This window comes from Paenibacillus sp. FSL W8-0186, assembly GCF_037969765.1.
In the GTDB taxonomy this organism is placed as follows: Bacteria; Bacillota; Bacilli; order Paenibacillales; family Paenibacillaceae; genus Fontibacillus; species Fontibacillus woosongensis.
This window is the reverse complement of the sequence record NZ_CP150207.1, coordinates 4245001-4360343: the sequence shown is the minus strand read 5'-3', so window position 1 is coordinate 4360343 and position 115343 is coordinate 4245001. Positions and strand designations below refer to the sequence as shown.

Genomic DNA, 115343 nt, shown 5'->3' with positions numbered 1-115343 from the left:
AAGCGTACCGCAAATGCTGGACGCGGCGCTGGATCAAGGCTATGTTCCTCCGCTATCTCTGGCGGAGGTTGTATTTGCTGCGGCTGAGCAAGGCGACGAGGTTGCTGCCAGTCATTTGGCTGAGCAGGGCAGCGAGCTGGGAAATGCCGCCGCAGCGCTGATTCGCCGGCTGGGCATGGAGAAGGATGAATTTGATGTCGTGCTCGGCGGCAGCATCCTGGCCAAGGGCCGGAGCACGATTATGACCGAAGCGCTGGCCAGGACCGTCCGCCTGACGGCTCCCCGGGCGAAGGTGGCCCGCATTACGATGGAGCCGGTGGCAGGCGCGGTATTAAGTGCAATGGATAAAGCGGGACATGTGGCGAGTGAGGAAATCATGAGCCGTTTGCGTAATACAAGCTTCAGCGATCTGAAGGGAGTGGCGGAGAATGAAGGATAAACGCGGTCTTAAAATAGCTGTCATCGGCGGGGGCTCCTCATATACCCCTGAGCTGGTAGAGGGTCTGATAAATGGCTATGGTGAAATGCCTATAGCTGAAATTTGGCTGGTCGATATCGAGGCCGGAAAACGCAAGCTGGATATCGTCGGCAATCTCGCCAAACGGATGGTCCACAAGGCTGGGCTGCCTATACAGGTGCACCTGACCCTGAACCGACGGGAAGCGATTAAGGACGCGGACTTCGTATCGACACAAATGCGCGTAGGCATGCTGGAAGCGAGAAAGCTCGATGAGCATATCCCGATCCAGCATGGCGTGATCGGCCAGGAGACAACCGGTCCCGGAGGGATGTTCAAGGCGCTGCGCACGATCCCTGTTATTTTGGACATCTGCCGCGATATCGAGGAGCTGGCTCCGCATGCATGGATGCTGAACTTTACAAACCCGGCAGGCATGATCACCGAGGCGGTTCAGAAATATTCTCGCGTTCGGACGATCGGTCTGTGCAACTCGCCGATTAATTTCAAGAAGTCTCTGGCCACGGCCTATCACGTGCCGGAGGAGAAGGTGCTGCCGGAATTCGTCGGCATCAACCATCTGCACTGGGTAACCTCCGCCCTTGTGAACGGCAGGGAGGTTCTGCCCGAGCTCCTCGCGGGGGAGGGCGGCGAGTATACCGCATCGAATGTTCCCACTTTCGGCTGGGATCCGGAGTTCCTGCAATCGCTGGCCGCCGTGCCCACCTATTATCTCAAATATTTTTACATGCAAAATGAGATGTTTGCGGAAATGAAGGAATCGCTGCGGCAGAACGGAACACGCGCCGATATCGTCAGCCGGGTAGAGAAGGAATTGTTCGAGCTGTACGAGGACGAGACCCTGGAAGAGAAGCCGAAACAGCTGGAACAGCGCGGCGGAGCTTATTATTCCGAGGCGGCCGTAAGACTGATGCAGTCGCTCTATCTGGGGCGCAACGACATTCAGACGCTGAATGTGGCCAATGGGGGAATCTATGATTTCTTGCCTGAGGATGCCTCCATCGAGGTAAACTGCGTAGTGACCTCCGGCGGGCCGGTTCCGCTCGTTCCGGGACATGTCCCGCCTCATATCAAGGGCCTATTGCATGCGGTGAAGACCTACGAGAGCTTAACGATAGAAGCAGCGGTTACCGGCAATCGGGCGCTGGTGCTACAGGCATTGGTTCATCACCCGCTCGTGCCATCCGTCTCTACGGCCAAAATACTCCTGGATGAAATGCTGGAAGCACATCGCCATTATTTGCCGAACTTTTTTGCCTAAACCTTAAGATAATCAGGGGGGTGTCCCAATAGTCATCAACGATGGCGAAAGGGGCCTCTCTTTTTTTGACCACAGAATTTATAAAGACAGTGATTTTTATCAGATTTAGTTGATTAGGCAAGTAGTTAATACCCTCCGGCTTTTTTAAGATAGAAGTGTGGATTACTTCAGTGACGTTGGAAAACGGAGTAGGAGGGAACAACAATATGTCACAGCTTTCCGTTGAGAAAAGTATGCAGCCAAGCCTGCCGCAGACCCAAAAAAAGAAGAGTGGGCTGATGCGCTTTTTGAAACAATGGGATTTGCAGTTAATGGTTATCCCTGCTTTGGCGCTCGTTTTTGTCTTTTCGTACATTCCCATGTACGGAATTTTAATCTCTTTTCAGGATTATAAAATCGGCAGCAGCTTCACGAGCAGTCCCTGGGTAGGATTCAAGCATTTTAATTATTTTTTCAACTCGCCGGAATTCGGTGTGGTCATGCGCAACACAATCGTCATCAGCTTCCTTAAGTTCCTAATTGGATTTCCAGCGCCAATCATCCTGGCCTTAATGCTGAATGAAGTCCGGAATATGGCATTTAAAAGAACCGTCCAAACCGTGACTTACTTGCCATACTTTATGTCCTGGGTTATTGTTGGCGGTCTGGTGAGCTCCTTGCTGTCCGTAGACAGCGGTGCCATCAATATGCTGCTGGAGCGCTTTAACCTGATCTCTCAGCCGATTAATTTCTTGTCCTTGCCTGAGTACTTTTGGGGAATTCTCATAACTACGAATGTGTGGAAAGAGATTGGCTTCGGCTCGATAGTGTACTTGGCGGCGATTGCCGGAGTAGACCCGCATACCTATGAGGCGGCCTCCATCGATGGGGCAAGCCGCTTTAAACAAATTTATTTGATAACGCTTCCTTCGATCATGCCAGTCGTTACGATCTTCATGATTTTGGCTATCGGCAATCTGCTCAGTGCAGGCTTTGAAGATATTTTGATCCTCGCTGCAGATAAATCGCTTAGGGACGTCTCCGATGTTATCGACACGTATGTCGTGCGGGTGGGTATTGAAAACTACCGTTACTCCTTCGCTACGGCGGTCGGTTTGTTCAAAGCAGTAGTAAGCGTTGGACTTTTGACATTGGCGAACCTAATAGCTAGAAGATCCGGCAATAGTCTATGGTAATCCTGACACAATTGGAGGAATGCGGAGATGGCACGTGAAAGCTTCGGCGATCGGCTCATGGTAATTATCATTTATGTTTTCTTGAGTTTACTGGCAATTACAACCTTGTATCCATTCCTGAATGCGCTGGCAATTTCCTTTAACGAAGGAATGGATACTTCAAGAGGCGGAATTACGCTTTGGCCTAGAGTATTCACATTGGAGAATTATGGTGTGGTGTTTAAGGACGAAAGGCTGATTAACGGCTTTGTTATCTCGGTTCTTCGTACAGTGGTCGGTACAATCGGATCGATTTTATGTACAGCCATCTTTGCATATGGCATGTCAAAAAGGGAATTAATCGGCCGTAAATATTACATGATTATGTGTATTATTACTTTATACTTCTCGGGCGGCCTGATTCCTTCATTCCTGCTCATCCGTAATCTTGGACTGATGAATTCCTTCTGGGTATTTATCATCCCTTCCCTGGTCGGCGTCTGGAATATGATTATATTCCGTACTTTTTTCCAGGGGCTTCCGGCAGGGCTTGAGGAATCGGCGCGAATAGACGGCTGTGGAAACTGGGGGACGTTCTTTCGCATCGTAATTCCGCTGTCGGGTCCGGTCATAGCGACTTTGTCCTTATTTACGGCGGTTACGCACTGGAATGAATGGTTCCTGGCGGGGATTTATATTTCGGATGTAGAAAAATATCCGATCCAGACCATCCTCCGGCAGATTCTTCTTTCGAATATTGTAACGGATCAGGGAGGGCTTGATTCCTCGGCTTTGGCGCATATGGCCAAAGTGAGAACGATTACAAGCAAATCCTTGTCCATGGCAACGATGATGGTAGCCACGCTTCCGATCATTACTGTATATCCATTCGTACAGAAGCATTTCGTTAAAGGGGTTCTTGTAGGTTCGCTGAAAGAGTAGATCGGGCAGAGCTGCTCGTATGCATAGCGTTTAGAGCATCATGCTTTAAACATAAATTAAGAATTTGAAAGGGGAAAGCAGCAGGATGAAAAAAAGAAATTGGCTGATCAGTATCTTGTCTGTGGTGATGGTCTTCTCGCTCATGGTGGGTTGCTCCTCCGGCAATGGGGGCAACAAGGGAGCCGCACCGAGCAACACTGGGGGAGAGCAGCAGCAAGAGGGAAATACACCTCCTGAGGAATCCAACCTGTATGAGCTTGGCAAAGAGCCTCTTGAAATCTCAATCTTCGGCAACTATGAGTGGTACACGATGCCGAAATGGGGAGCAGATCCCATGACACAGTGGGTTCAAGACAATAAAAAAATCACAATTAAGGAAATTCCAAACGGTGGCAATAACGCTCAAAAGCTCAATACGATGATTGCTTCCGGTGACTTGCCGGACATCGTTTGGGGAGAACGTGGTGCAGACGTAGAGCGTCTTCGGGAAGCTGGGCTTCTTGTGCCGCTTGATGATTACCTGGAAAAATACCCAAATTTGAAAAAATGGCTTGACCCTGTAGCCTTAAATATGCTGCGTTCACCTGACGGGAAGCTGTATCAATTCCCGAACTGGTATACGAACCGTCCGAATGGTAATGCGGGCTGGGTAGTGAACAAGAGAATCTACGAGGAACTCGGATCTCCTAAGCTTGAGACGACTGACGATTTATACAACTATTTGAAAATGGTTAAAGAGAAATATCCGAACGTCATCCCGCTGGAAACAGATCTAGCCGCAGAGGGACATGGTCTAAGCCAAATTTATTCTGCATTTAAAGAAAACAACTTAAGTGCCGAAAGATATTATGCCGTTCCTGTCGGCGATAAGATGGAATCAATTTATAAAGACGAGGCGTTCCGTGAATCTGTGGTCTATACGGCCAAATTGTTCCGCGAGGGTCTGATCACACAGGATGCTATGACACAAACCCGTGACCAGGTTCAAGAGAAGCTCGTATCCGGCCGCGTAGCTGTGTATGCTTCCGGGAACCCAACGGTATTCGCCATGGAAGCTGACGTAGCGTTAAGAAAGAAAGATCCGAATGATGGTTACTTTATGATTTGGCCGATCCACAAGGAAGGCCTGGATAAGAACAAAATTTATCCGGGCACTTATAATAAATTGGGCTGGAATGCTGCGGTAATTACGACCAGCGCGAAGAATCCTGAGGCTGTATTTGCATTCCTTGACTGGTGGACTGGACCTGAGGGCATGGTCTTGCAATACTACGGAGTTGAGGGAGAGTACTGGCAAGGATGGCAGGAGGATGGAACTACGCCGATATTTACGGAAAAATACGTCACGCAAAGAGATCAGCTGGCCGAGTATCAAAAAAGCACGGATCCGTTCCAGTGGGTGGGCAATACCGTATACCTGGATGATATGAAAGGGAAATATGAAGAGACCTTGAAGGAAGAGGACCGCAACTGGGCCACTTACTGGCAATATAAAATCACATGGAAAACGCAAGGTGACTATACGGAGTTTGTAAACATGCACCCGATGCCGGATACCGAGGAAGGAATTGCCTTCCAGCGGGTTAAGGATATATGGCTGAAGGCAAGACCGCAGTCCATGTATGCTAAGACGGATGCAGAAGCGTTAACAATACTGGATAAGGCCCATGAAGATTCGATGAAAGCTGGATTCCAAAAGGTGCTCGACTATTATACAATGAAGTGGGAAGAGAACAAGGCCATGATTAATAGAAATTAATAATTGTGTTTGAGGGGGCCTGCGGGACCCCTCATTGTGTTGCCTATTTGCTGAGAGGATCATCATAAAACCCAAGACGATGACTCGGAGGAGGGGCATCATGTACAAAGTACTGTTAGCTGATGACGAAATGCTGGATCTTGAAGGCATGAAGCGGTTCATTCCTTGGTCTGAGCTGGGGCTTGAAGTGGTTGATGCCGTGAGTAATGGATTCGCTGCCTGCGATGTTATCAAGCATCGGCCAGTGGATATATTGGTGACGGATATCAATATGCCCAACATGTCAGGGCTGGAGCTGGCACGAAAGGCCATCGAGAAGAAGCCGGACATTCGCATTGTATTTGTAAGCGGTTACCAGGATTTCCACTACGTAAAGCAGGCGTTATCGATGAAGGCCTGCAGCTATGTGCTTAAGCCGGTGGATGACGATGAACTGATCGCATCCCTCCAGACGATCAAGCAGGAGCTCGAGCTCGAAGGTAAACGAAAGGAAGCCGAGAAGCATTACCAACGCATGATTCCGATGGCCAAAAATGAGCTGCTCATTCGTTTGCTGGAAGGCGAGCTGCAGGGGGATGAGTCTGAGGCTTTGACCAAGCTAGCTGCAGCCAATGGTTTATTTGCGCTTCAAGGACCGCTGCGGGCGGCCGTTATTGAAACGGATGAGTTGAATTGGAAACAGCTGAGCATGCCAGATGAGGCTGCACACTCTGATCATTTGCTGCAGAAAATCAATAAGCTGCTGCAGGAGTGCGGCATGGAGCATGCCTGCAAGCTGTCCAAACGGCGGTTAGCCGTCATTATGCAGGGAGATCGAGTGAATGAAAGTTTTACGGCATTATATGATGCCGTTAACTCGAAACTGGCTGTTTCCGTGACAATAGGTCTTGGAGAGCCGGTTCAGGAAATATCTCTGCTCCCGCAATCCTATAGGCAGGCGCTTGAAGCACTGGATGGTAAAATGTTTATTGGCCGGGGGCATCTCATTAAATATGATGAAGTTCGCCGTACTACGGAAATGAGGGATGCAAAAACGCTGGACATTCGTCTGGATGCTTTGTTCAAGGCCATGTCCAATTACGAGCTCGTTAAAATACATGATGAAATCGATAATTTGTTCCAATCGGTATCGACGCTGCGCTCCAAATTTACGATTTACAATCTGGCAATGTATATCGTCTTCAAGCTGGAGCATTATTTGAGCACGCTGGATGAGGATCTGTCCAAAATGCTGGGTTTCGAGCTTTCTAGTCTGGATATTGTATTGAAATTCGAAATGATGGACGATATTCGCTCCTGGCTTGTTCGTAAAGCCTTCGAAATTTCCGAAACCTTGCGGCAAAGGGAGAGCTCCCAGTGCAGCAGGCTGATCCGCGATATATTGAGCACGATGCAGGAGCAGATGCATGAGAATATGACGTTGAAGGATATCGCTCACAAATTTTCCTTCTCGCCGAATTATTTGGGCCATCTATTTAAGGAAGAAGTAGGAAAGACCTTTAGCGAAATGCTGGTTCAGCTCAGAATGGAAAAAGCCTGCGAGCTGCTGCGAAATCCGACGCTCAAAATTTATGAAGTGGCCGATCAGGTTGGATATCGTTATATCCCTTATTTCAGCAGGCAATTTAAAGAAACCTACGGGATGACGCCGATGGAGTTTCGCAAACGAGAGTAATGCGGGAGGGAAGACATGCTGGTCCCTATGAAGGAGAAAAAAAGACAGAGGCCATATATTCCGTTCGGCTATAAGCTGATGCTTACATATATGTTCTTTATCGTCATTCCTGTCATTGCCATCGGCTATTTCTCGAATGCCATGTATCAGGAGTCGATCCGCAAGCATGCCCGGACGAATACGCAGGCCACGCTGCTGCAAATTCGGGATAATATCGAATACAAACTGGAGGATGTGGAACGAGTTTCTTCTATTATATATGATGATTATTCCCTAGTTTTTCAGCTGCGCCATTTTGACAACGGATGGGATACCTATGACAGAACGATGAGAATTCTCAGGCCCAAGTTCCAGAATGCGATGCAGGCGGCACGGATCAATATTGCCATGTTCATTTTTTTGCAGAATCAGCATTTTAACGAAACCTATTATGGCTCCTTCGAACAAGAGAATCTGGATATGCTGGAACGCAAATACAACATATATCATTTGGACCGGTTAGTTGATCAAGAGTGGTACAGGACCTATCCCGAAGAGGAATACGGGAAAACGATGGTCTGGAAAAAAGTGCAGCGCGACGAGGAATTCGGGCGGATATCTCTGTTGCGGCGCATGGTTGATGTATTTCCGCTGGAAGTCAAGGAAGTCGGATTTATGCGTATTAGCGCTCGAATTCAGGAGCTGTTCGAAGCGATGGACTATTTAAAAATCGGGGAGGGCAGCGTGCTGCTCCTGAAGGATGAGCAGGGGAAGATTCTATATCAGTCGGGCGAATTCCCCGCTGGCCGGAAAGTGGAAGAACTGTCGGAGAAGGATTATTTAGCCATTACCGACACCTTGAATAATGGGAATTGGAAGCTGCATGCCTATGTGCCAATGACGATTATGGAACGGGATTCTGTGCGGGTCAGCATGTTTATATTAGGGACATGTGCTGTTTTACTGATTGTATTCTCGGTCGCGGGCATGTTCATTTCTCGGTATTTCTCGGTACGCGTCATGAAGATTGTGTCTGTATTAAACGCCTTCCGCGAAGGCGATCTGCATAAACGGATGCGCTACAAGGGCAAGGATGAATTCTCGCAAATCGCCTCCGCGTTGAATGAGATGGGACAGAACATTGATCATCTTATCGAACAGGTGTATTTGACGCAAATCGAGAAGAAGGAGGCGGAGCTGGAATCCTTGCAGGCGCAGATCAATCCGCATTTTCTGTATAATACATTGTCCTCCATCAGCCGATTGGCCAAATTTGGAGAAATCGACAAGCTGCAGAAGATGGTGCTTGATCTCGCCAAGTTCTATCGTCTTTCTTTAAATGAAGGAAGGACGGTGATCCCGATTCGCCATGAGCTGGAGCAGGCTGAAGCATATCTTAATATTCAGAGGACGAAATACGGGGACAAGGTGGCGATTTCCTACGACCTCGATCCGGTGATCGTGCGTTATGTGACCATTAAATTGATTTTACAGCCCTTCATTGAAAATGCGTTGGAGCATGCCTGGTTTGGCGATGCCCTCCATATTCGGATTGAGGCGAAGAAGATCGGCGACAATATCGTCTTCAAGGTGATCGATAATGGCCTGGGCATGCCACCTGCGCTCATTCGCCGCATCTTCGACCCGGTGGAAGGCCAGAACGTCGGCTTCGGCATCCGCAACGTAAATAGCCGCATCCAGCTCCATTTTGGCGCTGAATACGGCGTAACGATCGGCAGCAGGCCGGGAATGGGGACGACGGTGCAGATCGTCATCCCGGCCACCCCTTACTTCCCGGAGGAAGGGGTATGATGCAGGAACCTGGCCCCGGCAATTCCTGGCGAGGTCATCTCATGGGGGTCGAGGATTTCATCGAGCTCCTCCGGGGTCAACACTTTATATTCGAGGCATAGCTCACGTACGGAACGGCCCGTCGCAATGGCTTCGGCGGCGATTTTGCTGACCGTTTCGTAACCCAGATGCGGGTTAAGCGCGGTAATGATGCCGACACTCCGATCCACGTAATCTTTGGCTTGCTCCACATTCGCCGTGATTCCTTCCACGCAGTATTTCTGGAACGATTGGAAGGCGTTGTTCATGATGCTGATGGACTGCATCAGGTTGAACACGAGCACGGGCTCCATCACGTTCAGCTCGAATTGGCCGGCTTCCGCCGCCATGCTGATGGTGGTATCGTTGCCGATGACTTGGAAGGCCACCTGATTAATCAGCTCGGCCATGACCGGATTGACTTTGCCCGGCATGATCGAGGAGCCAGGCTGGCGGGCCGGCAGGGAAATTTCCCTGAACCCCGCTCTAGGTCCAGAGGCCATCAGCCGCAAATCGTTGGCGATTTTGGACATGTTGATCATGCAAAGCTTAAGCGCTGCCGACGTCTCCGTATACGCGTCGCAGTTCTGGGTGGCATCGACGAGCTGGGCTGCCGAGAACATCGGAAAACCGCTTAACTCGGCCAGCAGCTTGACGACCCGTTGGATATACTTCGGATCCGCATTTAGGCCAGTACCGACTGCCGTAGCCCCCATATTGATTTCGAACAAAGCTTGTCTCGTCTGGTCCATTCTGCGAATGTCCCTTTCCAGCACGCGCCGGTAGGCCTCGAACTCTTGTCCAAGACGGATTGGTACGGCATCCTGCAAATGCGTCCGTCCCATTTTGATGACGCTGTCGAACTCCTGCGCCTTCTTCTTGAACGTATCGGCTAGCGACCGCGTTGTCTTAATTAGCCGGTCGAGCAGGTTCAGAATGGCGATATGGTTCGCGGTGGGGAAGACGTCATTTGTCGATTGGGACATATTGACGTGGCTGTTCGGGCTAACTGCGGCATAATCGCCCTTCTCTTTGCCGAGAATTTCCAGCGCGCGGTTTGCAATCACTTCGTTGGCGTTCATGTTGATCGAAGTGCCTGCGCCGCCCTGGATCGGATCGGTAATGAATTGATCGTGATAATGTCCGCCCATAATTTCGTCTGCTGCCTGGATAATCGCATGGCCGATCACAGGGTCGAGCTGGCCGATGTCCATGTTCGCCTGAGCGGCCGCTTTCTTCACCAGGGCGAGCGCATGGATGAGCTCGGAATATATTCTGTAGCCGGTAATGGGAAAATTCTCTACCGCACGCATCGTTTGGACGCCGTAATAAGCCTCTTTGGGAACTTCCAAAGAACCGAGAAAATCCTTTTCGATTCGGAATGAATGGTTTGGCATGATTCTTCCACCTCTCCTTATGTCTACAACTATATTGTAACCTTTTTCAACAGCAGGATATCCAGTCAAGAGCCTGTTTTGTATCCAATGACCCGGATCAGAATTTATCCGTTAAATAAAATACGGAATTTTGAAACGGAAACATAATCTGCAGCAGCTCGTTCACCGGAGGGTGAACTTCCGGTTCCAATTGCTCTCCCGGGCAATAATCGACCGTTATGTCGCTATTGTAGCCATGAAGCAGCATAGTCACCAGCCCCGGCTGCTGGAACTCCAGGGTGGCAGCCTTGCCGGAATCGTAATTCGCTACAATCGCTAAATGCTCCTCTTCATAAATGAGCAGGGCGGACTGCTCTGCGCAGCGCAGGGCTAATCTGAAGCTGCCAACCGACTCTTCACGCAGTCTGCGCTCCAATACCGGCTTCATGATCTGCAGGGTTTCGGTCAGCCGGATCATTTTCCACATCATCAGATCCGAAGCTGTCTGCTCCGCATCCCATTCCTTCAGAAGCGGCAGCAAAGCGTGATCAGGCGGCAGCCTGAACTTCCATGTCTTTATATCCGGGTGCTGTGCAGCTAAATGGGATAGTATCGGCAGGATGGCAGACTCATGTCCCGGCAAATAGCAGAGCTCCTCAAGGGCGATGGCTTCGTTATCCCACGGATTTCGCCGCCCCAGGCGGCCGTAGGCAGCAATGGCCCCATCCAGCAGAGCTGCGGACCAGGTGCCTTCCAGCCATTCCGCCGACTGCCGCACGTCCTGCCAGTAGACGGAATCCCGCACCCGTGATAAGGTGCGTTTCTGATTGGTTTGCTCATAAATGGCGGCGACCTGCTTCAGATCGCCGGACAGCTCGAGAGGCTTGACCCAATAAGGGGAATGCGCAGCCGTATCCGAATCCGGCGATGCTAGACTGATTCGGGAATAGAATTGCTCCGCAGGCAGCCGATATTCCGTTTCCGGGACAATGGTCCAGCCCAATTTCTCATAAAAAGGATGGATGCTCGCGAAGAGCAACGATAAATCGTAACCTTCCTGCGCCATCCATTCCGTTAGCTTTTGCAAAATTTGCAGACCTAGTCCTTGCCCGCGGTATTCTGGTTTTGTCGCAACGCTGCCGATACCGGCCACCTTGAGTGTTACATCCTCTACGCGGCAAATATAAGGGAAAATTTGAACCGTTGAAGCGATGACGCCATCCACAACAGCTACCCAGGTAGTATCAGAGCGGTAAGCGGTATAGTGGTCAAGACGGGATTGAAAATAAGATTTGCTGATTGGAAAACAGGTTTCCAGCAAATTATAGACCTCTTCCAGCTCGGCGCGGCTCTGAACCGGACGAATCTCCATATTCGACATCTTAGGTCACATCCAATGCTCCAATTAGTTAACTAGTTAAGTCTAATGTACCATGTTCCACAATATACCTACAATACAGATAAGGCGGAACAATGAATTATCCACGTCCGCCTGAACTGCAACTTTATTCCCTTTTTCCACGTAATAAGTTTAAAGCATGCGGTAACGGGTTAAGTAACACCAAAGCGATGAAAGGAGCGAGAACAGTATGGACATTATCGTTCATGGCGCATTGCCCTATTACTCCCAGCATCCAAGATCACCGATTATGCCTTTTTCCAGGAAAAATGACGATCCCCGCAAGTCCGTCCGGTTCAAGGATGTGCTTCACGAAAAAATGAAGGCAAACCGCGACAAGCAGCAGCGTTAAGCGGTAGTTTTAGATGATTCTACCCGACGTCGGCTGTCTCCACGTTACGAATCGTCCAAGCGGCTATAAGCACGCCGACAACAGCCAGGGCCAACGGGACGTAAACGATCGAGGCGATCGAGAACTCCGGATTGTGCGAGCTGATTAGCGCAACGATAACAATGGCGGATACAATCGTCGCAGGTACAGAATGCTTGCGCATGCCGAAATACAGGGGAATTATGCTGGTGCCCGCCGTAGCAACCGAGAAGGTGAGCATCGATAACAGCTGCTTAAGCAAGAAGGCCGTATCTGCGTTACCGGGAATGAAATGAAGGTAAGAATTGAGCAGCATCAGCAAGCCTGCGGATAACAAATTGGTCACAAAGACGGTGATGAAAGTTAAGATCGTGATGAACAGCAGCTTCGCACCGAGCAATTTTTTACGGCTAATCGGATAAGAGAAGAGGATGAAGATGGTCTTGTTCTTGTATTCTTCAACGATTAGCTTAGCTACCAGTACTCCGCTTAGAATGACGCAGGTTACTCTCGCAAAAGCTCCGACGATAACCAAAGCCTCATCTAAATCTCTTAGGGGAACTTCACTTGGCGTTTCTACATAATTAATCAATACGAGTAGGGCTATGCTGCACAGGCTGGCGACAAACGCACTGCTGAAATACCACCCCAGCGAATGCTTTTTCAGCTCCATCTTCATAAGCTTGATCATTTATGATGCCCCCTTCATATGGTTGTTGCTGCGTTGGATCAGATCCAGGAAATATTCCTCCAGGGACATCGATTTCTTGTTGATCGCCTCGATTTCGATGTTCTGTTGCACTAATGCCCGAACAATCTCCCCTTGACCTATCGACGGATCGTAAACGCGAATGATCCGGTCATGCAGCACTTTGAAATTGGAAATCCGCAGCTGGTGATCCAAAATGGCGGCCGCCCGGCTGGGTTCAGCTGTAATTAACTCGATAAACTCCGTATTTTGTCCCCGAATGCTTTCCATGGACACTTCATCAATTAGCCGTCCGTCGCTGATTACACCGATCGTATCTGCAATCTGCTCGATTTCGGCCAGCAGATGAGTGGAGATTAACAGGGTAATTCCGTACTCCCTGCTCAAGGTTCGGAACAATTGCCGCATTTCCTGAATTCCTAACGGATCAAGCCCGTTTATCGGCTCATCCAGAATGAGCAGTTCGGGTTTGGTCATGATCGCCCTGGCAATGCCGAGCCGCTGCTTCATGCCCAGAGAAAATTCCTTCACCGGTTTCTGGCCGGTATCTCTTAAATGGACCATATCCAGAGCTTCCTGAATGGCCTGCTTGTTATGGTAGCCCATATATTCGCCATGCAGCTCCAAGTTTTGCACAGCTGTCATCTTCTCATAAAATATCGGGTACTCGATGATGCTGCCAAGCCGTCCCAACACTTCGTAGGAAGCAGCCGTCAATCGTTCGTTGAACAGCAGAATCTCCCCTGTCGTGGGTTTTACGAGATTGGTCAGCATCTTCATAATGGTGGTTTTACCTGCGCCGTTTGGCCCGAGGAAACCGTAAATCTCTCCCCGTCGAACCTTCATATTCACATTGCTGATGGTTTCTTTCCCTTTGTAGGCTTTGCTCAGCCCGCGGGTCTGAATAATATATTCCATTGGCATGGCTCCTTCCGTGATCTTACGAACTCATTCTAGCTGCAGAAATTATCTTATTTGTGATATAAATCTTAAGAAAATCTTACATTTGTCTCGGCCGCGCGATACAGCATGATTGTGAATACCGTCTTCTGGAAGGGTACGCTGCTCAGCGTAATCGATCCGTCCATCGCCTCCACCAGTCTTTTGGTAATCGTCAGACCCAGTCCGCTGCCTTGGAAGGCGCGATTCCTTGATTCCTCGAGCGTAAACATGCGCTCAAATACGCGCTCCAGATTCTGCTCCTGAATGCCTTTGCCCCGGTCCCATACTTCTATCGTCACGTGGGTTTCGTCCGCAGCAAGGGCCAGACCAAGCACTCCCCCGTCATGTCCGTATCGGATCGCGTTGGAGAGCAGATTGTTTAAGACTCTTTCTAATGCTTCCTCATTTCCATAGGCGTATATAGGGTGGTCGGGAATGTCGATAACGGCTTCCATCCCGCTGGATTGAACCCACTCGTACAAGGACAATATATTTTTACGGCAAATTTCATTCATATGTACTTTCATGGTCTCAATCTGCCGGTCCCCGGATTCCAATTTCGCCAGGTCAAAAAAAGAATGGATCAACGCAATGATTTCAGTCGTTTTGTGCTGTACGTGGCGAAACAGGCGGCTTCGTTCGGCTTCATCCATGGCAGGATCGGCTTGAATCATTTCGACGTATCCCAGAATGACGGTGAGCGGCGTCTTTAAATCATGCGAAATATTCGCCAGCATTTTTCGCATGGACTGCTCGGTTCTGGCGTACCGAACTGCCATTTTCTGGCTGCTGGACAATACCCCCTCGATGTCTTGGACCAGCTCTTGCAAATACTTATCATCGGTAAAGAGCAGCAGCCGTTCAGAGGTTTCATTAGCGACAATGCGTCTTAACTTGCTGGATATCTCCGCTAGGCTGGCATCACGCTTCTTCCGCGCGGCAAATTGAATCAGGTTCCAGCCGATCGATCCGGCAAGAAGGGCGGTCAAAAGCCACAGTAAAGCGGTCATTCCTGAAAATCCCCCAATTTGTAGCCGATGCCCCATATGGTCTTGATATATTGCGGGGAGGAAGGATGGTCCTCGATTTTGTCGCGCAGCCGGCTTATATGAACGTTAATCATGTTCTCATCGCCGTAGTACTCGTCTCCCCAAACAGAGCGGTAGATCTGCTCTTTAGTGAATATCTTTCTCGGATAGGTAAACAGCAGCTTCAGGATGCTCCACTCTTTAGCGGTCAGATGAATTTCACGCCCATGTTTGGTCAGCCGGATATTGTCGATATCCATGGTCATGTCCTTCACGGTGATGATCTTCGGGCTGTGGGAAGCGGAGCCTCCCGCATCCGAATACTCCGTCGCCCGCCGAATTGCGGCTTTGACGCGGGCGGTCAATTCAATCAAGGAGAAAGGCTTGGCGATGTAATCGTCCGCTCCAAAGCCAAGTCCCAGCGCTTTATCTACTTCACTATCCTTCGCTGACACAATGAGCACGGGGACCCGGCTATGCTCCCTGATTTTCTTGAGGAAATCCATGCCATTTAAGTAAGGCAGCATGAGATCCAGCAGCACAAGCGCATAGCTCTGCTCGCCGAATAAGCGCAGGGCCTCCTCCCCGTCGCGGGCGAGCGTAATAGAGAACCCTTCTTTGGATAAGCAATTAATAACCATTTCGCTGATCGAACCATCGTCTTCTACAAGCAGTATGTTTTGATTCATAAAGGTTACCTTCCTATTCTTTTAGTTCCCAGGAATTGGACTATGGATTGGACTTCATTTTACCACATTCGCAGTCTGGCATAGATCTTGACAGTTTAAAAAAATAAGAGTTAAATGGTTGAATAGTTTTGAATAAATTGTAAATAAAGAAGGCGCATAAATGAACGCTCATTTGAAACAAATTCACCCGTTGTCCTGGACGATCATCATCGGCACGATTTTTGGCCGTACTGCAATTTCGATGAGCATCCCGTTCTTGTCGATTTATCTGATCCGCTCCATGGGAGCTACGCCGGCAGAGACAGGGATCGTCGTAGCTGTTAGCTCGCTGATTGGCGTATTTGCCAGCTTTAACGGCGGTTATATCTCCGATGTTATCGGGCGCAAAAAAGTGCTCTTCATTGCGATTTTCGGTTGGGTGCTCGTGTTTGTAGGATTTGCATTTGCGAATAAAATATGGATTTTCTTCATTATGAATGCTTTAAACGGTTTGTGCAGGGCGACGTTCGAGCCTACTTCCCGCGCGCTTCTTGCCGATATTACCCCCAAGGAAAGCAAGCTGCTCGTATTCAATCTGCGGTATGCGGCCATTAACATTGGGGTTGTCATCGGACCGCTGCTCGGACTGCAGGTAGGCGCTTCCGATTCCAACAGTGTGTTTTTAATAGCTGCTGTAGTATACGCCTGTTATGGCATCTGTCTGGTCGTACAATTTTGGCGTTATCACGAGCTTGGACAGGCGAGCACAGGAAATGAGCAGCGGCTTAGCATCGGCGGGGCTTTGAAAGCGACGAGCGGAAACCGGACATTTATGCTGGTGCTGATCGGGATGATTTTCTGCGTGCTCGGTTATGGACATTTCGACTCGACACTGGCGCAGTATATGGAGATGAGCCCGCGAATCGAGGAGGGAGTCAAATGGTTCAGTTACCTGATATCGCTCAATGCGGTAGTCGTGCTGGCGGTTCAATATCCTCTCGTTCGGCTGGCTGCCCGCTTTGCACCGGCACTGCCGATCATTGCTGGTAATTTATTCACAGGAGCAAGCCTTATTTTTTTCGGGATGTCGGATACACTTCCCTTTTTAATGATATGCGTCGTTATATTTACGGTAGGCGAAGTGCTGGTATTCACGGCAACGGATGTGCTTGTCGATCGCATAGCGGAGCCTGAGCTGCGGGGAGCGTACTTTGGCATGTTTGGTTTTAATAATCTGGGAATGGTCTTGGCGCCTTTACTGGGCGGCTTTCTGCTCCAGGGCCTGGGGGTTGCCTCGTCGCAGCTTATCTTTGCTCTCCTTGGATTGGCGACCTTTGCCGGCGTCCCATTTTTGTATTTGGCCCATCGGAGCATGCTGAAGCTGGAGCAGGCTCGTACCGAGCGGGAAGGACAAGCCGTTTCCTCTTGAGGATGATATATCTTGTATGTTGGGCAATCGTCCACACTCCCCCGGCAAATGACGCGTATATTGTGTCATGAGCCGGGGAGGTGATATAGCTTGGTGAAGATCAGTGATCAGGCGAGGAAGCATTTGAATAAGCGGGTCAAAATCAAAACAAAGACCGGGGCGGTGCTGTACGGTAAAATCGTCAAGGTAAGCGGGAATAAGCTGTACCTTCAAGTGTCGTCCGTCCATGAGCGGGGCAGCAAGGCCCATGCAGCGTTTGCTCCGTTTATCATTCCGCTCGTGCTGTTTGATTTGCTTGCCATCTTGCTGCTGGAAAGACGGAGAAGACGGCGGCGCAGGCTGGTAACGCTGTAAGAGGAACATAGTCCTTATTTATGGGAGCCCGGGAGGCTCTTTTTTTTTCGAAATTGACGAGGATTTTTACGCTCAGAATCTATTAGGCTGACCGTTTTAGTTTATAATGAGGTATATCACAGTTAAAAAGGATTGTAGCGTAATGATAAACATTCCCGGTTACTCGATCACACGGACGGTTTACGAGGATTCTTATCTTTTAGTTGCATTTGGCGCTATAGAACAGACGTCTAAGCACGTGTTATTAAAAATCGTTAAAAACGGCAGAAGCACAACGATTGAAAACGCCAAGCTTATTCATGAGTTTAACTTTTTGAGCGAGCTGGATATGAAGGGTCTTCTCAAGCCTACTTCCTATATGAATTTTAAAAATGTGATGGTGCTGGAGTATGAACCGATTTACGCTTTAACCTTACGGGATTATTGGTCCATGGTGGCTGTGACACCTGATCTGTATATTCATATCATGAAGAACGTCGTGACACGCTTGCAGGAGCTTCATGACCGGCAAGTGCTTCATTTAAATATCAGGCCCGACACCTTGCTCATTCAGCGTCATACGGATGAAGTGTTCCTGACTGGATTTGGATATGCCGTACAAATGAATGAACGGAAGGAGCAAGGCCAGAGCAGCTTGGAAGGAAATCCGGTATATATGTCGCCAGAGCAGACGGGACGAATGGATTATCCGGTTGACGTTCGATCGGATATCTATTCTTTGGGGATGGCCTTCTATGAATTATTTGCCAGCAGGCTTCCTTTCACGGCACGAGGAGCGCTAGATTGGGCGCACGCCCATCTGGCCCGGCAGCCAGTGCCATTATATGAAACAAATCAGATGGTTCCTCCGCTCATCTCGGATATCGTCATGAAAATGCTGGCTAAGAACCCAGACAGTCGTTATCCAAGCATGAAAGCCGTTTTGGAGCAGCTAGGCGAGCATGCTTTATTAGAGAACGGGAACAGCAGTGTTGTCCGGGAGAAATGGTGGATAGACGTAAGCGGGGGGAACGATCCGCCAAATACCGGACTACCCAGGCATAAGAAGGAAATAACCTTTTCTTCAGGAGATCATCACGTACAAGCTCAGCGGACTACACTGGTTGTCACCGATAATATTGTCAGTTATCCTCAAGTTTTGGATTTGGCCGCTATCGTTCAAGCGTCTGAAATATTCGCAGACCATATGAACGGGGAACAAATCGCAGAGCAATTCATGCAGCTTATCATAAAAAACGCAGGAGCACAGCGCGGCTTGCTTATCACTCCCAGCGATAATCAATGGTACGTGAACATAGAAGCCAAGCTTGAAAGTCATGCCATCGTCTCTTCGCTTCAGCACATTCCTATTGATACATACCCGTATATTAGAAGAGAGCTAGTCGCCGGAGCGCTTCAGGATAAAACGATAATGCAGGCAGCGGAGACGCGGGAAGCATGCCTGAAGACATCTCTGGCTGCAGGAAGCAAGATCGGCGGGACTGCTCTTTGCATGCCTATCGTGAGCCACAATGAGGTTCATGCTTTGCTGTACATGGAGAATTTGCTTACAACAGAGTATTTTGCAGCAGAGCGATTTCATGTCATCAACAATCTAGCCTCACAGGCTTTGTTTGTGCTAAAATCCAGGTCGTCAGCCTTTGCTGTTGGAGCTCAACATGATCACGACCGAGTCATAGAGCTGGACGGGCAGGCAGAGATCCGGCGTGCATTAACTACAAGAGAGCAGGAGGTGCTAAAGCTCGTATCCGAAGGGCTGTCCAATAAAGAAATAGCTGCCACATTAACGGTTACGAGCGAAACGGTTAAAACGCATCTCAAGAACATATTTGAGAAGCTGAAGGTGGACCGGCGCATGAAGGCTGCTGCGATCGCCAAAACGATTGGATTGCTGGATGAGGAAGAGCGCAGATAGGCTAAGCTATGGTGAAACGATAGAAGGTATACGGCAAAAGAGCTGTATGCCTTTTTTTGATTGAACTCCTCTCGTGGAAAGTCATTATAAATATCCCTCGATCGGGGGATGTTTAATTCATTTTTGACCATCTACAATTTGAAGTGATGGGCTGATCTAGAAAGGAGAGTGTACTATTAAATACCCGGATAGAACAAGTTTTATTGGTTTGTTATCAATGATCTGTTTTACTGCGATGCTCTTATTTGCCGGACCTGCAAGCAGAGCTTCTGCCGAGCAGATTCAAGCCGAGACGATTAATATCATTAATTACAATCCGAGCGGATTCGCAACGATGTCGCATCGCTATAGTGATGGAAAGGATTTATTCTATATTGATTTAAACTTTAGTCAGCTGCCTTCCAACGCGAAGTGGGCAACGTTTATGCCGATCCGAGGTTTGAGCAATGGGATAGAAATCTATTACAGTCGTGACGGAATAACGACCGAGAAACGATTCATCAGCGATTATTGGTACGGACTTCCTACTGATGCTAGATGGATCACGGTCAGCAATTTCGACGGCGGTTTAGGCCAAGGAAATTCTATTCACAACCAAAAATACAGATACAGCCTGGACGGTGTCACTGTATTGGAAGGGGATTCGGTTCCTGCAGAAGCGATATGGGCGACCTTAAGTTATTATGAGACCACTTGGGACGGCGAGGCCAAAACGCTTGATTTCAGCAGATCTTCAGGCACTTATACGTTAAACGTCGATACGATACAGAAAGTGAGTATCTCATCGAGTAATCAGAACGCTCCAAAGTACGCGCAGGCCGGAGATACGGTCACGCTATCCATTTCCTCTGCATTTTATCTGAAGCCCCCCGTCGTGCGAATTGCCGGGCAGGAGGTTCAGGTGGTGCAAAATGGCAACCGTAAAAACTGGAAAGCTGCCTTGATGCTGGATTCTTCCTTTCCTGAAGGCCCTGTCCCGTTTATGCTCGAATATGAGGATGAAACAGGACAGCGGCGCGGCCAGCTCGACGCTACTACGGACGGGAGCAAGGTTCACGTTGATAAAACTCCGCCAATCATTATTGAACTTAGACATTCACCCACAGTTTGGACACAGCAGAATGTGTACGTCGTTGGTTCCGTCAGAGATGATGACTCTGGCGTTGCTGCACAGAAATGGTTGAAGGGCGAACATGACGCCTCATCCATGCGAATTTATGGAACCACAGTGCCTGGAAATTACTTTATAGCGACCGATAACGGCAAGTATACCTGGTACGCGAGAGATCACGTCGGCAATGAAAGCATTGCAGTCACTGAAGTTACGAATATTGACCGCATGGCACCGACGCTGGAGGTCTTTACGAAGCAGCAGGGATGGACGAATCAGCCGATTCCGGTTACGGCGAATGCAGAAGATGTTCAGAGCGGTTTGAATTCGGGGCAGTTCAAATGGGCTGCTGGGCAGCAGACAGCCGATTATTTCCGTTCGGGCGGCGCCTTAATCGTGAATAATACATTCCTTGCCGATAGCAATGGCAAATATACCGTCTATGCTGTGGACCAGATTGGCAATGAGACGATTCAGACCATTACCATCGATCAAATCGACCTCATTCCGCCCAGCCTAACATTAACGCCTTCCACAGGGGCGCCAACGAGCCAGGACGTGATGGTTAGCGCCAGCGCAGCTGATCAGGAGAGCGGAATAGCTGAGCTGAAGTGGGCCCAGGGGGATCACAATACCGCCTATTTCACTCAGGGTGGCAGTGTGTTTAACGACAATTTCCCTGTTTCCGAGAATGGTATTTACACGGTGTATGCCGAGGACGGAGCTGGGAATGGAACTGTACAGACGATCACCATAACAAATATTTTCAAGACTGGCCCGAGCCTTACCCTCTCTTTATCTTCAACGAGCTGGAGCAATCAGCCTGTTGCCGTAAATATTAACTATATCGGCAACGGGAGCGGGATTGCCGAGCTGGAGTGGGCCAAGCAGGGGCCGAATGGGCAGCGTGTTGCCCTGAATACGGACGATACCCGATTCCTAGTACATGAGAATGGAGTTTATACGGTATATGCCAAGGACAAAGCCGGGTTCGAGGTAAGTGCCGATATTGAGGTGAGCCGTATCGACGTCGAGGCTCCGCAGCTGGATGTGAGCTTGGATCCAGTGGATTGGACGAATCAGCCTGTCACAATCACCGCAGCAGCTGACGATAATACGGATGATCACGTGGCCTTGAAATGGAATGAGGGACGGCAGCCTGTCTCGTTTTTTCAAAATGGCGGAGGAGTTTCATTCCAAAATTCTTTTCAGGTCAGCCAAAATGGAGAGTATACGGTCTACGCAGAGGATCATGCAGGGAATGGGGCCGCAGAGACAATTGTGGTAAGCAATTATGACGGAACAGAGCCGACGATTCATCTCAGCATAGGGAGCAGTTTGCCGACCAATCAGAGCGTGACGGTAACCGCCGACGTATATGACCGTTTAAGCGGGATCAGCGAAGTGAAATGGGCGGCTGGAGATCAGCCTGTCAGTTATTTTGAGCTGGCCGGTACGGCATTTGGCGGATCAGGCTCCTTTGAAGCTGAGTTGAATGATATTTACACGGTTTACGCCAAGGATCGTGCCGGCAATGCTGCCGTACAAACGATCGAAATCACGAATATCCATAGGGATATACCAGTCATTAAGCTTACGGTATATCCGACGGCATCTACGAACCAGAACGTCACTGTGACTACATCTGTTTACTCGCGAGTAAACCTGATCGCAGAGAAAATGGCGTTCGGATTTCATGAGCCGCCGTACTTCGATGATCACGGGGATCCGCTATTGCCGGAAGTCATCGCCGTGGATAACGGCTGGATCAGCTTCTATGCCAAGGATGAGGCCGGCAATGAAACGGTGAAGCAAATTGAAATTACGAATATTGACCGCAATCGGCCAGTCATTACGTTAACGGGCGATCCGATTATAAGCGTTGTACAAGGCAGTTCCTTTGAAGATCCGGGAGCCTCAGCTGCGGATGATGTGGACGGAGATATTACCCGTAAGATCAGGGTGTCCGGTCAGGTTGATACAGGTGCTGTCGGCGAGTATATTTTGCGCTATAACGTCTCTGATGCAGCGGGGAATGCAGCAGAAGAGGTTGTACGGACCGTGAAAATAACTCCTCGGCCTATTATTGATGACGGCGGGCAGGGAGGCGGCGGGAATGGCGGCGGTAGTGGAGGATCGCCATCTAATGGCGGCAGCCCTTCCAACAGCAGCGCAAATCCGTCCAGCGGGGATAACACGGCTCCAGCCAAGGAGACTGGAGAAGGCTCCAAGCCGGATGGATTGGAATGCTCGGCGGGCGTTCCATGCCGTGATAATGATATCCAAGTATTCCTGAGCGACATTGAAGGACACTGGGCGAGTGAAGCGATCCGGGAGCTTGCAAGAAGGGGGTACATTAAAGGTTACCCTGATGGAACTTTTCAGCCGAATCGCCAGCTAACCAGAGCCGAGTTCGTTACGTTACTGGTCAAGGTCCTAGAGTTGAAGGAGCATGAATTTGCGGCGCAGATTACCCCTGTGTTCGACGATGTGCAAGGACATTGGGCGCAGAAGACTATAGCCGGAGCACAGCACTATGGGCTGATTCACGGCTATCGCGATCGCATATTCGCCCCAGATGAACCGATTACCCGCGAACAAATGGCCTTGATCCTGGCTAAGGCTTATGATTTGAGAGTACAATCGGCTGTCGATTTCGCTGCGATTGAATCAGGTGCTCTGCTGTACGAGGACGCTGACCATATTTCCGCATGGGCGCGGGAAGCCGTTCGTTTGGTAACGGAACAGCAGGTGATGATTGGCCTGCCCGGCAACAAATTTCAGCCGCAAGCGCTCGCGACAAGAGCGGAAGCAGCCGTCGTCTTGCTGAAGCTAATCAGGGAATAGGAATCGGGTTGTCCAAATAGTCAAACCAACAAAAAAATTGGATGTGAAAACAATCTGTTTTCCATCCAATTTTTTTATGCGTATGTCGGCCTCTCACTTTACGACGAGCATGAGTCGCCAATTTTATCGTTCTAAATGGAATTATAGTAGTTAATTTCTGCCATAAAGTAAGGAAAGTAAATTTAATTGTATTCCATGTCGTTAGAGGAAGTAATAAAGCCATCATGGGCTGGAGTATTAATTTTAGGTGCATAAAATCCATTTAATCCCTTAAAGCATGCGTTTGGCCATTATTAGATGCATGAATTCCATTTAGTGTAGACGACATAGCATAGTACGTGGCCTCTCATCTTGGTGTCGATATTGCAGATATAAGATGAGCTACAGAATCGGACATCAGGCAAGGAAGAAAGCGGATTCCGCAGAAACGGAAAGCCTTTCTGAAAAAAAGGGCGCCCCCTCAGTCATCTAGGATGCTTTTGGGAGAGCCCTTTTCTGCTGCACGGTTTATAGTTTATCCGCCGATAAGCTCCTCTCAATGCTGCCGACAATCCCGCCTAGCTCGGCAACGAGCGATTCCAGGTTCAAGGCGATATCATGAACTGCATCGGAGGATGCGGATTGCTCCTCCGCGGCGGATAAAATTTTCTCAATGTTTGAGAAAAAAGCCGACGTTATTTCGGACACCTGAACCATCATGTCATTGGTCTGTTTGGAGTGCTGGAGCAGTAAATCGGTCGTGACGGAGATGTCATTAATTTGCTGATCGACTGTTTTTGAAGATTCGGAAATTTCCGCAAAGACGCGCTGCATCTCGGTAATCTGCTCCATGCCTTTCTGTACCTCGCTTAAGCTGACATTCATTTCACCGATTACCTGATCAATGCGGCTTTGGAAAGATTGAACGTTCCTGTGTATTTCGGCAGCCGAATCATTGGATTGTCCAGCCAGCTTGCGAACTTCCGCGGCGACCACGGCAAATCCGCTTCCATGTTCTCCGGCTCGGGCTGCTTCGATCGAGGCGTTGAGGGCCAGTAAATTAGTTTGATTCGCGATGGATGATATGAGATCCACGAGCTTGTTGATTTCCTGAGAGCTTTCCGCCAGCTGCTGGATCACTTCGTTCACATTATTGACGGCACAAGTAATGACGTGAATCTGGCTCGCCAGCAGATGAATCCTCTCTTGTCCATAAACGACCTGCTTTGAGGTTGCCAGGGAACTCTCTGTAACTACACTAGCATTTTCGTTTATGTGACCGACCTGATCCACCATGCTTTGAATGCTGTCGACCCCTAAGCCCAGCTTATTCGTCTGCTCGTAAGCCCCCGCAGAGATCGTTTCAATGGATGTTACGATTTCCTGGCTGGCCTTGGCCGACTGGCCGGCACCGGACAAGAGCTGGCTGACAGCCTTCAGCACCGACTTGCTGGAATCGTTCATGTTTTGCAGAACTTCATCCAGGGCTTGCTGCTGGGAAGCTACTTTTTTCTCGTATTCACTAGTGTGTATTTGCTTGGAATAGACGAACCAGATCGTTGCTCCGCTCGTAAGAATTAAATAAAGCGCATGAATAAGCAGCAGCGAGAACCGGTAATCGGACGTGCCGCAGAGCAGCTGCGGGAACCAGAAATAGCCGGCTAAATGCTGAACCGCAAATATGGCGGTGCTGTAGATCAATATTAAAATGTTTTCATAGTAAGCGATAATCGCAATCGTCATAAATATGGAGAAGTGGTACTCCACGAATCCGTCGCCGCCCGCAATAATAGAAATGCTGCTGAATGTCAGCGTTGTGCTGACCAGCCATGGCAAAGCCGGGGAACTGGTGCTCCTCCTGTAAATGAGGAGGCTTAATATCATTAGGACAATCGGGATAAAAAAGAGCAAACTTTTGAACAGAGATAACCCTTGCGACAACTGGCTGATCCCGCTCATCGCTTTATGATCCTCGAACAGAGATGTATATTTGTGTACAGCATGTGTTCCAAATGACAGCAACAGCGATATTCCAGACAAAAAGAGCATGATTGAATTTTTTTGCATATGCTTCAACTTCATTTTTCGTTTCAGACCTGCCTTTATAAAAAAATATTTGTTACAAATATGTGAAGCTATTCATAAACGCATCTTCCCGGCCGAAATTGTAATCAAATCCTTCGCAGGAAGGGGCGTATTTCGGGAGCTCCTTATTTTGGCATAATGTATATCATAAGTTGCTGAACTCACAGAAATCTCACAACACATGCACTGCTCTTGCTACAGCGATTGTCACTTGCGTTTAAATCAGTCTGAGGGTAGGTGGGATGTCAATGCTTAGAACAGTTATCGTAGAGGATGAATGGCTTTCTCTGAATATGATTAAAAGATACATAGAAGAGCATCCAAAATATGAGCTCATCGGGGCTTATTCCGATCCGTTCGAGGCGTTGAAGGATATTTCACGCTTGCAGGTTGACGTGCTTTTTACCGATATTGGCATGCCGGGTTTAAATGGATTGCAGCTGGCGGAGCGGGCAAAGCAGGATTCCATGCAAATTGTGTTTACAACGGCCCACCGGGAATATGCGGCCGATGCCTTCCGCGTAGATGCGGTGGATTATTTGCTGAAGCCGGTTACGCGCAGGTCCATCGACGAAATTGCCGCCAAATTGGAGCGAATAAAGCGGTTGCTCGCCATAGAAGCTTCGAATTTCAAGGCGCCTGTCATGAACGTACAATGCTTTGGTTCGTTTCAAACGACCAATAAGGACGGACAAATCGTGAAATGGCCAACGAAAAAAACGGAAGAAATGTTTGCTTATTTCATTGCGAATGAGGGGCAAATCGTAAACAAGTGGATCATCGCGGACACGCTATGGCCGGAAATGGATGGTTCGAGAGCGGTTCATAATGTATACAATACGATCTACCGGCTAAAGAAGACGTTTGAGGAGTTCTCCTTGCCCTTATCGATCAAGACCATGAATGAGGGCTATGTTCTTGAGGCAGAAGGGGCGATCGTTGTGGATCTATATGATTTCCAGGAACTATCGGGGCAGAAGGATTTGACGGCAGGTCAGCTTCAGCTCTTGCAAAACCTATACTCAGGTTATTTATTTCAAGATAAAGACTACCCTTGGTGTATCAATCTAAGGGAAAACCTAGAAGTGGCGCATCTAATAAAGCAGCAGCAGGTGTCCTTTAGTGCTGGAACAGCCGGCATGACCTGAGCGATCTGGGAGCTAAGCCTAACACAAAGAACCCTATAGGGTTCTTTTTTGTTGTTGTGTGAAGAGCTTTCACATGTTGACAATGCGTAGAGATGATCATATAATCTTTAACGATAATGATAATCATTATCAATAACCCAGAATCGGAGGAATTACTGTGCCTAATACATATCGAATGAACCATAAAATGAGGTCTATTATGGCCATAGTTTTTATTCTAGCTGTTGCATTGATTTCGGGTTGCGGCTCTGCCGTATCCGTGACTGATCAGAATAATGCTTCTGCAGACTCGGAAGTTCTCTCCCCTATTACGCGAACGGTCAAGGATGCCAGCGGCGATGTGGAAATTCCAGCTACACCGATCAGAATAGCCGTATTGCTGGATTACTATGCGGACCACTTGCTGGAGCTCGGAATCAAACCTCATGCCTCAACGACGTCGCTTGTCGATCATCAGTTTCTACCATATATAGCAGATCGAATGGAAGGAGTAATCCCTTTAGGCGCATCGGAATCTCCGAACCTGGAGGCGCTTTTGGAGGCTGAGCCCGATTTAATTCTCGCTTACGCCCCCTCGCATCAAGATATCGAAGACAGTTTGCGGAAAATAGCGCCCACCCTTATGCTTGACGGAGAATTAATGAACGATTGGCGTCAGCTGCTCCTTGAACTGGGAAGAATCGTCGGGCAAGAGGAGCTAGCGCAGCAGAAGTTGAACGATTATTTGACTAAAGCTGAGAGTGCACAAGAGGAGCTCAACCGCAGAGCTGGCGATGAGGTGTTCGTCGTTATGCGCGTGATGCCTAAGGAATTGAGAGTATACGGAGTGGATGATATCCGTATCGGCCGCATCATTCATCACGAGCTTGGCTTAAACGGCTTGAAGCTGGCCGAGGGCAAAGCGATGCAGACGATTTCACTGGAAGAGCTGCCGAGTCTAAATCCTGATCATATTTTCCTGATGGAGAATGTAGAGGATACAGCCAAGAGCAGGTTAGATGAATTAAAGAGCTCGGCACTGTGGAAAAACATTAAAGCGGTTCAAAAAGATCAGGTATACATCGTTGAACAGCAATTATGGAATCGCGGCATTGCGCCGATTGGTTCTACTCAAATCATTGACCAGGTTCTGGAAATTGTGAAATAGCGCGCATTTTTAAGCTGAGTTCCTGCTTGTCAAACTAGTCCGCATAATCGGCCAAGTTCCCTCATAGACATGTTATCAGTTTAGGAAATCAATCTGCAGAGGGGATGATCTTCATGCGACTGATCACTTGGGCGCTAGTCATTGTGATATGCTTGAGTGTTGTGTTGGGCGGGTGCGGCAAGAAGGATGCTGACGGTGTCGTCAAGGATTTGGACAAAATCGTTACCAAGCTGGAGAGCTACCAGGGCTCGGGAACGATGACGCTTCATACGGGGGATAAGCCCCAGGAGTACAGGGTTGAGGTGTGGTACCAGAATCCGTCTTTTTATCGGATTGCTCTGACGAATGCCCAGAAGGACATTACGCAGATCGTCCTTAAGAACGATCAGGGCGTTTACGTGTTGACGCCGAGCCTGAACAAGAGCTTCCGGTTCCAAAGCGATTGGCCGGAGAACCAAGGTCAGGTCTACTTGTATCAGACGCTTGTGCGCAGCATCCTGAGCGACAACACGCGCCAATTCGTAAGCGATAAGGACAGCTATGTGTTCGATGTGGCCGCAAACTATAATACTCATGCGCTTGTACGTCAAAAAATATGGCTGGACAAAGACGACTATGCGCCGAAGCAGGTGCAGGTTTCGGACGCCGAAGCGAAAGTCGTAGTCGAGGTCAAATTTGACAAATTTGATTTCGGTGCGAAGTTTGATGATAAATCATTCGACATGCAGCATAATCTGGACACGGCGGGCCAACGCGCCAAAGGGACGCTGCTCGAAGTTGATGAGAATGGGATGCTTGTGGAGAGGACGGACGCTTCCGAGACCGGAGCGAATGCAGCTGAGAGCGATGGTTCTGCCGCACCGGCGCTGAACGAGCCATTTGGGGTGATTGTTCCGACATATTTGCCTGAAGGTGTAGTGTATAAAGATGACAAAGTCGTAGATGATAGTGATAGAAGCAGCGTATTGCTCCGATATGACGGTACATATCAATTTACGGTAACTGAATCCCGTTCACCGGATCGCACGGTTTCGCTAGTTGCCGGAACAGTCGTTGATCTCGGCTTTACTGCCGGCCTGCTGACAGGGGATGAGCTGCAGACATTAACCTGGACTGTGGATGGATTGGAATTCCGTATTACAAGCGACAATCTTCCAGTGAGCGAAATGGTTAAAATCGCCGCGTCTATGGAGGAACATACGGGTAAATAAGAAGAGGCTGGCGGACTTGCGGTACTTCAGATAGACTGTAGAAGCTATCGAACCCGTCAGTCTGTCTCTTCTTTTTATTTGGATTAAACAGGATTATGGGTTAAAATGACTTCATATGCACAATATGGCTTATTCTGTATAATTGACAGCCGCCTTCTAGAACATTACGATTAATGTATTGTTTGATGATGGATTTTCACTCATTAGAGAAGGTGACCTACAAAGTGCAAGTGAAGTATCGACCTACCCGTGCAGAAATCGATTTGGACGCGCTTTATGCCAACTATACTGCTCTACGGAGAAGAATACCGGCGGACATGAAGCTGTTGGCATGCGTTAAAGCAAATGCATATGGACATGGAGCTGTGCCCATCGCCAAAGAACTTGAGCAATACGGTGCCGACTATCTTAGCGTAGCCTTCCTGGACGAGGCGCTGGAGCTGCGCCAAGCTGGTCTGACCATTCCTATTCTGGTTCTGGGCTATACCCCTCCGCACGGAATACGTACGGCATGGGAGAATGGGATTACGCTTACTTTGTTCAGCGGAGAGGTGCTTGACGAGATAAAGGCTATTGATCCTGTTGAGTATCCCGGCAAACTAAAAGTTCATATCAAAATCGATTCTGGTATGGGGCGTCTCGGACTCTTGCCCGGGGATGAGGCGCTGGATTTCATCCGCCATGCAATGAGCTTGCCGCAATTGGAAGTGGAGGGCATATTTACCCACTTTGCAACAGCGGATGAACAAGATAAGAGCTATACATTGGAACAGTACCGACGTTTTCAGAATGTGGTTCATGCGCTGAAGCATTATGATTTGGATATCCCGATTATACATACAGGCAACAGCGCGGTTGCAATTGATTTACCGGAGATTTCGTGCCAGATGGTGCGGATCGGCATCGCATTGTATGGTCTCTACCCGTCCGATGAGGTTCACAAGGCCCAGGTTCCGCTTCATCCGGTTCTGTCTCTTAAGACGGAAACCGTTCAGGTGAAGACTTTGCCGCCCCACTCCTCCGTAAGCTACGGAGCGAAATATGTGACGGACCGGGAAGAGATTATTGCAACGCTGCCCATAGGCTATGCCGACGGATATTCACGGATGCTTAGCGGTAAAGCGCAAATGCTTATTCGCGGACGGCGCGTCCCCGTCGTGGGAACGATCTGCATGGACCAATGTATGGTTTCGCTACAATCTTTAGCTGAAGAAGCTGAAGAAATCCAAGTCGGTGAGGAGGTTGTTCTCATCGGCCGGCAGTCCGGTGCAACGATTACAGCGGACGAACTGGCCTCCATGCTCGGTACCATAAACTACGAGTTGATTTGTATGCTGGCTCATCGTGTGCCCCGTCTATACATAGGCACAAATAGACCGCAAATTTTAGTTAACCCGTTGTTTGCCTGATACAGGCAGACAAAAAACTACAAAACTCTCTTCCTAATGGAAGGAATTTATGCTAGGTCCATCGAATGATATACATTATGATCGAAAAGATGGAAATGATCAGGTATGTACGCTCATGCCAATTTTGGTTATAATGAAATGCAGCATACTTGATATACACTTAGCATATATTCTTTTGTATAAATATCCTTGAATATTGCTATACTGAGTCACAAGGATCTGGGTCGACAAGGTTTTGGGGGTGGATGTTTAACGATGGCCAATATGCAGAACACCAAAAGGATTATGATCAGCTTACCGGATCATCTGTTACAGGAAGTGGATGGAATCGTAGCTATGGAGAACTCCAATCGTAGTGAGCTTATTAGGCAAGCCATGAAACTGTATTTGAACGAACGGAAGAAACGCTTCATCCGGGAGTCAATGCAGCGCGGCTACATGGAAATGGCCAAAATTAACTTAACCATGGCCTCTGAAGCTTTCCACGCGGAGGAAGATGCAGACAGCACTCTGGACCGCCTAGTTAGCGGGGTGTGACCATTGATTGTAAAGCGCGGCGACGTATTTTTTGCAGACCTTTCCCCTGTGGTCGGTTCTGAACAGGGCGGGGTAAGACCTGTGCTTATCATCCAGAACGATATCGGCAATCGATTCAGCCCTACGGTAATCGTTGCTGCCATTACCGCTCAAATTCAAAAAGCGAAGCTCCCGACTCATGTTGAGATTGAAGCGGCTACGCATGGATTCGACCGGGATTCCGTCATCTTGCTTGAACAGATACGAACGATTGACAAGCAAAGATTAACGGACAAAATTACCCACCTGGATGATGAGACGATGAAAAAGGTTAACGATTCGCTGCTTATTAGTCTGGGATTAATCGATTTTTGATGAAAAAGGGGGAGAAATCTCCCTTAGGCGCCCTGCCTCAAGGGCGTCTTTTTTCATGTCGCTGGTATGCTTCCATTTATAGTTAGAATGAATTTTTTCGTTTTCGCATATCTTCATTGGCTGAATCTGGTATAATAATCATATCTATTTCTCTGAGGAGGACCGTTTTTAATGGATTATAATTCTTCCGGGCAGTACAACTACAATTATCCGCCCGCCCCACCCCAGCCGCCTGCACCGCCTGCCGAGCAGAATACGAATGGAAAATCAGTTACGGCGCTGGTTTTGGGAATTTTGGCTATTGCTATACCGTACATTGGATTCTTTTTAGGGATCGTAGCGATCATTATTGCGTCTCTTTCCTTTAAGGAAATCAAGGTGACTCAGGAGAAAGGGCATGGCTTCTCCGTAGCTGGATTGGTATGCGGCATTATCGGAACCGTAATTTATGGCCTTTTCATCCTGTTCTTTGTCATCGTAATTATCGCTGCCGTATCTACACCGGATAACTACTGGAACTACTCGAACTTCTAAAATTCGACGATCGGACACCGTACCTCGTGTACGGTGTTTTTTGTTGTTCATTCACAGCAAAGAGTGGTTCCGACTGGCACTCGGCCATAAATTTTGTGATAATAGGAGCAGTGCAATCTGAGGATGAAAGAGGGATGACTTTGTCACAAACTGAAATCAATCCGGAAACGAATACAAGCGAAGCGCAAATCGAGGCTAAGGTTCAGGAAAGAATTGTGGTTCAGGTAGCTAAAGAGCTAGGGCTGCCTTTAAAAGGGGTACGGACGACCGTCCAACTGCTGGATGAAGGCAATACGATTCCCTTCGTAGCCCGTTACCGCAAAGAGATGACCGGGGAACTGGATGAAAACCAGCTGCGCGATATCGACGACCGGGTGCAGTATTTGCGGAATTTGGAGGTCCGCAAGCGGGAAGTGATCCGCATTATTGGCGAGCAGGACAAATTGACCCCGGAGCTGGAGTCTGCCATCGTTCAAGCCGTAAAGCTGCAAGAGGTGGAGGATTTATACCGTCCTTACCGGCAAAAGCGCAAGACAAGAGCCAGCGTCGCCAAAGAAAAAGGCCTGGAGCCTCTGGCAAAATGGCTGCTATCACAGCCTAAAGACGGCATGCCGCTGGAGGAGTCTGCCAAGTATGTAAATGCGGAGCTTGCTGTAGAGACGGCGGAGGACGCATTGCAGGGCGCTATGGACATCGTGGCCGAGGAGATCGCGGACGAGGCGGCAATCAGAGCCTGGGTGCGGAAGTACAGCATGGATCATGGCGTGATCGTGTCGGAAGCGAAAAACTCCGAGGAAGAATCCGTATACGAGATGTATTACGACTATCGTGAGCCGGCCAAGAAAATGCCGCCCCATCGCATATTGGCGATTAACCGGGGAGAACGCGAGAATATTCTGAAAATATCGCTGGAACTGGACGCCGAGGCCATCCATCGCCATATTGCTGGGCGGACGATTAAAGGGCGTTCCGTCACTGAGGGCATCCTTCAAAGCGTAATTGAAGATGCTTATAAAAGGCTGATCGCCCCCTCGATCGAACGGGAGGTGCGCGCGGAGCTGACGGAGAAGGCTGAGCGGCAGGCGATTTCTATTTTCTCGGCGAATTTGCGCAGTTTGCTGCTTCAGCCGCCGGTAAAAGGGAAAATCGTGCTCGGCGTTGACCCGGCTTACCGTACAGGCTGCAAGCTGGCCGTCGTGGACGAAACAGGGAAGCTGCTTGAGGTCGCTGTAACCTACCCGACGCCGCCGAACAACAAAAAAAGGGAAGCAGCGGTTAAATTTAATGAACTTATAGATAAATACGGCGCGGAGCTGATTGTCATCGGCAATGGAACGGCTTCCCGGGAGACCGAGCAATTTGTGGCCGAGATCATTGCGGAACGCAATGATCCTAACCTGGCCTATCTGATCGTGAATGAGGCGGGTGCCAGTGTCTATTCAGCCTCAAAGCTGGCGCAGCAGGAGTTCCCTGATCTGGACGTCGCTGAACGCAGCGCGGTTTCGATCGCCAGAAGGCTGCAGGATCCGCTGGCCGAGCTCGTAAAGATCGAACCTAAAGCAATCGGCGTAGGCCAATATCAGCACGACGTATCCCAGAAGCATCTGGACGAGAGTCTTACGGCGGTAGTAGAGTCTGCGGTTAACCATGTCGGTGTAGACGTGAATACGGCATCTCCTTCTCTTTTGTCCTACGTTTCTGGCGTTAATGCAACCACTGCCAGGAACATCGTGAAATATCGGGAAGAGAATGGAAAATTTACGAGCCGCAAACAGCTGCAAAAGGTTCCGCGCCTTGGCGCAAAAACGTATGAGCAGTGTATCGGCTTCTTGCGGATCAATGATGGGGAGCATCCGCTTGACCGCACGCCGATTCATCCAGAGTCTTATGGCGTGGTAACCGAATTGTTCAAGGAGCTGCGCGTAGAACTGAGTCAGCTTGGAACGAAGGAATTGGCCCAAATGCTCTCTACGCTGGAGCCGGAGAACCTGGCCGTACAGCTCGGCGTAGGAGTTCCGACATTGCGGGATATTCTCGACAGTTTGCAGCGACCGGGCCGTGACCCGCGGGAGGAGCTTCCGCCGCCGATCTTCCGCACGGATGTTCTGAAGATCGAGGATTTATCCCCAGGCATGGAGCTTCAGGGTACCGTCCGCAACGTCATTGATTTCGGCGCATTTGTCGATATCGGCATCAAAAACGATGGTTTGGTGCATATATCCCAGCTTAGCAATGGCTATGTGAAGCATCCGATGGACGTGGTATCGGTTGGCGACAATGTGACAGTATGGGTGCTTAACATTGACATTAAGAAGGGACGAGTTGGTTTGACGATGCGCAAGCCCTCTGAAGTAAAATCATAACGCAGGAACCCAATAAATTGCCAGTCTGAGTGTTCTCAGGCTGGCGATTTTATTTTATGGTGCTGACAGCGGCTCGACGTGCATGTTTTCTTTCACATTGCACACAATGGTAACTATGGCAAGCTTAGAGGAGGGGTGACGATGGGTAAGCGTTACTATGTGTCCATACCGGGACGCTCGGTTCTGGAAGAGCAGGGCGCCACAGCTTATGAATGGACGATTGAAGCGTCTTCTGAAGAGGCAATCAATTTGAGATATATGCTGGAGCGGATTGGAGAGAAGGAGGATAGCTCCTTTGTGGCCTACATGTATCCTTGGCCGGATACGCCAGAAGATGTCGTAAACAGCGGGTACCAGAGTCAGATTGACAAGGTATACCGGGAAATCTACCGGTTGGGCACGGAAGAGACCAGGCGTGAGCTGGCCCGGATCGGTTATGGGAACGGGGTTGAAGACAAACACCAACTACAGAATAACGAGGTGCGAAGGAATATGTATTATATTAAGGAAGCCAAATTTCGCCGGTTGGCTGAACATGATGGCCGGGAATGCGCCGAAATTCAAGTATGGCCCGGTGCGGCCGGTGATCCGGAGCTGTTTGTGTACGTAGCCCGCTCCCAGAATGGGAACGAGGATTATGAGATCATCCGGATGATTCGCAGTGATGCCGATTTTGAGATCGACTGGTATGATAACAGTCTTCACGAGGCTTATGCCGAGATCGCTGAAGAGAACTTTGGCGATACTGGCTGGCCTGAGCCTGCAAAGCAGCGTGCTGATTTCAAGGAGCAGCTGCTCGCTTACGGCGACATCGCCGACAAGCTCAGGGAAAAATTGAGTGGTGAAAACGGCCAGCATTAAACGGCAGCAAAAATAGTACTTTGAAAATAGAAAGGGATGCGTTATAATAAATAACGCATCCTTTTTATACATACTTATTTATGTCCCAGTAGCTCAGCTGGATAGAGCAACGGCCTTCTAAGCCGTCGGTCAGGGGTTCGAATCCCTTCTGGGACGTAGCCAAAACTCTCCTTTGGAGAGTTTTTTTACGTAATCTAGAGGATGAGAACCCCTTGGGGCTCGTCGTAGTGAGCCCGCCGCGTGCAACGGCAGGTCGAACGGAGTCGCGCCTGGAACGCGAGTATCCCTTCTGGGACGTTATCCTTGCATTCCTCGGGGCCCGCGTCTATGGGCATCTTTTAGTACTAATTGATTTTAAAGCCCTAAGCGTCTCCGGTTGACCTTAGAAGGGTATTTGGACAGACGATAGGCAACCGGAGCGAAATTAGCCACCTTCGTCCAACAAGATGGCTAATTATTTTCGCACATAGTGGTCTTGAATTGATATCTGTTACCTCTTATAAAAGAGCTAATAATTATTCGACTATTTCCACACTAGCCGCGGCTTGTTTCTCAACCTGGGAAATGCTTTCTTGGGCAATTAGTGAGAATGAATCTTCAAAAATATCCTCAACAATTTGCCTCCAATTCACAGTTATAGATTCCCACTCCTGATTCCAATTATCCGAAATGAACTTGTACGCCTTATAAGGTTTTTCACCTGACGGTGCTGCATAACCAAGTATATCTTCAATACAGTTTGATATCATTATTCGACGGGTCTCATCACCGACAGCTAGAAGAATTGGCTCATTGAAAACTTCTGCACGCTCATTACCCTCATCTTTATCATGCATAACAACGGGATTAATGCCCATTGCTTTCAGGTACTTGACTAATGAAATGATTGTCGCTTTACCTCTAGCTTTAATAATTTGCCAGTTGCATTCAATATCTTTTTTTACAGTATCAGGCATTCTGTGAATGGTTTCTCTTAGAACAATATCTTCTGTGTCTCCCTCTACAATTAGTACGTTTTTGGAGAAAAACACCCTAGAAATATAATCATCGATTTTTAATAACATTTTTACATAAGATTTATCATCTTCTTGAAGTCTAATGAATTGTTCGCTAGTGTTAAAAGATGTGCATGTAATCTGTTCTATTTGCTGATCCTGCGCATATCTAGTTAATTTACTTGAAAGACAATTCAAAATTTGCATAGGTTTTTTACTTAGATCAATCATATAAGGGGAATGCGTAGTACATACGATTTGGTTGCTATTGGAACTGGCTAATTCATATATTGTGTTTCTCATTTGTTGAGCTGCATTAGGATGTAAGTAAATTTCAGGTTCCTCAAATCCAATTAACAATGGTCTGATGTTACCTTGTTCTTTTTCATTTTCTCTTATACTTCTATATCTTAGTAATGCAAACACCGCTGAGCGAATAATACCAGTACCTTGGAGTCCTACAGGAGTATTCACATTACTAAACATCGATACTTTAAACTGAGGTTTGATAACCTTGTCTGCCTCAGTTAATGAAGTAGTTGCCTTTAGACCAGTATTAGGAAATACATCACCAACAGTTTTATTTAATTCCAACATCATTTTTCCAAATTCACTCTTCTGATCATCTGGATCTAGTTCGTCAGCTAATAAGTTCAAGTAATGTTGAGCTTGTTTATAGTTTTCGGAAGCTTCTCTAACATCATTAAACAGTTGGGACAAGGTTGATATCAACGTACCAGATGCGCCGGAAAGTTCATCGGCTTTATCTTGAGCAGGAATAAGTAGAAACTTAGGGAGTTTAGATAGTACATTGGCTGGAATTCCCCCAGGATTTTCAAACCAATCTTCGTTTTGCTCATCAAAATCATATAAATCATCTAGCTCGAAGATAATGCCTTTTTCTTTTGAGGACAATTTTTTTGTCGGTAGTATAGAGGTGATTCTATCATTTATTGGAGTGAGATCTAAACCAGCGTTAATGTAATCTTCAATAGTTGCACAATCAGTGTAATTACCCTTTATGGTTTTAATCTGTTGACGCATTTCTACAACATAGTCAATGTTTGGTTTAAAAGTTTTTCTATAAACGATTCTATTCCCAGTTTCTCCATTTTCTTTTGAGTATCTTAAAATACGTCCTCTGAATCCTACCCAGCTTCTAGCCTCTTCTGGGATATCCCTAAATTCTCCTGTCAGTACGATTTTATCTGCGATCCGTTTATTTTGACCGGTTACTGGATCTCTTAGTGAGAAAAACTCATCCTCTGGTAATTTTCTCACATCGTTTAACAACACATTCAGAGCCATTAACACTGAACTTTTACCTATGTTATTTTCACCAATTAAAAATGTTGCATCTGAAAAATTCACTTCCGTATCTAGATGCCGTCTAAATCCTTCAATTTTCAAACTGTATAGTCTCATAGTCCTTCCTCCAATCTAGTAATATTTACCTACTACAATATGGTCTTCGACATCATACCCACAAATCCTTTAAATATATCAAAATATACCAACTTTATCTTTTTTCAGAAATTTGAGAAGCACGCACAGGAGTGGTCAATATACCAACTCCTAGATTTGTTTTATAAAGTTTGTTGTAAAAAATAAAAAAGCCCACGTCTCATAAGAGACGAGGACTGATCGTACTCGCGGTACCACTCTTGTTGTTAAACATAAATGTCTAACCACTCATAACATAACGGTGTCTGCCGGGCCTTCCTACTTTAACTGTTCAGAAGACCATCTCATGGATCCGTTTCATTATTGACTCCGGCCGGCTCTCACCCTCCCGGCTCGCTTGGACATAGAGGACAATAATTACTCTTCCAATCATCGATTAACATATTGAATTTCAACTATTATATCCAGTTTCCCCAATCGTTTTCAACCTTTTTATAACTATTGCTACGAATAAGGATGGGACAGCTCCGCATAGCCCCGCTGCTAGCGTCTGGCCAAATCCACACGTATATCAGAGCCTGTTGTTATTTATGAGCGCGAAGGCAGCATCAACTCTGCCTGAAACCCTGCCCCAACATCGCTTGTCAGGATCAATTGTCCCTGGTGCGCCCTGGCAATTCTCGCCACCATGGGCAGACCCAGCCCATGTCCATTTTGCCGGGGATGCTTTCTTTTAGAGGAATAGGGCAATTCCAGCAGATCCGCAAGCTCATGCTGCGGGACTCCCTTACCGTTGTCGGCTACAATAAAGCTGCAGCTCTGCTGGCGTTTATTACTTGAGGTGTTCAGCCGTATTCGGCAGCCATCCGGGTTGTGGCGGATGCAGTTATGGATCAGGTTGCTCATAGCGCGCGTAAGCAGACGTTCGTCACCATAGATTCGAGCGTCTTCCTTATCATCCAGACTGATCTCCAGCTCGAACCTTTCATCCAACCCATTATTCAGGAATTCAGATGCGATTTGTCTGGCCAGGACGGAGAGATGGATCGTTTTTTTGTTTAACGGCTGCATCTCATATTCCAGCATCGAAACGAGATTCAAATCACGCACTAGCGAGCGCAGCAGCTCTGCCTGCTGTCGGATAATGCCAGCTTGCTGCCTTTGCTTCGGCGGAATATCCCCATTCTCCTCCAGTTCGCTGGAATAGCCCAGCACCATAGACAGAGGTGTGCGGATGTCGTGTGAAATGCCGGCAATCCAATTGGACCGGGCTTCATCCCTGTTCTTCAAGCTATCATTTCTTTGCTGCAATAACGCAGAAGCTCCGTTAACGCTTTGGGCAAGCTCGGTCAAAATCCCTTTAGGCTCAACATATGCCTCGTTTCCTTTAGCAAGAGCCTGTATGCCTTTGGTTAACGGATGAATGGAACGAATAAGCCTGGAACCGATCAGTACAGACAACAGCAGGACAAGCACAATGTTGATGATGAATAATGCAGTCAATTTTAGCGGCAGGGAGGACACCCAATCTGTCGGGAGAATATGCTGGTATTTGGCCAGGCTTTCTTTTGGGTAACCGATTACCACAATCCCCGCTTCATGCTCCCATATAAACACAGGGTAATCCAGCAAGTAGCTGCGGGAAAGCTTGGCCATATCGGTCAAGGAATAGACGGAAGGAAGCTCGTCTGGAGCCTGATGCTTCCATTCGACGTGCCCGGTATCGTTAATCAGCATGGCCCACGCCAAGTTTTTCTCCAGCAAATCGGCGGAGGCTGAGGCCAAAGAATAGGTATTGTTAGTACGCTGCAAGCCCGCTGCTACGTTTTGAACCACTGTCATGGGAGATTGACCTTTGTTGATTCCAGTGAAGCCCCACACGCCCAACAGTACAAAATTTATGATTAGTAAAAATATCGAAATCAGCATAGTTGCACCTATAAAGCGTTTTAAGATACGCATAGCGCCACCCATAGCTATTCTCCCTGTACCAGCAATTTGTATCCCAATCCTCGTATGGTTTGGAGATACTCCGGATGGGATGGCCGGGTTTCGATCTTCTCCCGGATTCGGCGAATATGCACCATCAGCGTATTTTCACAGCCGTAATAATTCACTCCCCACGCTGCCTGACACAGCGCATCGCTAGTTACGATCCTGTTGCGATTATCGTAAAGCTTGCTGAGCAGAGTATGCTCTTTGGCTGTTAACGCACATTCGCTGTCCCGGTATTGTACTACCCCGCTATCGAGATCAACGGTGCGATCTCCTAAGCGGAAGACAGGACGCCGCTCCTGCTGGGGAGGTGAATATACCCGCCGCAAGATAGCAGTCAGGCGGAGAAGCAGTTCGCGCGGCAGAAACGGTTTTACGATGTAATCGTCTGCGCCGAGCCCCAGTCCCAACAATCGGTCCTCATCCTCGCCTTTGGCCGACAAGAAGAGAACGGGAATATTAGTGAACTGGCGCAAGGAGGAGAGCAGGGCGAACCCGTCTCCATCGGGAAGCATAACATCCAAAATAGCGGCATCGGGTTGTTCAGACCGGCATACCTCCAAGGCATCCGCACAATGGGATGCTTGATAAATACGTGTAAAGCCTTCTTTTCGCAGAAATCCGTCCACCATGTTTCTGATTTCGTGTTCGTCATCTACGAGCAGCAGCTTCTTATTCTTGATATCATCCATTTACAATCACCCGACTTCATTATATCGTACTTTTTTTCCCTATCTCCTTCTCTCTCCGCGTATTCTCGCAATTTAATGTTGGCGTAAGGTAATTGTCAGCTTGCCGCAAGACAGGGCTGTTAACCTTATCAGGGAATAGCGCGAAGCAGAATGGAGGTTGCAAAATGAGTCAAGTTGTCGCCAGTACCAGCCTTTCCAAACGGTATGGCAAGGTCTATTGTGTGAAGGATGTGAATTTATCGGTTTGCGAAGGGGAAATTTATGGTTTCCTCGGCCCGAATGGAGCGGGGAAATCCACCACCCTTAAAATGATTCTGGGATTGGTCCAGCCTACAGATGGCCAGGTGACGGTCTTTGGCAAGGAGCTTGCCGCCCATCGCCGCCTAATATTAAGTCAAATCGGTTCATTGATCGAATCTCCCTCTTATTATGGACATCTTAGCGGGCTTGAAAATATGCGCGTTGTGCAAAAGCTCCGCAATGTCCCGGATCGGAACGTATCGGAGGCATTGAATATTGTCCGCTTAACCCAGCAGAAGGATAAAAAAGTAGCACAGTATTCCTTGGGTATGAAGCAGCGGCTGGGCATTGCCATGGCGCTGCTGGCATTTCCGAAGCTGCTGATATTGGATGAGCCGACCAACGGATTAGACCCTGCCGGCATCGGCGAAATCCGGGAATTGATTAAATCTCTTCCTCAGCGGTATGGCATGACGGTGCTTCTATCCAGTCACCTTCTTGCAGAAATTGAGCAGATTGCGACTACGGTAGGCATTATCCATGATGGAAGACTGAAGTTTCAAGGCAGGATGGATCTACTGAAGAATAATGGCCGTCCAACTATTTCCATTAGAACACGAAATAATAATTTGGCGGAGAAAGTCCTGATGTCAGAAGGGTTCTCCCCCTTCCATCGCGGAGATTCACTGGTATTTGAGAATTTGACTGATGAATTGGTGGTTCAGGCCAATAGAAGCCTGATCGCCGCCAATATCGATGTGCTGCGTATTGAAGAGCACAAGAAAAGCCTCGAAAGCATATTCTTGGACATGACTGGAAAGGAGCGCAGTTTATGATGAACGCAGTCAGGCTGGAGTGGTATAAATTGCGGCGTAAGCGCCTGCTCTGGATGATCACCTTATTGTTGCTCGTTGAACTAGCCTGGGCGTTCATGGCTACCAGCGTGTCAATTTCCCGCAATCCGGAACATGCCGGATGGGAGCCGCTTATAGGGACGGTATCCTCTATGAACGGCCTGTTCTTGCCTATACTTACCGCCATATGCGTATCCCGAATATGCGATATGGAGCATAAGGGAAATACATGGAAGCTGCTGCGAACCGTTATGGTTAGGCCAGGCCAGCTTTATGCCGCCAAGTTTATGACAGCATCAATCATGGTATTGTGGGGATGTATATTTCAGGGCTTCTCTATTCTCGCCTTCGGCATGTTTAACGATTTTGACCCTGCTGTGCCTGTGGTTCTGCTGACTCGTTTTCTCTTGGGGACGATGATAACCACACTGGCGATTATCACCTTGCAGCTATGGATATCTGTGGCTGTGAAAAATCAGGCTTTTGCGCTGTCCCTCGGTATGATCGGCGGTTTTATCGGCTTGACGGCGGATCTGTTGCCGTCCGGATTGCGAAGACTACTCGTATGGTCCTATTACAGTGGCTTGAGCCCGATTGCTCAAAGCTATGAAAGCGAACAAATGTCGTTTGCGGTACGCGATATAGGCACAATGCTGCCCGTGATGGCGCTTCTGGCAGTGGTTGGGGCAGTCCTGTATTTGGCAGGGAACATCTATGTATCCAAACGGGAATTATAGGAGGAATTGTCGATGCTAAAACGTTGTGTTGCTGCGGAATGGGCAAAGCTGCGCCATTCGTATATATGGTTGCTGGCGGTTACCCTTCCGGTCATAAGCATACTGATTGGCTGTGCCAACTATTATATGAACCGTGGGGTATTGAAAAATGAATGGTACAGTCTTTGGTCGCAGGTGGGGCTGTTTTACGGGGAGTTTTTCTTTCCCATTCTGATTGCGATTTGCTGTGCCTATGTTTGGCGGCTGGAGCATTTTCACAAAAACTGGAATCTGATCATGACTGCCCCCGTATCGGTGGCGGCTATCTTTCTGTCGAAATGGGTCGTAGTCGGAATATTGCTGCTATTGGTACAGGGCATGTTTGGGGTATTGTACGTCCTAGGCGGTATATGGCTCGGGTTGGGCTCCATGCCTCCGGGAGAGCTGCCGGGGTGGCTGCTGCGGGGCTGGATTGCTGCTCTTGCCATCAGTACGCTGCAATTAGCTTTGTCCATGCGCATTCGCAGCTTTGCTGTTCCCGTTGGCCTCGGCCTGTGCGCCACTTTTCTTGGACTGGGGATGTACGTCATTGACTTGGGGCAGTTTTTCCCCCATTCGCTATTAAGTATCGGCATGGGCGTACTCAGTCAGACCAGCCTCTCTACTTGGAGTCAAGAGCTTGGATTCCTTCTCGTCAGCTTGTTGTATATAACCATCATTAGCACAGCAGCCATACGCCGTATGCGGAAATCAGATGTAATCACTTAGAATGCAGGAGGAATTATTCGTGAAATTATTGACGTTCGTTGGAGCGGGAGCTCTGATCCTAATCGTTGTCTCATCTGTTGTAATCTTTTTAGCCAATCCCAATCGCCTTGATCCGGAAAATCCGCAGGGCAAAATTCGCTACTACACCAGAATTGCTAATGCTGACCCGAAAATAGACGGAAATCAGCGGTATGCGTACGAAATAGATGCATATGACGAAAAAGGCAAAGAGAAAGCCCTGCTCTTTACCAGCAGCAGGCAATTGCGTAAGGGTGCTTATCTGGAGCTGTATGTGTCGCGAATTCGGGGCGTCACTTACTGGCATGAAGTACAGGCTGAGGCTTTGCCGGAACGAATCCAAAGCATTTATACACCGTAGGGCTGCTTATCACATGAGCTCCTGGAAAGAAACCGCTTGCAAACGGAAAGAAGCTATGGTATAAAAAATATAAATCTAAACGTTTAGATTTTGAGAATAGTGATTATGTCGAGGAGGTGGAGTATGTCTAACATTAGCATTAAAGATATAGCAGCCAGGGCGAATGTGTCTACGGCTACCGTCTCCTACGTCCTCAATGGCACGCGGAATGTCCGTCCCAAAACGCGTGAACGGGTATTAGCCGTGATTGAAGAGCTCAATTATAAGCCAAATGATATTGCTAAAAGCCTCAAACGCAGACGTACCGATACAATTGGCGTCATTGCCGAAGACGTTACCGTATTTAACACGCCAGAAATTATTGACGGCATTAACGATTATGGCGACCGCCATGATCTGCATATTTTGCTGACAAACCTGCGTCTGGATAAACGGATCGGCCGCGATTTCGACAACGTCGACAAGTACAAAAAATATGCTACAAGCGCCGTATCCGAACTGCTCAGCAAGCAGGTGGACGGGATTATTTATGTAGGCGTACATACCCGGGACTTGAGTGGCTTGATCGATACGGAGGGCAAACCGATCGTTTACACGTATGGGTATACCCAGAACGATATCGCCATTCAATATAACGATGAACAGGCATCCTATGAAGCAATGTCCTATTTAGTTCAGAAAGGACACCGGCGAATCGCTATCATCAGCGGCTTGATGGATTCGATTCCTTCCCGCCTGCGTTTGAATGGATATTACAAGGCCGTAACAGAGTTCGAACTTCCCTTCGACCCGCTGTATATTAAAATGGGGGATTGGGAACGGGAGTCCGGCTATCGATTAACGAAGGAATTGCTGGCTTTGCCGGAGCCGCCGACAGCGATACTCTCTATGAATGATGTTATGGTCGTCGGGGTTCTGGAAGCGGCAAACGAAGCCGGAGTAAAGGTACCGGCGGACTTGTCTGTGATCGGGTTCGATAATCGTGAATTCAGCGATTATTTAACTCCCCGCATTACAACCATGGATATTCCGTTGCATGAAATGGGATACCAGGCGATGGAGGTTCTCCATAACCTTATGCAAGGAAAGAAAAACGAGCCTATGAATATGCCGGTCTGCCGGTTGATTGAGCGTGATTCCGTAGCTGCCCCGAAGAAATGAGAGAATTTTTCGAGACAGCTCCTCTTTTCCAATAAAATCTAAACGTTTAAATTTTTGACCAAATGGTGACAACTTGCCGATGGAGGCAAGCTCACATATACATGTACCACACATTAGGGAGGGGTCAATGTGAAAATGAGCATGAGTACAAGCAAGAACAACAGCAGGAACAACAGCAGGAACAACAGCAGGAACAACAGCAGGAACAAAAGATGGTTTATGCTATCTCTGGTAGCTGCGTTGTGTCTCAGTTTGCTGTCCGCTTGCGGCGGCAAAAGTGAAAGCGGTGCCAATTCATCTGGGACAGCAGCCAATGGAGGCAATAAAGGAACTGAAGGAAATGAAGTGACGCTTCGTTTTATGACGTGGGATTCCGGACAGACGCTTCAGCCTTACCAGAATGCAATTAACGCTTTTATGGAGAAAAATCCTGGCATTAAAGTCAAAGTCGAATCCGTACCAGACAACTATGATCAGAAGCTGTTGACATCTCTTGCGTCAGATACCGCTCCTGATGTGTTCATGGCCTGGAACTATCCGCTGTACGTACCGGGGGGAGCGCTTGAAGATATGCAGGCCTGGGTAGATAAGGACAACTATGATCTCGGCAAATATTACCCGATCTTAATGGATTACATGAAATATGACGGCAAACTGTGGGGACTCCCGACAACGTACTCTACCCGTGCTATTTACTACAATAAGAAGCTGTTTGATGAAGCAGGCGTACCCTATCCGCAAGACGGATGGAAGTGGGATGAATTCGTCGATACCGTCCACAAGCTGACCAAGCCCGGACAATACGGATTCATTATGACGCCGGATGATGTGATGACGATGCAGCCATATGTCTGGAGCAACGGCGGGGACATGGTGAGTGAGGACGGGAAAACGGTGGAAGGCGTTTTGAACAGTGTGGAGAACGTGGAGACGATGACCTTCCTGAAACAACTGTACGATGCCTCCTCCAAAATCAACTCCGCAGGCAAGTTCAGCACGAATAACGGTTTGGAATCGTTCCAGACAGGGCAAATCGCCATGTTCGACAACGGGATGTGGCCGCTTGGAGATATTCTGAAGGAAGGTAAGCTGGATATCGGAACTGTGACGCATCCTCTGCCGGAGGGCGGCAGTCTGAAAGGCATTATCCATACGTCCGGCTACTCGATGCCGAAGTCCGGCAAGAACAAAGAGGCGGCATGGGAATTGATCAAGTTCATGTCGGGTGAAGAAGGCATCAAAATCATCACTGCGAATAAGTTCGCATTCTCGCCAGTGATTTCCGTGGACGAAGAAAATGGCTATGCCGCGGATCCATATCTGGAAGCCTTCGCGAAAGAATTAGAGGGCAGTGACAAGCTGATTGCGAGCATGCGGAACGAAAAATGGAGCGAGGCCGAGGATATGATTCGGGCCGGGGTACAGGCGATCTTCTATAACAATGCTGACATTCAGAGCACTTTGAATGATGCGGCCAAGCAGGCTCAAGCGGTTTTGAAATAAAGGGTTCAAGTACGGATTCACAGTAATGGAAGGATGGGAGGCTGAAAGGCTTCCCCTTCTCCTCAAATTGAGGTGATGACAACATGGCACAATCCAGCGCAGGTCAGACTCTATTGAAACGTTCCTTCAGAAGGAAAAGGCTTCGTGAGAATGCAGCGGGTCTATTCTTTATCTCGCCGTGGCTCATCGGCTTTCTTCTGCTGATGTTCGGCCCGATGGTTTTCTCTTTGGGGATCAGCTTTACCGAATGGAATATGGTGGGCAGCCCGAAATTTATCGGCCTTGAAAACTACGCCCATATGTTCACGAGCGATCCTTTCTATTTTAAATCGATGATCGTCACATTTAAATACGTGTTCATTATGGTGCCCTTGCAGGTCGTGTTTGCGATCCTTATCGCTGTCCTGCTCAACCGGGCAACCTACGGCATTAAATTTTTCAGATCGATCTTTTATTTGCCATCCCTGATTCAAGGGGTAACGCTGGCGCTAATTTTTAGCTGGATGCTGAACGACGACTTTGGGCCGGTCAATTACATGCTGGAGCTGGTCGGACTTCCACGAGTGCACTGGCTGACCGATCCAAACGTTGCTCTATACGCGCTCATCTTCATTGCTCTATGGGGCGTCGGCTCCCCGATGGTGCTGTACCTGTCAGCGCTTCGTTCGGTATCCTCTGAATATTACGAAGCAGCAGACATTGACGGCGCAGGTCCCGTACGCAAATTTTTCAATATTACGATTCCGCTGATTACGCCGACGATTCTATTTAATATTTTGACGAGCCTGATCTCGGCTTTCCAAACGATTGTTCTTGCGTTCGTGCTGACAGGAGGCGGGCCGGCAAATTCAACGTACTTCTATTCTCTGCATGTGTACCGCAATGCGTTTACCCATTTCAAAATGGGCTACGCCTCGGCTATGGCCTGGGTGATGTTCATTCTCATCGTGCTGCTGACCGGCCTCGTTCTGGCTTCGTCCAAGTATTGGGTTCATTATGAAGACGACGGAGGTGGACGTTAATGCATGCGCTAGAGAGTAAAAAACGTACCCAAACAGTCCTGGTTTTTGCTTTGACGGTACTCTGTGCAGCAGCATTCCTCTTCCCGATCGCCTGGATGCTGTCCACGGCGGTGAAAGCGCCGGAGGATATTTTTACAGCAAAGCCAGAGCTTATACCGACAAACTGGCAGCTGCATAACTTTGCCGATGCTTGGAAGGCGCAGCCGTTTGGCCGCTTCCTTCTGAACACGCTGATTGTAGTGGGCGTATCGACTCCGTTTGCCATGCTGTCCGCTACGATGGTCGCCTTCGGATTTGCCCGGATCAATTTCTGGGGCAGGAATGCTCTATTTCTTTTCGTAATCGGTACGATGGTAATTCCTTGGGATGTAACGGCGATTCCGTTATATATCCAATACAACAAAATGGGACTCATTAACACGCTTTGGCCTATGATTTTGCCGGGGGCGTTTGGCTCCGCGTTTTTCATCTTCCTAGCCCGGCAGTTTATTATGGGAGTTCCGCGAGATTTGGACGAAGCGGCTGAAATTGACGGGTGCAACCGCTGGCAAATTTATTGGAGCATTATTTTGCCGTTATGCCGTCCGATTGTGGTCGTTATTGGCGTGTTCCATTTTGTCTGGTGCTGGAATGAATTTTTAACGCCGCTCATTTTTATAAATGACCAGAGCATGTACACGCTGCCGCTTGGAATCAATTTATTCAAAAATGCTTTTAATATTGAATACGAGAAACTGATGGCGGTATCCTGCTTATCGGTTCTGTTCCCGGCAACGCTGTTCTATTTTACGCAAAACCTTATTCTAGGGGGCATTTCGCTCAGCGGAGTCAAAAAATGATAAAGGTGACAAGACTGAGGGGTGGAGACATATGAACATACTGAATAGTCCAAAGTTTGAACTTGCCTTTACAGAGCGTGGAGCGGTAAAGTCTCTGAGGATGAAGGACGATCCTTACGCGATGAACTGGGTCGTTGATCCCGGTTATTTGGCAGAGGCCGGTTATGATGATGTTGATAAGCTGTTCGGGGAATGGACAGCGGTAGTGAACGGACGTACAATACGAAGCTTAGATCTGATTCCGGCGATTAGAAAGGTCAGTGAGCACTGTGCCGAAGTCTCTTTCGATACAGAGGGGCTGACGATCACACTGACTTACCGGCTTGAAGAGGAGCGGATGATCTGGCAAATTGAGAGCTTCAATTCTACTGACAAGGTGCTGCGGGTCGATGGATTCCATCTCTGGTTCTCGTTAGCCTACGTGATGTTTCGCGATGATAACGTCGTACGCAACATCCGCCAATCCTGTGCGGTATTCGCACATATGGGAGGGGACTTCTCCAAGTTTGCAGCAATCCGGCGCAGTAATGAGGCGCCCCATCTCGGTATTTATGGAAAAAAGGGGCGTTCCGCGGCGTTCGGTTCATTTTGCAGATATGAAAATCGCTTCCTGGAGCAGGTGTCGCCATCGCTTGACGGGCTGCTGTTCCATCGCTTATCGCTCGTCGAGAATGGCAGCTCGATGCCGGAATCGGCAGCGGTCGATTGGATTTACGGGGATGAGTATCATCCGCTGATTTTGGATGCCGGGCAGCGGGTGCAGTGGGAGTATGCGTTCGCTGCTTGTGATGATCAGGAGGATTTCTATCACCAGGCATTAGAGCATGGGCATCCCCGCTGGACGTATACTCCCGTGCTGACGTCAGGCGGGGTATTTCAAGCGGAACTGGAGCTTCCGAACGGGCAGCAGGTCAGGCAGGTTAGATTGCTTACTTCGCCGTCATCTCAAGGTGTGGTCCAGGAGGAAGACATTACTTCCTTTTTCGCAGCAGATGGGCAGTGCCCTCAGCGATTCCAAGCCGCTTTGCAGCGGACGGAGCCAGGTGAGCATAAGCTTGAGCTGCTGCTGGAGGATGGGCGCAAGGATATTCTGGTGTGGAACGTGCTTGAACCGATCGACCGTATTTTGGAGAAGCGTGCGGAGTGGCTCTGCCGCAACAACTATGACGCCGAGGGGACGATGGGAAGAGCGCATGCATTTTTACCGCTATCGAATCAGGGGGAATCGCTAGGGAAGCTTACTTTTCTGCTTATGAAAAATAGTCTGACGACCCCAGTTCAGGAGCAAGTGGAAAAGGCGGAAGCATCCGCAGTGCTCGATATGAAGCGTCATTGGTTTGAACACGGGAACTTTACTAAGCCGCGTGCTTTATATGGAAGCTTCTATCGCATATTTGATCTGGACTATATCGCCCATGTGTTTTACTTGCTCTCTCGCATGGAGGCTTCGCTGCTAAAATTGAATACACCCCATACTTATTTAGAATGGGCGGCGGAAGTGCTTGCTGTCCGGTTGAACCCGGACTGTCACCAAGGTCAGAGGGAGAAGGATGAAACAGGTTTAAGCGGCGTGTTTATATTGTATATCGACGACTTGCTCAAAGATTTATGGGAGACTGGGATGCTGGTGTGGCACCAGCGCTTGACCCGGCTGTGGCAGGAGTTTGGGGTAAGGCTGGAACGTAACGAGGAGCCGTTTGCCGGTGCAATTACAGAGCATTTCTATGATAATGCCGGCTTCGGGCCGACATGCGAGACGCTGCTCTCGGTCGGACTGCGGGATGAAGCGGCGAAATACGGTCAGTTGATCCTGGCTAATATCGGCTTCAGCAATGATTATCGGGCGCAAAATCCGGATCGCTGGTGGGAAGCCTTGTCGTACATGATCCATTCCTTATGGGGAGGTCTGGTGGCGGCTTCTTCCCGGGTAGCTTACGAGCATCTTGGAAATCCGCAGTATTTGGAGGCCGCCTATCGCGCGGCGATGGCAGTCTTCAACTGCTATGATTGGAACGTCATATCTACGCCGCGCCGATTGCAGCCCGGAGAAGCGGCTTCGACCTACAGCGTGGCTGCCCCGAACCTGAACATGCCGTCTCTGTCGCGCGATCGTTTCGGACAATCCGTGTTCCGGAACGCGAGCGATCCGTTATTTGCTTCCTTATTCGCTAATGCGACAGGGGACGATTGGGATATGGGAGAAGAGCTTGTGGCCTACTTGCTCGGATTCGGCACGACGACTTATTTATATCGCGATGCAAAGGGACAGCTGCGTTGTGTCAACGGGTATATTACGGAGGATGGGGATAGCTGGATCATAACCAGCTATGCAGCATATCCGATGAGATATGTTGTCCAGGAAGAAGGCCTGGTGCTTGAGGCGAGCAAAGGCGAAGTGCTGAGGCAGGCTCGGTTCTGGGATGGAAAGCTGACGGCGCTGGAAGCCGTGCGTAAAGGTGAACGATAAACGGATTTAATGGCCACAGATAACAGTAACCGCAATCGCAGATCGATTCAGATTTGCAGTTGCGGTTACTTTTTAATATGTATGTATTACAGTACTACGATTCGCCGAGAGGCGGCCAGGGACCGCAGCTCAATATTAAGGCTTTCTTTCATGTCTTCGGTCAAATTTAGCGCAAGGCCATAATGGAATACGGCGTTCTCATGCTCTTTCTGCCAGCGAATGCTGCCCGGGAATTTATGTAGATCCTCATTGAGTCGCACATGAACTGTAGCTTCAATCTGATGGGTGGAAGCTCTAAGATCCAGCTTGGTCTGGATTCGGCATCCTGACTTGCTAATATCGATCAGCTCAATTTCTGCTAATTTACTGTGAACAGGAACAGCGTTAATTTCCCTGATTTCAATCCAACAGGGCAAGGGTGTGATCATTGAGTAACGGAAGGGATCCGTTCTTCGTGTTGTCATAGTTACGTCCTCCGCAAATAGGGATATAATCCGGTAATCCAGGATATTTTAGGTAAATGATATTATATTATATCGGGTTTAGTTAATTATTTGATGAGCTTCAAAAGCTCAATTAAAAAATATATTTGCAGTCATGGATATTACAAAAATAGGAAGGGACTCAGGGGTTGTGTGGAGAGGAATGGCTCAAAGAGGGAGCGGCAATGACGGAAGCAAAAAATAAAGGCTGTTCATAAGAGCGCCGGGCTCTTTGAACAACCTCAGTATAGTGTTGCCGAGCGGTTAAACAGCATGTATCAGCGCTTGCCGGATATCAGACTCTAGAGCTGAAGGCTCCGTACGCGCGCTGTACTGCTTAAGAATGTTTCCGTTCCGGTCAACAAGAAATTTGACGAAATTCCATTCGATGTCCCCTGTCCGGTAAGGAGCCGGGACGTGGCTGACAAGATATTTATACAACGGGTGGGCGTTTTCGCCTTTGACATCGATTTTGGCGAAGAGAGGGAAGGTAACCTGGTAATTCAAATCGCAGAAACTTTTGATTTCCGCTTCCGTACCTGGCTCTTGCCCGGCAAACTGATTGCAGGGAAAGCCGAGAACGACCAAGCCCTGTTCGCCATACGTATCATATAAATGCTGCAATCCCTGATATTGCGGTGTTAATCCGCAAGCGCTGGCCGTATTAACGATTAGCAGCACCTTATCTTTGAATTGCTCAAGCGTGACAGTTTCTCCCTCGATGGTCCGGACTTCAAATTGATATAATTGTGACATTATCGTTATACCAAATCACAGGCTTCCGCTGGCATCCAGTGGGCGTCCTGTCCTTCCCATTTGACATTGCAGCCGATCGGATTCGTTAACGGCACGCTGACCGGCTGGCCTGAGGTAAGCTCCGCCAGAGCTCTTTCCAGGTCATTGGTGGTCATTTTTGAAGTTTCGCGAGGGTTGTCCACTCCACGGCCTGTGTAAACAAGGCGGCGCTGTTTGTCAAATACAAAGAAATGAGGTGTGCGCAGCGCTCCGTAAGCTCTAGCTGCATCTTGGTCCATATCCCGGAGGTAAACCCAAGGGAAGCGGTGCTCTTCCATTCTAAGAATCATATGCTCAAAAGAATCATCGGGATGCGTGTTTTCACTATTTGCATTAATGCCGACAAAGGCCACCCCTTTGTCTTTAAATTTCTCCGCCGTTTGGCGAGTGACTTCGTCGGAACCGACCACGTAAGGGCAGTGATTGCAAGTGAAGAAAACTACGAGATAATCAGCCCAAGCGAAGCTGTCCAATGAATACAATGCCCCATCTGTCGCCTTAAGTTCAAAATCGGGAGCCTGCGCTCCAAGCTGTAACGTAAAACTCATGTAATACGGACCTCCTCATCAATAGTTTGATAGATTGCGTTTCAACATGAGCAGAATTTGGTAGACAGCCAGACGTCTTTATTGTACTTCATTTTGCTTGAGATGCCTAATTGAAAAACAAATGAAAAGCGAGCCCTTCGACACATCGAATGCAGATATTTGTCGAAAAAACTCGCTCGGTTATGTACTCGAAACTGTAAAAAAACAACCTCTTAAATATGCCCTCTTGGTGAATTAATTGCTACTGAAGCAGCAAGTGAAGGGTGCTTGCCAGGAACATTAACAGGCCGGTTGCGACCAAGTCGATCAGCAAAGTTACAATAAATTTCACGACCAAATTGGTAGGCAGCCGGAACACGCTCATATTGGCTGCCGCAGCAAGTATGCCGATCAGGGCGCCGATCGCTCCCCCGATAAAAATAAATACCAACGGCAGAAAACACCAAACCTTAGCTGCAACAGGAAGCGGCTTAGCAACCTGAATGAGCGAGCCGTCAATAATGATATTGGGGACGTCCATTCCGAATAAGTCTTTTTTCCACACAGCCTCTACTTCCTGCCCGTCATCCCGGCGCAGTATCATCGGCTGCCTTTTCTTGGCCGTAACCAGCTGGTTATTCACCATAAGCTTGGCATTGCCGCCTATGCCTGAAGTCACGACTTCCAAGGTTTGATCGGCAAAGCCCGTGGGGGTAATAATGTAACGCATAAATTTCCTCCTTTATTAAATGAAAAATCACATCATTATTTATATCGGAGGAATGGGATATTTTTCATAGGGATTGTATGGGATAAATGCAAATTTTGCGGTATTTTAGCGGATTGTGTTGTAAAATATTTATTTTTATAACTCTCCTAATGGAGAGTTTTGACTTACGTCCCAGAAGGGATACTCGCGCTCCATGCGCGAGACTTCGTTTGCCCTGCCGCTGCGCCTGGCAGTCTCACTCCGACGAACCCTCAAGGGGTTCTCATCCCCTGGACGCAAAAAACTCTCCTAATGGAGAGTTTTGACTACGTCCCAGAAGGGATACTCGCGCTCCATGCGCGAGACTTCGTTTGCCCTGCCGCTGCGCCTGGCAGTCTCACTCCGACGAACACTCAAGGGGTTCTCACCCCCTGGACGCAAAAAAACTCTCCTGATGGAGAGTTTACTATACGTCCCAGAAGGGATTCGAACCCCTGACCGACGGCTTAGAAGGCCGTTGCTCTATCCAGCTGAGCTACTGGGACATAAAAAATATTAAAAGTAAAAACGCAAGCAAAAAATATTTTAACACACGAAATGCTGTGAATCAATAGATAAATCAATAAAAATATTCCTTCATTAATAGCATTCACAATCCGCCCATAAATAAAGTCTTGAATACAAGTATTTTTATCTCGAATACGTCTATGCTATAATCTCAATTAATTGCAAATACGGAATAAAGGAGGTTGCGCATATCAGCAATTCTCGACCCGACGAAAAAGACAACATCGTTTTATTTCCCAAAACGTTGGATTATTATCAAATCGAGCTGACGCGGATGCTGGAAACGGAGCGATATCGTGAGGCCGCGGAGCTCTTGCAATTTTTGCTGCAATGCCAGGGGCAGGATCCCCGCCATTACGAGGAATGGCAGGCTCTGCTTGATTGGCTGAACAGCGCTTTTCCAAGCTTTGACCAAGGCGAGATGCCCGAAGAGGACGATTATGCCGAAGAAGATATGGCCAGGCAGCATGCCGAGGCCAAGCTGGCGGAGGATCATCTTTACGTCGAGAAGCTTCTTCATGCCGTAACCGAGAAGCCTTTATCGGAGCAGACCTTTCTTGCGCTGGAGCAGCTGGTGTACCTGGACAGGCCAGAAGTGGACGAGGTGCTGATAAGCTGGATTGAGGACACGGATTTGCATCCGATGCTGCAATTCCGCGTGTTTCAAACGTTGCAGCGCCGGGGCACGCAGGGAACGCTGAGCTTGAAGCGCGGCGGCGAGATGGTCGAAATCGATATCGAAGCTGTTCCCTTGAAGCCTGAACAATTCCCGGCGCCGATACAAGCGGTATTGGAACGGGTAGGGAATGAGACGCAGGTGCATGATCCGACGCTGTTTTATTTTGCCCAGGAGCTCTGGTCGCAGTTTATAATGGCGATTTACGGGACGAAGAATTACTACTCGATCCTGAGCGAGGAAGATGCGATTATCGATATTTGGGCGGCCGCTCTGCATCTTATGGTCTCGGACAGTCTTCCCGGCGGGAAAAGCGATGAGGAATTGAGGACGCTTTATGGTATAACAGATGATCTCCGGTTAAAGTTTGAGCAGGCCTGCCGTACGATGCGGCAGTTCGTGGCAGCGGGCGTGGGGGGGTAATCGAGGCACGGGGCAGCCGGTGGTCTCCAAGAACCCTCTCGTTCTGCTCTTGTAAAAACATGTATTGTTGTTTATAATATAGTGGTTATTCTGAACGTGGAATAGAGACAGCTATACTGGAACCATGGTAGCTGCTTTATCGCGATTCGGTTTCAGTATTTCAATATAGTAATATGTGAAATTTGGAGGGGAAGGCATAAAATGAAAGCAACTTGGGAAAAAATAGAGAAGAACCTCGGTGTTCTTGAGGTTGAAGTTGAAGCAGAACGTGTAGCTGCTGCACTAGATAAAGCGTTTCAAAAAGTGGTAAAGAAAGCAAACGTACCTGGATTCCGCAAAGGTAAAGTACCACGGCCGATCTTTGAAGCGCGTTTCGGCGTTGAATCCCTTTATCAAGACGCGATCGATATCTTGCTTCCTGAAGTGTACACTGAAGCGGTTGAACAAACGGATATTTTCCCGGTGGACCGTCCTGAAGTGGACGTAGAGCAATTTGCTAAAGGACAACCATTTAAGTTCAAAGCGAAAGTAACTGTTAAACCTGAAGTTACGCTTGGCAACTATAAAGGCCTCGAAGTGCCTGTAGAGCCGGTGGAAGTAACTGAAGAAGAAATCAACCAGGAGCTTGAGCGTTTGCAGCAGCGTCATGCTGAACTCGTTGTTATCGATGAAGAAGCAGCCCAAAACGGCGACACTGTTGTCATCGATTTCGACGGTTCCGTAGACGGCGTTCCGTTTGAAGGCGGCAAGGCTGAGCGTTATTCGCTGGAGCTTGGCAGCGGCACATTTATTCCAGGTTTCGAAGAGCAAGTTGTCGGCCTGGCCACGGGAGATTTCAAAGATGTAACTGTGACTTTCCCTGAGACATACCATGCTGAGGATCTGGCTGGCAAGGAAGCCGTTTTTAAAGTAAAAGTACACGAAATTAAACGCAAACAACTGCCTGAGCTGGATGACGAATTCGCGAAAGACGTCAGCGAGTTCGATACGCTTGCTGAATATAAGGAAGATCTGAAGAAAGAGCTTCTTTCCCGCAAAGAGAAAGACAGCAAAGCAGCGCGCGAAGGAATCGTCGTTGAGAAAGCCAGCGAGAACGCTGAAGTTGAAATTCCTCAGTCGATGGTTCAAAGTGAAGTTCAAAACATGGTGCGCGATTTCGACAACCGTCTGCGCTCCCAAGGCATGAACCTGGAAATGTTCCTGAGCTTCTCCGGCCAAAGCATCGAAGATCTGCAGGAGCAAATGAAAGCTGATGCCGAGAAACGCGTTCGCAACAACCTCGTTCTGGAGCAAATCGCGAAGGAAGAAAATATCGTAGCTACTGAAGAAGAAGTCAATAAAGAGCTTAACGATATGGCTGAAGCGTACAAGCGTACTCCAGAGGAGATCCGCAACATTCTTGCGGCTAACGGTTCGCTGGGCACCTTGAATGAAGATGTAACTCTTCGCAAAACGATCGAATTCTTGCTGGAGAACAGCAAAGAGGTTCCAGCCGAGAAGAAAGAAGAAGCTAAAGAAGAATCCACAGAAGCAGCAGCTGAATAATAAGCCGGGAGCTTAACCCGCTTTAAGCCGCTGGATCTTCAGGATAGAACATTGGACAATGTTAAGGCACGTATATAAGATGCGTGCCTTAATTTTTAACTTTTTTGAAATACATATATTGGAATTAGCTTGCAGGACAAGTCTTTGGTTATATAATACGTTCAGAAAGTCATACACTGTATCGAATGAAAAATGACATGCGCCTTTGAACGTGATAGAATATTTCTGTAAGCGTAAGAATTTGAAAAGGAAAAGAGGTTGGTCGCATGAGTCTGGTACCTATGGTCGTAGAACAAACAAGCCGGGGAGAACGGTCTTACGATATTTACTCGAGACTTTTAAAGGATCGAATTATTTTTCTCAGCAACGCGATTGACGATGATGTTGCCAATCTCGTAATAGCCCAGCTGTTGTTCTTGGCAGCGGAAGATCCTGAGAAGGATATCCATCTGTACATCAATTCACCTGGTGGTTCGGTTACAGCCGGGATGGGTATATATGATACGATGCAATATATCAAACCAGACGTTTCTACAATTTGCGTAGGGATGGCTGCCAGCATGGGTTCGCTCCTGCTTACAGCTGGTGCCCCGGGCAAACGATTTGCACTTCCGAACAGTGAAGTGATGATTCACCAGCCGCTTGGCGGAGTTCGCGGTCAAGCCGCGGATATCAAAATCCATGCTGAATGGATCATCAAGACGAGAGAGAAGCTGAATCAGATCTACGTGGATCGGACGGGTCAACCCCTTGAAAAAATCGAACGCGATACAGACCGCGACTTCTTCATGAGCGCGGAAGAGGCTATGGCCTATGGGATCATCGACCAGGTCATTAGTAAGCCGATTAAACCATAAAGGGGTGTTTACATGTTTAAGTTCAACGATGAAAAGGGACAATTAAAATGCTCGTTCTGCGGCAAATCGCAGGAGCAGGTCCGCAAGCTTGTTGCCGGACCGGGCGTTTATATATGTGACGAGTGCATCGAATTGTGCACGGAGATTGTAGAAGAGGAACTCGGACACGAAGAGGAACTCGATCTGAAAGAAATTCCGAAGCCGAAGGAAATTCGCGACATCCTGGATCAGTATGTCATTGGCCAGGAACAGGCGAAGAAATCGCTGTCTGTTGCGGTATATAACCACTACAAGCGCGTTAATATCCAAGGCAAGGTTGACGACGTAGAATTGCAGAAGAGTAATATTTTGCTGCTCGGTCCTACGGGTTCCGGTAAAACATTGCTTGCGCAGACGATGGCGAGAATTTTGAACGTACCGTTTGCGATTGCGGATGCGACTTCCCTAACAGAAGCAGGGTATGTCGGTGAAGACGTCGAGAATATTTTACTGAAGCTGATCCAGGCGGCGGATTATGACGTGGAGAAAGCGGAACGCGGCATCATTTACATCGATGAAATCGATAAAGTGGCCCGCAAATCCGAGAATCCATCCATTACCCGCGACGTATCGGGTGAAGGCGTGCAGCAGGCCCTCCTCAAAATCCTGGAAGGCACTGTAGCGTCTGTGCCTCCGCAAGGCGGACGCAAGCATCCACATCAGGAATTTATCCAAATCGATACGACGAATATTTTGTTTATTTGCGGCGGTGCGTTTGACGGCCTAGAGCAAATCATCAAACGTCGGATCGGCAAGAAAGTGATCGGCTTTAACGCGGTGAGCGAAGGACAGAAGGATCTTAAACCGGGCGAATATCTTTCCATGGTGCTTCCAGAGGACTTGCTTAAGTTCGGTCTCATCCCTGAGTTCGTCGGCCGTCTGCCCGTGATTTCGACGCTGGAGCCGCTTGACGAGAAGACGCTTGTACGTATTCTGTCCGAGCCGAAGAATGCTCTGGTGAAGCAGTATCAGAAGCTGCTTGAGCTGGACAACGTGAACCTGACTTTCGAAACAAAGGCGCTTGAAGCGATCGCCCAGGAGGCGATTAAGCGGAACACGGGCGCGCGCGGACTCCGTGCGATCATCGAAGGCATCATGCTGGATCTGATGTATGAAGTGCCTTCGCGTGAGGACATTACGGACTGCGTCATTACGGAGAAAGTCGTTCAAGACAAGACGGTGCCCGAGCTTGAACCTAAGAAGAACAAGAAGCAAGAAGAGAGCGCATAAGGCTTAACGGCCGAATACGCCACAAAATAGATGTCGGGTTCTCCACCTTTGCAAGAGCGCGTGGTAAGTGACGTGCTTGCTTGCAGGGGTGGAGCTTTGACGTTATGGGAGAGACCTGAAATGACATTCTTGAGACAAGATACCCGGCCGGTCAAAGTCGGAAATCTGACGATCGGCGGCAGTAACGAAGTAATCATTCAGAGCATGTGTACGACCAAGACGGCAGATGTCGCCGCTACGGTGGCGGAAATTCACCGGCTGGAGGAAGCAGGCTGCCAATTGGTTCGCGTGACCGTGAATAATGAAGAGGCTGCAGCGGCGATCAAGGAAATCAAGAAGCAGATTCATATACCGCTTGTGGCAGATATTCATTTCAATTATAAGCTGGCCTTGCTCGCGATTGAGAATGGCATCGACAAGGTGCGCATCAATCCGGGGAACATCGGCCGCCGGGAAAAAGTTGAAGCCGTCGTTAAAGCCTGCAAGGAGAAAGGCATCCCGATCCGTATTGGAGTCAATGCAGGTTCTCTTGAAAACCATCTGCTCGAAAAATACGGCTATCCTACGCCGGAGGCAATGGTGGAGAGCGCATTGTTCCATATTGGGATTTTGGAGGAACTGGATTTCCACGATATTATTGTGTCGCTCAAAGCATCCGATGTTCCGATGGCTATTGCCGCGTACTCTAAAGCGGCGGAGGTCATTCCGTATCCGCTGCATCTTGGCATTACCGAAGCCGGTACGCTGTTCTCGGGAACCGTCAAAAGTGCGGCAGGCATCGGGGCACTGCTTTCCATGGGCATTGGCTCCACGCTGCGGATTTCATTGAGCGCCGATCCGGTGGAGGAAGTCAAGGTTGCTCGTGAACTGCTGAAGACCTTCGGGTTAATTTCGAACGCAGCGACATTGGTGTCCTGCCCGACCTGCGGCCGCTTGGACATTGATTTGTTTGCGATCGCAAATGAAGTGGAAGAATATATCGCCAATCTGAAAGTGCCGATCAAGGTTTCCGTGCTCGGCTGTGCCGTAAACGGGCCGGGCGAAGCCCGCGAAGCCGATATTGGCATCGCCGGAGCGCGCGGTGAAGGCCTGTTGTTCCGTTACGGAGAAATGATCCGCAAAGTGCCGGAGGCCGAATTGGTATCGGAGTTGAAGAAAGAAATCGACCACATCGTTGAGGTCTATGAAGCAACCGGGGAAATCCCGGGGCGCAAAGAGCACCGGGCCGCCACTGCTCAAGCATAAGCGATGAGCATGAAGCGCGTTTAAGTATAAGGATTTACATTACGTAAGCATTGGTAAATAACGCATATGTGCGCGTGTGAACCGTGGAATAATGAAACCGCAAGCTGTACGCAAGTGCAGTTTGCGGTTTTTGTTTTCATTTTTGGGCGAATTAACAGTTGTGCCGGTAAGGTGCAAGATTACGATAGCTCACGAATGCATGAGCGGGTACCGTTGATGTGCTATGTCAGTCGATTGACGAAGCTTGACGAGTTAGAGATACATGTCAGCTGATATGCTATACGTTTGTTGGTGCTATATCGTAATTGGTGGGCTTATCGCTTGTTGTGACCTGTATTGTTTGTTAGCAGCCTTTACTCTTTGCTGGTATACTACATCGTTTGTTGGTGTGCTTATCCTTTTTTGGTACCCTGTATAGTTTGGTTTGAGCCCCCCAAGTTACGCAAAATCCCGGGGTTACCTTGCTTTCTATAGTCGATTGGAATACTAAATGCATTATATACAACTAGTTTCCCTCATTTTATAGAAGTTACCTGTACTAAATGTAAAACATGCAGTTAGTTTGCCTTAATTGGACTGAAATGCCGTAATAACCCTAAAATAAATGCAGGTTCTGCAGTTAGTTGCCTTCGGCCTAGCTAAAAGCGTTGAACTAGCTGTAGGAAATACATTTAGTTACCTTTACCGTTACATCAACCCTCAACCCCACCCCCAACCCTTTACCCCAAACCATTACCGCAATCCTTTACCATTAACCATTACCTTTCTATACTATCTCCACGATCTACGTTCAATCTTCTTCCATTCAAATTTCCTTGTGGCTAATAAAAGCCAGTTTGTTTACATTCCCAATGGGCCGTATCTGCAAACCGCCTAAAAAATTCCCTAAGCAGACCTGAATTCTAAAGGAAATAACGTCAATCGACAGTTTTCTTAATGACATTTTAGCTTTTATTTGCGTTTTATGATGAGTGAATAGGGCAATACTACCATGTATCAGTAAAAGTGTGGGAGGCTCTGTATAATGGAACTGAATGTAATTTTGATGTCTGTTCAAATGTTTTTCGCCGTGGTGATCGGCCTTTATTTCTGGAATCAGCTTCGCAGCCAGAGGGGGAACCGGACTGCGGTGGACAAGGAGTCGCGCAAGGAAATGGAGAAGCTGCGCAAATTGCGGGCGGTATCGCTGACGAAGCCGCTTGCCGAGCGTACGCGTCCGGCGACTATGAATGACATCGTTGGCCAGAAGGATGGGCTTCGGGCTTTGAAGGCTGCATTATGCAGCGCCAATCCCCAACATGTCATTATTTATGGCCCGCCAGGCGTCGGTAAGACGGCTGCGGCCAGAGTGGTGATGGAGGAAGCGAAGAAAAACCCGATATCGCCCTTTAAGTCAGACGCCAAGTTTGTTGAAATGGATGCGACGATTGCCAGATTCGATGAAAGGGGCATTGCCGATCCGCTCATCGGGTCGGTTCATGATCCGATTTACCAAGGCGCTGGCGCCATGGGGGTGGCGGGAATTCCGCAGCCGAAGCCGGGAGCGGTGACGAAGGCGCACGGCGGCATTCTTTTTATCGATGAAATTGGTGAGCTTCACTCCATTCAAATGAATAAAATGTTAAAGGTGCTGGAAGACCGCAAGGTCTATCTGGAAAGCGCCTATTACAATTCCGAGGATTCGGGGACTCCAGCGTATATCCATGATATTTTTCAAAATGGATTGCCAGCCGACTTCCGCTTGGTTGGGGCAACGACACGTTCTGCGCATGAAATCCCTCCAGCCCTTCGTTCACGCTGTATGGAAATTTATTTTCGCCCGCTGCTGCCGGACGAGATCGCCCAAATCGCCGAGGACGCGGTTAAAAGAATCGGCTTTCAGCCCTGCCCGGAAGCGATCGAGGTCATCAAGAAATTCGCGACGAACGGTCGGGAAGCGGTGAACATGGTTCAGCTTGCCGCAGGGTTGGCTCTAACCGAGCAGCGCGATCATTTGCTCGCATCGGATTTGGAATGGGTGGCTACGAGCAGCCAGCTGGCGCCCCGTCCTGATCGCAAAATCAATGAACAATCGGAAATCGGCGTTGTCAACGGTCTTGCGGTATACGGTCCTAACATGGGTACGCTGCTGGAAATTGAAGCGACGGCTGTCCTTGCCCAGAAAGGGAAAGGCGTATACACGATCACCGGCGTAGTCGATGAAGAAGAAATCGGCGGCGGCAACCGAACGCTGCGGCGCAAGAGTATGGCCAAAGGCTCGGTGGAAAATGTACTGACCGTGCTGAAGAGCATCGGCCTTCATCCGGCGAATTATGACCTGCATATTAATTTTCCTGGGGGAACGCCGATCGACGGCCCTTCCGCAGGGCTCGCGATTGCAACGGCGATTGCTTCCGCAATCAAGCGGGTGCCTGTGGACAACCGGATCGCGATGACCGGGGAGCTGGGCATTCACGGCAAAGTGAAGCCCGTGGGCGGAGTCGTCGCCAAGGTTGAGGCGGCTTTTCAGGCGGGGGCGACGACTGTGCTCATCCCAAAGGATAATTGGCAGACGCTGTTTGAAGGCTTGCAGGGGCTCAAAGTGATCCCGGTGGAATCGGTATCCGAGGTGTTCCGCCATGTGTTCGGCCCTGAAGCCGAGAAGAACTTTGACCTGTCCTTGGGAAGCGACTCTTTCCTACCGGCTCCAGCCCCCTTTTTGCATGCCGAGTCTCCGCAGAGCGGAACACTGTAAGGCTGTACAAATGGAATTCGAAGGGATTTGACGAAGCAATCCCCCAGGGCCTTTCAATGGGGCGGCTGCATGGAGCAGTCGCTCTTCGTTGGTGTTTTCAAGAAACATTTGCTAAAATAGGACTAATATCTTACGAGAACGTTTGGAGGTGCGAAAGCGATGGGATCCCATAAATCCAAGAGCCGTCGTTTTCCTTTGTTGCCCTTGCGCGGCCTTCTCGTCTATCCGAGCATGGTGTTGCATTTGGACGTAGGCCGGGAGAAATCGGTAAAGGCGCTGGAAAAAGCGATGGTAGACGACAATTTAATTCTCCTCTGTTCTCAATCCGAAGTGAACATAGAAGAGCCGACCCAGGAAGATATATTCCGCATCGGAACAGTAGCGAAAGTTCGGCAGATGCTGAAGCTCCCTAACGGTACGATCCGTGTATTGGTCGAAGGGGTAGAGCGCGCCGAAATTATTGAATATTTGGACAATGACGAGCATTATGAGGTGCTTGCTCAGGAGCGTCCCGAAGAGGAAGTGCTTGATCCTGAGGTAGATGCCCTCATGCGTACCGTACTGAACCAATTCGAGCACTATATTAATTTGTCCAAGAAAGTGACGCCGGAGACGTTGGCTGCCGTGTCTGATATTGAGGAAGCCGGCCGCCTGGCGGATGTCATTACGAGCCATTTGTCGCTAAAGATCAAGGACAAACAGGAGATTTTGGAGACAATTGACGTAAGGAAACGGCTGGAGAAGCTGCTCGCTATATTGAATAATGAGCGCGAAGTACTGGAATTGGAGCGCAAAATTAGCCAGCGCGTCAAGAAGCAAATGGAAAAGACGCAGAAGGAATACTACTTGCGCGAACAGATGAAGGCGATTCAGAAGGAGCTAGGCGAGAAGGAAGGCCGGGCTGGAGAAGCGGAGGAACTGCGCGCCCAGCTGGAGGAGAAGAACCCGCCGGAACACGTCCGGGAGAAGGCTGAGAAAGAAATCGACCGCCTTGAGAAGATGCCGGCCAGTTCTGCAGAAGGCGGCGTCATTCGCAATTATGTGGATTGGCTGCTTAGCCTGCCTTGGAACGAGAGAACCGAGGATGACCTCGACTTGGCCAAAGCGGAGCAAGTGCTCAACGAGGATCATTACGGCCTTGATAAGCCGAAGGAGCGCGTGCTGGAATACTTGGCGGTACAGAAGCTCGTGAAGAAGCTCAAAGGACCGATCCTCTGCTTAGTAGGGCCGCCGGGGGTAGGGAAAACCTCGCTTGCCCGCTCGATCGCCCGCTCGCTCGGCCGGGAGTTCGTGCGGATTTCACTGGGCGGCGTTAGGGATGAGGCTGAAATTCGCGGCCATCGCCGCACTTATGTAGGAGCGATGCCGGGACGGATCATCCAGGGCATGAAGACGGCGGGGACGCTGAATCCCGTATTTTTGCTTGACGAGATCGACAAGATGGCCTCCGATTTCCGCGGGGATCCTTCTGCTGCGCTGCTGGAAGTGCTGGATCCCGAGCAGAACAACACGTTCAGCGACCATTTCATCGAGCTCCCGTTCGATTTGTCGAATGTCATGTTCGTAACGACGGCGAATGCAGTGCATAACATTCCGCGTCCGCTGCTCGACCGGATGGAAATGCTCTATATTCCAGGGTATACCGAGCTTGAGAAGCTGCAAATCGCATCGCGTTATCTGCTTCCGAAGCAGAAACGCGACCACGGGCTCGAGCCGGAGCAGCTCGAGATCGGCGAAGAGAGTTTGCTGCGGACAATCCGGGAATACACCAGGGAATCGGGTGTGCGTAATCTGGAGCAGCAGGTTGCGGCGCTATGCCGGAAAGCGGCCAAGATTATCGTCTCCGGAGATGCAGAACGTATCGTAATCGGGCCGGATGACATCAAGGATTATTTAGGCGTGCCGAAGTACAGATACGGTGTAGCCGACCTGGAGGATCAGATTGGGACGGTAACCGGCCTCGCCTGGACGGAAGTCGGCGGCGAAACCCTCGTCATCGAGGTCACCGTCGTTCCGGGTACCGGCAAGTTGACCTTGACCGGGAAACTTGGCGATGTCATGAAGGAATCGGCACAGGCAGCCTTCAGCTATACAAGATCCAAGGCGGCCGAGCTGAACATTCCGCTTGATTTCCATGAGAAGAACGACATTCATATTCACATTCCGGAGGGCGCCATACCGAAAGACGGGCCTTCCGCAGGCATTACGATCGCTACAGCGCTAATCTCCGCGCTGACGAACCGCTATGTCTCCAAAGACGTGGCGATGACTGGCGAGATCACGCTGCGGGGACGCGTGCTGCCGATCGGCGGCCTGAAAGAGAAATCGCTGGCGGCCCATCGCGCAGGCTACAAGAAGATTTTGCTCCCTAAAGATAACGAGCGCGACCTGCGGGATATTCCGGACAGCGTGAAGGAAGAAGTCGTATTTGTTCCTGTGTCCCATATGGACCAGGTACTGGAGCACGCTCTTGTAGACCAATCCGGGATCCATTAGAGAGGAAATCACCTATGAAAGTTACGAATGCAGAATTTGTGATCAGTGCGGTACGCCCTGATCAATATCCAGGAGACGCCCTGCCGGAGATTGCTCTGGCCGGGCGCTCCAACGTTGGCAAGTCATCCCTGATTAACCGGATGATTAACCGCAAGAACCTGGCCCGCACCAGCTCGACGCCGGGCAAGACGCAGCATTTGAATTATTATCGCATTAATGATCAGTTGTATTTCGTTGATTTGCCGGGATATGGCTATGCCAAGGTATCGAAGACGCAGCGCCAGGTATGGGGGCAGATGATCGAGAAATATTTGCTCGAGAGGGACCGCCTGAAGCTGATTCTTCTCGTTATTGATTTAAGGCATCCCCCAACTAAGGACGACGAAATGATGTACGATTGGCTGAAGCATTACGACCTGCCGGTTTGCGTGGTCGGAACAAAAGCGGATAAAATTCCAAAATCCCGCTGGCAGAAGCATATTAAAATTATTAAGGATTCACTCGTCCTTCGGGCAAGGGATGAGTTTGTCATGTTCTCTTCCGAAGAGGGAATCGGCAAGGACGAGCTGTGGAGCCATATTAGCCGCCATATTCTTGAGGAGGAGCAGGCCGAGCAGGATGCCTCCGAATGAAAAAGTTATAAGAATCGATGGATAGCAAAGGGATTTGAAGGAGTTGCAGCAGGAAAGTGAGCATGCAGGGGGATTTTTGCAGCTGAGAACGGCTAAATCCGTTTTTTTCTGAAAAATGGCAGGAATTCACGTTTTGGACGCTGAGCAATACCTTGAATGAGTAGTGTATAATTATGATTAAGGATTGCTAAAAGAATTGAGGAGATTTTTATGGCTCAGCGGTTAGCCACAGAATATGTTAATGCCAGTTTACGATTGTCGGAAGTTCAGATGTCCCAGTTTATTCACAAGGTATACGATCCTCATGTGCGCCAGCGGGTGAAAGTGCTCGATAATGGCGGCCAAGAGGTGGTGCTGGAGGATGATAGCGGAGAAGAAGTCCATCTGCCTTTTGACCGTAAGGACGGATATTATGTCTGTGAATTGTCTTTCCGCTTGGAAAAACCCCATTTAACAAACGTCATGCGACTGTTGTTTGCCGCCTTCAAAGGCTCGGGAATGGTTACGCGCATTTATAACGGATTCATGATGATGTATTATTATCAAGAGGGCCGCGTACGCAAAATCGTAGAGTATTCCCGTGATTCCTACAAATTGGTTTATGAACATAAGGATACGGTTGGCGAGCTGCAGCGGATTTACCGCAACAATGATGTGGAGCGGGAGATTGAACAGATTCATCGCGAGGTGAACGTTCTTCTGGATCAGCGCTTTGTCGCTGAGGACGCCAAGGTTGTACAGCGGATCGATAGCGAGCTTCGCAAGCATACTCGCCGTTTGTTTGTTCTGGAAGCCTGAAGAGGCTATAAATATTTTTCTAGACGGCTGTCACCATTGACGAGACAATGACATAAAGTGGTAAGGAAAACTACCCTAATGCTAGGGTAGTTTTTTTTCCGGGCCAACAAATCAACTTTTTTTGCGAAAAGTGTTGCATTTGTTACGGATAGATGGTATTTTTAATCTCGTTGAAAAGAATATAGGAACCAGGATTCACTCAGGACATGGAGATGTTGCGAGAGATTTTTCCCTCGGGAAGTGAATGACGTAGGTCCTAGCGGATGAAATTTTTTCAAACATTTTATTCCTAGGAAGGGGGAACCGAAGGATGGAATATTCAACTTTCGGAAGACACGTTGCTGTTGATACTTGGGGAGTCGACTTTGAGGTACTGAACAATGCAGAGCTATTGCAAGCTCATTTGGTGGAAGCTGCTGAATCTTGTGGAGCAACGGTATTGTCCGTGCAATCCAAACAGTTCGAACCGCAAGGTGCGACGGTACTTGTGTTGTTGTCGGAGAGCCATCTCTCGATTCATACGTATCCTGAGAGAGGGTTTGCTGCTATTGATTGCTATACTTGTGGAGAAACGGTTGATCCGCAATTGGCGATCGATTACCTGGTGTCCGTATTGAAGCCGGAGAAGATGTACGCGAAGAAGCTCATTCGCGGCCTGGGCGAGCTTGAGGTCGTAACGCCGGTTATGAATCAAGTGGAGCTCGTATAAAGAAGAAATTAAAGACTCAGTGGTTTCGTAGCTCATAGTTTGCGGAAAATTGGGTAGAATAGGATAACCATGGAGCAATTCCATGGTTATTTGTTTTTTGGCGGAATTTTTTGGTTATCTTCATAAAGAGTTCATAAAACGCTCATCAAAACCACCGGGGAATCTGCCAGTCCTGTGATATAATTAACATAGTTTGTTTTCGATCGATGCTATGACATCTTAACAAGGCAGGTGAACTTGCAATGCACATCGTCGTAGTCGGGTTGAACTATCGAACAGCGCCTGTGGAAGTCAGGGAACGTTTTACTTTTGCCGAACGGGATTTGCCGCAAGCGTTGCAAGAGTTGAAACGCACCAAGAGTGTATTGGAAGGCGTCATTATAGCAACCTGCAACAGAACGGAAATTTATGTCGTGGTTGACCGCTTGCACATGTGCGGTTATTTTATCCGCAGCTTCATGGAGCAGTGGTTTGGCATTCCTAGACAAGAGTTTACCCAACATTTATACATGTATGAGGACGAACAGGCTATCCGCCATCTGTTCCGGGTCGCATGCGGCCTTGATTCGATGGTGCTTGGCGAGACGCAAATTCTAGGTCAGGTCCGGAGCGCTTTTTTGCTCTCACAAAAAGAGAAGGCTACGGGCACTTGGTTTAATATGCTATTTAAGCAGGCGATCACGCTAAGCAAGAGAGCCCATTCGGAGACAGCGATCGGCGAAAGCGCCGTATCGGTAAGTTATGCCGCTGTTGAACTGGGCAAGCGGGTATTCGGCAGCTTCGAGGGCAAGAAGGTGCTTATCCTCGGCGCCGGCAAAATGAGCGAGCTGACGGCGAAGCATTTGAGCGGAGGCGGGGCGGCAGAGGTGCTTGTGGCTAACCGTACCTTCGGCCGTGCACAGGAGCTGGCAGCCAAGTTCGACGGTATCCCGTGCTCGATGCAGGAAGCGATGCAGCGATTGCAGGACATCGATATTTTGATCAGCTCTACCGGGGCGGATGGTTATGTCATAACATCGTCTCAGGTGCAAAACAGTATGAAGCAGCGGCCGGACCGGCCATTGTTCATTATAGATATAGCGGTGCCTCGTGATATCGATCCAGCGATCGGGGAGCTTGACAATGTGTTCCTGTATGATATTGACGATCTGGAAGGTATTGTGGAGAGCAACATGGAAATGCGCCGTGGCGAAGCTCTCAAAATCGATTGGATGATTGAAGAGGAGATGGGCGCGTTCGCCAACTGGCTGCAAACGCTTGGCGTCAGACCGGTCATTCGCGCGCTGCAGGAGAAATCGACTTCGATTCATGAGAGCACGATGGAAAGCCTGTTTAATAAACTGCCTGAGCTGGATGAGCGGCAGCGGAAGGTCATACGGCGTTTGACCAAGAGCATCGTGAATCAGATGATGCATGATCCGATTAACCGGATCAAAGAAATGGCCGGAGAGGAACATGGAGTGGAGGCGCTCGAAATGTTCACGCAAATTTTTGCGCTGGAGCAGCAGCTCGAGGCTCTGTCTGAATCTTCTACGGCTGCGGATCAGCAGAATAGCCTGACTCAGGAAATATCTACGCAAGAACAAAAAGAGAAGAAGAAAGAGCCGTCACTCGAAACAGAGACCGTGCTTCCGCTCGTGAAGGTATCTGTTTAAAGCGGTGAGCCGCTTAAATCTTCATCTTTGAATATATGCCGGGATCATCATTGTATGCCCTGAGCCTTCTGTTTATTCTCGTATTGCATTAGGGTGCAATCTGTATAACGGAGGGTGCAGGGCATTTTTTGACGATATGGGAGGGCATGGATTATGTTTTGGCGGCGGACGTGGCAAAATAAAGGATGGTAGGTTATGCTATTATCAATGTAAAATGACGTATATATGATCCGCCGGCCATGGCTGGATATAGGAGTGGTGAGCATGAACGTCCCGCATTATATTCCCGTCATGCTAAACTGCGCGGGAAGACGCTGCGTCGTCGTTGGCGGCGGGATAATCGCCGAAAGGAAAGCTGGCGCGCTGCTGGCATCCTCTGCAGAGACGATCGTTATCAGCCCTTCGTTAACCCCTTACTTGATGTCTTGTTACGAGAAGGGGCAGCTGCACTGGATAAATCGGGAATATCGAGAGGGCGACTTAAGCGGGGCTTTTTTGGCATATGCGGCAACGAACGACAGTCAGGTGAACGAAGCCGTCGTTGCGGAGGCGGAGAGCCGGGGCGTGCCGGTGAACGATGCCGGCGACGGGGCACGGGGCTCCTTCATTACGCCGGCATCGATCCGCAGGGGCGGCCTGATTGTGGCTGTATCGACTTCTGGAGCAGGGCCAACGGTTTCCCGAAGGTTATGCGTGGAAGTCGACGAGCTGTTCGGGGAGCATTACGAGACTTATATTGATTTCTTAAGCGAGATCAGGGTAAGGATTAAAGAACAGGTGCTTGACCGGGGCAGACGCCAGCTATTGTTTAAAGCGTTAGCCGAAATGGATATATTGACGGAAATTCGTGAAGGACGATTTCAGCCTTGGAGCGAGGAGAAGCTAGCTGCATGGATTGATGCATATCAGGAGGAATAAAGATGAAAAAACGTACGATTGTCGTCGGAACTAGACAGAGCCAATTGGCGCTGACGCAGACGGGTCAGGTTATTGATGCGCTGAAAGCGATATGCGAGGAGCATGCGCTGCCCTATGATTTCGAAATTCGCAAGATCGTGACGAAGGGCGACCGTATTTTGGACGTAACATTATCGAAGGTAGGGGGCAAAGGCTTGTTTGTGAAGGAAATCGAGCAGGCCATGCTGAGCGGGGAAATCGATATGGCGGTACATAGTATGAAGGACATGCCATCCGTGCTTCAGGAAGGTCTTGTAACCGGTGCGGTTCCGCGGAGGGTCGACCCCCGGGATGCGCTGATTTCAAGGAACGGCCTAAGCTTGGACGAGCTTCCGCAAGGAGCAAAGATCGGTACGAGCAGCCTGCGCCGCTCGAGTCAGCTGAAGAAATACCGTCCGGATCTGAAGCTGGAATGGATTCGGGGAAATATCGATTCCCGGCTGCGCAAATTGGAGACCGAGGGCTTCGATGCCATAATTCTTGCTGCGGCGGGCTTGTACCGGATGGGCTGGGAGGATCGGATCACCTCATTTTTGCCGGTTGAGGTATGTTTGCCGGCTGTCGGCCAGGGCGCGTTAGGCATTGAATGCCGTGAAAGCGATGAGGAGGTGCGTCATCTTCTGTCGCTGTACAATGACCGGGATACCGAGCTGACCGTCGCTGCAGAGCGCCAATTTCTGCGCGTATTGAACGGTGGCTGCCAGGTTCCGATCGGCGCATATGCAACCTTGGTGCAGGAGGAATCCGGGATTGGAACGGGAGGAGCGCGCATCGAATTGACAGGGCTGGTCGGAACGCCGGACGGACGGCTTGTTCTGAAGGATGTCCTGACTGGCGAGGATCCGCTGAAGCTGGGCGATGAGGTTGCAGCTAAGCTGATTTCTAGAGGAGCGGACGAAATTTTGGCGGAAGTCAGGGAGTGAGTGATGGGATGGCTGGAAAGGTATATTTAGTCGGGGCGGGACCCGGCGATGCTAGATTGATTACAGTAAAGGGATTGCAGTGCCTGGAAAAAGGGGATGTCGTCGTATACGACCGGCTGGCCAATCCCAGCTTGCTGAGGAACATGAAGCCCGGTGCAGAGAAGGTCTATGTAGGCAAGCTGCCGGACCGTCATACGATGAAGCAGGAGGAGATTAATCAACTCCTCGTGGACTTGGCGCTGACGGGGAAGACCGTTGTCCGTCTGAAGGGCGGAGATCCGACGATTTTCGGCCGGGTCGGCGAGGAAGCCGAGCTGCTTCGCAAGCATGGAATCCCTTATGAGATTGTGCCGGGAATTACTGCGGCGATCTCGGTTCCTGCTTATGCGGGCATTCCGGTGACGCACCGGGACATGGCTTCCTCCCTGTCCATCATTACCGGACATGAGAGTCCTGAGAAGCTGGACAAGTCTATCAATTGGGAGAAGGTCACGAATGCGACGGGGACGCTCATTTTCATGATGGGCGTAGCCAAGATCGGGTACATCAGCAGGCAGCTGATAACGTACGGAAGATCTCCCGATACGCCCGTCGCTCTCGTGCGTTGGGGGACGCGGGCAGAACAGGAGACCTTGACCGGCACGCTGGAGGACATCGAGCGCAAAGTGCAGCAGGCGAACTTCCAGCCACCGGCCGTCATCGTCGTAGGAGACGTCGTGACGCAGCGCGAGCATTTGAAGTGGGCGGAGACCCTGCCGCTGTTTGGCACGCGCGTGCTCGTTACCCGCGCCCGCAGCCAGGCCAGCGAGCTTGCTGCGCAGATCGAGGATTTGGGCGGCGAGCCGTACGAGTTCCCTGTCATCGATATTCGATTACCTGAGGACGAGGAACAGATCGCTCATGCGGATGCGGCTTTAAGCCGATTGGAGACGTATGACTGGGTGTTCTTCACAAGCGTCAACGGGGTGGAGTATTTCTTCAGGCGCTTGGAGAAACTGGGACAAGATGTTCGCTCACTTCATCGAGCGAGAATCGCTGCAGTCGGGCCGGCAACGAAGGAAGCGCTGCGCGCCCGCGGCATTGCCGCAGAGGAGCTGCCAGGACAATACCAGGCCGAGGGCATGTTCGAGGCGTACGGCGCTGAAATGCACGCCGGACAGCAGGTGCTGCTGCCGAGGGGAGACCTTGGCCGCAATTGGCTGCCAGAGGTTCTGCGGGAGAAGGGGCTGAGCGTGACCGACGCTGTCATGTACGAGACCGTCCCTGCCGGCGAAGAGGACGATGAGCTACTGAAGCTCATTGAAGAGGGCGGCATTCATGTCGTGACCTTCACCAGCTCGTCGACAGTAAAGAACCTGGTTGCTGCCCTGAAGGGAATGGGGCATGCAGACCCCGTTCAAGCCTTGTCTGGCGCTGCCATCGCCTGCATTGGCCCGCTTACCGCGCAAACGGCTAGGGATCTTGGCTTCAACGTCGATATGGTGGCTGAGGAATCGACGATCAACAGCCTTGTCCAATCCCTTTGCGACTGGCGTGCAAGCAATCGTGATTAGCTATGGATTAGCCCTCATAATTTATATATTTTGCACCGCAGCAAGCGTATTCCGCAAGGGAGAGCCCCAGTACCGTAATCAGTAGCGGTAAGAGGCACTATGCAAGGTAATTATCCTTGCGCCGCAGTGAGCGTATCCCTCAAGGGAGAGCGCCAGTACCGTAGTCAATAGCAGTAAGAGGCACAACGCAAAAGTAACTGATCCTTGCGTCACAGTGAGCGAATCCCCGCAGGGGACAGCGCCCCTCAAGCCATCCTAACTCAATACAGCCAAATAAACTCCATCCACCCAGACAGCAGGAGCGTCTAACGTAGAGCGGGCCCGTCAGGGCGGCAAGCGACTGATTGCCCGCAGCTTTCCCGGGAGCGCCGACCGCTGCAGGCTTGAGCAGAGTGTTCACCCAGGGTGAACGGGGGCGCCAAAAGTAAGACGTACCCGAAGGGGGGAAAGCGTTCCACGCACCAAACTAAGCGCATCCCCGCCAGGGGACAGCGATGCAGGAGCGCCTCTGCCCCTCCTACGTTATTCCCATTGCGGGAGTCCAGAGGGCGCAGCCCTTGGAGCCCTCCCTTACGACAAGGGAGGGTTTGGGTGGGATGGGATCAATTTGAAAGGACGACACCAACTATGACATTTCCAATCGTAAGACACCGCCGTTTGCGGCAATCGGCTGCGATCCGCGGTATGGTGCGCGAAACCGTGATTACCGTCGATGATTTCGTACAGCCGATATTCGTCACCTATGGCAGCAATGTAAAAAATGAAATCTCCTCGATGCCGGGCGTATTCCACTTCTCTTTAGACCGTCTTCAGGAGGAAGTGAAGGAGATCGTAGAGCTCGGCATTCCGGCGGTGCTGCTGTTCGGCATTCCTGAACAGAAGGACAGCGTAGGCACGTCGGCCTTCGTCGAAACTGGCATCGTACAGGAAGCTACCCGGCTCATCAAATCATGGTATCCCGATTTGCTTGTGGTCGCGGATACTTGCCTATGTGAATTTACGGATCACGGCCATTGCGGCATGGTACACACCTTTGAACGGGATGGCCATGTCTGCGGGGACGTGTTGAACGACGAATCATTGGAGCTGCTGGTGAAGACGGCAGTGTCACAGGCGCAAGCGGGAGCTGACATCATCGCTCCATCGAATATGATGGATGGCTTCGTCCAAGCGATTCGCCACGGACTAGACGAAGCCGGCTATACCCATGTGCCAATTATGTCGTATTCCGTAAAATACGCCTCGGCATTCTACGGCCCGTTCCGGGAAGCAGCAGATTCGGCACCGCAATTCGGCGATCGCAAGACGTATCAGATGGATCCGGCCAATGCCCGTGAAGCGCTGCGCGAAGCGGAGACAGATGTGCTAGAGGGTGCAGATATGCTTATGGTTAAGCCGGCGCTAGCCTATATGGATGTGATCCGCATGCTTCGGGACCAATTCGACCTGCCGATCGTGGCCTACAATGTGAGCGGCGAATATTCCATGGTCAAGGCGGCGGCCAAGCAAGGCTGGATTAACGAGCGGGCGATCGTGAGCGAAATGCTGCTGGGCATGAAGCGCGCGGGAGCTGACATCATTATTACGTATTTTGCCAAAGATGCGGCGCGCTGGCTGCGCGAAGGACGCAATTAGCATACGTGAATTATGCTTCGGAATTCGAGGACAGACCATAGATCAATGACAAAGCAAGGAGCGTGACGTCAATGAGTACAACTATCGGACGTAAAGGGGAAGAACGGTCCTATCAGGCATTTGAAGAAGCGAAAAAAGTGCTGCCGGGCGGAGTTAACAGCCCGGTACGCGCATTCAAGTCCGTTGGGCTGACGCCAATTTATATGGACCACGGTGCTGGTTCGCACATTTACGATATCGACGGCAACAGCTATATCGATTATGTGGGATCATGGGGCCCGCTTATTATGGGACATGCCCACCCGGAGGTCGTTAAGGCGCTGCAGGAGACGGCTGCCAAGGGCACCAGCTTTGGCACGCCTACACTGCTTGAGACACAGATGGCCAGGCTCGTAGCCGAGCGCGTACCGTCCATTGAAGTCGTGCGGATGGTCAACTCCGGCACGGAGGCGACGATGAGTGCGATCCGCTTGGCTCGGGGTTACACGGGACGCAGCAAAATTATGAAATTTGAGGGCTCCTATCACGGCCATGCCGACAGCCTGCTCATCAAAGCGGGTTCCGGCGTAGCAACACTGGGTCTGCCGGACAGCCCCGGCGTGCCGGAGAGCATCGCAGCGAACACCATTACTGTTCCGTATAATGACCTGGAATCCGTTCAACTGGCCTTCGAACGCTTCGGCGAAGAAATTGCCGGCGTCATTGTGGAACCGGTCGCAGGGAATATGGGCGTCGTACCGCCGCAGCCCGGATTTCTGGAAGGACTGCGCCGCATTACAACGGAATACGGCAGCCTGCTTATTTTTGATGAAGTTATGACCGGCTTCCGCGTTCACCTGCACTCTGCTCAAGGGCTGTTTGGCATTACTCCGGATTTGACCTGCCTAGGTAAAGTCATCGGCGGAGGACTGCCGGTCGGCGCTTATGGCGGCAAACGCGAAATTATGGAGCAAATCGCTCCTTCGGGCCCAATCTATCAGGCGGGTACGCTAAGCGGGAACCCGCTGGCCATGATTGCCGGCTTCACTACATTGTCGCTGCTTACGCCTGAGGTTTATGACCGTCTCGAGCGCTTGTCGGCGAAGCTTCAGGCAGGACTTGAAGCGAATGCGAAGGAAGCGGGAATCCCTAGCGTGATTAATCGCGTAGGTTCCATGGTATGCCCGTTCTTTACGAATGAGCAGGTCGTTAACTATGATACAGCCAAGAGCAGCGACTTGGATTTGTTCCGCCGCTATTTTGCCGCGCTGGTGCAGGAGGGTATCAATATCGCCCCGTCTCAGTTTGAAGGCATGTTTGTTTCCGGCGTTCATACCGACGAGGACATTGATGCTACGATTGAGGCGCATCGCAAAGCGCTGCAGAAGCTGTGAGTTTACGGATCGCAGGCGCTAGGCGGGGAGAGTGGCTGGAGCTGATGCCCGGCAGGCTCCCCATGCCGGCGAGCGGTGACCGCTATGAAGCGGCGCTTGCCTGGCTGGAAGGCGAACTGGACTTTCCTGCCAAGCTTCGGCGCACACTTGAAGCCGAGCAGGGGATTAAGCTGGCGGGAGATCGTCTGCGCCTGCGGCTTTTTCCGCCAAGGATATCGCAGTATGAGCCTATGCAGCCGGAGCTTCCGCTGCAAATTTTGTACGAGGATGATTTTTGCCTCGTTGTACATAAGCCTGCAGGGGTTAAAGTACATCCCGATGGACATAGCCCGCAGCCGACTTTAGCCAATATGGTCGCAGGGATTTACTCGGAACGCGGCGAGCCCGTTGCGCCCGAGCATATACACCGGCTGGACGAGAACACGTCCGGCCCGGTGCTATATGCCAAGAACACTTATGCCAAGCTTAAACTGGATGCGGCAATGGCGCGTAAGGAAATCGGCCGGGTCTATGTTGCGCTGGTACAAGGCGCAGTAAGTCCTGCGCTTCGTGTAATTGACCAGCCAATCGGCAAGGATCGGCATCATAGAGCGCGAAGGCGCGTATCCCCGTCGGGCCAGCATGCAGTAACACGCGTAGAGCTGCTGGAGGCCTATCCGGCCGCCAGCCTCGTGCGCCTCACGCTGGAGACGGGACGAACGCATCAGATTCGGGTGCATATGAGCTATGCGGGCCATCCGCTTATCGGGGACGCTTTATATGGGGGCAGCACCAAGCTGACGCCCCATCAAGCGCTTCACGGCGAGAGCTTAATGTTTGCCCACCCGCTTGCGGGAGAGACCTTGTCCGTGCAGGACCCTTGGCCTGCAAGCTGGACAGCGCTGCTTAAACAGCTTCGAGCCTAGCCAACGCAGGGAATGGATATAAGCCAAAGCCATGAAGAGCGGTGTTTGATCGGTAAAAACCAGGCATGCACTCCTTTTTCAAGCATATAAATAAAACGAGCGATGATTTGGACCATGTCATCCATGGGATGCGAAATCATGTTTGGAAATGCTGAAAGGAGGTATCATTCTTGGCTGATCAATCCTACGGTCTGAGGTTTGATATTTATGAGCGGGTTCATTTATCGGAAGATGTGGTTGGAATTGAGGAATTGGAGGAAATAGAGCTCATTCCAAAAATCCAGGTGATTCCTGGCGAGGAGTATGCCGCGCTTCGCGGGCATTTGCTGTTGTCCGGACTATACCGGGGGCAGGGGGAAAGCTGCAAGCTGGAGCATTGGATCCCGGTTGAAATCACGATTCCGCTAAGCCGGGTAAACAAACTGGAGGAGATCGCCGTCGAAATTGACAATTTTGATGTGGATCTGCTGAGTGCCCGCAGTTTGAATATTACCGGGGTTTTGTCGCTTAAGGGAATTGAGACGACTACGCTTACGGGGAGCGAAGAATGGAAGGACAGGGAATTTATAGCTGCGCATGAATCTCATCAGGATGAACCGGACGAGGTTGGCCTGACAGAGCAGCCATTACCAATGGACACATTGCGACAAGAAGAACACCAACTGGGGGAGCAGATCTCTGAGGGACCGGTGTCTGGAGACAGGGAGAATCAAGCTTCTCAGTGGCAAAGTTCTTTGGAGGCTGCCGCGGTTCCGGGTTTACCGGATTTTCCAGAAACCCCCCATCAGAACGTGATCTCCTGGACAGACGATTCGCTGCTCTCATCCCCATCGCTATGGAAGGACAAGGCGGCGGCTTCTGAAGATGAGATCCGGGAGGCTGTGCAGCAAGCGGAAGAGAATTTAGCTTCGTTCAAGGAAGAAGAAGGCCGTGACGAACTGGAGGAGTATCATCTTGAAACTCCGTCCGTAAGCGAACACGAGGGTGATGAAGCCGAGGTCGTACAGGCTGTGTCGAGGGAAGCGGACCAAGCAGCTTCTTCGGAGCAAGGCACGGAGTCTGAGCCGGTTTTGTCGGCATCCATCGAACCAGGGGCTGCTGGAGATGTGGCTCATGAAGATTCGGAGCCGGAAATTCGCCCTCAGCCCGAGGAGAAAAAAGAGCTGAAAATTGCCCTCAACAGCAAGAAGGCGGATGAAACGGTACAGGGAAGCGATATTGGCATCACCAAGCTGTTATCTGCTCAACGGCCCAATAAAGAACCGGAAGGCTCGTTGGAACAGGAAGAAGGCAGCGTAAAGGCGGCGGCCGAAGAACACGGGGATGAGGAAGAAGTTCGCTGGAAAAACTTATTCATCGGCAATGCGGAAGAGCAGACCCCCTTTCGGAAAATCCGGCTCGTCATCGTTCAGCGCGAAGAGACCTTGGACGAAATTGCCGAGCGGTACAATCTCAGCACAAGGGAGCTGCAGCTTTACAATCGGTTAGCGGAACACAACTTAGCGGAAGGGCAAGTTCTATATATTCCGTAAATTGATTGTGGGATTCATAATATTAAAGAGCAGACTGCGCGTAATTCGCGCAGTTTTTTTTGGTAAGGCCACGACGGGAATCTTCCCTTGCTAACAAAGTTTATTTTGTTAGTGTAAATTTTAAACTTAGTTAAAATAAAATCTCCGTTAAATCTTGTATTATTTTTACTATTTATGGTATATTTGTGTCTAGATGGCGAACATTCTCTTTTTTAACCATTGTTTGTCGTCGGCTATTCTATCTTTTACGTCATTTCGTCGGATTTTCTCGGCCTAATGACAAAATGCTTACGGAAGGAGTGAAGAGCAAGGGTCAATCAGTTAACTTCCATGAGATATTTCGGGATGGTCAAGAAAGGAGAGCAAGGGCAGAAGGGAAAACAGCAGGAACTGCATATTCGATCGGCTACATTTTGAGAGCGCATACATTTCCCAAGCGAATGGTTTAATTTAATAAAATTTATAACAGGAGCTGAAAGAAATGATAAAGTATTTGCCCAAACGCACTGCGATGCTTGCGTTGATCTCGGCACTGGTTGTCACGATGTTAACCCCTTTTGGGAATCAAAACGCTCAGGCGGCAGAGGCCCATGTAGACAACCCTTACGTTGGCGCGACAAAATATATCAACCCCGACTATGCTGCATTGATCGATACTTCGATTGCTAGAGTCAGCGACAACACGTTGAAAGCAAAAATGGAAACGATCAAATCCTATAATACCTACGTGTGGCTTGACCGCATCGCGGCGATTTACGGCGGCGAGGATAACGGCAACCGCCGCAGCCTCGAGGGACACCTGGACGCTGCATTGGCCCAAAAGCAAGGCAATACGCCAATCGTTGCAGAGTTCGTCATCTACGATTTGCCTGGCCGGGATTGTCATGCCCTGGCTTCTAATGGGGAGCTGCCATTGACACAAGCGGGCCTGCAAACGTATAAGACGGACTATATCGATGTGATTGCTGATATTTTCTCCAAGCCTAAATACCAGGATATCCGGATCGTTACTGTCGTTGAGCCGGACAGCCTTCCAAACCTGGTTACCAATCTTAGCACTCCGGCATGCGCTGCGGCCAACTCCAGCGGTATCTATGTCGATGCTATCAAATATACGCTCAATAAGCTGGCTGCCATCCCTAACGTATACACTTATTTAGATATTGGCCACTCGGGCTGGCTCGGATGGGATGATAACCGTCAAGGCACCATCCAGTTATATACACAAGTGGCTAAAGCTACGAATGCCGGTTTTGCCAGCGTCGACGGCTTCGCTTTGAATACGGCGAATACGACTCCGTTGGTAGAGCCGAATTTACCGGATCCGAACCAAAATGTAAACGGTATGCCGCTCAGATCCGCTAGTTTCTATGAGTGGAATCCATACTTCAGCGAAGCTGATTTTGCTGCGGGTCTGTATTCGGGCTTTGTGTCCGCCGGCTGGCCAAGCAGCATTGGCTTCCTTATTGACACATCCCGTAACGGCTGGGGAGGCCCGGATCGGCCAACCAGTGCGATTGGCTCTACGGTTGACCAGATTGTAAATTCGGGCCGTGTGGATCGCCGCGGGCATCGGGGACTGTGGTGCAACAACAGCGGCGCCGGCATGGGAAGAGCGCCAGAGACTGCTCCAGCAGGATTCCCGGCTTCGCATATCGACGCTTTTGTCTGGGTTAAGCCTCCCGGCGAATCCGACGGTTCCAGCTCTGAAATTCCGAACAACGAAGGAAAGGGCTTCGACCGGATGTGTGATCCGACTTACCAAACCCAATACGGTATTTTGACGGGCGCGCTTCCAAACGCTCCTGTATCCGGCCATTGGTTCCATGATCAATTTGTCATGCTCGTCCAAAACGCATATCCGGCCATCCCGGCAAGCGGTGGGGGACCAGTTGACCCGCCTCCGACGGCTCCGGCTGCACCAACCGGACTCAGTGCTACGGGGGGGAACGGACAAGTCTCCTTAAGCTGGAATGCTTCGCAAGGCGCGACCAGCTATACGGTCAAACGCTCCACGACGAGCGGCGGGCCATACACTTCACTAGCAACGATTAGCGGCACCAGCTACACAGATACCGCGGTCACGAACGGAACGACATATTATTATGTGGTCAGTGCGGCCAATAGCGTGGGTACGAGCGTTAATTCCCCTCAGGCCTCTGCGCTTCCTCAGGGCGGCGGCACGACTCCAAATCCTGAGCCGACCGGCGATTTGGTCGTCCAGTATAAGGCTGGGGATTCGAATGCAACCGACAACCAGCTCAAACCTCATTTCAATATCGTAAATAACGGTTCAACACCTGTTGCGTTAAGCGAATTGACTCTCCGTTATTATTTTACGGCGGACGGCACACAGCCGCTGCAATTCAACTGTGACTGGGCGATTCTTGGCTGCTCGAACCTGACAGGCACGTTTGTCAAAATGAGCGAAAGTAAAACAGGAGCCGACACTTATTTGGAAATTAAGTTCAATGCGTCGGCTGGAACGCTCGCTCCTGGAGGAAGCACTGGTGACATCCAAACGCGCAGCAATAGAAGCGATTGGACTAACTTGGATGAGAGCGACGATTACTCCTTCGATGCTACGAAAACCTCCTATGCCAACTGGAACAAAGTAACGCTGTACCAGAACGGAACTTTGGTATGGGGAATTGAACCTTAATAATTAACCAGGAACGGCGTCTATATGGCGCCGTTCCCTTTAAGTAAGGAGGATTCGGTATCTATTTTAAATTAATAGGAAATGAGGGAGCTGGAATGATAAATTTAATGAAGAGTTCGGGAAGCAGTGTGCGGAGCCTTGCGAAACTAACCGCAATCATGCTCATTTTCATGCTGGCGCTATCCGCTTTGTTGCCGGCAGGAATTCATGCGGACACCGATCCTAGCCCCATTCGGGTAAACCAAATCGGTTACTTGCCCGGAGCCGATAAAATAGCCACGATTGTCAGCAGCTCGACATCCCCGCTTGCCTGGGAGCTGCGCAAGGCAGGAGGCAGCGTGGCGGCTCAAGGACAAACGCATGTTTATGGCCTGGATCAGGCTTCTGCCGATCGCATTCATCATGCCGATTTTTCGTCTGTCACGGAACAAGGCACTTATAGACTGTGGGTTTCCGGATTAGGAGAAAGCGTGCCGTTTGCCATTAACGGCAATTTATATCCGGACCTGCCGAGCGAGGCAATGGAATATTTCTATTTCCACCGGATGGGCGTAGATATTCAGGCGCAACATTTGAGTAACCCGGCCTTTGCCCACAAAGCGCTCCATCCGGGAGACAGCTCGATCGGCTGTTATAATAGCTGGTGCGGAAGCGAAAGACTCAATGTGAAAAATTCCTGGGCGGATGCAGGGGACTTCGGAATCTATCCTGTGAATCAGGCGATATCAGCCTGGACGCTGTTGAATCTATACGAGCGTTATCCCGGGGCTTTCCCGGACGGCTCCCTGAACATCCCGGAGAGCGGGAACGGCATTCCCGATATTCTTGACGAAGTTCTTTTCGGTTCGACGTTTATGAAGGGAGTTATGCCTTCGACCGGATTGGCCTCGCATAAAATTCATAATGACAATTGGAGCGCGTTTCCGGTGACGAATATTGACGCCGAGAACAGCATGAACCGTCAGGCTCAGCCGCCTTCCACAAATGCGACCTATGCGGTGGCCCGCAACCTGGCGCATCTGGCTCGCCTGATCAAGCCGTATAAAGAAGCAGAAGCCGCAGAGATGTGGGGAATTGCCAAGGAGGCTTGGGCACGGGCCTCAGCGAATCCGAACGTTCTCTATACCTCGCAAACGCCGGATGCTCCGGGCGGCGGGGATTATGATGACATTCGCACAAGCGATGACCGGTATGCGGCGGCCGCAGAGCTATACTTGACGGCCTATGCGCTTGGCGACAGCAATGCATCGTCCTACAAAGCAGCGGTAACTTCGTCACCACATTACCGCGAGGTATCCCAGTTCGACTGGCAGTCTACTGCTACAACAGGAACGCTGTCCATACTGTCGGCCCAGAACGATCTGCCAGCCTCCGATCTTCAAGCCATGAAGATGAATGTGCTGAATCAGGCGGACGGTATGCTGTCGACATTAAATGGCGAAGGGTATCCTGTGCTGCTGCCGGGGAATAAAGGTTATGACTGGGGTTCCAACTCCGCCATTGCCAATAAAATGATATTGCTCGGGTACGCTTACGATCTTAGCCAGAACCTGGATTATTTAAAAGGGATGAACCGGGGGATGGATTATTTCATGGGCAATAATGCGATGAGATTATCCTATATTACGGGATACGGCCAATATTACGAGACGGATACGCATGACCGCTGGGCCTGGGGCAAGTACCAAAGCGGTGTGCCGTATCCGAAGGGCTGGCTGTCCGGCGGGCCGAACAATACGGTGATCAACGATTCGGCGACACCGACGGGAATGCCTGCAGCCAAATCGTATGCGCCGAAAAATACGGCTCCTGATGCCTGGGTATCCAAAGAGAATACGATCAACTGGAATGCGCCGCTGGTATGGATCTCCAAATACATTCAAGACCATAGAGAACCTTTAGGCGGAGGCGCGAACGAGAATCCAAATCCTGATCCGGGACCTGGACCGAATCCGAACCCGGGACCTAGCGGAGATTTGGCCGTTCAGTACAAAGCCGGAGATACGAATGCAGCCGACAACCAGTTCAAGCCTCATTTCAATATCGTGAACAAGGGGGCTGCGGCAGTGCCTTTAAGCGAGCTGAGTCTGCGATATTATTTCACAGCTGACGGCAATGGCCAGCTGCAATACAATTGTGACTGGGCCATGGTAGGCTGCTCCAACGTGAACGGGGCTTTCGTGAAAATGAATCCGGGCAAAGCGAACGCCGATACCTACCTGGAAATCACATTTAAAGCCGCAGCGGGTTCGCTGCAGCCCGGCGGGCAGACGGGGGATATCCAGACGCGCAATCATGCGAGCAACTGGGCGAACCTCAACGAGAGCAATGACTATTCCTTTGATCCAACCAAGACCGCGTATGCAAATTGGGAACGTGTCACCTTGTACCATAACGGTACACTGGTGTTCGGAAACGAGCCTTGACCGCCGGCTTATTCCCGCAGCCATTCAGACCAAATATTGACTCCCCGTTAATTTCACGCTATGATAATATGGATTAACTTAAAATAACCGTGTGAAAAGACATGGAACGGGAAGAGTAGGCAGTGAGCCCTTCAGAGAGCGGGATTGCAGCGCTGGAAGATTCCGCAGGATGCAGCTGGCCGAAGTCACCCGGGAGTCGCTTGTTTGAGCAGCTATGCATTTTGTAGTCGTTAGAACGGGCCGGTAGCAGCCGTTATCTGTATGAGTGTTGCGAGTTTCTCGGCGACTCCGCGAGCGTAGCGGTTTCGGGCTGGGCCAACCCGCAAAACAAAGGTGGTACCGCGAAAGTAAAGCCTTTCGTCCTTTGAGACGAGGGGCTTTTTGTATTTTTTGAGCAAGACTATCCTGATTACGCTAAGGCAATGCTGAATTGTAACGGAGGTTGAAATTATGTCAGAGATCCAAGAGCATTCGTCGGCGAACAACATGCCGACAACGTATGATCCCAAGGCTGCAGAACAGAAATGGTATCGCTACTGGATGGAGGGCGGCTTCTTTAAGGCGGGCCAAGTACCGGAAGCCAAGCCGTACACGATCGTCATTCCCCCGCCAAACGTAACGGGCATGCTTCATATCGGGCATGCGCTGGACTTTACGCTGCAGGATATCCTGATCCGCACGAAGCGGATGCAGGGGTACGATGCTTTATGGCTGCCGGGCTCCGACCATGCTGGAATAGCGACGCAGACGAGAGTGGAGCAGACGCTCCGGGCAGAGGGAATTTCCCGCTATGATCTTGGCCGCGAGAAGTTTCTTGAGAAGGTATGGGAATGGAAAGAGCATTATGCGGATACGATTCGAGAGCAATGGGCGAAGATGGGCTTCTCGCTGGACTATTCACGCGAGCGCTTTACTCTGGATGAGGGGCTGTCCAAGGCGGTGCGCGAGGTATTCGTCAAGCTCTATGAAAAGGGCCTGATCTATCGCGGCAAATATATTATTAACTGGGATCCTGCAGCCCGCACGGCCCTCTCGGATATTGAAGTGGAATATAAAGAGGTCAACGGTCATTTGTACCACCTGCAGTATCCGCTTAAAGATGGCAGTGGATTCATTACAGTAGCTACGACAAGACCGGAGACGATGCTTGGGGATACGGCTGTGGCGGTTCATCCTGAGGATGAGCGGTACCGTCATCTAATCGGCCAGCCGCTCGTGCTGCCCATTGTAAATCGTGAAATTCCGATCATTGCCGACGAATATGTCGATAAAGAATTCGGCAGCGGAGCGGTGAAAATTACGCCTGCCCATGACCCGAATGACTTCGAGGTAGGACTGCGTCATGATTTGCCGCAAATTACCGTCATGGATGAGAGCGGCAAGATGAATGAGGCGGCCGGCAAATACCAGGGAATGGACCGCAGCGAGTGCCGGAAGGCCATCGTGGCCGATCTCAAGGAGTCCGGCGTTCTCGTACGGATCGAGGATCATGTTCACCAGGTCGGCCATAGCGAGCGTTCTGGCGCCGTAGTCGAGCCTTATTTATCGACGCAATGGTTCGTTAAAATGAAGCCTCTGGCGGAAGCGGCAATCGCTGCCCAAAAATCAGGCAAAGGCGTCCATTTCGTGCCGGAGCGGTTCGAGAAAATTTATCTGCACTGGATCGAAAATGTGCGCGACTGGTGCATCTCCCGCCAGTTGTGGTGGGGCCACCGCATTCCGGCTTGGTATTGCGAATCCTGTGGGGAGCTGCATGTCGCTAGGGAGGCCGTGGATACCTGCGCCAAATGCGGAGGTCATAAACTGGTGCAGGACGACGACGTTTTGGACACGTGGTTCAGCTCGGCCTTGTGGCCGTTCTCCACACTCGGCTGGCCGGATGAGAACAGCGAGGACTTCAAGCGCTTTTTCCCGACGGATGTTCTCGTTACCGGATACGACATCATTTATTTCTGGGTAGCGCGGATGATCTTTACCGCCCTTGAGTTTACTGGAGAAATCCCATTCAAGGATGTGCTGATCCACGGGTTGGTACGGGACAGCGAAGGGCAGAAAATGTCCAAATCGCTGGGGAACGGCGTTGATCCGCTTGATGTCATCGAGAAATACGGCGCGGATGCCATGCGCTACATGATCTCTACGAGCAGTACGCCTGGCCAGGATCTGCGCTTCCATTGGGAACGCGTCGAGCAGGCCCGCAACTTTGCGAATAAAATCTGGAATGCCTCCAGGTTTGCGTTAATGAATCTGGAAGGCGTAACGTTTGAGGATATCGATATTCAAGGAGATCTGTCGACTTCCGACCGCTGGATTCTCCACCGCTTCAATGAGACAGCCCGCAACATTACCCGCCTGATTGATGCTTATGAATTTGGGGAGACAGGCCGGGAGCTGTACAACTTCATCTGGGATGACCTGTGCGATTGGTATATTGAGTTCGCTAAACTGTCGTTCTACGGCGAAGATCCTGTTGCCAAAAGAAAGACGCAATCCGTTCTAGCCTACGTGCTCGACCGGACGCTGCGCTTGATCCATCCTTTCATGCCGTTTATTTCCGAGGAAATATGGCAGCATTTGCCGCATCGCGGCAAAACGATTACGCTGGCTGAATGGCCGCAGTTTGATCCGTCGCTGGAGGCACCGGATGCTGTGCGCGAAATGAATTTGCTGATCGACATTATCCGCTCTGTTCGGAATATCCGGGCAGAAGTGAACGTGCCGATGAGCAAGCAAATTGAATTGATTGTGAAGCCGGGCTCCGCCGAGCTGCTGGACATTATCGAGCGGAACAGCCACTACATCCGGCGTTTCTGCAACACCTCGCAATACGAGGCCTCACTGAGCGCCGCTGTCCCGGAAAAAGCGATGACGGCAGTGGTGACCGGGGCCGAGCTGTACTTGCCACTGGCAGGACTGATCGATATCAGCCAGGAGATCGCCCGCCTGGAGAAGGAGCTCGGGCACTTGAACAAAGAGGTTGAGCGCGTAGAGAAGAAGCTGGCGAATGAAGGCTTTGTTTCCAAAGCCCCTGCCAAGGTCATCGAGGAAGAACGCGCCAAAATGGCCGATTATGCGAGCAAACGCGACAAAGTGCTGGCACGGATCGCTGAATTAAAAGGTTAGAAGCAAAGGTAATAATCGCAGTACAGCAGGAGCCTGATTCGCTTTATTTGGCTCTTGCTGTACCTTTCCATATTATGAAACAGCATTTTAGTTCAATACATTAACGAAGGTGAATATACATGGGGGTTAATCTTTCGGAAGAAATCCAGCTGCCGCTGGCAAGTTACACAGATGCGGTAGAGTGGATTAACAGCTTGATACCGTTTGGCATCCGTCCGGGTCTGGAGCGTATTCAGCGGATGATGGAGCACTTTGGCAACCCGCAGCGAAGACTCAAGTTCATACATGTGGCCGGAACGAATGGCAAAGGCTCTTCTTGTGCTTTTTTAAGCTCAACGCTTAAGGAGTGCGGATATGACGTAGGGATGTTCACATCCCCTTACATTACGAAATTTACGAACAGATTCCAGTTTAACGGAGAGGATATTCCAGAGGAGACGCTGTTAAGCTTGGCTAACCGGATTGCTCCTGTTGTGAAAGAGATCGCTGCTAGCGAGTTAGGATCTCCAACGATGTTTGAAGTGAGTACGGCCCTTGCGATTCTCTACTTCGCGGAAGTATGCTATCCCGATGTCGTAGTATGGGAGACTGGGCTCGGGGGCAGAATGGATGTTACGAACCTGGTTACTCCGATCGTGTCCCTTATTACGAATGTTGGCATGGATCATACCGACATCTTGGGAGATTCCCTAGAGGAGATCGCCCGCGAAAAAGCAGGCATTATCAAGCCTGGCGTGCCGGTAATCAGCTGTGCCAGCCAGCCTTCCGTTATCGCCATACTGAGAGAAACGGCAAAAGCGAAGGGAGCGACGCTCTATTTGCTCGGAGAGCAGTTTCATTACGATGGCGGCGGCTTAAGCGGGCGGACCCAAAGCATTCATTTTAAAGGGCCGTTCCGCAGTATGGACATCGAGCTGTCGATGCTTGGAAGGCATCAATGCACGAATGCTGCCGGAGTGATGATGGTGCTGGAGGTACTGCGCCAATATATGGCCTTCGTTCTCGAGGATGAGCTGCTGCTGTCCGGGTTCAAGAACGCCTTCTGGGCAGGCCGGCTGGAGCAGGTGTCAGATCAGCCGCGTATCGTTCTGGACGGCGCCCATAACCCGGAGGGGGCGGAGGCGCTCGCGAGAAGTCTTCCGGAAGCTTTCAGCTACCGGAAGCTGAATTTGATGATGGGTATGCTCGCTAATAAGCATCATCGCGAATACTTGGAGCATATATTACCAATAGTGGATACGCTTATTCTGACCGAGCCCGATTTTCGCAAGAAAATGGATGCGGATTCGTTGTATCAGCTCGTAGAGCAAATCCGGAAGGATATGGCGAAGGCGGATCTGGAAGTCATTGTGGAGCGTGACTGGAAGCGTGCGCTGGCACTGCTGCAATCACGGACGGAACGGGAGGATCTTGGGGTCGTCACTGGCACGCTTTATATGATTTCGGACGTGCGGGCAACCCTTTTGCATCAAACCGATTCTGAAAAAGGCTGGTGACCATATTGTTGAATACGACAGAACAACATGTACATTTTATCGGGATCGGTGGCTATGGAATGAGCGCTATTGCCCGCGTTATGCTGGAAATGGGCTACACCGTAACCGGATCGGACGTAGCTTCCCAGGAGTTGACGGAGAAGCTGGCGGCCAAAGGAGCCAAAATTTATATCGGACATACTAAAGAGCAGGTGCATGGGGCGGATTTAGTCGTGTATTCGACTGCGCTGCCCAAGGATAATGTCGAACGGGTAGCCGCGGAGGAACAGGGAATTCCGGTCCTGCATCGTTCGCAAATGCTGGCAAGGCTGCTGAACGAACGTACAGGCGTGGCTGTTGCCGGAGCACATGGCAAAACGACGACCTCCTCCATGATCGCTCTGGTGATGGAACAATGCGGGACGGATCCTACCTATATTATTGGCGGCGAAATTATGGATATTGGAACAAATGCCAAAGCAGGGCAGGGAAAATGCGTCGTCGCTGAGGCCGATGAGAGCGATGGCTCATTTCTTCAATACCATCCTTCGCTTGGCATCGTTACAAACATTGAGGCAGACCATTTGGAGAATTACGGCGGCGACTTCGGCAAGCTTAAAGAGGCCTACGTGCAGTTCCTGAATCAAATCAAACCAGGAGGCAAAGCGATCGTGTCCGGAGATGACCGGAACGTCCGCGATTTGCTGCCGAAGCTGCAATGCGAGGTCGTGACCTATGGCATCGAAACAGCATGCGATTATACGGCAACGGATATTGAGCTTGGAGACCGGAAGGTCGCGTTTACGATGAACCGCGGCGGGCAGCCCTTGGGCCGAGTCAAGCTTTCGGTTCCCGGAAGACATAATGTCCATAATGCCATGGCCACGGTAATTGCATGTCTTGAGTCAGGCATTCCTTTTGCAGAGATCGCCGAGGCGATTCAGCACTTTCATGGCGCGAAACGCCGATTCCAGGTGCTGGGCGAGAGCCGCGGCATTCTGGTAATCGATGATTATGCCCATCATCCGACGGAGATTGAAGCAACGATTGCCGCAGCTAAAGCGACCGGCAAACGGATCATTGCCGTATTCCAGCCCCAGCGGTATTCGCGAACCTTCTTCCTGTTGGATGCGTTCAGCCGCGCGTTTAGCGGAGCGGATGAGGTGATCATTACGGATATCTACTCGCCTGCGGGAGAGAAGCAGATTGAAGGCATCAATTCGTCGAAACTGGTAGAGCTGATTAAATTGAACAGCAATGCCGGAGCTAGGCACCTGCCGACAAAGCAGGATGTCCTCGATGATTTGCAAGGACGTTTGCAGCCTGGCGACCTTGTCATTACGATGGGGGCCGGCGATATATGGAAGGTTGGGCATGAGTTGGCCAAGAGCTTGGCCTAAAGCAAGCTATAGAGAAGGAGCTGTTCCCAGCGCAGATATTGTCTGCAGCGGGACAGCTCCTTTGCGTTATCTTCATATGTTCTATAATTGGCCCCCGTACCACGTCAAGGTGCCTAGCGCATAGGATACCGTGTATCCCAGAGCAATGCCGGCCAGCACGATGAACATGAGCATCCAGTCCCGCGGACGAATGGTCATTCGGTAGTAGAAATCCCGTTTACCGCCGGTAAAGCCGCGCGACACCATGGCGACGGCAACCCGCTCCGATTTGCGTATGGCGCTGGCCAGGAGCGGGATACTGTAACGCTTGAAAGCATGGAGCGCCGAGCGGATATTGCGCTTCTCCCGCCATATGCCCCGAATCCGGTGGGCCTGCTGCATAATGAGCAGCTCCTCGCGGAACAGGGGGAGGAAGCGGAATCCGGCCAAGATGCCGTACGCCAGCTTCGGCGGCAGCTTGCATTGCTGCATGAGACTAAGCATAAATTTGACGGGTTCGGTCGTTAGGACGAACAGGAGCGACAGCGCCGAGAACATCAAGGTACGCAAGGCGAGCGATAGGGCCAGATTGAACCCGGCCTCCGTCAGCTTCAGCGGTCCCCACGATAAGAGTAAAGGGGAGTCCTGCGGCAGATCGGAACGTGGAAAAAGAGCAGCTGTCCAGAAATAACCGATCGCCAGTATAAAGAAAGGCACAAACAAGAACAGCCATCTGCGCCAGGAAATCCGGCCAAATATGACGGTAATCATCAATATATAAATGAGGCTGACGGAAACGGTAACCGGATCGAAGGCAAGCGACATTAAAATGACCCCTGTGATGACGGTGAGTCCTTTGATGGAGGGATTCATATCATTCAGGAGCTCCCCCAATGCGCCTGATCTTATCATACGATAACCTCCCCGCAAGTTTCTTGTGGTCTCCGGAGCGCCCATCTTAGCTTATTCTTCAAATGGGCTGAGAGCGGCGGGACGAGCTTATGCGCCCGAAGCTCCTCCTCCGGCCAATCCCATAATGCATCGGGGCGTCCGTCCCATTGAATATTCCCCTCGCCCAGCACGATGACCCGATCGGCAAATTGCTGGACAAGCTCCATATCATGGGTAATCATGATGACGGTTAGTCCGCGGTCTACCCGGGCGCGAAGCGAGTTCATCAGCTCCAGGGCAGAGTAAGCATCCTGGCCGAAGGTCGGCTCGTCGCAGAGCAGAACCTGCTGCTCCTCAGACAGCATCGCGGCCACGCTTAATCGGCGCTTTTGTCCCTGGCTCAGGGCGAAGGGACTGAAGTTGCGACGGTGCTGCAGGCGATACTGCTCAAGCAGCGACTCGACCCGATCGGATACAGCCTCCTCGGACAGCTTCTGCAGCCGCAGGCCGAAGGCAAGCTCGTCGTAGACGGTATCAGTGACGAATTGATGCTCCGGATGCTGGAAAATGAGACCAACACGCTTACGCAGCTCTTTCTCCGGCCAGTCCGGCAAGGGTCGACCAGCGAAGGTGATACCGCCGGAGGATGGCTCCAATATGCCCGACAAGAGCGCGGCGAGGGTCGTCTTCCCCGCCCCGTTCTGGCCGACGAGGGCAATGAACTGCCCGGCAGGGATCGACAGTGACAGCCGCTCGAGAATCTTCTGTCCTCCGCTGCGCTCGAAGGAAAGGCTATTGACCGACAGCAAGGCTTCCTTGCCGCCAGCATCGGCAGCCCCTTCGTCCGGCAGCTTGGATCGGGAGGCATCGGTTTGCTCCAGCTGCTGAAGCAGCGTTCTTTTTACGGAATCGGGTTTGCTCAGCCACAGTTCAGCCAGCTCGTCCCTGGTGAGCGGCTGCCATGAAGATTCTCTGTCTATCTGCAGCTGCTCATGCAGGCGGACGGCCCCTGGCATCCATATTCCCAAATGCTGCGCCTCTTCTTTGAAATTGGCGAAATAGGTTCGGGGCTCCCCCTCGTAAACAAGTTTACCTTCTGTGCCCATCACGGCAAGGCGATCGACATAAGGCATCCAGGCATCAAGCTGGTGTTCGATCAGCAAGATGCTCATTTGCCGCTGCTTGCGGATGGAATGAATGAGATCGGCCAAGTGCGAGCAAGCCAGCGGATCCAGATTAGATGTGGGCTCGTCAAGGATGAGAACATCCGGATTCAATGCCAGAGCGCAGGCTAGGGCAAGCCGCTGCTTCATTCCACCGGATAAAGTATGGATATTCGCGCTCCGCCAGCCGGTCAAATCGACAAGCCGCAGCGCTTCGTCGATTTTCGCGTTGATTTGTTCCCGTGGACATCCGATATTTTCCAGGCAAAAAGCAAGCTCCTCCTCCACCTTAAGCATGCAAAATTGGCTGTCCACGTCTTGGAACACAATGCCTACCTGCTGCGCAATTTCACCTGGATCCTGTCCCTCTAGGGATTTGCCATACAGATAAACGCCGCCTGTCACCAGGCTATCAATGGCTGACGGGTACACCCGGTTCAGGCAGAGGGCCAAGGAACTTTTTCCACAGCCGCTTGGACCAAGGAGCAGCATCAATTCACCTTGATGCAGCCCGAGGGAAATCGAGGAGAACACCTGCTCCTCCCCGTCCTCGCTGAAAGCAAGGGATAAATTTTTTGTCTCCAAGACCATCGGTTTATCCATCGTTTCTTGATTCGGGAGCAATGTATTCATTACTGCTTCACCGAGGTTCGTTGTTGATTGGCGCTTTGGGCAGCGGCCTTCCCGATGGGAAAGCTCCTCAATACGCCTGTCCGGGCCAGCGCATCGGATATCCATTTGCCTAGCAGGCCGGCGATCACTGCACCGCTGATAACGCGGACGATGAACATCGAGATGACTAGACCCGTGGACAAAGCGGCGAAGCCGGATTGAAAGAAGCCCCAGCCAAAGCTGAATACGGCCGCGCCTACGCCTGCGCCCATGAGCACTGCTGTGTTGTAGTAACGGTATCTTACGGCGGCGAATACCGCTTCCGCTCCGAGGCCTTGAATAAAGGCCGACAGAATCAGGATCGGGCCGGTGACGTTGCCGATCAACACCTCGATCGTTCCGGCGATTGTCTCAGACAGCAGGGCAGCTCCGGGCTTGCGCAAGATATAGGCCGAAATGATTGAAACGATAAACCATATGCCGAAGATGACCTCATATCCCATCGGACCCATAAAGCCGACAAGCACATTTCCTATCTGCAGGAAAATCAAATAGACGACAGCAAACACGACGGACAGCGAGCTGAGAACGATAATGTCGCGAAGCTTCCAGGTTGACATCCTTATTCCCCCTTCCTCTGCACATGCTCCGGTTTGGCTGACGGGCTGTTGCAGGAGATTGTGGCCGTCATGACTAGATGGGAAGTCTTGGTGCTTGACGTGACAAAGGCATTTTCGAGCGAACGAAACACCTGTTGGGCGGTTCCATCCAAGCGGCTGGCGTAATGAATTCCGCCGGAGAACGTTCCCTCGGCTTCCGCCGCTTTGACCGCATCATAAATGACGTCCATGTAGTGGGCCACCCCCATCGGGTAAAGGGCGAATTGAGCTGCGGTATCAACCGATGTTTTGTTCCCTTCATTCAAACGGACATCGTCCTCAGACATGAAGACATCTCCTTCCGTATCTCCCGGGCAGCCTACGGAAAAGGTTGCGCTAAGAACGACATGCTCACCGCTTTTTGCCGCTTGCAGGAAAATGGATTTCACTACGTCGAACACATGCTCATGGCGGCCGCGCACGCAGGTGCTGACGTCATCGCTTTGAACCCAGACCTTGGACGTATCGGTCTGCTCCAGCGCTCCAAGAATGATCGGAACGAACCGGTCGCTCATCGGAAACAGAGAGAACCGGCAGCCGACGATGCGGCTGGTGCCGCAGGCCGCGGCTTGAATGTTGTGGTTGAATGAATTGGTCATGATGCTTTTCCTCCCCTGGTTCATTTGAATTATTGCTGATAACGACAAAAAAACCGCACCCGAAGAGTGCAGTTATATCGATACAGCCTGTGTCTGCTTAAACATTTTAAAGCAAGCACGCAGCGCTATTTATCGTTTCCCCGCACTTCCCCACGCTAGTATGATCTAGATCGGGTGTAAAGGGTTAACCGTTCCTCAAGCGGGAACGATCTCTCAGCCAGCAAAGGCACCCCTAGTGCATTTTTCCGTGATGCGGTTGTCAATGGTTCCCATTATACAGAGTTCCTTTCAATTGTAAAGCCTTGTTTAAATGAAGTGGTCTATATTCTCGCAAATATTCATATTGTAACGGTAGAAGAGAGGACAAGGAGCGTGCGGATCGTGAACAAGGCAAAGATGACATTCCGGTTCGATGAACATGGGCAGCAAGCGCACAGTGCACAGAAGGCTGGAGATCGCCAGCGGCTGGAGACCGCCCCCGCTTCAGGGCATGACAAGCCGCCCGAGCGATCAGAACAAGAACCGAAGGATACTCCTATAACTTACCGTGCGGTGGAAACGATAGATTATTGGGGAGATCCCTTTACAGACCATACAGGAACAGGGATTGCCCTATTGCCAGAGCATGCCGAGCCAGGCGGCGGTGATTATTATTTTCGCAAAACGCGGACCTCCTGGTGGAAGGTTGCCGGCTCGCTGACCGGCGCGATCGTGACCGGAGCGCTCTTTGGATTCGTCGTTCTGTCCATGTTCGACCAGGAAATGACGGTGCCGATCCCTGGAATTAGCGTGCCGAAGCAGGGGGCGGCCGGAGAAGCAGCCGATATTCCCGTACTTGGCGGTGTCATTACGGAGGAACAGGTTCCGCTCGTACAGGTCGTTCTGCCTTCACAGAGCTATCATTTCCTGCAGTACGGCGTGTTCAGCACAGCGGAAGGCGTTGCCCTGGCCCAGGAACAATTGCGCTCCGCGGGAATTGCCGCCGCGCGGGATACCATGGATGAGAAGCGGGTCTATGCCGGAGTATCCCCGGACCGTGAGGAAGCTAAAATGCTGAGCGGGAGGCTGAAGACAGGCGGCGTTCACCTCATTTTGCATGAAATTGCTTTGCCTGAATCGGCTACGATGGAATATAAAGGGGATGCGGCATCCCTCCAGCAATATTTGGCGCAGAGTGCGGATCTCGCCTATATGCTCAGCTCCTCCTCGGCAGCTCTTCTGGGAGAAGCTTCTCCCGGGCGCCAGAGTCAGGAGGAAATCGGCCGGCTAAGGGAGAGCCACCAGCTGTGGACCAAAAGCGCCGCTGACGTTCGAGGCAAGCTGACGGCAGCCGCAGAGGCTGAAGCAAAGGAGATGGAGAAGGCGATGAACAGCGCGGTTGAGGCGATGGAGGAATTTAACGAGAAGGGCGAGCAAACCATGCTCTGGGAAGTGCAGAACGAAGTGATGCGGTTCATTCTGGCAGAACAAAAGCTGGTCGGAGGCCAAGAAGGGCCGTAAATGAACCATCAAAAGGCAGGGAATTGGAAATAGTTGCCCCTGCCTTTTTTATGTTTGTATTGCCGATCAATTAACCTTATAATAATGAAGTGCAAAGTGTCAAAAAATGGCGAGGTTAACAGCTCTGAACTTATTCGGGCGACAGCCGGGCAAAGGAGCATACGAACTTGGAAATTGCAGCTTCATCATCGCAGTATGTCATATTGGCCTCGACTTCACCGCGCAGACGGGAATTGCTGGCTTCCTTACATATTCCGTTTGCGGTGATTCCAAGCGAAGCGGACGAAACTACGCCGGAGCAATGGGAGCCGGAGCAAATCGTGATGGAGCTTGCGCTGCGCAAGGCCAAGGCTGTTCAGGCAACGCTTGAGCCAGCAGCGCGCGAAGCCGTTATCATCGGCAGCGATACGATTGTCGTCTTGGACGGACAAGTGCTTGGCAAGCCCAAGAATGAAGCGGAGGCAGCTTCCATGCTCCGTTCCCTGCAGGGACGAAGCCACGATGTGTATACTGCCGTGGCCTGCATCGATGTGATTACCGGAAGAACTGAAGTCGAATATCGCCGTACGACCGTTACGATGAGAACCGTAGCCGAGGATGAGATCGCCGCATATGCCAGGACCGGAGAAGGCTTGGACAAAGCGGGCGCTTATGCGATACAAGGACTCGGGTCGATTTTTGTCACGGGAATCGAAGGCTGTTATTTTAACGTGGTTGGACTGCCGCTATCCTTGCTGAGCGAGATGCTGGGCCATTTTGGAATCCATGTGTTGCGGTAATTAAATCCAGCCAAAAATGATGTAACAAATAACTTCATACGTACGTTGTTGTAAGAAAAGGAAGAGATAAAGCATATCCTTCCGCTATGAATTTTGCTGGCGGCCGGTGATCCGGACCCATGCCTAATCATTCGGAAGCGAGGGATATGAATGGATATGCCGCAATATTTGCTGCGGGACATGCCTTTTGAGGAAAGACCCAGAGAACGCTTGATGCAATACGGAGCCGGATCACTCAGCAATGCTGAGCTGCTGGCGATATTGTTTCGCACGGGAACCCGGGATGAATCGGCCATACATCTGGCTCAGCGCGTGCTGAGCGGAATTGGCGGACTCCGCCAGCTGGTGGATCTCAGCCTGGATGAGCTGATGGAGCTCAAAGGCATCGGCCCTGCCAAAGCGGTGCAGCTTAAGGCGGGAATCGAACTGGGGCAGAGGCTTGCCAGGACGAGGCTCCCGGAGGCCCAGATCATTCGCAGTCCGCGGGATGCAGCGGATTTATTGATGGAGCAGCTGCGTTATTTGCAGAAGGAACATTTTGTCTGTTTATTTTTGAATACGAAAAATCATATCATTGCTCAGGAGACGCTTTCCATGGGAAGCTTGAATTCCTCGATCGTCCATCCGCGCGAGGTGTTTCGCGCAGCGATTAAATGCAGCAGCGCATCTGTCGTATGCGCCCATAATCATCCTAGCGGAGATCCGACGCCAAGCCCGGAGGATATCCGGATGACAAGGCGCCTATGCAAAGCCGGGGAAATCGTCGGCATCGATGTGCTGGACCACATCGTGATTGGAGACGGGGAATTCGTAAGTTTGAAGGAGCAAGGCTTGATGTAATATAATAGACCAGATACAGAAGGAAAGGAAGATTACAGCATGTTAGGTGGTTTCACGAAAGATTTAGGAATTGATTTGGGTACGGCGAATACGCTCGTTTATATTCGAGGCAAAGGAATTATAGTGAGAGAACCGTCGGTAGTAGCGATGAATACTGATAATAAGAGCATTGTAGCGGTCGGGGAATCGGCCAAGAAGATGATCGGAAGAACACCGGGCAACATCCGTGCCATCCGTCCGATGAAGGACGGCGTTATCGCCGACTTTGATACCACCGCAACGATGATTAAATATTTTATTCGCCAGGCTCAGAAGCAGCGTTCCTTGTTCCAACGCCATCCGAACGTGATGGTCTGCGTGCCTTCTGGCATTACGGCGGTGGAACAGCGTGCGGTTGAGGATGCCACGAAGCAGGCAGGAGCACGTGAAGCCTACACGATTGAAGAGCCGTTTGCGGCAGCCATTGGTGCAGATCTTCCCGTATGGGAGCCGACCGGGAGCATGGTCGTAGACATCGGCGGCGGAACGACAGAAGTGGCTGTTATTTCGCTCGGCGGCATTGTTACGAGCAAGTCGGCGCGCGTAGCCGGCGATGACATGGACGAGTCTATTATTCAATACATCAAGCGCCAATATAACCTGATGATTGGCGAGAGAACGTCGGAGCAGCTTAAAATGGATGTTGGCTCGGCGCTGCCGCTCGAGCAGGTGGAATCAATGGAGATCCGCGGCCGCGACCTCGTTACGGGGCTGCCAAAGACCATTTCTATCACTTCCGACGAAATCACCGAGGCGCTCGGCGATACAGTGAACGCCATCGTGGAAGCGGTGAAGGTCACCCTGGAGAAATGTCCGCCCGAGCTGGCGGCCGATATTATGGACCGCGGTATTGTGTTGACGGGGGGCGGCGCATTGCTGCGCAACCTTGACAAGCTGCTGGCCAAAGAGACGGGCATGCCTGTCATCGTAGCCGAGCATCCGCTCGATTGTGTTGCCATCGGTACGGGGAGAGCTCTCGATAACATCCATTTGTTCAAATCAAGAAGCAGTTCGCCCCTTCGCAAGCGCTAATCTTTAGCGCTGAAGAACGGGAGAATGTGCACTATTTATGATAAAACGGCGCCGTCCTGACATGGACGGCTGTGCCGTTTTTCTATAGGTGGACTCGTGGAGAGGAGAAATTGCAAGGTTGGAGGGTGCTTAAACTGTTTAAGCTGCTTGGCAACAAAAGATTATTTATTTTGCTGATGGGACTTATTCTGTTTATCGCTATAATGGGATTTACGCTCGGTCCCCGGGCGAATTTGTCGTGGCCGGAGAAGTTTGTAAAAGATACGGTGGGCTTCGTGCAGTCGATTTTCTATAAGCCTACCTCGTATATCGCCGGCTTGATTGAGGATGTCTCTAACTTGCGTGCCCTGCAGGAGGAGAACGAGAGCCTGAAGATTGCGCTGTCTCATTACACAAGAGATAAAGCCATCTATAATCGGATTGAGCAGGAGAACATCCGGCTTCAGGAATTGCATAATTTTACAGAAGCCCAGAAGAATCAATACAATTACACCTACCGGATCGCCCAGGTGGTTAGCGTAAATAACGATCCGATCAATCGGACGATTAAAGTGAACCTGGGGAGCAATGACGGCGTCAAGGTGGGGTATGCGGTTATTTCTGCTGAAGGGCTTGTAGGTACGGTAAGCCGGGTCAGCAATTTTACGTCTACCATCAAGCTGCTTACGACCATGGACGCGAAGGATCCGAATTCGAACGGCATATCCGCTACGGCTCAGGGAAAAGAAAATGAAGTGTTTGGCGTCGTCGAGTCCTACGATCCCGATAAGGGCATGTTCCTGATGAATAAAATCGATGATACTTCTTCGCTCGCAGTCGGCGATACCATTGTGTCCTCCGGCGTCGGCGGAGCATTTCCGCGAGGGATGGTCATCGGTACAGTCAAGGATATTCAGGTTGGCGAATACGGATTGACATATACGGCATTCATTGAGCCCGCAGCCAGCTTCACGGACTGGAAAGAGTTGATTGTGGTATATACACCGGAGGTCTTGGAGTAGTGAGGAATCGTAAATATATACTGATCCTGCTGGTGTTCGTATTGTTTATTATCGAGGGGACGGTTATTCCCTGGATAATCCCTGATGCGTGGCAGACGCGCATTGTTCCTCACCTGGCCTATATCGCCATTCTGTTTATTACCATTTACGACAACCGGCATAGCGGCTTGGTGCTGGGCCTTCTTTTTGGGCTGCTTCAGGATGTCGTATTCTACGGGGCGATCATTGGAGCTTATTCTTTTGCCATGGGGCTGTCCAGTTATTTGCTTGGCCTTGTGTTCCGCTCGCCGAGAGCTCCGCTGCCGCTGATGATGATCGTTGTAATAATCGGCAGTCTGCTGCTGGACTCGATCCTATTCGGCACTTACTCGCTGTTTGAACTGACACATCAGCCCTATACCTGGGCTTTAATGACTTTTATTATCCCAAACGTATTCGTTCACGTCGTATTTGCTCTGATTATTTACGTCCCTCTCAGACGCCAGCTGGAGCTGATTACGAAGCGTCGTTCCTCCGAGAGCCAAGCCTGACATTTCGTGCTTTTCCTTAAGAAGCAGGAACTTGGGTGCTCTTGCACGAAATGAATAGGGGGGAGGGACAGGCTTATGACAGTGAAATCGAAGCACGTTACGATCAAGGGCATCAAAGATGGCCTGGTATTCCTGCTTGACGATGAGTGTGATTTGCAACAGCTTCTGGATGAGCTGCGCTATAAGCTGGAGCATAGCCACCAGAATATTCTGACAGGGCCGATTATTCATGTCGATGTCAAATTGGGCAAGCGAATCGTAACAGATGCAGAGAAGGAAATGATCCTTGATATATTGAAGCAAAAAGGCAATTTGCTAGTCCGATCGGTAGAGTCGCCGTTAGCGGAAGAAGACCGTCCCAAGGAAGGGCAGCTCACGACGATAACCGGGATTGTGCGCTCCGGGCAGGTTCTGCAGCATGACGGCAATCTGCTGTTTCTCGGAGACGTCAATCCGGGGGGGACGATCTCCTGCACCGGAGACGTGTATATTCTGGGGGCTTTGCGGGGAATGGTCCATGCCGGGGCAGAGGGCAAAGAAGATGCCATCATCGCCGCTTCGTTTTTATCACCGACGCAGCTGCGCATTGCCGAAGTCTATAGCCGGCCTCCAGACGAGTGGGATCATCGCGAGAGCAGCATGGAATTCGCTTTTTTGCGTGACGGGATGATGCAGATTGACAAAATTACGAACATAACCCGGGTGCGTCCGGACTTTAAGATGTTCAAAGGGGTGTAAACTATGGGAGAAGCTATCGTTGTCACTTCGGGCAAAGGCGGCGTAGGGAAGACGACTACGTCTGCGAATATCGGTACGGCTCTGGCGCTGCTTGGCAAGAAGGTATGTCTCGTCGATACGGACATCGGCCTGCGGAACCTGGATGTCGTGATGGGCCTGGAGAACCGGATCATCTATGATTTGATCGACGTGGCCGAAGGGCGCTGCCGCTTGAACCAGGCTTTGGTTAAGGATAAACGTTTTGATGAATTGTACATGCTGCCCGCCGCGCAAACGAAAGACAAGAATGCCGTGTCGGAAGAGCAAGTCAAGGATATCGTTCTGGAACTGAAGAAGGAATATGAATACGTTATTATCGATTGCCCTGCTGGAATAGAACAAGGCTTCAAAAATGCGATCGCCGGAGCAGATCAAGCGATTGTCGTCACGACGCCGGAAAATGCCGCTGTCCGTGATGCGGATCGGATCATCGGCCTGCTCGAGAGCTCGCATATTGGTTCGCCGAAGCTGGTCGTAAACCGGATTAAGGTCGATATGGTGAAGTCGGGAAGCATGCTCGATATCGAAGGTATTCTGCAGGTGCTCAATATCGATCTCATCGGCATCGTGCCGGATGACGAGCTTGTCATCAAAGCGGCGAACAATGGGGAGCCTACCGTAATGAACCCCGATTCAAAGGCCGCGATTGCCTATCGTAACATTGCCCGGCGCATATTGGGAGACACCGTCCCTCTCATGCTGCTTGACCAGAAGAAAGGCATGTTTACACGCTTTAAGAAGTTTTTCGGAATGGGTTGATCCTTGTTGTTCTTCAAACTCAAAAAAATCGATTGGCTTATGGTGACAATCCTGGTCTTGTTCATGATTATGAGCACGATGCTTGTTCATAGTGCAATAGCTCCATATGCGCCCGATTTCAAGAACTACGATTTAAAGACTTTAATGTTCTATGGCCTCGGCTTTGCCGTGGTATTCGGCATGTCGATCGTCGATTACCGCACGTTGCTTCGCTATAGCTGGTATGTATATGGAACGGGCAGCTTGCTGCTCGTTCTTGTCTTCTTGTTTGCGCCGGAAATTAATGGCGCACGAAGCTGGTTTGAGCTTCCAGGAGGCCTATTGTTTCAACCGGCAGAGCTCGTCAAAATCATTTTGATTATGACTACGGCCTATTTGCTCGGGAAGCGGGAAGGCCGGCTGCTCAGCTTCCGGCGCGACGTTGTTCCGATTACGGCGGTAACCTTGCTGCCTTTCCTGCTGGTGCTGATTCAACCGGATTTGGGGAATGCGATCATCTATCTGGTTGTACTCTGCGCCATGCTATGGATCGGCAACACGAAATACAGCCATGTGCTCGTTGGCCTGACGGCATTCGTGGCTTTCCTGATCGTGTTCGTTACATTATTTAATGCTTATAACACGCAAATTCACGATTATCTGGCCGATAAAGGGAAACTGCACTGGTATCAGCGGATCAATACGTTTATCAATCCGGATTTGGCCTCGAATGATGCCAAGCACCAGTCCAGCTATGCCCAAATTGCGATTGGTTCCGGCGGGCTGACGGGTGACGGTTTTTTACAGGGCGAGCTAAAAAATAAACGGTTTGTTCCTTACCCGTATTCGGACTCGATATTCGTCGTCGTAGGCGAGGAATTCGGCTTTGTAGGCTCATCCTTACTGATGCTGCTCTACTTTTTGTTTATTTACAGGATGATTCAAATCGCGCTCCGCTGTATAGATAAGCGGGGAGCTTATATCATCGTGGGCATTGCGGCGATGTTTCTGTTCCAAATTTTCGAGAATGTAGGCATGATGATTGGCCTGATGCCGATTACAGGCATTACGCTGCCGTTTATTAGCTACGGAGGAACGTCGCTGCTGTTGAATATGCTGTGCATTGGGCTGGTATTCAGCATTATGCTTCACCAGGAGAAATATAAGGTAGATTAGAGCTGGGGCCGGCGCTGTAAGCGCCGGTTTTTTGCGTTCAATAAATGCGTAATGGGCTTGCCTTCATCAGAGAAGCTTGTTCATATTCCGTTCAAACCGCTCATAAACTAAATACAACATGTTTGCCGGGTACAGCCTGCCATGTTGCACGTATCGGAAAGAAATCGCCTGATGCTATTCGGAGGGGATATGGACGATGGACGTAAAATCGAATGTGAAGCGGCGGCGGGAAGAACGAATCAAGCAGCTTGTCTCGGGCGGACATCCCTATATGAAAGAAGTTAATTATGGATTGCAGGAGATGACGCGGCCCTCTGCAGACAGATACCCTGTAATACGGGACATGGACCATGCAGGGGACGACCAGCGCCCGCAGGATATCCGCCAGAGTGCGAAAAATGCGTCGGACAAGGAGCAGGATCCGGAATGGATGTGGAAGCATGGACAAGGCCGCTGGAATGATACGGGTTTGTTCGGCCGGGAGGATTCAGTCATGCCGAAGGATGGAAAGGGATATTCCTTCTGGGGGATGCTGTTCATTCGTCTCTGCATCAGCATGCTGATCTTTGCCGGACTATGGGCCGTTAACCGGTATGAGCCGCCTTGGGCGGGATCCATCCGCCTATTCGTGGCCCATTCTTTAACCTATGAAATGGACTTTGGGGCCGCCGAAGCATGGTATAAGCGCAATTTTGGCGGAGCTCCGACTTTCATACCGATCTTTCGGCAAAACGAAGATAAAGGGGTTAAAGTCAACAATGCGAGCAGCTTCTCTGCTCCGCTCGACGGCAGAATTGCCAGTGCGTTCGCACTCAGTTTAAGGGGAATTAACATCGTGCCCGCCAATGATTCGAGTGCGGGCTTACAGGTTAAAAGCGTAGAAACAGGTAGGGTGCTCAGCGTCGGCAACGATGCCTTCACAGGCGAGACGGTTGTCGTTCAGCATGCCGGAGGTTACGTGTCTATTTACGGCAACCTGCAGCAATCCTTTGTAGAAAAAGGGGACTGGCTAGAGTCCGGGGATTTGGTCGGGAAGCTGGCAGTATCATCCGAACAGAACGTGCCGACCCTTTATTTCGCATTGAAGAAGAATGATCGCTATATTGATCCTGCGGATGTGATTCCATTTGATTAGATGGGGCGGCATTGCGATATCTTTTCACCCGTTGTTTGTCCTCGTCATGCTGGCATCTGTCATTACAGGCCATTTCCTGGAGCTGCTGACTTTGTTTGCGATCGTCTTCATTCACGAGTGGGGGCATGTGGCCGCTGCAAAATGGTTTGGCGTCCATGTTCTCTCTGTGCAGCTGCTGCCGTTTGGCGGCGTTGCCGTAATGGAGGATACGGCTTATTTGAATGCGGGGCGCGAGATGATGATTGCGCTAGCCGGGCCTTTGCAGAACGGGCTGCTGATTGGCTGCGCCTGGCTCCTGCATGCCGCCGGATTGTGGGACGGGCCCTACTATGACTATTTTGTACAGGGAAATGTGCTCATCGCATTGTTCAATTTGCTTCCGGTTCTGCCGCTGGACGGGGGGAAGATATTCCAGTCGCTCTGCAGTATTATTCTGCCGTACCATTTGGCGCTCGTCTGGTCGCTGCGCATCAGCTTGTTGTTCAGCCTTCTGCTTATCGGATATGCGCTGTATCCTCTGCTCTCACAGGGCGGAATGCTTCAGTTGAACCTGCTGTTAATAGGGCTGTTTCTGCTCTATTCCAATTATGTGGATTACCGCAACATTCCCTATCGTTTCATGCGATTCCTGATGAACAGGGAGCGTTCGTTCTCGCGCCATTTGCTTCATGGCAGCCTGGCACAACCGATTGTAGCGGATAAAGTGCAACCTTTGGACCATATTTTGCGTCTTTTTAAAAGGGAAAAATACCATTTTATCTATGTGATGAACCGCCAGGGAAGGATCATTGCCGTTGTGCCGGAGCAACGGGTTATTTCCTCCTATTTTAAAGGCGGGCCTGCGGCATAGTATCCTGCCGTGGTATAATCACATCATATTCATTGCGTTGCAATGCAGACAGAGGGTGAGATCGTGAAACGGATGATTATTCACTGCAATTCCGGCTCTACCGAAATGGCGCTCCAGGAGGACGGCAGACTGGTGGAGTATGCCGTAGAGCGCTGTCAGGCCAAGGGGCTTGTCGGCAGTTTTTTTAAAGGGCGCGTAGTCAATGTGCTTCCCGGCATGCAGGCTGCTTTCGTGGATATCGGGCAGAAGAAGAATGCTTTTCTATATATCGATGACGTGCTTCATCCACATCTGGAAAGACAACCGAAAGTTAAACCGCTGATTTCCGAGCTGCTTCAGCCTGGCCAGGATATTATCGTGCAGGTTGTAAAGGACGCCATCGGCAACAAAGGACCGAGAGTTACGACGCATTATTCCCTTCCCGGCCGCTGGCTCGTATACATGCCTTCAGCTGCATATGTTGCGGTCTCCAAGAAGATTTTTGACGAAGATAAAAGACATCGGCTTAAAGCGATCGGCGACGAGCTTCGGCAGGAGGAGGAAGGACTTATTCTCCGTACAGTGGCCGAGCTTGAGGAGCTGGAAGCCATCGCCATGGACCTGTCCCTGCTCCGCAAACAGTGGTCAGGGATTTTGGAGAAGAGCAAGACGCATATCGCGCCCGCTCTTCTGCATCAGGAACTTAGCATGGTTCAGCGGCTGATGAGGGATGTGTACAGTCCGGAGACGGATGAGATCATTATGGACTGCCCCAAACGGGCCGCTGAAGTGGCCGCATTCCTGGAGATGATGATTCCCGGTCATGAGCAGGCCATCAAAATTTACGATAAGGAAGTTCCTCTATTTGAGTTTTATGGCGTGCAGAGCCAGCTGGATAAGGATTTCCAGCGGAAGCTGTGGCTGCCTGGCGGGGGATACTTGGTGTGGGATCAGACTGAGGCGCTGACCGTTATTGACGTCAACACAGGGAAATACATCGGCGGAAACTCGCTGGAGGAAACGGTGTTTCAGACCAATCTTGAAGCGGCGGCCGAAATGGCCAGGCTGATTCGCCTCAGGGACACTGGGGGCATTATCATCATCGATTTCATCGATATGGATCGCGAGGAGCACAGGGATGCCGTGTTGGACAAGCTTCACAGCTGCATGCAGGGCGACCGGACCCAGCATCATATTCTTGGCTGGACACGGCTGGGATTGCTTGAAATGACGCGAAAGCGAATACGGGAGGAGACAGCTGCTTCGGGCATGGATTAAATTTGCGGAATCGATTGATTTTGACCTTTTCCCGTGATATTATAGTTAAGTATGTGTCATGAGTGTAGCTTGTGCACATGCTGTAACCGCTCCGATCAGGTCAACAAGATCGTCGCATAACGCGGCGCACCTGAATTAGGCGAGTCTGAGACATGAGGAGGTGCAAGCAAATGTACGCAATTATCGAAACTGGCGGTAAACAATACCGTGTTCAAGAGGGCGATGTTCTTTACATCGAGAAATTGAACGCAGAGGACGGCGCAAGCGTGACGTTCGACCGTGTATTGGCTGTATCCAAAGGAGACGGTTTGGTAGCGGGAACTCCTGTAGTAGCCGGTGCTAGTGTAACAGCGAAAGTTGAGAAGCACGGCAAAGGCCGCAAGGTTGTCGTTTATAAATACAAACCGAAGAAGAACTACCACAAGAAGCAAGGTCATCGTCAACCATACACGAAAGTGACCATCGAGAAAATCCAAGCGTAAGAAGGTGACGTACCTTGATTAGCGTCTCCATATTGCGTCGCCAGGATAACGAAATACATGGTTTCAAAGTAGAAGGCCATGCCCATTATGCCGAGCCAGGCCAAGACATTGTGTGCGCCGGGGTATCTGCCGTTACCGTTGGAACGGTGAATTCCATCGAGACGCTGACCGGAGTCGTCATGGATTCCAAGATGAAGAACGGGTTCTTAAACGCGAGTCTTCCTCATGTGGAGCAGCCGAAAGCTCTGGAGCAGGCACAGCTTCTCCTTGCTTCTATGGTCGTTATGCTGCAAAGTATCGAAATGTCATACGGTGAGTATATTCAGATACAAGATATCATTATTTAAAGAAGGAGGTAGACTATAATGTTGAAATTGGATCTCCAGTTATTTGCATCCAAGAAGGGTGTAGGTTCCACAAAGAACGGTCGTGACAGTATCGCTAAACGCCTTGGCGTGAAACGTGCTGACGGCCAAACTGTAACAGGCGGAAGCATTCTTGTTCGCCAACGCGGAACGAAGATTCATCCGGGTACCAACGTGGGAATCGGTAAAGACGACACGCTGTTTGCGAAAGTCGATGGCGTTGTTAAATTCGAACGTTGGGGACGCGATCGCAAGAAAGTGAGCGTCTACCCTGTGGAAGTTGCTCCTGTAGCGGCAGCAGTTGAAGCTTAATAGCTTGCTTATAAGCCCTCGGCACTCGTGCCGAGGGCTTTTTTGAGATTACTTGTTTCACTATACTTTTTTAAGTCCATGCCGGGACAAGGATTGTGATATACTGGGTAAAGATGTTAAAAATAAAAAGGTCATGTACCCAATTGAAGAGGAACGGGGAAATTCATGAAACATCGGTTCACAGTGCCGGTCATTGCCGGAACGCTAACGCTTGCTTTGTTGGTGATATTGTACTTCGTTGAATCGACAGTATGGTATGTTGTGTTGTGCGTAGGTTTGCTGGCGGTGTTGTGGGGTTATAACAAATATGTAAAGGATCGGGCGGCGAATGAAAGGAAGCAGCTGCTGGAGTCGGTACAAAGAACCGCGGCTGCCACACTAGGTCACCACCGGCATGATTGGATGAACGACCTGCAAATTTTATACGGATACATTCAACTGGGCAAGATTGATAAACTGGCCAGCTGTGTGGACAGAATAAAGGAAAGGATGGCCGTAGAGAGCAAAATATCCCGCTTGGGCATCCCTTCGCTGGTTTTTTATTTGCAATCTTTTCGTGAAGTAAACAGCTCGGTTCAACTGGAGGTCAGCATTGAAGACGACCTGGAGCTAGGCAAGCTGCTCACTGCCGAAGATGCGGAGGAGTTGACAGAGGCCATCATTGACACGATCCGGGCCTTCCAATTTGCCGGCCGTTCCTCTTGGGGAGAAATGCTGCAGCTTAAAATGTCGATTGGCCTTGAGTATAACGAGTTGTCGGTCAGTTTCGTTCAAAAGGAAAGCTCAGGAAATACGGAAATCCTCTTTCAGCGGTTATCTGAAGTCTTGGACGGAAAACAAATTCGTGCAGAGCACGGAGACTCCGGGCAAGCTTCGGTACGGCTAAGGATGCTGTGCGGAAATTTAAAAGAGGTGAACGCATGTTTATAGATAAAGCGAAAGTGTATGTAAAAGGCGGCGACGGCGGCGACGGTATCGTTGCCTTCCGCCGGGAGAAATATGTTCCGGAAGGCGGTCCTGCGGGCGGCGACGGCGGGAAGGGCGGAGACGTCATATTCCGTGTAGACGAAGGTCTGCGCACGCTTATGGATTTCCGCTATCAGCGGCATTTCAAGGCGGATCGCGGTGTCAAGGGGCGAAACAAAAGCCAGCACGGGGCAAATGCCGAAAATATGATCGTTCGGATTCCGCCGGGAACGGTCATTATCGATGACGACACCCAGGAGGTGCTCGCCGATTTAACCCGGCACGGACAACAAATCGTAGTAGCGAGGGGAGGCCGCGGAGGCCGGGGCAATACCCGCTTTGCGACGCCGAGCAACCCGGCTCCAGAGCTCGCAGAGCATGGAGAGGAAGGCGAGGAGCGCTGGATTGTGCTGGAGCTTAAGGTGATGGCCGACGTGGGGTTGGTCGGATTTCCGAGTGTAGGCAAGTCTACGCTGTTATCCGTTGTATCTGCGGCTCAGCCGAAAATCGGGGCTTATCATTTTACGACCATCACGCCGAATCTCGGGGTGGTGGACGTCGACGAAGGGCGCAGCTTCGTTATGGCCGACCTCCCGGGCCTTATCGAAGGGGCGCATGAGGGCGTGGGTCTAGGTCATGAATTTCTTCGCCATGTGGAGCGGACGCGCGTTATTATTCATGTTGTCGATATGGCCGGATCGGAAGGCCGCGATCCGTTCGACGACTGGTTGAAGATCAACGAAGAGCTTAAGCTGTATAACGCCCAGCTCGAGAACCGTCCGCAGATCGTAGCTGCAAACAAGATGGATATGCCGGAGGCGGCGGAACATTTGGAGAAGTTCCGCAAACAGGTAAGCGAGATTCGCCCTGATCTTGAAATCATGCCGATATCCTCCCTGACCCGTCAGGGGATCAAGGAACTGATTTACAGAACGGCCGATTTGCTTGATCAGATTCCGGAGGAGCCAGCGCTGGAGGAAGTTACCGAATTAAGCGAACGGAAAATTTACAAGCTCGAGAAGGAAGAGGAGCAGGACTTCGTGATTCGCCGCGAGAATGAGGATTTTGTCGTTGAGAGCGCGAAGATCGAAAGAATGATGAAGCGAATGCAATTGAATACGCATGACGCCATTCTCAAGCTTGCGCGTACCATGCGGCATATGGGCGTGGACGACGAATTACGGAGACGCGGCGCTAAGGACGGAACGATTGTCCGAATCGGCGATTTTGAATTCGAATTTGTTGAGGGAAGCAGCTACTATTAAAGTCTTTATGGAGAGCACCTGTAAAGGGTGCTCTTTGTTGTCTATCGGCAAAAATCGGGGTCAGGGGAATTTCGCGAAAATCTGTGCGGAAAATAGGTTGCCTCCAGACTTTTTTTTCGTTATAATGTCCACTATACGAAAACAACAGTCTTTAAGGGGAGGACGTTTGTGAAGGAGCGTTATTACTTGGTCCGTGAAGATATTTTGCCGGAAGCAGTGATCAAGACGCTTCAGGTGAAGCAGCTGCTTGCTGCCGGGGACGTTAAAACCGTGCATGAAGCGACGCTCCAGGTCGGGCTTAGCCGCAGTGCTTTTTATAAGTATAAGGACGGCATTCATCCATTGAACCAGATGGAGCGGGAAGAAATCGTCACGATATCGTTTGATCTGGAACATCGCTCCGGCATCTTATCCCAAGTACTTTCCTTGCTTGCCGGATCGGGAGGGAATGTGCTAACGATCAATCAGAGCATTCCTTTACAAGGAAGAGCAAATGTCGTCATCTCCGTGGAAACTTCGCGGCTGACGGAGGAACTGGATAAGATGCTCAAGGCATTGCAAGAAATCTCCGGCGTGAAGAAAATTCAAATCGTCGGTCAAGGATAGGTATCTCCCGCAGCAATACAATTCGACATAAACAACCCGCATAGGGAACAGGAGGGGACTTATATTGAAACCCGTTAAGGTAGGATTACTGGGGCTTGGCACCGTAGGAACCGGCGTTGTGCGCATCGTCGAAGGACACCAGGAGGATTTGAGCAGTCAAGTCGGATCTCCAATCATCATCGAGAAGGTGGCCGTTAAAAATCTGGAAAAGGCCAGAAGCATTGAAATCGAGCAAAGCAAGCTTACGGAAGATCCTTGGGAGGTGATCCGCGATCCGGAAATCGATGTCATCGTCGAGGTGATGGGCGGTGTGGAGGCTGCCAAGGAATATATCCTCGAGGCGCTGGATCGGGGAAAACATATTGTAACGGCAAACAAGGATCTTATGGCGCTCTATGGCTCGGAGATCATGGCCAAGGCGTTGGAGAAGCAATGTGATGTATTCTATGAAGCGAGTGTGGCCGGGGGGATTCCGATCATCCGGACGCTGATCGAGGGCTTCTCTTCGGATCGCATCGTTAAGATTATGGGGATCGTCAATGGGACGACAAACTATATTCTGAGCAAGATGAGCCAAGAAGATGCATCCTATGAGGATGTCCTCAAGGAAGCGCAGGAGCTTGGCTATGCCGAAGCTGACCCGACATCAGACGTGGAAGGCTTGGATGCGGCCCGCAAGATGGTCATCTTGGGAACTCTCGGCTTCAGAACGAACGTGGAGCTGAGTGATGTCGATGTCCGGGGGATTTCGAGCGTGTCCAAGGAGGATATCGCTTATGCAAAGAAGCTGGGCTATGAGATGAAGCTGCTCGGCATCGCCGATCGCCAGGACGATGAATTCAGTGTTAGCGTTCAGCCGACAATGGTGAAAAAGAGCCATCCGATCGCTGCCGTCAACGGCGTATTCAACGCTGTTTATGTCCATGGCGAGGCGGTTGGCGAGACGATGTTCTACGGCGCTGGAGCCGGGGAAATGCCGACGGCCACTTCGGTAGTTGCTGATTTGGTTGCGGTAGTGAAGAATCTGAAGCTCGGAGTCAACGGCCTGAAAGCAATGGTTCCTTATAAAACAAAGAAGCTGAAGAGCGACGAGCAAATCGCCTATAAGAACTTCCTGCTGCTTGAAGTCGACGACAAAGCGGGTGTGCTGGCCCAAATTACTCAAGTGTTCGGGGAATATGATGTCAGTCTGGAATCGGTCGTGCAATCGCCAAATGAGCATACGCCGGATGCTGAAATCATTATCGTTACTCATCATGCCTCGAAGGCGAATATGGATAAAGTGCTGAAGCATTTCGAGACACTGAAGGTTATTCGCCGCGTTAAGAGCGTGTACCGCGTAGAAGGTTAAAGATCTTCTCGTTTATTCCTAATAATAAAAGGGGTTTTTATTTCATGAGATATCTTGGATTGCTGCATACCTACAAAGAGTATTTGCCTATTAACGACAACACGCCGCTGCTAACGCTGCATGAAGGCAATACGCCGCTTGTTCGTGCTGATAATTTGTCCGAGGAGCTGGGGCTCGATCTGTATTTCAAATACGAGGGTCTGAACCCAACGGGTTCATTTAAAGACCGCGGAATGGTCATGGCCGTGGCTAAGGCGATTGAAGAAGGCAGCAACACGATTATGTGCGCTTCTACGGGGAACACGTCCGCTGCGGCTGCGGCGTATGCGGCGCGTGCAGGGCTGAACTGCATCGTGTTGATCCCGAACAATAACATTGCTCTCGGCAAACTGGCCCAAGCGATGATTTACGGAGCCAAAGTTATTGCCATCGAAGGAAACTTTGACCGTGCGCTTGAAATCGTCCGCGATATTACGGCGAAGCATCCGATTACGCTGGTGAACTCGGTGAACCCGTACCGGATTGAAGGACAGAAGACGGCAGCGTTTGAAGTTTGCGACCAATTGGGCAAAGCGCCGGACGTCCTGGCGATTCCAGTCGGCAATGCAGGGAATATTTCTGCATACTGGAAGGGCTTTAAGGAGTATCAGCAGCATGGCAAGAGCAATTCACTTCCGCGCATGGTCGGCTTTGAAGCCGAAGGAGCGATGGCTATCGTTAAAGGTGAGCCGATCCTGGAGCCAGAAACTGTTGCGACCGCAATCCGCATCGGCAACCCGGCAAGCTGGAAGACGGCAGTAGCCGCCGCAGAGGAGTCTGGTGGACAGATCAATTACGTAACCGATGAGGAAATTTTGACAGCGTATAAGACGATCGCGGCGCGTGAAGGCATTTTTGCGGAACCGGCTTCTGCGGCATCTGTTGCCGGTGTGTATAAGCTCCATCGCGAAGGTTACTTTAAAGGTGGAGAAACCGTTGTTTGCGTCTTGACCGGCCATGGCTTGAAGGATCCTAATATTGCGATCAAGAGCATTGGCAGCGAGCCAATTGTCGTGAAGGATACGGAAGAAGCAGTTATGGCGGCCATCGCGAAGCTGCAAGGAGAGCAGCAATGATGTCTGAAGCGGGCGTCCGCGTCAAAGTACCAGCGAGTACGGCCAATCTGGGTCCAGGCTTCGATACGCTCGGCATGGCCTTGTCGCTTTACGCCTGGATTGAGATGAAACCAGCGGAAGCGACGAATATTCATTTATACGGCGATCAGATGAAGGGGATTCCAACCAATAAAAACAATCTTATTTACGAGGTAGCTCAATCTGTTTTTCGCGAAGCAGGGGTATCTCTTCCCGAACTGGAAATTTCCATGTATTCGGATATTCCGCTTACCAGAGGTCTTGGCAGCAGTGCATCGGCGATCGTCGGTGCACTGGTCGCGGCAAATGAGCTTATCGGTTCCCCGCTGGATCAAGCCAAGCTGTTCGATATGGCTACGGCGCTTGAGAAGCATCCGGATAATGTCGGCGCTTCCCTGTTTGGGGGATTGATTACGGCTGTATGGGACGGGGCTCATGCTGAGTATTTGCGGATCGAGCCGCCGGCCGATCTGGAGGTTTTGGTGGCGATTCCCGACTTCCAGCTCTCTACATCGAAAGCGCGCCAGGTACTTCCCGAACAGGTCAGCTTGGGCGATGCCGTATTTAATATTAGCCGGACCTCTCTGTTTACAGCAGCGATGGCTTCCGGCAGGCTTGACCTGATTCGTGCGTCGATGCAGGATCGGCTGCATCAGCCGTTCCGTGCTTCCTTGGTGCCGGGTATGGAGCGCATATTGAAAGAGGCGACGGAGCACGGCGCCCTCGGCGCTGCGCTTAGTGGAGCGGGTCCGACGCTGCTGGCGTTAATGGACCGCCGTGAGAATAGAGGCGCAGAATTAGAACGCTTTTTGCTTAAGGTGCTTGGCGAACAGGGAATCCAGGCTCAGACTATTTGGCTGCAACCTTGCACACAAGGCGCTAAGACGCTTACTATAAATACAGGTGAGCAGTTCATTGATTCCATAAAAGGGGAAGTCAGAGCATGAAAGTAATTGCGTTGCTGCCGGAAGGCTCGGTATCTCATGAGGCTGTTCTTCATTTATTTGGTGAAGAGCAGGTACAGCTGCATCATTGCAAGCAGATTTCCGACGTGTTTCTGGCGACGGCAAATGGTGTAAGCCAGTACAGCGTTATTCCGATTGAAAATACGATTGAAGGCTCCGTTAGTTTGCATATGGATTGGCTCGTCCATGAAGTCGATATCCCGATGCAAGTAGAATGGGTGTACCCTTCCATTCAAAATTTAATCGGCGACAGGAAAGAATTCGTATCGGATTCCGATGCGAGCCAGATTGATTATGCAAAAGTGACCAAGGTGCTGTCACATCCGGTGGCTATGGCGCAGTGCATGCAGTTCCTGAAGGCCAACATGCCTCAAGCGGAACTGGAGCATGTCGCAAGTACGTCGGAAGCCGTAAAGCTGGTTAAGCAGCGCCCTGGCGAAGGCTGGACGGCAATCGGCACTGCGCTCGGCGCCAAGACGCATGGGCTGGATATTTTGGCCGACCGGGTCACGGATCATGACAACAACTATACCCGGTTTGTCCTGATCGGTCAGGAGCCGCTCCAATTGAAACGGAGTGAGGCTGCCCAGGATAAAACGAGCATTCTGGTCACGCTTCCCGAGGATTTTCCGGGCGCTCTGCATCAAGTGTTGTCGGCTTTTGCCTGGCGAAAGCTGAACCTGTCTCGCATCGAATCGAGACCTACCAAGAAGCGGCTTGGAAGTTACTATTTTTATATGGATGTCCTCTCCTCCCTGGACACTGTCCTGCTGCAATCAGCCATTGGAGAGATTGAGGCGTTAGGCTGCCAAGTACGTATACTTGGTTCCTACCCAAGTTATTCTGTGAAGAATCATAAGCTGGAGGTGCGAAAATAATGGCAGAACAATGGATTTATTTAGATGGACAATTCGTAACAAAGGATAATGCAAAAATCTCCGTATACGATCACGGTTTCTTATACGGTGATGGGATATTCGAAGGAATTCGCATCTATAACGGGAATATTTTCAAATGCAAAGAGCACTTGGACCGCTTGTATGATTCCGCGAAATCCATCATGCTAAACATTCCTCTCACGTATCAGGAGATGGAGGACGCTTTGGTCGAAACACTGCGTCGTAACGAGCTCCGCGACGGGTACATCCGTCTGGTTGTGTCCCGCGGTGCAGGCAACCTGGGGCTGGATCCGAACCGCTGTCCTAAGGCCTCTGTCATTATCATCGCTGAGCAGCTCGCGATTTATTCAGAGGAGGCATACAAAACCGGCTTGAAGACGGTGTCCGTATCGACAAAACGCAATATTCCGGACGCGCTGAATCCGAAAATCAAATCGCTGAACTATTTGAACAACATCCTGGTAAAAATCCAGTCGAACCTGTCCGGCGCGGGCGAAGCGATTATGCTGAACTCGCAAGGTTATGTGACCGAAGGCTCGGGAGATAATATTTTTATCGTGAAGAACGGGGTCATTACGACACCGCCATGCTATTTAGGCGCTTTAGAGGGGATTACCCGCCAAGCCATCATTGATATTTGCCATGAGAAGGGCTATAAACTGAAGGAAGAGCCGTTTACGCTTCATGATGTTTATGTAGCTGATGAAGTATTCCTGACAGGAACCGCGGCTGAGGTTATTGCGGTCCGCGAAGTCGATGGGCGGATTATTGGTGAGGGACATGCCGGCCCGATCACTCTCAAGCTGTTGGAGGAATTCCGCAGCATTGTGGATAAAGACGGCTTAAAAGTTTGGTAAGACTCTAATTTAAGGAACCTATCCTTTTTTTCTATAAAGAAGGATAGGTTTTTTTCGTTACATGGATGTCAAAAGCCGGGCTCCTGCATAGGATGTATTAAATGGGCCCCGGGCGAAGATCACGGTCCGGAGAAGAAACCTAGGAGGTCTTTAGCACGTGAAAATCCATATCGTAAAACAAGGAGATACTTTGTTTGAGTTATCAAAAAAATATGATGTCCCTCTGCAGAAAATAATCGAGGCAAATCCGCAAATCAGCAATCCAGATGAGCTTAGCATAGGAATGAAGGTTAAGATTCCTACTTCGGCCGTTCCCGTGGAGGAAGGGATTATCTACAAGCATACTGTGAAGCAAGGGGATTCTCTCTGGAAGTTGTCCAAAGCCTGGGGACTGCCATTGCAGGCTCTGGTAAATGCCAACCCGCAGTTGAGTGATCCTAATGTACTTAACGTTGGGGATGTGATCAACATTCCCGGTGCCGCCAATCCAGGGGCGAACAATCCTTCCAATAATGCCGCGCCTAATCCAAACCTGGTTAGTCCGATCCAGAAGAAAAATACGGCCCCGATTGAAAATGTGAAACCCGAGAACATCAAGCCTGAGAACATTCAACCGGAAAATATCAAGCCAGAAAATGTGATGCCGGAGAATATCAAACCGATTGCAGAGAATCCTAAGCCGGAGAATATTAAGCCGATTGCGGAGAATCCGAAGCCGGCTCCTATCGTGAAGCCTGAAAGCATTAAACTGGAGAGCGTCAAAGTTGAGAATATTAAAATTATTGAAAATGTCATGCCCGTCGTTCCCCAGCAGGTACCTCAAATGGAGGTGAAGCCGATTAAATATGAGGAGCCTCCTTGCCCGCCCACACCGCATTGTCCTGAACTAGTGTCACCATTTCAATTCAAAGTCGAGCAGCCGCCGATGCCAGTAGCTGGGCAGCACCCGCCTTATTCGCCGTGCGGATGTTCCGGTCATGGCACACATCATCATGAGAATATGTACTCTCCCTATCATTTCGAGAATGAAAATGTATCTTCTTATTATGATTTTCCGCCAGCTTGGCCGAATGAGGCTGCCATGGGAGAATATCCGGGTCTGTCGAATGCGCCTTACCAGTCGCCACAATATATGAATCCATGTTCACCTGTACATCCGTATGCCCATGAAAACCTGCCATATCATCATTCTCACCATACTCATCATACTCACTCCCATCACTCTCATCATCACCCGCATGGTTATCCTGAAGCAGGAAATGTCATGCCAGAAAGCTATACGCCAAATGCGCCGTTCCCGGGAAGTGACAATTTACCGTGGGGGCAGGCCCAGCTCTCATCGAATGTTGCTCCCTTATACGGGGCTAATGCTAATGTATCGCCAAATGCATCTGTATCACCTGGATCGATCTTACCCTATTCATCAGTCTCGCCTAATGTAGCTTATCCTTACTCAGCTCCTTACTATGAGCCGCATCACACCTATTCACCCTGTGGCTGCTCTGGACATTCGGCAGTCCAGCCGTACACGAACGCGCCTTTTGCGGTTCAGCCGTACCAAGCGGCAATGCCTAATGTGCCTGTGTCTCCGTTAGGGGGATTCGGTGCTCCCGAGCAAATGCACCACGAAGATTGGCATAAAGGCGGAAGTAGGGAGGATACAGCGAATATCCAGGCAGCAGACCAAGTCGAAGAAAGAACAGACAGTACGGGTCAGAATACGGATACGCCGCAGCAAGCCCAGAAAGATGCGAATATTTCTGAAGTTAGGAAAGGTAAACCAGAGCGGAGTTCGGAAGCAAAAAACAAGAAGCCGACGACAAGAAAGAAACGCAGCCGCAAACGTAATCCTTGGATTAATAATTAGACCAAAACGACAGAGAGGCGCCGAGGCGCCTCTTCCTTTTTTTACTATGAATAATGATTGCAAAACTGCTTGCTGATAGATTGGTTTATATGATATATTAAATGTCCCGATAAAAAGATGATAGATCATTCTTTGAGGGCGGAAGGCGAAAACTTAATTGATTTTATTTTTATCAAAAAAAGTGCTTGCCAGCCGAGAATAAATGTGTTATATTATTTAAGTCGCCGCTGAAACAACGGTAGCGAATGAGAACAAAGTTGATCTTTGAAAACTGAACAACGAGTGAGCGGGTTTCACGGAAGTGAAATCTAAATAATAGAGTCAGATGCAAATCTGATCTCGTCAGATTCAAAATGAGTAAGTCAAACACCTTAGCTGAAAGAGATTTTACCTTCGGTAAAACTTCCTTTCATCTCGGATGAAAGATCCCATCCATTGGATATACGATGATTTCATCCTTTATTGGAGAGTTTGATCCTGGCTCAGGACGAACGCTGGCGGCGTGCCTAATACATGCAAGTCGAGCGGAGTTATTTTGGAAGCTTGCTTCCGAAATAACTTAGCGGCGGACGGGTGAGTAATACGTAGGCAACCTGCCTGTAAGACTGGGATAACTGCCGGAAACGGTAGCTAATACCGGATAAATCATTTCGCCGCATGGCGGGATGCTGAAAGACGGAGCAATCTGTCACTTACAGATGGGCCTACGGCGCATTAGCTAGTTGGTGGGGTAAAGGCCTACCAAG

The 115343-nt window shown here is 50.2% G+C and carries 95 protein-coding genes, 2 tRNA genes, 1 rRNA gene, 1 riboswitch and 2 other annotated features (2 of these 101 only partly in view); of the genes, 79 read left to right on the top strand and 19 right to left on the bottom strand.

All coding sequences use genetic code 11. The features are described 5' to 3' along the window. The 7 genes from MKX50_RS19440 to MKX50_RS19410 all read left to right on the top strand — a co-directional run. A protein-coding gene (locus tag MKX50_RS19440) for a BadF/BadG/BcrA/BcrD ATPase family protein (protein WP_213594406.1) crosses the window boundary here: on the top strand, positions 1-439 show its end. It extends 560 nt beyond the left edge of the window; only the last 439 of its 999 coding nucleotides appear in the window; the start codon falls outside the window, past its left edge; its stop codon occupies positions 437-439. After that, on the top strand, positions 429-1739 hold the full coding sequence (locus MKX50_RS19435; RefSeq protein ID WP_339157608.1) for a 6-phospho-beta-glucosidase: 1311 nt from the start codon (positions 429-431) through the stop codon (positions 1737-1739). The genes MKX50_RS19440 and MKX50_RS19435 overlap by 11 nt, the downstream gene beginning before the upstream one ends. Before the next feature lie 206 nt (positions 1740-1945). Further along, a complete protein-coding gene (locus MKX50_RS19430) occupies positions 1946-2914 on the top strand; it encodes an ABC transporter permease subunit (RefSeq protein ID WP_283925589.1) in 969 nt (322 codons plus the stop codon). A gap of 27 nt (positions 2915-2941) precedes the next feature. After that, positions 2942-3835, top strand: coding sequence for a carbohydrate ABC transporter permease (locus tag MKX50_RS19425; protein WP_213594412.1), 894 nt, complete (start codon positions 2942-2944; stop codon positions 3833-3835). An 85-nt stretch (positions 3836-3920) separates the two neighbouring features. Further along, the gene (locus MKX50_RS19420) at positions 3921-5594 is read left to right on the top strand and encodes an extracellular solute-binding protein (protein WP_213594414.1); all 1674 of its coding nucleotides are present in this window, start codon (positions 3921-3923) and stop codon (positions 5592-5594) included. Between the two features lie 100 nt (positions 5595-5694). Beyond that, on the top strand, positions 5695-7269 hold the full coding sequence (locus MKX50_RS19415; protein WP_213594416.1) for a response regulator: 1575 nt from the start codon (positions 5695-5697) through the stop codon (positions 7267-7269). Positions 7270-7284: 15 nt separating this feature from the next. Continuing rightward, positions 7285-9060 (top strand): sensor histidine kinase, encoded by a 1776-nt coding sequence (locus MKX50_RS19410; RefSeq protein ID WP_244996841.1) that lies wholly within the window; start codon positions 7285-7287, stop codon positions 9058-9060. Here the strand turns inward: MKX50_RS19410 and aspA are convergent. Together aspA and MKX50_RS19400 are read right to left on the bottom strand one after the other, a co-directional pair. Then, positions 9036-10475 carry an aspartate ammonia-lyase gene (aspA, locus tag MKX50_RS19405; RefSeq protein WP_213594417.1) on the bottom strand — a complete coding sequence of 480 codons (1440 nt, stop codon included), beginning with the start codon at positions 10473-10475 and terminating at the stop codon, positions 9036-9038. The genes MKX50_RS19410 and aspA overlap by 25 nt on opposite strands. Positions 10476-10572: 97 nt before the next feature. Then, a complete protein-coding gene (locus tag MKX50_RS19400; RefSeq protein ID WP_213594419.1) occupies positions 10573-11835 on the bottom strand; it encodes a GNAT family N-acetyltransferase in 1263 nt (420 codons plus the stop codon). Positions 11836-12043: 208 nt separating this feature from the next. Here MKX50_RS19400 and MKX50_RS19395 point away from each other — a divergent pair, with 208 nt between their 5' ends. Next, entirely contained in the window at positions 12044-12205 is a 162-nt protein-coding gene (locus MKX50_RS19395) for a hypothetical protein (protein WP_213594420.1), read from the top strand. Positions 12206-12224: 19 nt separating this feature from the next. On the opposite strand, the gene MKX50_RS19390 is transcribed toward MKX50_RS19395, so the two are convergent. The 4 genes from MKX50_RS19390 to MKX50_RS19375 form a co-directional block, all read right to left on the bottom strand. Further along, positions 12225-12914 (bottom strand): ABC transporter permease, encoded by a 690-nt coding sequence (locus MKX50_RS19390; RefSeq protein WP_339157606.1) that lies wholly within the window; start codon positions 12912-12914, stop codon positions 12225-12227. Next, complete coding sequence (locus MKX50_RS19385) at positions 12915-13850, bottom strand: ABC transporter ATP-binding protein (protein ID WP_213594422.1); 936 nt, start codon at positions 13848-13850, stop codon at positions 12915-12917. 71 nt (positions 13851-13921) lie between these two features. Beyond that, positions 13922-14884 carry a sensor histidine kinase gene (locus MKX50_RS19380; RefSeq protein ID WP_213594423.1) on the bottom strand — a complete coding sequence of 321 codons (963 nt, stop codon included), beginning with the start codon at positions 14882-14884 and terminating at the stop codon, positions 13922-13924. Next, the gene (locus MKX50_RS19375) at positions 14881-15591 is read right to left on the bottom strand and encodes a response regulator transcription factor (RefSeq protein ID WP_213594424.1); all 711 of its coding nucleotides are present in this window, start codon (positions 15589-15591) and stop codon (positions 14881-14883) included. The genes MKX50_RS19380 and MKX50_RS19375 overlap by 4 nt, the downstream gene beginning before the upstream one ends. Positions 15592-15751: 160 nt before the next feature. On the opposite strand from MKX50_RS19375, the gene MKX50_RS19370 reads away from it, so the two are divergent. The 4 genes from MKX50_RS19370 to MKX50_RS19355 all read left to right on the top strand — a co-directional run bounded on the left by MKX50_RS19370 (position 15752) and on the right by MKX50_RS19355 (position 23226). Further along, positions 15752-16999 (top strand): MFS transporter, encoded by a 1248-nt coding sequence (locus MKX50_RS19370; protein WP_213594425.1) that lies wholly within the window; start codon positions 15752-15754, stop codon positions 16997-16999. A gap of 93 nt (positions 17000-17092) precedes the next feature. Then, complete coding sequence (locus MKX50_RS19365) at positions 17093-17353, top strand: hypothetical protein (protein WP_213594565.1); 261 nt, start codon at positions 17093-17095, stop codon at positions 17351-17353. 142 nt (positions 17354-17495) lie between these two features. Continuing rightward, positions 17496-19268 carry a LuxR C-terminal-related transcriptional regulator gene (locus MKX50_RS19360; RefSeq protein WP_213594427.1) on the top strand — a complete coding sequence of 591 codons (1773 nt, stop codon included), beginning with the start codon at positions 17496-17498 and terminating at the stop codon, positions 19266-19268. Between the two features lie 217 nt (positions 19269-19485). Then, complete coding sequence (locus MKX50_RS19355; protein ID WP_339157605.1) at positions 19486-23226, top strand: S-layer homology domain-containing protein; 3741 nt, start codon at positions 19486-19488, stop codon at positions 23224-23226. A 507-nt stretch (positions 23227-23733) separates the two neighbouring features. On the opposite strand, the gene MKX50_RS19350 is transcribed toward MKX50_RS19355, so the two are convergent. Beyond that, positions 23734-25254: a methyl-accepting chemotaxis protein gene (locus MKX50_RS19350; protein ID WP_339157604.1), complete on the bottom strand. Its 1521-nt coding sequence runs from the start codon at positions 25252-25254 to the stop codon at positions 23734-23736. 284 nt (positions 25255-25538) lie between these two features. Here MKX50_RS19350 and MKX50_RS19345 point away from each other — a divergent pair, with 284 nt between their 5' ends. The 10 genes from MKX50_RS19345 (at position 25539) to MKX50_RS19300 (ending at position 35010) form a co-directional block, all read left to right on the top strand. Then, entirely contained in the window at positions 25539-26438 is a 900-nt protein-coding gene (locus tag MKX50_RS19345) for a response regulator (protein ID WP_213594433.1), read from the top strand. 199 nt (positions 26439-26637) lie between these two features. Next, on the top strand, positions 26638-27585 hold the full coding sequence (locus MKX50_RS19340) for an ABC transporter substrate-binding protein (RefSeq protein ID WP_213594435.1): 948 nt from the start codon (positions 26638-26640) through the stop codon (positions 27583-27585). A gap of 113 nt (positions 27586-27698) precedes the next feature. Beyond that, positions 27699-28796: a DUF4367 domain-containing protein gene (locus MKX50_RS19335; protein ID WP_339157603.1), complete on the top strand. Its 1098-nt coding sequence runs from the start codon at positions 27699-27701 to the stop codon at positions 28794-28796. Between the two features lie 224 nt (positions 28797-29020). Continuing rightward, positions 29021-30205 (top strand): alanine racemase, encoded by a 1185-nt coding sequence (gene alr / locus MKX50_RS19330; RefSeq protein ID WP_213594439.1) that lies wholly within the window; start codon positions 29021-29023, stop codon positions 30203-30205. Positions 30206-30460: 255 nt separating this feature from the next. Further along, entirely contained in the window at positions 30461-30742 is a 282-nt protein-coding gene (locus MKX50_RS19325) for a ribbon-helix-helix protein, CopG family (RefSeq protein ID WP_019638235.1), read from the top strand. Positions 30743-30745: 3 nt separating this feature from the next. Beyond that, on the top strand, positions 30746-31096 hold the full coding sequence (locus MKX50_RS19320) for a type II toxin-antitoxin system PemK/MazF family toxin (protein ID WP_125082509.1): 351 nt from the start codon (positions 30746-30748) through the stop codon (positions 31094-31096). Positions 31097-31267: 171 nt separating this feature from the next. After that, positions 31268-31630, top strand: coding sequence for a DUF4190 domain-containing protein (locus MKX50_RS19315; RefSeq protein WP_213594441.1), 363 nt, complete (start codon positions 31268-31270; stop codon positions 31628-31630). A gap of 134 nt (positions 31631-31764) precedes the next feature. After that, positions 31765-33993, top strand: a complete 2229-nt coding sequence (locus MKX50_RS19310) for a Tex family protein (protein ID WP_339157602.1) — start codon at positions 31765-31767, stop codon at positions 33991-33993. A gap of 141 nt (positions 33994-34134) precedes the next feature. After that, positions 34135-34854 carry a hypothetical protein gene (locus MKX50_RS19305; RefSeq protein ID WP_244996863.1) on the top strand — a complete coding sequence of 240 codons (720 nt, stop codon included), beginning with the start codon at positions 34135-34137 and terminating at the stop codon, positions 34852-34854. Between the two features lie 82 nt (positions 34855-34936). Beyond that, a tRNA-Arg gene (locus MKX50_RS19300) sits at positions 34937-35010 on the top strand. A gap of 359 nt (positions 35011-35369) precedes the next feature. Here the strand turns inward: MKX50_RS19300 and MKX50_RS19295 are convergent. The 3 genes from MKX50_RS19295 to MKX50_RS19285 all read right to left on the bottom strand — a co-directional run bounded on the left by MKX50_RS19295 (position 35370) and on the right by MKX50_RS19285 (position 39940). Next, positions 35370-37274: an AAA family ATPase gene (locus MKX50_RS19295; protein ID WP_339157601.1), complete on the bottom strand. Its 1905-nt coding sequence runs from the start codon at positions 37272-37274 to the stop codon at positions 35370-35372. 201 nt (positions 37275-37475) lie between these two features. Beyond that, positions 37476-37695 (bottom strand) — a binding site (T-box leader). A 146-nt stretch (positions 37696-37841) separates the two neighbouring features. After that, positions 37842-39095 carry a HAMP domain-containing sensor histidine kinase gene (locus tag MKX50_RS19290; protein ID WP_339157600.1) on the bottom strand — a complete coding sequence of 418 codons (1254 nt, stop codon included), beginning with the start codon at positions 39093-39095 and terminating at the stop codon, positions 37842-37844. Between the two features lie 134 nt (positions 39096-39229). After that, positions 39230-39940, bottom strand: a complete 711-nt coding sequence (locus tag MKX50_RS19285) for a response regulator transcription factor (RefSeq protein WP_339157599.1) — start codon at positions 39938-39940, stop codon at positions 39230-39232. A 164-nt stretch (positions 39941-40104) separates the two neighbouring features. On the opposite strand from MKX50_RS19285, the gene MKX50_RS19280 reads away from it, so the two are divergent. The 9 genes from MKX50_RS19280 (at position 40105) to MKX50_RS19240 (ending at position 49889) form a co-directional block, all read left to right on the top strand. Continuing rightward, positions 40105-41016 (top strand): ABC transporter ATP-binding protein, encoded by a 912-nt coding sequence (locus MKX50_RS19280; RefSeq protein WP_213594450.1) that lies wholly within the window; start codon positions 40105-40107, stop codon positions 41014-41016. Then, the gene (locus MKX50_RS19275; RefSeq protein WP_339157598.1) at positions 41013-41771 is read left to right on the top strand and encodes an ABC transporter permease; all 759 of its coding nucleotides are present in this window, start codon (positions 41013-41015) and stop codon (positions 41769-41771) included. Before MKX50_RS19280 ends, MKX50_RS19275 begins: the two co-directional genes overlap by 4 nt. A gap of 12 nt (positions 41772-41783) precedes the next feature. Continuing rightward, positions 41784-42518, top strand: coding sequence for an ABC transporter permease (locus MKX50_RS19270; RefSeq protein ID WP_339157597.1), 735 nt, complete (start codon positions 41784-41786; stop codon positions 42516-42518). Positions 42519-42537: 19 nt separating this feature from the next. Beyond that, complete coding sequence (locus MKX50_RS19265) at positions 42538-42897, top strand: YxeA family protein (RefSeq protein ID WP_339157596.1); 360 nt, start codon at positions 42538-42540, stop codon at positions 42895-42897. Positions 42898-43020: 123 nt separating this feature from the next. Beyond that, positions 43021-44058: a LacI family DNA-binding transcriptional regulator gene (locus tag MKX50_RS19260; protein ID WP_339157595.1), complete on the top strand. Its 1038-nt coding sequence runs from the start codon at positions 43021-43023 to the stop codon at positions 44056-44058. A 135-nt stretch (positions 44059-44193) separates the two neighbouring features. Continuing rightward, positions 44194-45561, top strand: coding sequence for a sugar ABC transporter substrate-binding protein (locus MKX50_RS19255; protein WP_339160205.1), 1368 nt, complete (start codon positions 44194-44196; stop codon positions 45559-45561). 83 nt (positions 45562-45644) lie between these two features. Beyond that, positions 45645-46583, top strand: a complete 939-nt coding sequence (locus tag MKX50_RS19250; protein WP_339157594.1) for a sugar ABC transporter permease — start codon at positions 45645-45647, stop codon at positions 46581-46583. Continuing rightward, a complete protein-coding gene (locus MKX50_RS19245) occupies positions 46583-47422 on the top strand; it encodes a carbohydrate ABC transporter permease (protein WP_213594459.1) in 840 nt (279 codons plus the stop codon). Before MKX50_RS19250 ends, MKX50_RS19245 begins: the two co-directional genes overlap by 1 nt. Before the next feature lie 31 nt (positions 47423-47453). Beyond that, entirely contained in the window at positions 47454-49889 is a 2436-nt protein-coding gene (locus MKX50_RS19240; protein ID WP_339157593.1) for a hypothetical protein, read from the top strand. A gap of 86 nt (positions 49890-49975) precedes the next feature. On the opposite strand, the gene MKX50_RS19235 is transcribed toward MKX50_RS19240, so the two are convergent. The 5 genes from MKX50_RS19235 to MKX50_RS19215 all read right to left on the bottom strand — a co-directional run bounded on the left by MKX50_RS19235 (position 49976) and on the right by MKX50_RS19215 (position 52947). Beyond that, entirely contained in the window at positions 49976-50353 is a 378-nt protein-coding gene (locus tag MKX50_RS19235) for a PilZ domain-containing protein (protein WP_155611488.1), read from the bottom strand. 282 nt (positions 50354-50635) lie between these two features. Then, entirely contained in the window at positions 50636-51127 is a 492-nt protein-coding gene (locus tag MKX50_RS19230; RefSeq protein WP_213594463.1) for a glutathione peroxidase, read from the bottom strand. Positions 51128-51132: 5 nt separating this feature from the next. Next, complete coding sequence (locus MKX50_RS19225; protein WP_213594465.1) at positions 51133-51714, bottom strand: thioredoxin family protein; 582 nt, start codon at positions 51712-51714, stop codon at positions 51133-51135. Positions 51715-51955: 241 nt separating this feature from the next. Further along, entirely contained in the window at positions 51956-52423 is a 468-nt protein-coding gene (locus tag MKX50_RS19220) for a hypothetical protein (RefSeq protein WP_213594467.1), read from the bottom strand. Positions 52424-52873: 450 nt separating this feature from the next. After that, positions 52874-52947 (bottom strand) — tRNA-Arg (locus tag MKX50_RS19215). A gap of 296 nt (positions 52948-53243) precedes the next feature. On the opposite strand from MKX50_RS19215, the gene MKX50_RS19210 reads away from it, so the two are divergent. The 23 genes from MKX50_RS19210 (at position 53244) to murC (ending at position 87972) form a co-directional block, all read left to right on the top strand. Next, complete coding sequence (locus MKX50_RS19210; RefSeq protein WP_339160204.1) at positions 53244-54068, top strand: hypothetical protein; 825 nt, start codon at positions 53244-53246, stop codon at positions 54066-54068. Positions 54069-54269: 201 nt separating this feature from the next. After that, positions 54270-55613, top strand: a complete 1344-nt coding sequence (gene tig / locus MKX50_RS19205; RefSeq protein ID WP_213594469.1) for a trigger factor — start codon at positions 54270-54272, stop codon at positions 55611-55613. A gap of 266 nt (positions 55614-55879) precedes the next feature. Continuing rightward, positions 55880-56470 (top strand): ATP-dependent Clp endopeptidase proteolytic subunit ClpP, encoded by a 591-nt coding sequence (gene clpP / locus MKX50_RS19200; protein WP_155611494.1) that lies wholly within the window; start codon positions 55880-55882, stop codon positions 56468-56470. A 12-nt stretch (positions 56471-56482) separates the two neighbouring features. Further along, entirely contained in the window at positions 56483-57739 is a 1257-nt protein-coding gene (gene clpX / locus MKX50_RS19195; protein ID WP_155611495.1) for an ATP-dependent protease ATP-binding subunit ClpX, read from the top strand. Positions 57740-57859: 120 nt separating this feature from the next. Then, positions 57860-58984, top strand: a complete 1125-nt coding sequence (ispG, locus tag MKX50_RS19190; protein ID WP_213594471.1) for a flavodoxin-dependent (E)-4-hydroxy-3-methylbut-2-enyl-diphosphate synthase — start codon at positions 57860-57862, stop codon at positions 58982-58984. Between the two features lie 1024 nt (positions 58985-60008). Beyond that, the gene (gene lonB / locus MKX50_RS19185; protein ID WP_213594473.1) at positions 60009-61718 is read left to right on the top strand and encodes an ATP-dependent protease LonB; all 1710 of its coding nucleotides are present in this window, start codon (positions 60009-60011) and stop codon (positions 61716-61718) included. A gap of 159 nt (positions 61719-61877) precedes the next feature. Beyond that, entirely contained in the window at positions 61878-64214 is a 2337-nt protein-coding gene (gene lon / locus MKX50_RS19180) for an endopeptidase La (RefSeq protein WP_339157592.1), read from the top strand. Positions 64215-64228: 14 nt separating this feature from the next. Next, entirely contained in the window at positions 64229-64846 is a 618-nt protein-coding gene (gene yihA, locus MKX50_RS19175) for a ribosome biogenesis GTP-binding protein YihA/YsxC (protein WP_213594477.1), read from the top strand. 210 nt (positions 64847-65056) lie between these two features. Further along, on the top strand, positions 65057-65644 hold the full coding sequence (locus tag MKX50_RS19170; RefSeq protein ID WP_155611500.1) for a non-ribosomal peptide synthetase module: 588 nt from the start codon (positions 65057-65059) through the stop codon (positions 65642-65644). Positions 65645-65954: 310 nt separating this feature from the next. Next, positions 65955-66353 (top strand): adenosylmethionine decarboxylase, encoded by a 399-nt coding sequence (gene speD / locus MKX50_RS19165; protein ID WP_155611501.1) that lies wholly within the window; start codon positions 65955-65957, stop codon positions 66351-66353. Positions 66354-66595: 242 nt separating this feature from the next. Beyond that, a complete protein-coding gene (gene hemA / locus MKX50_RS19160) occupies positions 66596-68008 on the top strand; it encodes a glutamyl-tRNA reductase (protein ID WP_339157591.1) in 1413 nt (470 codons plus the stop codon). A gap of 264 nt (positions 68009-68272) precedes the next feature. Continuing rightward, entirely contained in the window at positions 68273-68926 is a 654-nt protein-coding gene (locus tag MKX50_RS19155; protein WP_244996865.1) for an NAD(P)-dependent oxidoreductase, read from the top strand. 2 nt (positions 68927-68928) lie between these two features. Next, the gene (gene hemC / locus MKX50_RS19150; protein WP_213594483.1) at positions 68929-69888 is read left to right on the top strand and encodes a hydroxymethylbilane synthase; all 960 of its coding nucleotides are present in this window, start codon (positions 68929-68931) and stop codon (positions 69886-69888) included. 8 nt (positions 69889-69896) lie between these two features. After that, complete coding sequence (gene cobA, locus MKX50_RS19145; RefSeq protein ID WP_339157590.1) at positions 69897-71441, top strand: uroporphyrinogen-III C-methyltransferase; 1545 nt, start codon at positions 69897-69899, stop codon at positions 71439-71441. A gap of 627 nt (positions 71442-72068) precedes the next feature. Continuing rightward, a complete protein-coding gene (hemB, locus tag MKX50_RS19140; RefSeq protein ID WP_213594487.1) occupies positions 72069-73076 on the top strand; it encodes a porphobilinogen synthase in 1008 nt (335 codons plus the stop codon). 71 nt (positions 73077-73147) lie between these two features. Continuing rightward, on the top strand, positions 73148-74449 hold the full coding sequence (gene hemL / locus MKX50_RS19135) for a glutamate-1-semialdehyde 2,1-aminomutase (protein ID WP_339157589.1): 1302 nt from the start codon (positions 73148-73150) through the stop codon (positions 74447-74449). Beyond that, positions 74446-75354 carry an RluA family pseudouridine synthase gene (locus tag MKX50_RS19130; protein WP_339157588.1) on the top strand — a complete coding sequence of 303 codons (909 nt, stop codon included), beginning with the start codon at positions 74446-74448 and terminating at the stop codon, positions 75352-75354. The genes hemL and MKX50_RS19130 overlap by 4 nt, the downstream gene beginning before the upstream one ends. A gap of 170 nt (positions 75355-75524) precedes the next feature. Continuing rightward, positions 75525-76886: a LysM peptidoglycan-binding domain-containing protein gene (locus MKX50_RS19125; RefSeq protein WP_339157587.1), complete on the top strand. Its 1362-nt coding sequence runs from the start codon at positions 75525-75527 to the stop codon at positions 76884-76886. Positions 76887-77430: 544 nt separating this feature from the next. Beyond that, positions 77431-79548 carry a glycoside hydrolase family 6 protein gene (locus MKX50_RS19120; RefSeq protein ID WP_339160202.1) on the top strand — a complete coding sequence of 706 codons (2118 nt, stop codon included), beginning with the start codon at positions 77431-77433 and terminating at the stop codon, positions 79546-79548. A 95-nt stretch (positions 79549-79643) separates the two neighbouring features. After that, on the top strand, positions 79644-81974 hold the full coding sequence (locus tag MKX50_RS19115; RefSeq protein WP_339157586.1) for a glycoside hydrolase family 9 protein: 2331 nt from the start codon (positions 79644-79646) through the stop codon (positions 81972-81974). Positions 81975-82067: 93 nt separating this feature from the next. Then, positions 82068-82342, top strand: a binding site (T-box leader). 82 nt (positions 82343-82424) lie between these two features. Beyond that, positions 82425-85097 carry a valine--tRNA ligase gene (locus MKX50_RS19110; protein ID WP_213594506.1) on the top strand — a complete coding sequence of 891 codons (2673 nt, stop codon included), beginning with the start codon at positions 82425-82427 and terminating at the stop codon, positions 85095-85097. A 119-nt stretch (positions 85098-85216) separates the two neighbouring features. After that, positions 85217-86593 carry a folylpolyglutamate synthase/dihydrofolate synthase family protein gene (locus MKX50_RS19105; protein ID WP_339157585.1) on the top strand — a complete coding sequence of 459 codons (1377 nt, stop codon included), beginning with the start codon at positions 85217-85219 and terminating at the stop codon, positions 86591-86593. An 8-nt stretch (positions 86594-86601) separates the two neighbouring features. Then, positions 86602-87972, top strand: a complete 1371-nt coding sequence (gene murC / locus MKX50_RS19100; protein ID WP_213594510.1) for a UDP-N-acetylmuramate--L-alanine ligase — start codon at positions 86602-86604, stop codon at positions 87970-87972. A gap of 81 nt (positions 87973-88053) precedes the next feature. On the opposite strand, the gene MKX50_RS19095 is transcribed toward murC, so the two are convergent. The 4 genes from MKX50_RS19095 to MKX50_RS19080 are packed head-to-tail and all read right to left on the bottom strand — an operon-like array spanning position 88054 to position 91875. Then, complete coding sequence (locus tag MKX50_RS19095; protein ID WP_213594512.1) at positions 88054-88863, bottom strand: energy-coupling factor transporter transmembrane component T; 810 nt, start codon at positions 88861-88863, stop codon at positions 88054-88056. Beyond that, entirely contained in the window at positions 88860-90638 is a 1779-nt protein-coding gene (locus MKX50_RS19090; protein ID WP_339157584.1) for an energy-coupling factor transporter ATPase, read from the bottom strand. The genes MKX50_RS19095 and MKX50_RS19090 overlap by 4 nt, the downstream gene beginning before the upstream one ends. Beyond that, complete coding sequence (locus MKX50_RS19085) at positions 90638-91237, bottom strand: ECF transporter S component (RefSeq protein ID WP_213594516.1); 600 nt, start codon at positions 91235-91237, stop codon at positions 90638-90640. Before MKX50_RS19085 ends, MKX50_RS19090 begins: the two co-directional genes overlap by 1 nt. Positions 91238-91239: 2 nt before the next feature. Continuing rightward, the gene (locus tag MKX50_RS19080) at positions 91240-91875 is read right to left on the bottom strand and encodes a YkoF family thiamine/hydroxymethylpyrimidine-binding protein (protein WP_339157583.1); all 636 of its coding nucleotides are present in this window, start codon (positions 91873-91875) and stop codon (positions 91240-91242) included. 130 nt (positions 91876-92005) lie between these two features. Continuing rightward, positions 92006-92119, bottom strand: a riboswitch (TPP riboswitch). 137 nt (positions 92120-92256) lie between these two features. On the opposite strand from MKX50_RS19080, the gene MKX50_RS19075 reads away from it, so the two are divergent. From MKX50_RS19075 to MKX50_RS18955, 25 genes are all read left to right on the top strand, one after another. Further along, positions 92257-93375, top strand: a complete 1119-nt coding sequence (locus MKX50_RS19075) for an SPOR domain-containing protein (RefSeq protein ID WP_244996867.1) — start codon at positions 92257-92259, stop codon at positions 93373-93375. Positions 93376-93548: 173 nt separating this feature from the next. After that, positions 93549-94154, top strand: coding sequence for a Maf family protein (locus tag MKX50_RS19070; RefSeq protein WP_339160198.1), 606 nt, complete (start codon positions 93549-93551; stop codon positions 94152-94154). 150 nt (positions 94155-94304) lie between these two features. Continuing rightward, complete coding sequence (radC, locus tag MKX50_RS19065) at positions 94305-94994, top strand: DNA repair protein RadC (RefSeq protein WP_213594520.1); 690 nt, start codon at positions 94305-94307, stop codon at positions 94992-94994. A gap of 39 nt (positions 94995-95033) precedes the next feature. Beyond that, a complete protein-coding gene (locus tag MKX50_RS19060; RefSeq protein ID WP_155611520.1) occupies positions 95034-96065 on the top strand; it encodes a rod shape-determining protein in 1032 nt (343 codons plus the stop codon). 125 nt (positions 96066-96190) lie between these two features. Further along, positions 96191-97066: a rod shape-determining protein MreC gene (gene mreC / locus MKX50_RS19055; protein WP_339157582.1), complete on the top strand. Its 876-nt coding sequence runs from the start codon at positions 96191-96193 to the stop codon at positions 97064-97066. Further along, on the top strand, positions 97066-97596 hold the full coding sequence (gene mreD / locus MKX50_RS19050; RefSeq protein ID WP_213594522.1) for a rod shape-determining protein MreD: 531 nt from the start codon (positions 97066-97068) through the stop codon (positions 97594-97596). Before mreC ends, mreD begins: the two co-directional genes overlap by 1 nt. A 75-nt stretch (positions 97597-97671) precedes the next feature. Beyond that, the gene (gene minC, locus MKX50_RS19045) at positions 97672-98334 is read left to right on the top strand and encodes a septum site-determining protein MinC (RefSeq protein WP_213594524.1); all 663 of its coding nucleotides are present in this window, start codon (positions 97672-97674) and stop codon (positions 98332-98334) included. Positions 98335-98337: 3 nt separating this feature from the next. Further along, positions 98338-99132: a septum site-determining protein MinD gene (gene minD, locus MKX50_RS19040; RefSeq protein ID WP_155611524.1), complete on the top strand. Its 795-nt coding sequence runs from the start codon at positions 98338-98340 to the stop codon at positions 99130-99132. A gap of 6 nt (positions 99133-99138) precedes the next feature. Further along, the gene (locus MKX50_RS19035; protein ID WP_213594526.1) at positions 99139-100287 is read left to right on the top strand and encodes an FtsW/RodA/SpoVE family cell cycle protein; all 1149 of its coding nucleotides are present in this window, start codon (positions 99139-99141) and stop codon (positions 100285-100287) included. Between the two features lie 196 nt (positions 100288-100483). Next, entirely contained in the window at positions 100484-101422 is a 939-nt protein-coding gene (locus MKX50_RS19030) for a M23 family metallopeptidase (protein WP_213594528.1), read from the top strand. Further along, on the top strand, positions 101415-102272 hold the full coding sequence (locus MKX50_RS19025) for a site-2 protease family protein (RefSeq protein WP_339157581.1): 858 nt from the start codon (positions 101415-101417) through the stop codon (positions 102270-102272). Before MKX50_RS19030 ends, MKX50_RS19025 begins: the two co-directional genes overlap by 8 nt. Before the next feature lie 63 nt (positions 102273-102335). Further along, the gene (locus MKX50_RS19020; RefSeq protein ID WP_339160197.1) at positions 102336-103529 is read left to right on the top strand and encodes an Rne/Rng family ribonuclease; all 1194 of its coding nucleotides are present in this window, start codon (positions 102336-102338) and stop codon (positions 103527-103529) included. A gap of 170 nt (positions 103530-103699) precedes the next feature. Further along, positions 103700-104011: a 50S ribosomal protein L21 gene (gene rplU, locus MKX50_RS19015; RefSeq protein WP_055105540.1), complete on the top strand. Its 312-nt coding sequence runs from the start codon at positions 103700-103702 to the stop codon at positions 104009-104011. A 14-nt stretch (positions 104012-104025) separates the two neighbouring features. Continuing rightward, on the top strand, positions 104026-104358 hold the full coding sequence (locus MKX50_RS19010; RefSeq protein WP_213594533.1) for a ribosomal-processing cysteine protease Prp: 333 nt from the start codon (positions 104026-104028) through the stop codon (positions 104356-104358). 18 nt (positions 104359-104376) lie between these two features. Next, positions 104377-104688 (top strand): 50S ribosomal protein L27, encoded by a 312-nt coding sequence (gene rpmA / locus MKX50_RS19005; RefSeq protein ID WP_019638294.1) that lies wholly within the window; start codon positions 104377-104379, stop codon positions 104686-104688. 165 nt (positions 104689-104853) lie between these two features. Then, positions 104854-105618: a Spo0B domain-containing protein gene (locus MKX50_RS19000; RefSeq protein ID WP_339157580.1), complete on the top strand. Its 765-nt coding sequence runs from the start codon at positions 104854-104856 to the stop codon at positions 105616-105618. Further along, positions 105609-106919 carry a GTPase ObgE gene (obgE, locus tag MKX50_RS18995; RefSeq protein ID WP_213594537.1) on the top strand — a complete coding sequence of 437 codons (1311 nt, stop codon included), beginning with the start codon at positions 105609-105611 and terminating at the stop codon, positions 106917-106919. The genes MKX50_RS19000 and obgE overlap by 10 nt, the downstream gene beginning before the upstream one ends. Positions 106920-107087: 168 nt before the next feature. Continuing rightward, positions 107088-107525, top strand: a complete 438-nt coding sequence (locus MKX50_RS18990; RefSeq protein ID WP_213594539.1) for an ACT domain-containing protein — start codon at positions 107088-107090, stop codon at positions 107523-107525. 64 nt (positions 107526-107589) lie between these two features. After that, positions 107590-108876, top strand: a complete 1287-nt coding sequence (locus tag MKX50_RS18985; RefSeq protein WP_283925532.1) for a homoserine dehydrogenase — start codon at positions 107590-107592, stop codon at positions 108874-108876. 44 nt (positions 108877-108920) lie between these two features. Beyond that, a complete protein-coding gene (gene thrC, locus MKX50_RS18980; RefSeq protein ID WP_155611532.1) occupies positions 108921-109991 on the top strand; it encodes a threonine synthase in 1071 nt (356 codons plus the stop codon). After that, positions 109988-110956: a homoserine kinase gene (thrB, locus tag MKX50_RS18975; protein WP_339157579.1), complete on the top strand. Its 969-nt coding sequence runs from the start codon at positions 109988-109990 to the stop codon at positions 110954-110956. The genes thrC and thrB overlap by 4 nt, the downstream gene beginning before the upstream one ends. Beyond that, entirely contained in the window at positions 110953-111852 is a 900-nt protein-coding gene (gene pheA / locus MKX50_RS18970) for a prephenate dehydratase (protein ID WP_213594545.1), read from the top strand. The genes thrB and pheA overlap by 4 nt, the downstream gene beginning before the upstream one ends. Continuing rightward, positions 111852-112730: a branched-chain-amino-acid transaminase gene (gene ilvE, locus MKX50_RS18965; protein ID WP_213594547.1), complete on the top strand. Its 879-nt coding sequence runs from the start codon at positions 111852-111854 to the stop codon at positions 112728-112730. The genes pheA and ilvE overlap by 1 nt, the downstream gene beginning before the upstream one ends. 157 nt (positions 112731-112887) lie before the next feature. Next, on the top strand, positions 112888-114597 hold the full coding sequence (locus MKX50_RS18960; protein ID WP_339157578.1) for a LysM peptidoglycan-binding domain-containing protein: 1710 nt from the start codon (positions 112888-112890) through the stop codon (positions 114595-114597). A gap of 459 nt (positions 114598-115056) precedes the next feature. Beyond that, positions 115057-115343: ribosomal RNA gene (locus MKX50_RS18955) — 16S ribosomal RNA — on the top strand (it continues 1269 nt past the right edge of the window).

What these genes read in the sequence shown, in the direction of transcription:
- MKX50_RS19285 (WP_339157599.1), bottom strand. Translation starts at nt 39,940, where the DNA reads ATGGATGATATCAAGAATAAGAAGCTGCTGCTCGTAGATGACGAACAC.
- MKX50_RS19375 (WP_213594424.1), bottom strand. Translation starts at nt 15,591, where the DNA reads ATGAATCAAAACATACTGCTTGTAGAAGACGATGGTTCGATCAGCGAA.
- MKX50_RS19415 (WP_213594416.1), top strand. Translation starts at nt 5,695, where the DNA reads ATGTACAAAGTACTGTTAGCTGATGACGAAATGCTGGATCTTGAAGGC.
- minD (WP_155611524.1), top strand. Translation starts at nt 98,338, where the DNA reads ATGGGAGAAGCTATCGTTGTCACTTCGGGCAAAGGCGGCGTAGGGAAG.
- MKX50_RS19305 (WP_244996863.1), top strand. Translation starts at nt 34,135, where the DNA reads ATGGGTAAGCGTTACTATGTGTCCATACCGGGACGCTCGGTTCTGGAA.
- rplU (WP_055105540.1), top strand. Translation starts at nt 103,700, where the DNA reads ATGTACGCAATTATCGAAACTGGCGGTAAACAATACCGTGTTCAAGAG.
- hemA (WP_339157591.1), top strand. Translation starts at nt 66,596, where the DNA reads ATGCACATCGTCGTAGTCGGGTTGAACTATCGAACAGCGCCTGTGGAA.
- MKX50_RS19255 (WP_339160205.1), top strand. Translation starts at nt 44,194, where the DNA reads ATGAGCATGAGTACAAGCAAGAACAACAGCAGGAACAACAGCAGGAAC.
- MKX50_RS19220 (WP_213594467.1), bottom strand. Translation starts at nt 52,423, where the DNA reads ATGCGTTACATTATTACCCCCACGGGCTTTGCCGATCAAACCTTGGAA.
- MKX50_RS19280 (WP_213594450.1), top strand. Translation starts at nt 40,105, where the DNA reads ATGAGTCAAGTTGTCGCCAGTACCAGCCTTTCCAAACGGTATGGCAAG.
- MKX50_RS19260 (WP_339157595.1), top strand. Translation starts at nt 43,021, where the DNA reads ATGTCTAACATTAGCATTAAAGATATAGCAGCCAGGGCGAATGTGTCT.
- MKX50_RS19095 (WP_213594512.1), bottom strand. Translation starts at nt 88,863, where the DNA reads ATGATAAGATCAGGCGCATTGGGGGAGCTCCTGAATGATATGAATCCC.
- MKX50_RS19360 (WP_213594427.1), top strand. Translation starts at nt 17,496, where the DNA reads ATGATAAACATTCCCGGTTACTCGATCACACGGACGGTTTACGAGGAT.
- MKX50_RS19350 (WP_339157604.1), bottom strand. Translation starts at nt 25,254, where the DNA reads ATGCTCTTTTTGTCTGGAATATCGCTGTTGCTGTCATTTGGAACACAT.
- MKX50_RS19340 (WP_213594435.1), top strand. Translation starts at nt 26,638, where the DNA reads ATGGCCATAGTTTTTATTCTAGCTGTTGCATTGATTTCGGGTTGCGGC.
- cobA (WP_339157590.1), top strand. Translation starts at nt 69,897, where the DNA reads ATGGCTGGAAAGGTATATTTAGTCGGGGCGGGACCCGGCGATGCTAGA.
- MKX50_RS19225 (WP_213594465.1), bottom strand. Translation starts at nt 51,714, where the DNA reads ATGAGTTTTACGTTACAGCTTGGAGCGCAGGCTCCCGATTTTGAACTT.
- MKX50_RS19295 (WP_339157601.1), bottom strand. Translation starts at nt 37,274, where the DNA reads ATGAGACTATACAGTTTGAAAATTGAAGGATTTAGACGGCATCTAGAT.
- MKX50_RS19230 (WP_213594463.1), bottom strand. Translation starts at nt 51,127, where the DNA reads ATGTCACAATTATATCAATTTGAAGTCCGGACCATCGAGGGAGAAACT.
- MKX50_RS19090 (WP_339157584.1), bottom strand. Translation starts at nt 90,638, where the DNA reads ATGAATACATTGCTCCCGAATCAAGAAACGATGGATAAACCGATGGTC.
- MKX50_RS19325 (WP_019638235.1), top strand. Translation starts at nt 30,461, where the DNA reads ATGGCCAATATGCAGAACACCAAAAGGATTATGATCAGCTTACCGGAT.
- MKX50_RS19235 (WP_155611488.1), bottom strand. Translation starts at nt 50,353, where the DNA reads ATGACAACACGAAGAACGGATCCCTTCCGTTACTCAATGATCACACCC.
- hemB (WP_213594487.1), top strand. Translation starts at nt 72,069, where the DNA reads ATGACATTTCCAATCGTAAGACACCGCCGTTTGCGGCAATCGGCTGCG.
- MKX50_RS19155 (WP_244996865.1), top strand. Translation starts at nt 68,273, where the DNA reads ATGAACGTCCCGCATTATATTCCCGTCATGCTAAACTGCGCGGGAAGA.
- hemL (WP_339157589.1), top strand. Translation starts at nt 73,148, where the DNA reads ATGAGTACAACTATCGGACGTAAAGGGGAAGAACGGTCCTATCAGGCA.
- MKX50_RS19245 (WP_213594459.1), top strand. Translation starts at nt 46,583, where the DNA reads ATGCATGCGCTAGAGAGTAAAAAACGTACCCAAACAGTCCTGGTTTTT.
- thrB (WP_339157579.1), top strand. Translation starts at nt 109,988, where the DNA reads ATGATGTCTGAAGCGGGCGTCCGCGTCAAAGTACCAGCGAGTACGGCC.
- lon (WP_339157592.1), top strand. Translation starts at nt 61,878, where the DNA reads ATGGGATCCCATAAATCCAAGAGCCGTCGTTTTCCTTTGTTGCCCTTG.
- speD (WP_155611501.1), top strand. Translation starts at nt 65,955, where the DNA reads ATGGAATATTCAACTTTCGGAAGACACGTTGCTGTTGATACTTGGGGA.
- clpX (WP_155611495.1), top strand. Translation starts at nt 56,483, where the DNA reads ATGTTTAAGTTCAACGATGAAAAGGGACAATTAAAATGCTCGTTCTGC.
- MKX50_RS19400 (WP_213594419.1), bottom strand. Translation starts at nt 11,835, where the DNA reads ATGTCGAATATGGAGATTCGTCCGGTTCAGAGCCGCGCCGAGCTGGAA.
- MKX50_RS19030 (WP_213594528.1), top strand. Translation starts at nt 100,484, where the DNA reads ATGGACGTAAAATCGAATGTGAAGCGGCGGCGGGAAGAACGAATCAAG.
- minC (WP_213594524.1), top strand. Translation starts at nt 97,672, where the DNA reads ATGACAGTGAAATCGAAGCACGTTACGATCAAGGGCATCAAAGATGGC.
- MKX50_RS19170 (WP_155611500.1), top strand. Translation starts at nt 65,057, where the DNA reads ATGGCTCAGCGGTTAGCCACAGAATATGTTAATGCCAGTTTACGATTG.
- MKX50_RS19000 (WP_339157580.1), top strand. Translation starts at nt 104,854, where the DNA reads ATGAAACATCGGTTCACAGTGCCGGTCATTGCCGGAACGCTAACGCTT.
- aspA (WP_213594417.1), bottom strand. Translation starts at nt 10,475, where the DNA reads ATGCCAAACCATTCATTCCGAATCGAAAAGGATTTTCTCGGTTCTTTG.
- ispG (WP_213594471.1), top strand. Translation starts at nt 57,860, where the DNA reads ATGACATTCTTGAGACAAGATACCCGGCCGGTCAAAGTCGGAAATCTG.
- MKX50_RS19420 (WP_213594414.1), top strand. Translation starts at nt 3,921, where the DNA reads ATGAAAAAAAGAAATTGGCTGATCAGTATCTTGTCTGTGGTGATGGTC.
- lonB (WP_213594473.1), top strand. Translation starts at nt 60,009, where the DNA reads ATGGAACTGAATGTAATTTTGATGTCTGTTCAAATGTTTTTCGCCGTG.
- MKX50_RS19315 (WP_213594441.1), top strand. Translation starts at nt 31,268, where the DNA reads ATGGATTATAATTCTTCCGGGCAGTACAACTACAATTATCCGCCCGCC.
- yihA (WP_213594477.1), top strand. Translation starts at nt 64,229, where the DNA reads ATGAAAGTTACGAATGCAGAATTTGTGATCAGTGCGGTACGCCCTGAT.
- MKX50_RS19210 (WP_339160204.1), top strand. Translation starts at nt 53,244, where the DNA reads ATGCTGGAAACGGAGCGATATCGTGAGGCCGCGGAGCTCTTGCAATTT.
- thrC (WP_155611532.1), top strand. Translation starts at nt 108,921, where the DNA reads ATGAGATATCTTGGATTGCTGCATACCTACAAAGAGTATTTGCCTATT.
- ilvE (WP_213594547.1), top strand. Translation starts at nt 111,852, where the DNA reads ATGGCAGAACAATGGATTTATTTAGATGGACAATTCGTAACAAAGGAT.
- MKX50_RS19120 (WP_339160202.1), top strand. Translation starts at nt 77,431, where the DNA reads ATGTTAACCCCTTTTGGGAATCAAAACGCTCAGGCGGCAGAGGCCCAT.
- MKX50_RS19240 (WP_339157593.1), top strand. Translation starts at nt 47,454, where the DNA reads ATGAACATACTGAATAGTCCAAAGTTTGAACTTGCCTTTACAGAGCGT.
- MKX50_RS19275 (WP_339157598.1), top strand. Translation starts at nt 41,013, where the DNA reads ATGATGAACGCAGTCAGGCTGGAGTGGTATAAATTGCGGCGTAAGCGC.
- MKX50_RS19370 (WP_213594425.1), top strand. Translation starts at nt 15,752, where the DNA reads ATGAACGCTCATTTGAAACAAATTCACCCGTTGTCCTGGACGATCATC.
- MKX50_RS19435 (WP_339157608.1), top strand. Translation starts at nt 429, where the DNA reads ATGAAGGATAAACGCGGTCTTAAAATAGCTGTCATCGGCGGGGGCTCC.
- MKX50_RS19250 (WP_339157594.1), top strand. Translation starts at nt 45,645, where the DNA reads ATGGCACAATCCAGCGCAGGTCAGACTCTATTGAAACGTTCCTTCAGA.
- MKX50_RS19080 (WP_339157583.1), bottom strand. Translation starts at nt 91,875, where the DNA reads ATGACCAATTCATTCAACCACAACATTCAAGCCGCGGCCTGCGGCACC.
- MKX50_RS19390 (WP_339157606.1), bottom strand. Translation starts at nt 12,914, where the DNA reads ATGATCAAGCTTATGAAGATGGAGCTGAAAAAGCATTCGCTGGGGTGG.
- MKX50_RS19310 (WP_339157602.1), top strand. Translation starts at nt 31,765, where the DNA reads ATGACTTTGTCACAAACTGAAATCAATCCGGAAACGAATACAAGCGAA.
- tig (WP_213594469.1), top strand. Translation starts at nt 54,270, where the DNA reads ATGAAAGCAACTTGGGAAAAAATAGAGAAGAACCTCGGTGTTCTTGAG.
- MKX50_RS19395 (WP_213594420.1), top strand. Translation starts at nt 12,044, where the DNA reads ATGGACATTATCGTTCATGGCGCATTGCCCTATTACTCCCAGCATCCA.
- MKX50_RS19345 (WP_213594433.1), top strand. Translation starts at nt 25,539, where the DNA reads ATGCTTAGAACAGTTATCGTAGAGGATGAATGGCTTTCTCTGAATATG.
- pheA (WP_213594545.1), top strand. Translation starts at nt 110,953, where the DNA reads ATGAAAGTAATTGCGTTGCTGCCGGAAGGCTCGGTATCTCATGAGGCT.
- radC (WP_213594520.1), top strand. Translation starts at nt 94,305, where the DNA reads ATGGATATGCCGCAATATTTGCTGCGGGACATGCCTTTTGAGGAAAGA.
- MKX50_RS19115 (WP_339157586.1), top strand. Translation starts at nt 79,644, where the DNA reads ATGATAAATTTAATGAAGAGTTCGGGAAGCAGTGTGCGGAGCCTTGCG.
- MKX50_RS19290 (WP_339157600.1), bottom strand. Translation starts at nt 39,095, where the DNA reads ATGACAGTGGTTCAAAACGTAGCAGCGGGCTTGCAGCGTACTAACAAT.
- MKX50_RS19385 (WP_213594422.1), bottom strand. Translation starts at nt 13,850, where the DNA reads ATGGAATATATTATTCAGACCCGCGGGCTGAGCAAAGCCTACAAAGGG.
- MKX50_RS19410 (WP_244996841.1), top strand. Translation starts at nt 7,285, where the DNA reads ATGCTGGTCCCTATGAAGGAGAAAAAAAGACAGAGGCCATATATTCCG.
- MKX50_RS19335 (WP_339157603.1), top strand. Translation starts at nt 27,699, where the DNA reads ATGCGACTGATCACTTGGGCGCTAGTCATTGTGATATGCTTGAGTGTT.
- clpP (WP_155611494.1), top strand. Translation starts at nt 55,880, where the DNA reads ATGAGTCTGGTACCTATGGTCGTAGAACAAACAAGCCGGGGAGAACGG.
- rpmA (WP_019638294.1), top strand. Translation starts at nt 104,377, where the DNA reads ATGTTGAAATTGGATCTCCAGTTATTTGCATCCAAGAAGGGTGTAGGT.
- MKX50_RS19085 (WP_213594516.1), bottom strand. Translation starts at nt 91,237, where the DNA reads ATGTCAACCTGGAAGCTTCGCGACATTATCGTTCTCAGCTCGCTGTCC.
- MKX50_RS19355 (WP_339157605.1), top strand. Translation starts at nt 19,486, where the DNA reads ATGATCTGTTTTACTGCGATGCTCTTATTTGCCGGACCTGCAAGCAGA.
- MKX50_RS19110 (WP_213594506.1), top strand. Translation starts at nt 82,425, where the DNA reads ATGTCAGAGATCCAAGAGCATTCGTCGGCGAACAACATGCCGACAACG.
- MKX50_RS19105 (WP_339157585.1), top strand. Translation starts at nt 85,217, where the DNA reads ATGGGGGTTAATCTTTCGGAAGAAATCCAGCTGCCGCTGGCAAGTTAC.
- MKX50_RS19060 (WP_155611520.1), top strand. Translation starts at nt 95,034, where the DNA reads ATGTTAGGTGGTTTCACGAAAGATTTAGGAATTGATTTGGGTACGGCG.
- hemC (WP_213594483.1), top strand. Translation starts at nt 68,929, where the DNA reads ATGAAAAAACGTACGATTGTCGTCGGAACTAGACAGAGCCAATTGGCG.
- MKX50_RS19430 (WP_283925589.1), top strand. Translation starts at nt 1,946, where the DNA reads ATGTCACAGCTTTCCGTTGAGAAAAGTATGCAGCCAAGCCTGCCGCAG.
- MKX50_RS19380 (WP_213594423.1), bottom strand. Translation starts at nt 14,884, where the DNA reads ATGACCGCTTTACTGTGGCTTTTGACCGCCCTTCTTGCCGGATCGATC.
- obgE (WP_213594537.1), top strand. Translation starts at nt 105,609, where the DNA reads ATGTTTATAGATAAAGCGAAAGTGTATGTAAAAGGCGGCGACGGCGGC.
- MKX50_RS19270 (WP_339157597.1), top strand. Translation starts at nt 41,784, where the DNA reads ATGCTAAAACGTTGTGTTGCTGCGGAATGGGCAAAGCTGCGCCATTCG.
- MKX50_RS19425 (WP_213594412.1), top strand. Translation starts at nt 2,942, where the DNA reads ATGGCACGTGAAAGCTTCGGCGATCGGCTCATGGTAATTATCATTTAT.